The following is a 114538-nucleotide window of genomic DNA, read 5'->3' on the forward strand; positions in this document are numbered from 1 at the left end:
ACACCGGGGACGTTCAAAGAAATTTATTCGATATCGTATGACCTGGCGTTGAAAAGGCTCCGGTCATTGGGAAGAGCGGAAGGCATCATGACCTCCCCGGTCCATTGCCTGAACCGAGGAATGAGTCTCACAGCAGCGGCTTCCTTCATGGCAGAACATGGGATCAGCGGTGCTCCCGTCGTCAACGAAAGAGGGGAAATCTGTGGCGTCCTGTCTGAAAAAGACTTCCTGCGTAAAATGGGACTCCCTACAACCGCAGGCATCATGTCCGTTGTCGGCGAATGCTTAACCGTCAAAAAATGCCTTGTATCAGATCTACGGGGAATCTCCGTTCATGAACTGATGAGCCAGCCCGCCATTGCCGCGCACAAGGACACGACCTTGGCGGAGATCTCGCAACTTTTCACGGATCACTCGATAAATCGAATTCCAATCTGCAATGTGGACGGGGCCCCGCTTGGGATCGTGACAAGAAGCGATCTGGTCAGCTCCATATGTCAAATGGTGTAGCGCATGAATATTTTTGCTAAGATGAAGGGGACTACGCAGAGTCCCCCTAGAGTGGGGAGTTCTGAGGTCGTCTGGTCGTGGGTCGGAGCTTTCCTCGGCATAGCGCTGGTGGGCTCTTTCCAATCAATGGTTGTCGACAGCATCGGGCGCAGCTTGCTTATTGGCTCTTTCGGAGCCACAGCGGTCCTAGTCTATGGAGCGATACGCAGCCCTTTGGCGCAGCCGAGGAACGTTTTGGGCGGCCATGTCCTTTCGGCATTGGTTGGAGTGTTATCCTATCAAGTCGCCGGGGACATAACCTGGCTGGCGGCGGCACTGGCTGTTGCGACCGCCATAGCGCTGATGCACGTAACGAAGACTCTCCACCCTCCGGGAGGGGCTACGGCGCTCATCGCCGTAATCGGCGGAGATTCCATCCACAACTTGGGATATTTCTACGCATTGATCCCAGTAGGACTCGGAGCGGTCCTGCTCCTCGCAGTGGCCCTTATAGTCAACAACATGGCAGGTCAGCGGCGTTATCCCGAGTTCTGGTTGTAATCGGCTGGCTTCGTGGAGAACACGCTACAAATCATCATATAAAAAAGGGGAATACAATGAGCTTCAAACTGACGGAAAGCGTAACCTGGGTCGGTAAGATTGATTGGGAATTGCAAAAATTCCATGGAGAGGAATACTCGACCTTCAAAGGCTCCTCTTACAATTCCTACCTCGTCCGGGACGAAAAAACAGTTCTGATAGACACCGTCTACGGCCCCTTCGGAAAAGAATTCGTCGCCGAGCTGGAAAGAGAAATCGATTTGAACCAGATCGACTGCATCGTCATGAACCACTGCGAGGTTGACCATAGCGGTGGGCTTCCGGAGCTTATGCGCCGCATACCGGACGTGCCGATTTATTGTTCAGCCCAAGCGGTGAAAATACTGAAAGGCTACTACCACTCCGACTGGAACTTCCAGGTCGTCAAAACTGGAGACACTCTCTCCCTGGGAGAGAAAACCCTTTCCTTCATTTCGGCCCCGATGCTCCATTGGCCGGACTCCATGTTCACTTATATGGACAAGGAAAACGCTTTGTTCAGCAACGATGCCTTTGGTCACCATCTCGCATCCGACCTGATGTACAACGATCTGGTCGACCAGGAAGAGCTCATGAAGGAATGCATAAAATATTATGCAAACATCCTTACGCCGTTCAGCAAGTTGGTGGCAAAGAAAATCAACGAAGTGGTGGCGCTGGGAGTCCCCGTTGACTTCATCTTTCCCAGCCATGGCATCATGTGGCGCGACAACCCTCTTCAGATCGTACAGAAATACCTGGAGTGGGCGGATGACTATCAGGAAGATCAAGTGACCATCATCTATGACACGATGTGGAACAGCACGAGGGACATGGCCGAAGCGATCGCCTCGGGAATCCGGCAGGCGAACGAGCGGGTTGTCATCAAGATTCTCCATGTTGGCCAGCGCGACAAAAATGATATTATTACGGAAATCTTTCGTTCTAAAATGGTGGTTGCCGGTTGTTCAACCATCAACAAGGGTATTCTTTCCCATATGGCTGGAATGCTCGAAATGATCCACGGTCTTTCCTTCAAAAACAAGAAGGGGGCGGCCTTCGGATCCTACGGCTGGTCGGGAGAAAGCGTCAAAATGATTTCCGACAGCCTTGAAAAGGCAGGAATCGAGTTGGTTGCGGACGGGTTAAAAACGTTGTGGAAACCTGACGAAGCAGGTCGTCAAGAATGCGAAGCATACGGCCGGCAGCTCGCAGAGAATCTATAGCCATTAAGGAGCTACCATGAGTGATAACAAGAAGATCGGTGTCTCTTTTCCTGTTGAGGAATCAATCAAGTATGCTGACGACTCTGTCGTAAGCCAGACCCTGCTTAACAAAGGCAGCATAGGCTCTACTTTTCAGACCGCCTAGAAATGGGAGGATTACCATGGATTCTCCGGGACTTATGCCCGAAAATACGATGAGAACGCCCTTGGGAGGGAACAGTCCCTGACTGTCAGCCATGGTTTGTACGCTGAGCCCCGGCCTGAGCCGCGCCCATCTTTGATCCACCGCTGAATTGTCGTCGTCGATTGGGAGTACGTTTTCTTTGCCATGAAGAAGCCGCTCCTGGTTGATTCCTTAACAGGATACCAGAAGCGGCTTTAGTTAATAACTTTATTGTCTGGGAAACAACTTTATTGTTTGGTTAACAATTTTATTGTGTTCCCACAGGCGAATTATCCCTGCGGCCGGCTGATGCCGACCGTGACGGTCTTGGCCTGGTGGCGGATGGTGTCGATGGGCCGGGTCATTTCCTCGATGGCCTTGTTCAAGATGGTCAGGATGTCGTCGAGGCGCGACTCGGTGGCGCAGATGGCCTCGGACTGGTTGACCAGCCAGAGCATGTAATTGGCCAGGGAGGCGGCCACGCGGGCGGGCAAGGCAGAGTCGGTGGCGCCCGAGGCGATGCGTTCATTGCACAGGTTCAGGGCAACGAGGAGCTTTTCCCGGTCGAATCGGGCCGTGTCCTCAATCATCTCGCCGATGAGCACGCGGGCCTTGCGGAACGGCTCGGCATGGGAATCGATGGCCTTGGCCGCAGACACGCCCCACCAGTGGCCGGCCACGGTTTCGAGTACGAAATCCAGGCCGCCGCCCGCTCGGGGCACCTTGATGGTGGCCTCGGCCACGCGGTCGAAGCGGTTTTCGTCCTCGGCGCAGAACACGATGGGCGAGCCGTTGTGCGCCCGGAATATGGTGGTTTCCTTGACCGTGTCCGTGACGACCATCTCAGGCAGATCGGAGGCCATGACCAGGGTCAGGGGTTCGGTGGACAGGTCGATGTGCTTCTTGTCCTCGGTGATGTCGCACGGGATGGATTTGTAGCACAGTTCCGAGAGCTTGATGCGCACTTCCTGGGCTGCTATGCAGTTGGCCCCGTTGCCGACCAGGGCCCAGTAACGGTGTACCGGAGCGTATTTCCTGGCCACCTCGGCGATGGCGTCCTTGTTCTCGAGGACCCTGTCGATCAGTTCGGGCAGTCCCTCCAGCGCCATGATTTCCTTGAGGATCGTTTCCTTGTCCAGGGTGGAGAGGATGTCCGCCAGCCACAGGGACAGCAGCTTGCCCGCCGCGATCTGCGAGTAGAACGCCTTGGTCGAGGCCACGGCCATCTCCACGTCCCGGCCGTTGCTGGTGTAGATGTGCGAGTCGGATTTCTGCACCAGTGGGGAGTTGCGCCGGTTGACGATGCAGTTGACCCACGCGCCCCGGTCGCGGCACAGGTCCACCACCCGGTTGGTGTCCGTGGTCGTACCCGACTGCGAAACCGGGATCAGGAACACGTCGTCCATGCGTTCGTCGCCCATGAACCCGATCAGTTCCGAGCCGGTGTAGGACTCGATGGACATGCCCGTGTCCGCCAGGGTGCGCCGGAGCAGCCGGGCCACGGCCATGGCGGCCACGGCGGCCGTGCCCTGGCCCACGCAGATGATTCGGCGGATGGGTCGGGTCGCGTCGCAAAATCGTCCCACCAGGGCCGGGCCGCGTCCGAAGCCCTCGGGCAGGAACTCCACTTCACCGTTCTTCTTGATGTATTTTCCGTGCAAGGTGTTGCGGACCGAGTCCGGCGCCTCGTGGATTTCCTTTTCGATATAGTGGGCGAACTCGCCGCGGAAGATGTCGCGCGAAAAGATTTCGATCGTTTCCTCGGCCAGTTCCACGGGCTCGCCGTTGTCCAGGTACCGGGCCACGGGCACGGCGTCGGCCGGGTCCGTGTCGCGCAGGACCACGGATACGCCGCCCTGCCGGTGCACGGCCACCGGGAATGAGGACCGGGCGCGGGCCGCCATGCCGTAGGCCTCGCTGGCCACCAGCCAGCCGTCAACGGTCCGGCCGATGTAGAAGGACTGGCCCGATCCCTTTTGGGCCAGGAACTGGGAGTCGAAGTCGTTCAGGTTCTGCATGACCACGGCCAGGGAGCCCTCGCACCGTCTGAGCACGTTGCGGAACCGCTCCTCGGCGTCGCCGGTGTCCTCCACGCCAAGGTGGAAGAGCACGGGCAGGATCTTGGCGTCCGTGGAAATGGCGGGCGGGATGTGCGCGCCCTTGGCCAGGACCGATTCCTCGACCAGGGTGCGGTAGTTGTCCACGTCGCCGTTGAGCACGAACATGGTCTTTTCCAGCCCGGTGGACATGTCGCCCTCCACCAGCCCGTCCACGGGATGGCAGTTGGGCACGGAAATGATCCCGTTGGACGCCCATCGGGTGTGGGCGATGATGTTCAGGGTTTCGATTCCCTGGGACATGGTCCACAGCAGGTCGTCATGCTTGATGAATTCGCGCAGGGCCGCGCCGTTGTCCCCGAGCTGGCCCACCAGTTGGGCCACCTTGTACAGGAAGCGGCAGGCGGTCCGGCCGTCGCCGAGCCTGCGCACCAGCACCTGCCGGGTATCGGCATTGCCGATGGAGCTGCGGTCGGCCAACTCCTGTTTTTGGCCCCCGGTCAGGTCTTTTTCCGGGTCCACGCCCGCAGGCAGGATGAAGGCCAGGGCCACGCCCGCGGAATCACGGCCGCGTACCTCCAGCTTGTCGATGGACTGGAGCACCAATTCGGCTCCCCAGGCCAGGAAATGCCGGTCGCGCGCTTCGGGGGCGGCGGCCAATTCCCCGGGCATGAGCGCCAGGGTCCGGTCCACGTTGACCAGCACCTCCCGCTCGATCTGCCACAGATAGTCGTCGAGGGTTTCGTGCAATCCCTCCAACTCGTCGGTGCGCGGCCCTTGCTCCAGCTTCACGGCGGCCGCGTTGCGCAGGGCCCGGATGGTGTCGCGAATGCCGGAGAGCGCCCGCAACGTCTCGGGATCGTCCACCAGGCGCATGTGCAGCCCGAAGGACATGAGGTCGTAGAAGTGTCCGGCCAGTTCGGTCAGGGGGCCGGCGGCGTCAAGGAGGTCCGCGGTGTCGCGGATGGCGGTGAAGTCCGCGTCGAGGGCGGTGACCCATCCGGTATCCGGCGTGTCCAACCATTTATTATTGCTTAAGAAACTTGCGATACCACACATGGCGGCAGAATACTCCTGGTGGATGGTTTCGGAGAGGAGGCGGCGGCGCGGGATGCACGTCGCCGGGCGTCCTGCATGCATTCGTTGAATTACTGCACATGGTGGGCCTTGGCAAGGGCGGGGCCGGGAGTAAAGGGGGGCGTCGGGAATTCCGATGTCTTGGACCGTTGAGTGTAAAAAGTGATTAAAACAATCTTTTCAACATGTAATGGAAATGATATATTGACATGAAATCCATGTTTACAAAGCGGGGAAAGATGGCTGAACGGACGGGTGCGGCATGATGTTGCGCGGACGCTGGCGGTTGGCAATGCTCCTCGGGATGTGTCTTGTGTTTTGCCTGCCCGTCAGGGCGGCGGCGGAGCAGGGATACGCCCTCGGCATGTCGGCGGCCTTTACCGGTCCCATCGACGGCCTGGGGGTGGAGCTCTACCGGGGTTCCATGGCCTATTTCAACTATCTCGACGAGCACGGCGGCATCCACGGCAAGCCGGTTTCCCTTCAGATCCTGGACGACGGCTATCAGCCCGGTCCGGCCATCGACAATACCATCCGGTTTCTGCGCGGTGACGAGCCCCTGTGCCTGATGAACTACGTGGGCACGCCCACGGTGACCCGCGTCCTGCCCCTGCTCAAAGGGTATGGCGGGCGGCAGAAGTTGCTTTTCTTCCCCTTTTCCGGGGCGCAACCCCAGCGCGAGCCCCCCTACGACCGGTTCGTCTTCAACCTGCGCGCCTCCTACCGCGAGGAGCTGGCCGGGTTGGTGGACCGTTTCCTGGCCCTGAACCGCAAGCGGCTGGCGGTTTTCTACCAGGCCGACGCCTTCGGGCGCAGCGGCTGGGACGGGGCGCTCCGGGCGCTCAGGTCCCACGGTTTCGAAATGGCGGGAGAGGCCACCTACCGGCGCGGCGCGCGGTTTGACGAGCCCATGAGCCGACAGGTGGACATCCTCATGCGCGCCAACCCGGACGCGGTCCTGTCCATCGGTTCGTATGCCGCCTGCGCGGCCCTGATCCGGGATGCCCGGGACAGGGGGCTCGACGTGCCCATCGCCAATGTCTCCTTCGTGGGCAGCGAGAAGCTGCTTTCCCTGTTGCTGGAAGCGGGGCGGGAACGGGGGCGCGATTATACGGTTGGCCTGGTCAACTCCCAGGTGGTCCCGAGCTACGAGGACTTGAGCCTGCCCGCAGTGCGCGAATACCGCGAACTCATGGACCGTTACGCTCCCGACGCGCCCGCCTTGTCCGACCCGGCCTACGTGCCCTTGCGCTACAGCTTCACCAGCTTCGAGGGGTTTCTCAACGCCAAGGCCATGGCCCGCATTCTCGAAACCTACGACGCGAACCCGGCGCAGGGCCTGCGCGCGGCGGCCGAGTCCATCCATGAGGCGGACATCGGTATCGACGTGCCCCTGCGCTTCGGCCCGGACCGGCATCAGGGCCTGAACCGCGTTTATTTCACGACCGTCCGGGACGGCAGATTCGTCCCCATGGACGAAAGGCGGTGGCGGGCATGGCGGCGCTGAGGAACATGTCCCTGTTCAGGAAGACCGGTTTGGTCGCCTTCTGTCTGTTCGGGGTCATTTCGAGCCTGACCTCGGTTCTGACCGCCTGGACCTTGTACGGGTTGATGACCCGCGAATACGTCAGCAAGGGCACGGCCATCGCCCATTCCATCGCCGGGGCCAGCCAGGAAATCCTGCTCAACCGCGACGCGGCCACGGTCCAGTCCATGATCGACCAATATCTGGAGATCGAGGGCGTGGCTTACGTCTTCGTCACGGATGGCGAGGGACTGGTGGTCTCGCACACCTTTGTGCCCGAATTCCCGCCCATGCTGCGCGAGGTCCGGGGGCAAAAGCACGAAACGACCGTCACTTCGCTGGAAATCGCCCACTACGGGCGGGTCATCGACATCTGCGCGCCGATCCTGGGCGGACTGGCGGGACATGTGCACGTGGGCATGGGCAAGGAACTGATCCTGACCTACTTCTGGAAAGTGGTCTTCAGGATGCAGGGGTTGCTTTTCATTATCTTCTGGGTGTGCGTGGGTATTCTCTACATGATGATGCGCCGCATATCCCGTCCCCTGGGGCAGTTGACGGACTACGCCCGCAAGCTGGCCGCCCACGACTTCTCCGCGACCATCGACATCCGCACCCGTGACGAACTGGCCGTGCTCGGCCGGGCCATGATGTCCATGGGCCAGGAACTGTCGCTGCTCTTTTCCGAGATGGAGAGCGAAGTGGACAAGGCCACCGCCGATCTGCGCGACCACATGGCCTATCTGGCGGCCATCATCGACAACCTGGCCGACGGGCTGCTGGTGGTGGACGTGAACGGGGCCGTGTCGGTCATCAATCCGGCCATGCGCGAGTTTTTCGGTCTGGGCGAGACCCCGTGCAAGGGCAGGTCCCCGGCCCGGCTCTTTCCCGAGGAGATCACGTCCATGGCGGACCGGATACGGCGCTGCACCGACGAGGTGCTGTCCGCCGAGATTCCCCTGACCCGGGGGCGGACCGGCAAGGCGGTGGGGTCGTCCATCTTCGCGGGGTCTCCGGCGGGCCAGTGCCTGGGCGGGGTCCTGCTGATCCGCGACATCACCCGCGAAAAGGAGCTGGATCAGCTCAAGACGGACTTCATCTCCACGGTTTCCCACGAGCTGCGCACACCGATGACCTCGGTGCTCGGCTTCTCCAAGATCATCCGCAAGAAGCTGGACAAGACTGTTTTCCCCCTGCTGACCGGGGTCGGGGACGTGGAGAAGCCCATCAACCAGGTGCGCGGCAATATGGACATCATCGTGGCCGAGGCCGAGCGGCTGACCGAATTGATCAACGACGTCCTGGACATCGCCCGCATGGAGGCCGGAGAGATTCATTGGCGGGACGAGAACGTGTCCGTGGTTTCGGTCCTGGAGCGCTCCAAAGAGGCCACGCGCGGCCTTTGGGAAGCCAAGGGGCTGGCCGTGGAGGTGGAGGCGGCGGACGGCCTGCCCGAGGTGCGCGGCGATCGCGACCGGCTGGTCCAGGTGGTGGTCAACCTCCTGTCCAACGCCGTCAAGTTCACCAAAGAGGGCCCCATATGCTGTTCGGCGGCGCTTGAGGGCGAGTACGTGCGCGTGTCCGTTCGAGATAACGGCTCGGGCATCGACCCGGCCGACCTGCGCCTGGTTTTCGACAAGTTCAAGCAGGTGGGCGACACCTTGACCGGCAAGCCCGAAGGGTCCGGCCTGGGACTGCCCATCTGCCGCCAGATCGTGGAGCGCCACGGCGGGACCATCCAGGCCGAGAGTGAGCCCGGCAAGGGCAGTGTTTTCTCCTTCACGCTTCCCGTGGTCAGGGAGACCGTCGAAGCGTCCCGGGAAGATGCGGAGCCGTCCCGCTGTCCGGTCTATTCGGGCGACGCCGCCTGGAAGGGCCGGGCCGCGCCCAAGGTCCTGGTCGTGGACGACGATCCCGCGCTCATAGAATACCTCTCCCAGGTCTTCGAAGAGCAGGGCTTTGCCGTGTGCGAGGCGCGCAACGGCCCGGAGGCCGTGGCTGCGGCGCGGTCCCTCCTGCCCGATCTGATCACCATGGACATCATGATGCCCGGCATGGACGGCCATCAGGTCATCGACCGGCTGCGGGCCATGCCCGAGACCCGGGACATCCCCATCCTGGTCATCTCCGCCCTGAGCGGAACCGGGGCCGGGGACATGGCCCTGCTCAAGCCCGTGGACGATGAGGCCGTGCTCGAGGCCGCCGGGACTTTGTTGCGGGGCAAGGCCTGCGGCGACGCCTGCATCGTGCTCGGCGAAAGCGGGGAGTGCGACCTGAACGGACTGCGCATCCTGTGCGCGGGCGAGGTCACCTTCGCTACAGCCGAGGAGTTCTGGCCTTTGGTGGAGGGCGGGTTCCGGGGCACGGTGTTCATCGCCGCCGAGGCCGTGGGCGGCGTGGAGCTGGAACGGCTGACCCGGCTCGGGGGCGTTTCGGTCATTCTCCTGCCGCCCTTTGCCGAGAACTGACCCGGGCCTTTGTGTTATTCCAATTGCGAGACCCTGGTCTCTTGTGGCATGATCGTGTGCGTAGTGGGAAAGATTGAATGTCGTTTCAACCGGTTTGTTCAAGGAGAGATGACCAATGGCCAAGAAAATCCTCATTGTTGATGACGAGGTTCACATCAAAATGTTGCTTGAGCAGACGCTTGAGGAGCTTGAGGACGAATTCGAAGTGGACCTGTACACGGCCTCGGACGGAGAGGAAGGGCTGGAGTTCATCCGGAGCAAACGTCCGGACCTGGTTTTTCTCGACATCATGATGCCCAAAATGAACGGCTACGAGGTCTGCCGGGTTATCAAGGACGATCCCTCCCTTCATGACGTGAAGATCATCCTGCTCACGGCCAAGGGGCAGGAAGTGGACCGCAAGCAGGGGTTGGAGCTGGGGGCCATGATGTACATGACCAAGCCGTTCGATCCCGACGAGATCCTGCGCGTTTCCAAGGAACTGCTCGAACTGTAGCCGGAGCTGTTCACGCGTCAATTTTTCCCGCATGACCCCTTTGAAAAAATACATACGTCCCGGCGTATTGCGTAACATTTTGCGCAAAGCCGCCGAAATGGCCGGAGGCCGCTGTTCCCTGGCCATCAGCTTTGAGGGCGAGGTCGTCATCGTCGAAGGGGCGGCTTCGGCCAAGGCCTTTGACAGGAAAGGCCCCGGGGTGGTCAGCGCTCCGATTCATTTCGACGAGGTCCATTCGGGCCGTTTACTCATGCGCCCGGACGGGCCCGAGGAGTCGGTCGAGTATTCCCGGCTTCTTGATTTCGTGACCTATTCCATCCAGGAACTGGTGGATATGGAGCGGGCCCGGCGGTCCATTGCCGAAGAGGCCCTGGCCAAATACCGCGAACTGGCTCTGTTCCATCGTTCGGTGCCGAACATCAACGCTTCCCTGCACATGCGCGACGTGGTCAACGCGCTCATCGACGAGTGTCGGCTGGAGAATTATCCCGGCGAACTGGGCATGATCTTCCTGCTGGAACCTTCGCGCAAGGTCTTTCGGCTGGCCGTGCAGTTCGGCTTTCCCTTCGGAACCTACCTGCAGCCCATGGTGGACAGCGATCTGTTCCAGGAGGTGGCCGCTTCGGGCCGAGGGGAGATCGTCAACGACCTGGACAAGGACGCCCGTTGGGAAAACGAGCTGCCCGGCTTGGGCTCCATGATCCTCATTCCCATCAATTCGCCCAACCGGTGCGAGGGCGTGCTTATCCTTGCTTCCCGGAGCACCGGGATTTTCGAGGCCGCCCACCGACGCAGCCTGTCCACGCTGGCCTCGGTGGCGGGCATTTCGGTATCCAACGCCTTCAACTTCGAGGGCGTCCAGAAGCTCATGAGCGCCATCCTCCAGGCCCTGGCCGAAGCCATCGATGCTCGGGATCCGTACACGGCTGGGCATTCCGAGCGCGTGGCCCATCTGGCCGTGGCCTTCGCCCACGCCTTGAACGAGGCCGGGGGGTACCGGAGCGAGCTGTTCAGCGACGACGAGCTGCGCGAGATTTACTACGCGGGCGTCCTGCACGACGTGGGCAAGATCGGCATCAAGGAGGACGTCCTGACCAAGCGCACCCGGCTGCCCGAGCGGCGCATGGACGTCATCCGGGCGAGGTTTCAGCTTTTGGGGCAGTTCGACGACTTCGACTGGGGACAGGCCTTCGAATATCTGAGCGAGGTGAACAAGGCCATGGTCCCGGACGCCTCCGCCCTGGAGTTCGTCCGCAAGCTCGGCGGCCGGGTCATGCACCGGAACGGGACCGATCTGCGCTATCTTTACGACGACGAACTGGAGAACCTGCTCCTGGCCTACGGCAATCTCACCAAGGACGAGCGCCGGGAGATCCAGCGCCATCCGGCCGAGAGCGAACGCATCCTCCAGCACATTCCCATGCAGGATAATTTCAGCCATCTCCTGACCATCATCCGCCAGCACCATGAGCGCATGGACGGCTCGGGCTATCCTGACGGGATCAAGGGCGAGGACATTCTGCCCCAAAGCCGCCTCATGGCCATCGTGGACATCTACGACGCGGTTACCCAGGAGCGCCACTACAAGCCCGCCTACACCCGCAGCGAGGCCATGAAAATCCTTCGAGGGGAAGTGGAAGAGGGCAAGCTGGACATAGAGTTGACGGAGTTTTTCCTGAACAACATCGAGAACATCGAGTTGCTTTCCGAACAGGTCAAGGTAACCCGGGCCACACACCTGTCGGCCCTGGGCAATCTGTCCAGCCTCTAATCGGGGCCATTCCTCAGGACATTCAGCGCACCGGGCGCTCGGCGATGACGGACAGGGGCAACTGCCCCTGGGCGAACAGGGCCTTGCAGAAGAGCGGCAGGTCCAGCCGCCACTCACGGCGTAGTTCGGTCAGTTCGTGCAGGCCGAGGATGGGCATGGTTCGATGCCCCGGGGCCAGGCGGATGAGCCGCACTTCGGACAAGCCCTCTTCCCGGGTGAATCCGGCCCGGTCCAGAATATCCAGACACTGGTCCTGGTTTAATCCTTCCAGGGCCATCTCGGTGTCGATGCGGGCCAGGGCCGCCCGGCGCAGGCCGCGCGCGTGGTACACCAGCCGGTCCATGTCGTTTTCCAGATACTCCAACTCGTCCAGGAGATGCTCGGAGAAGGCCAGCCAGCCCGCCGTGAACACGGGGTTGGTCGATTGCCTCAACCACGGGTCGGGATGGGCGCGGCGCTGGGAGTCGAGCAGGTGCCGGCCGGGATAGGTCTGGGCCGCCGCCAGGAAGGGGAATTCGCGGCGCATGCGGGCCAGGTGGGCCGGGGTGTCGCGGAAGCGGTTGCCGGAAAATATCTGCGGGTTGACGTAGCAGCGGGACGGCTCGTTTTCCCAGGCACCGAGCACCGGATCGTGGTGGATGGGGCGCAGGGTGGAGGCCATGTGTCGAGGCTGGGGTTCGATGCGCAGGCCGGAATCGGTGAACACGCCCGCCAGCGGCCCTTCCTGCACGAAGGCGCGCAGGCGGTGAATCTCGCGGACGAGCAGGTCCAGGGGCTCCAGCCCATCCGTGGGCGGTCCTTCGTATCCCTCGTACAGTTCCCGCCATGACCCGCCGCCTATTTCGGCTTGCACCCGGTGCAGGGAGGTCAGCCGGGCCTCGAATTCGGTCTCGGCCAGGTCGCGCAGCTCGACGACGGATCGCTTGGTTCCCAGGACGTGCTCGGCCGTATAGCGGAAGTCGGGCCCGTCAGGATCGGGAATTTCCGGTCGCGAAGTGACGAAGCGGTCGTAGTCTCGCAGGGAAGCCAGGGTCTCGGCCAGGAAGCGGGGGGCCTTGCCCGCCCGGCCCAGCTCCTGACCGCTCAGTTCGGTCAGATAGCGCGCGCAGTCCCGGATCATGGTCTGGGAGGCGGCCCGGCTTGCCGCACTGGCGGCCTCGATGTTTTCGGTGGCGTGGGCGAGCAGGCCGGGGACGGCCTTGAGGCGGCTGATGAACCGCTTTTGCCGGGTGCGTTCGTTCTTGGCGGGCAGGTCGGCGGCCTGCTCCAGGCCGGTGAAGGCCACCTGGAGATATAGTTCCGGGGCATGCTCCCAGGCGCGTATGCCGTCCAGTTCGGCGATGGCCCCGCTCGCGTTCATGGCCAGGGCCAGGGCCCGGGCCCGACCCGGCTGGTCCGGGGCATTGTCCGCCTCGGCCAGGAAATTCCCGCGGAAGGTTTCGAGCGCGGCCACATGGCCGGGGATGGAACGGCCCGAGAGGTCGTCCAGCCGGTCCAGCCACTTGGAGGCGTCGGTTACCGGCGGCATGAGCGGGAAGGCGCCCGAGGCGCACATGACGGGGAAGTGCTTGGCCAGGTAGGCGAAGAACTTTTTGGCAATTCCGGATTTCATGATGTTCTTTGCCTTTGGGGGTGTCGCCTAGTCCGCCTGCTCTTCGAGCAGTTTCAGGGCGCGGGGGGCGAGTTCGCCCAGTTCGGCCTTGGACACCTGGGCGTCCGCGCCCACGGCGATGCCCTTGTGGTGCAGGGTTTCGGTGATGATGGAGGAGCAGAGGACGACCGGCAGATGCCGGAGGTCGGGGTCTTCCTTGATGCGTCTGGTCAGGGTGTGCCCGTCCATGGAGGGCATCTCGATGTCCGTGATAACCAAATTCACGTAGCCGCTCAGGGGACGTCCTTCGGCCTTGGCCCGTTCCTTGAGGTTGAGCAGGTACTGCATGGCCAGTTCGCCGTTTTCCTCGGCGTGGACCTTGAATCCGGCCGCGTTCAGAATGTTGGCGATCATCTTGCGCGCCATGGTCGAGTCGTCCGCCAGGAGCACCCGGTATTCCTTGTGGGCGGCGGCCTTGCGGACCGCTTCCGTGGGTTCCATGTCCGGTTCGCTCTCGGGGTTCAGGTCCATGCAGATCTTTTCCATGTCCAGGATGAAGGTGATCCGCCCGGCGATCTTGACCACGCCGGTGATGGAATTGACCGTCAGGGAGGAAACGTACTTGGTCGGCGCCTCGACCTCCTGCCATCCGATGCGGTGGATGCGGGTCACGCCCGAGACCAGGAAGGCGCTCTTGGTCCGGTTGAACTCGGTGACGATGACCTTGGGCGGCTCCTTTTCGGAACGCTCCTTGTGCAGCCACCCGGCCAGGTCGATGAGCGGGATGATTTCGCTGCGCAGATTGAAGGCGCCGAGCACCGCCGGGTGCGACGCCTCGGGCATCTCGGTCAGCTCGGGCATCTGAAGGATCTCCAGAACCTTGGCCACGTTGATGCCGTAATAGCCCCGGTAGCCGCCATTCAGGCGCGATTCATCGAGATAGAATTCGACGATTTCGAGTTCGTTGGTGCCCGACTCCAGCAGGATTTTGTTTTCACTCATGAACTGGCCTCTCCAGGGGACCGTTGCGGAACCGATGGTACGGTGACCTTGAACATATACAAGGGGTTTGCCGGGCGCAACCCCGGGCATGAGGCAAATTGCGGCCGAATGTCCGCTGCTGATTCCCGCCGATGCCGCACTTTTTGATCTTGTCGTGGATGGCCAGGCGGGCGAGTCCGCAGCCGGGAATGTTGATTCAACAACTGGGGGCAACCGGTTCTGTCGATGCGGCCGGAATGGGGCCGGGCGATCCTAGAAGACCCACCTCAGGGTGCCGGTGAAGGAGTGGTTGTTCACGTATTCGTCGTAGGCGCCGGCGTAGCCCAGGGTGAAGGCCATGTCGCCTTTGGTCAGGGTCATGCCCGTTTCGGCGGTCAGGCGGTTCTCGCCGGTTTCCGTGGTCACATCGGCCGATGCGCTCGCCAGCCGCTGGCGCACGGTGAAGTCCGCGCCGGTCAGGGTGTGGACCAATCCCGCCCCGACGTAGGGGGTCAGGGCCACGCCGTGCACATCGAGGGCGTCGTGGGTGGCGCGCACGCCCAGCACGACCTCGGTGATGATCTCGTTCAGGGTGTCGTAGGCGACCGCGTTGATGGCCCCGTCCTCCTCGAATTCCTCGCGATAGAGCCAGGACAGGTTGAGTCCGGCCCGGGGGGCGAAGGTCCAGTTCTCGACCGGACGCCAGTCGTACACGGCCAGGAATCGGTCGGAGACCAGCCAGGAATCGTAGTCCGCTTCGGCGGTCTGGTTAAGGCCCGCCGCGCGGCGGGAGTCGTGGTCGGTGTAGGTGGCGGTCAGGGTGTCGGTGAACTTCCAGTCGCCCATGCGATAGCCGCCGTACACGCCGAGGGTATACAGGTACTGGTTTTCATCGTCGCTGGTGCCGTAGGCGTTGTCCGTGAAGGACAGGTCCACCGTGCCGAATCCGGCCATGGCCCCGAGCACCAGGGCGTCGCCGAAGATGCGGTCCACCCCGCCCTCGAACCCGGTCAGCATGGCGTCGTAACCGGCCGTGCGGCCGTCCCTGTCGCGAGAGATGGCGGTGACCACGGGCTGCAGGTAGACGGACCACGGCTTATCCTCGGTGCGGCTGTCGAGCAGTCCGGACATGGACCCGTTGGCGGCGACCAGGATTTCATCATCGTTGTCCCCGGCCTCGGCCAGCAGGGTCAGGCCGCGCGTCCCGGCTGCGTCCGCGAAGGCCCGGGCCGAGGCCAGGGTTGCGGTGGCCCCCAGTGCGGCGTTGTCGTCCGCCGGGGTGAACGTGGTGGTGGCCGTGACCGTGCCCGCGCCGGGGTTGGTGTTCACGTTCACGGTGAAGTCCGGGTTGACGCCGGTGGCGGTGTAGCCCGCCCCTGTGGTCAGGGTCCCGGCGCTCAGGATCGTGGTCGTGGTCCCCAGGTTCGCCGCCGAGGGGTCGATGCGCAGCGCGCCGTCCAGGGTGGCCGTGCCGGTGGCGGTCAGCCTGCTGGAGGTGGGCAGCGACAGGATAGCCCCGGAGGAAAGGTTGATATTCGTGACGGGGTTGGTGATGCCCCCGGTCAGGTCGAGCTTGCCGCCGGTAACGTTCATGGTGCCGATGGTGGCGGCGATGGGGTTGGAGACGGTCCAGGTGCCGGAGTCGGTTTTGCTCAGCGTATCCCAGGTGCCGGTGACGTCGAAGTCGACGGCGCCTTGTCCGTCGAGGAAAAGGTTGGGGCTGCCGGCGGTGCCGTATACTTGGCCTCCGAGAATCCGCGTGCCTGTCTGGAGGTGGACGTCGCCACCCTCGGCATAAACGGCATAGGCCGTGCCGCCGCCTTGTGCCGCAGCCTTTATGATGCCGGTGTTGTAGAGGGATGCACCTGAATCCATGAATGCAGCCAGGGCGTCCCCCGACCCGTAGGCCATGGCCGACAACCGGGAGGCGTTGTGGAACGTGGCGTTCCGCGAAATGTAAGCGCCCTGCGCCTGCCCCGTACCGTATGTCATGGCTTCTATGGTGCCGGTGTTGTGTATGGTGTTGCGGTATGTCGCGGACCCCGAGGACAGGACTCCCCTTGCAAAACCTCCGCCATAGGTTATGCTTGTAATTCTCCCGGAATTGTATGTGTCGAGATTGTGATAGGAATTGATTCCCTCTGTATAGCCGCTATAAGCGATACAGGTCACCGTCCCGGAGTTGATCAGGGTCGATCTTTCGCCGGAAAGGTCTACCACTTGTATCCCCACGGCGTAGGTGGCATCGTTGGCGAGCAATGTGATGCTGCCCGAATTGACCGTGTAATTCTGGTCACCCTGGTTGTACAGCCCTCTTAAATATAGCGGGCCGGAGGTCACGCCCGTGATGCTTCCCCGGTTGATCATGGACACCATGTCCGTCGTCCCCTCATAGCGCATGGCGAAGAGTATATGACTGCCGCTTGGGATGGAGCCGGACAGGTCGATGGTACCCAGGTTGGTGATCTCCGCCGCGCCATTCGCCTGGATGCCTCCTTCCCGATACAGATTCCCGCCGCCGTAAGAAGTCGGACTTAGCGTCCAGGTGCCCTTCAGGGTTCCCGTGTTGGTGATGGTGCCGTTGCCGTCGATTATCCAGGTATTGCCATCCGTGAAGTCGTAGCTTTCCGCATTGGCAATGGCGGGCGGGGAGAGGAAAAGGACGATAAATAGGGCCAGGGCCCAAACCCGGCGTGCGGCTTCGGATAGCGGGGGCGTCTTGGTCTTGGCGGGGGGCATGGGATTCTCGTCTTGGTGCGGGGGGGCCGGAGTTCTCAATGTCATTGGGGCCGCGAAGAGAGCTGCTCATCAACAAATAGCCCGGCTGGCGCGGGGACTCGTTGCGTCAAACAATTGCTTTATGCCGGTGAGAGCATACCCGGGATGGATGCGACTGTCTATAATGGCTGGGGGTTTTATGAAAAAACGGCGGCGTTGCGGCGGGGGGTAGCGTCACAGGCCGACCCGGGGCCGGGGTCATGATTCCCCGGAACCGATGCCGTATTTTTTAATCTTGTAATGGATGGCCCGGCGGCTGATGCCCAGCCGGTCGGCGGCGTCCTTCTTGACTCCGCCCGCCGCGTCGAGAGCGCGGATGATGGTTTCGCGCTCGTTGTCCTCCAGGGACAGGCTGTTTCCGGTCGAGGCCGGGGAATCGGGCGGCGGGGGCTCCAATTGGAGGTCGGCGGGCTCGATGACGTCGTCGCGGCAGAAGACCAGGGCCGCTTCCAGGGCGTTTTCCAGTTCCCGGACGTTGCCCGGCCAGGAGTGCGTTTCGAGCAGGTGCATGGCCTCGGGGGAGATCTTGGCGTGCGGCCGCTCCTGGCGTGCGCGGAGCCGGTCCAGCAGGCCGTGCACCAGGTCCGGGAGGTCTTCGCGCCGTTCGCGCAGGGGCGGAATGGTCAGGGTGACCACCTTGAGACGATAATAGAGGTCCTCGCGGAAGTCGCCGTCCGCGACCATCCGGGTCAGGTCCGCATTGGTGGCGGCGACGACCCGGCAGGATACGGCCCGCTCGCGGTTGTCGCCCACCCGGCGGATGGTCCCTTCCTGGAGGAATCGCAACAGCCGGGTTTGCATGTCCGGAGAAATATTGCCGATCTCGTCCAGGAACAGGGTGCCGTTGTCGGCTTCCTCGATGAGGCCCTTCTTATCCTTGACCGCGTGGGTGAAGGAGCCCTTGACGTGCCCGAAAAGTTCGCTTTCGAGCAGAGTGGGCTGGGTGGAGCCGCAGTCCACCACCACGAAGGGGCCGTTCGCCCGGGGGCTCTCCTCGTGCAGGATGCGCGCGGCCATTTCCTTGCCGGTGCCCGATTCGCCGAGGAGCAGGACCGTGGCCGTGGATTTGGCCACCCGTTCCAGCCGTTCCAGGAATCGGGCCATGGCCGGGGCCTTGCCGCCGATCAGGCCGCGCGTGCGGGCCGTCGGCGCGGGAGCGGAGCCTGCGCCGGGGAGGGGCGCGGGGGCGGCTGCCGCGCCACGCGCTTCGAGCCGGGCGCGGACGCGGCGGACCAACTCCTTGCCGTCGAAGGGCTTGGTCAGGTAGTCGGCGGCCCCGGCCTGGATGGAGCCCACGGCGTCCGGGATGGTCCCGTGGGCCGTGAGCATGATGACCGGGATGTGCGGCCAGTGCTCCATGACCTCCCTGAGCAGTCCGCCGCCGCCCATGCCGGGCATCTTTACGTCGGAGATGATCAGGTCTACGGGCTCGTCGGCCAGCATTTCCAGGGCGGTCTCGGCCCGGTCGGCCAGCAGCGGGCTCAGCCCCGCCGAAAGCAGGCGCGCCTCAAGGACCTGCAGGATGTTCTCGTCGTCGTCCACCACCAGGATGGTCGGAATGTCCGGTTTCGTCATGGTCTGTCCTTGTCAGGAGATGGCGGGCAGGGTGAAGCGGAAGACCGCACCCCGTCCCGGTTCGCTTTCGACCCGAATGCGCCCGTTGTGGGCCAGGACAATGCGCCGCGCGATGGCCAGGCCGAGCCCGGCCCCGTCTATGCGGTCCCGCACGCCGGGCTCCCGGTAGTATTTGAGAAAAATGCGTTCCTGCTCGTCCGCGGGGATGCCCGGGCCGTCGTCGGCCACGCTGAACAGGACGTCCTTGCCCTGCCGCTCGGCGGTTACCCGCACCGTGCCGCCCCGGCCCGAGAACTTGATGCCGTTGCCCGCCAGGTTGGTCAACACCTGCCGGATGTGTGCGGGGTCGGCCCGCACGGCCAGGTTCGGCTCCACCGCGGATTCCAGCGTCACCGAAGCTGCCCGGGCCGTGGGGGCGAGGCGTTCCAGGGTGGAATCCACCAGCCCGGCCACCTCCACGTACTCCAGGTGCAATTCGAGCGCCTCGGCCTCCATGCGCGAGACCGAAAGCAGCCGGGTGAGCAGTTCGGAGAGCCGTTCGGACTCCTGCCCGGCGATGTCCAGGAACCGTTTTTGTTTTTCATTGACCTCGCCGAAGGTGCCGGAGCCGACAAGGTCCACGGCTTCGCGCACCGAGGTCAGGGGCGTGCGGATCTCGTGGGAGAGCATGGCGATGAAGTCCGCACGCATGCGCTCCTCCCGCCGCAGACGCGCGGACATGGCGTTGAAGGCCCGGGCCAGTTCGCCCAATTCGTCGCGGGACAGGATGCGCACGTCCCGGGGGGTGCCCCCGGCGCCCAGTTCGCGGATGCCCCGGCGGACTTCGGACAGGGAGCGGTTCAGGGAATAGGCCAGAAGCAGGCTGCCGCCCACGCCGACGACCAGGCAGGAGATCAGCCCGTACATGCCCACATCGGCCGCGTGGCGGCCCGCGTCGCGGAGCATGGTCAGGCGCGATTCCATGTCCGCCTGGTTGTCGAGCTGGGATTGTTCCAGGATGTCGGTCCAATCGCGGACCGTTTCATCCGGGGCCAGGTTGTCGCCTGGTGAGTTGGCCGGGTCCAGGGTGATCTCGTATTCCGAGGTCAGTTCCTTCCATTCGTCGGCATAGCGGGGGTGGCGCTTGATGGTCTCGTTGAGGATTTCGCCGAACCGGGTCAGGTCTTCGACGATGAAGCCCACGGCGGCCTGATCGCCGCCCAGGATGCGGTAGCGGCGGATGTTGTTCTGGACGTTGTGGAGGCGCTCCAGCATGCGCTGGATGGCCGAGTCCAGGTCATGGTTTTCGGTGACCATGCGGCTGGCGATGTCGGCGTCCCGGCGGACCTGCTGGAAGAGATAGGCCGAGGTGGCGAAGAACACCGCGATCAGGGCGCAGGCCCAGATGGTGAGCTTGGTGGCGATGTTCAGGTGGCGGGCCTTGGGCATGTGCGGATTCTACTGTATTCTCCAGGCCGGGGCAAACGGGGAAGGCGGGGAGCCCGACGGAAGAGGGGGCCGGTTCGGCTTGTCGGAGCCTGGGCGGCGCGGCTCCAAAAAAAATCCCGCCCGTCACGCCGAAGGGCGCGGCGGGCAGGCCGTTCGTTCCGGGGCGGCGGAATCAGCCCCGGATCTCGAAAACGTCGTAGGTCTTGTCGTGATCGAGGGAGCCGCAGGTGATGCTCTTCTTGTCCACGATGGGGGCCTCTGTCTTGAGATGTTCGCGGAATGCGGCGAATTTTTCAGCGTTTCCCTGGATCAGGATTTCGGCCTTTTGGTCGGCGATGTTGCGCACCCAGCCTGTCAGCCCGAGCTGCTGGGCCATGCTCTGGACCCAGGACTGGAAATTACCGCCCGTGACCTTGCCTTCAACAACACAAGTGTAGCTTAACATGATGAACCTCCGATTTCGTGTTAGCCCTCATTAGGTCATATATAGTGCAAAATCGGTAAAGTGAAAAGGGGACGGGAATGGAAAAAGCCCTTCTTTGCGGTTGTCAGGCCCGATGGCCTGGTGTATGTCCATACCCTGCTCTGAGCGCTTCGCAACCGTGAAGCGGAGGAATTCCCATGCGCACGTTGTCCATTGCCGTCGCCCTTGTCGCGACGTTCCTTTTTTCCTCCCCGGCCTGGGCGTCGTTGCCCTATTACAATGCCGACATGGGCTACACCATCTGGCTGCCCAAGAGTTGGAACGAGGCCTCGCAGGACTCGCTCGACGCCTTTCAACAGGCCCTTGGTCCGTGGCCGGTGCCGGGCATGACCCCGCATTGGCAGGCGGGCTACGTGAATCCGCACGGCGAACGGACCTGCCGCCTCCTGGTGGAGGTCAAGCCGGGACGCCGGATGCTGGACTCCGACATCTCCAATTTCAACCGGTTCATGGTCCGCTCCCTGATCCGCTCCCTGCGCGAGCGGGTCCCGTTGCCGGGCGACCCGGTGACGGTATTCAAGGACGCGGCCTACTTTCATGACAAGAAGACCCTGCGCATCGAGACGGAGGTGGTCCGGGGCGGCGAAACCGTGCTCGGCCTGGCCTATATCGTCTACACGCGAAAGGGCATGCTGGCCTTTACGGCCTTCGTGGACCCGGCAGACCGGAAGTCCCTCCAGATCGTGGACAAGGCCGTGCTCTCGCTCTACCTGGACGATCGGCTGCGTTACTGACCGGACCGTTGACGGTCCGCATCCGGCCCGATACCATTGCCACGAGCGGGAACGAATGGTTCCCTGTGCGCAGTTTTAAGTGCGCATCATGGCGCGGGCAGGGGCGAGTCTCGGGAAACGTTGCGATTTTTCGGCGGCACATCCCTTGCTTGCGCGGAGTAGGAGGCCCGAGTGAAGAAGATTATATTGGCAACAGTCCTCACTCTCGTGATGCTCTCTCCGGCCTGGGCGGCGGACGTCCGCTTCCCGCCGGGTTCTTGGCTCGTGGCCTCCAAACAGGACGATCGCCGGAACGGGAACGGAAACGACCGCGGGAAGCGGAGCGAGAAGAAGCCCTCCATGGTCATCATCAAGGGCAAGGGCGGCAAGGTCACCGATGTGGAGCGGGGGCCGCGGCAACCCCAGCCCAAGAAACCCTGACGTCCCGCCGGATAACGTCAAAAGCCCCCGGAAGCGATTGCTTCCGGGGGCTTTTGACGCACTTTGGGGCGGACTACTGGGCGGTGCCGCAAGTGGGAATCTGCGGGTCCGTGCCGCTTTCGAGCAGCTTGGTGCGGTATTCCTTGACCTCGTCCAGGGAGTTCCAGCCCTCGTACATTTCCTTCCAGCCGCCGAAGTCCATGTACGCTTCGTCCAGGTGCGACTCGTGCATCTTCTGCCAGACGTTGAAGAGGTACATCTCGACCTTGAACTGGGCGTCGTCGAAGACCTGGGGCAGGACGGTGGGGTCGTACTTCTCGCCGTCCAGACGCGAGGCCACGAAGGAACAGACGTTGTCCTGGGAGCGCTTGTAGTCCAGAAGCGAGTTGTTGATCATGTCGGCGAAGGGATACAGGGTCGGAAAGTTCTCCTGAATCTCCCGAATCCTGTCCTCGGGGATTTCGATGTGCAGCTGTCCGTCCTTTTCAACGACGAAATAGAATCGAATCCACTGGTCGAACTGGAAGATCTCGATGGCATCCTTGATGGCATTCTTCACGCTGACGCTTCTGAGCATGGCAATGTTCCTTTACATGTTGGGCTTGGAGTCGGGAATATGGACATCATACCATGATGAGTCAAGGGGAAATCGGGCGCGGCAGGGGTAGACAAAGGGGATGCAGTTGTTATATGAAGTGCGGCTCGCAAGGCAGAAAAGCCCATACCGGGCCGAAATATCAAGGAGACAAACATGGCACGCCACAAGAAGCACGAACGCATGAAGGAACTGGACCGTAAGCGTCAGCGCCGCCAGAAGGCCATCAAGGCCCGCATCAAGGAAGCCAAGGAAGCCAAGGCCTAACCGCCGGGCCTTCCGCGCCGGGTTCCGCGCCGGCGTATTTTTTTCGCCGGGCCGCACGTCGCGTGCGGCGCCGGAGTTCACCCGCGCCCCGCATGAGGCGCAACAACATTCGCCTTTGCCGTCGAAGGAACGTTTTAGTCATGCCTATCTATGAATATCAATGCCAATCCTGCCACGCCGTATTCGAGGAGTGGCAGTCCGGATTCGAAGATCACGAAATGCGCTGCCCGGAATGCGGCGGCGAATCCAAGAAACTTATTTCCCACTCTTCCTTTCATCTGAAGGGAGGCGGCTGGTTTGCCGACGGCTATGGCGGAACCAGCGCCGGGAACAAGCCCGGCGAAGCGCAAGCTCCCGCCGACAGCGCGGGTTCCGAATCCCCGGCCAAGCCCCAATCGGCTCCGGCCTGTTCCGCCAAGGCGGACACGTCCAGCGCGGGCTCCGCGTCCTAAACACGCGCCAAAGGCAGCATCCGCTGCCTTTTTTTTATGGGCTTGCGGCCCTTGAGTTTTTGCGTCGCCGTTGCCATAGTATGCCGTTCGCGCGGCCGAGCACCCTAACACGGAGAGAACAAGACAATGCTTGAACGGTATTCCCGTCCCGAGATGCGGGCGTTGTGGACCCTGGAGAACAAGTTCCGGGTTTGGCTGGAAGTGGAGCTGGCGGTGGTCCAGGCCTGGACCGCCATGGGCAAGGTCCCGCAGGCCGCCTGCGACGAGATCATGGCCAAGGCGGATTTCGACGTGGACCGCATCCTGGAGATCGAGGAGACCACCAAGCACGACGTCATCGCCTTTTTGTCCGCCGTGGAGGAGAAGGTCGGGCCGAGTTCCCGCTTCATCCACCTGGGCTGTACCTCCTCGGACATCGTGGATACGGCCAACGGACTGCTTCTGACCCGTGCGGGCGACATCATCGCGCAGGGCATCGACCGGATGCTGGAGGTCCTCAAGGCGTTGGCCCACAAGCACAAGGGGCTACTGTGCATGGGCCGGACCCACGGGATCCACGCCGAGCCGACCACCTACGGCCTGAAGTTCACCGGCTTTTATGCCGAATTCACCCGCCACAAGGCGCGTTTCGACGCGGCCCGCGAGAATATCCGCGTGGGCAAGCTGTCCGGCGCGGTGGGCACATTCGCCCATTCCGGCCCCGAGCTGGAGGAGCGTACCTGTGCGCTGCTCGGCCTGGCCCCGGACCCGCACTCGACCCAGATCGTGCAGCGCGACCGCTACGCCCAGTATTTCACCGCCCTGGCCGTGCTGGCCGGGGGCATCGAACGGATCGGCCTGGAGCTGCGGCATCTGCAACGCACCGAAGTCTCCGAGGTGGAGGAGGGCTTCACCAAGGGCCAGAAGGGTTCCTCGGCCATGCCCCACAAGAAGAATCCCATCTCGGCCGAGAATCTCTGCGGCCTGTCCCGCGTCATCCGCTCCAACTCCCTGGCGGCCATGGAGAATCAGGCCCTGTGGCACGAGCGCGATATCTCCCATTCCTCGGTGGAGCGGGTCATCATGCCGGATACCACCGCGCTCATGGACTACATGCTGCATCGCATGGCGGGCGTGCTTGAGCGGCTGGTGGTCAAAGAGGACGTCATCGAGCGCAATATGTTGAGCTCTTTCGGCCTCTTTTACTCCCAGCGGGTTCTGAACAAGCTCATCGACACCGGCCTGAAGCGTCAGGAGGCTTACGAGATGGTCCAGAAAGTGGCCATGCGCTGCTGGGAAAACCGCATCCAGTTCGAGGACGAGGTGCGCAATGATCCGGAAGTGAAGAAACGTCTTGATTCTAACGAGCTTGACGAAGCTTTTGACCCTTCGTATTACAAACGGTATGAAGATGTGATCTTTGACCGCGTCTTTGAGGAAAATTAGGATGACCGAACTCAAATCACGGCTGGCGAGACTTCTGCTCGAACTTTCCTACAAGGAAGGCGATTTCACGCTTACCTCGGGGAAAAAGAGTGATTATTATTTCGATTGCAAGCAGACGGCCCTGAACGCCGAAGGCGGCTACCTCATCGGACGGCTTTTCGTCGAGATGCTCAAGGGGTACGACGTGCAGGGCGTGGGCGGCATGACCCTGGGGGCGGACCCGCTGGTCTCCTCGGTGACCGTGGTCTCCTTCCTGGAAGGCCGCCCGTTGCCGGGGTTCATCATCCGCAAGCAGTCCAAGGGGCACGGCACCAACCAGTATCTGGAAGGGCTGGCCAACTTCGCCGAGGGCGACAAGGTGGTCCTGCTGGAGGACGTCTGCACCACCGGCGGCACGCTGATCACGGCGGCCGAGCGGGTGCGCGACGCCGGGCTCGAGATCGTTGGCGTGTTGGCTGTTTTGGATCGTGAGGAAGGCGGCCGGGAACGACTGAAGGAGGCGGGGCTGGAGCTCAACGCCATCTTCACCCGGCAGGAATTGCTGGCTGCGGGGAAATAGGGCCTGTCGGGGGGAAACCCGCGGTCCGGTTCGGGGGAATCAGGGAGCGATAGTAACATCAGATGCGGGTAGTTTTTTTTGTCCTGACACTCGTCTTGTCCGCGACCACGGCCGTGGCCGGGGGCTGGACGCCGTTGCTCTCGTCCCATTCCTATGGGCCGAAGCGGATTATCGCCGTGGACAAGGAGGCCCAGGAACTGATCGTGCTCGAGCAGCAGTCGCCCCTGCATGAGGTGCGCCGCTTCCCCTGCACCACGGGTCAGTCGTTGGGCGACAAGTCGGTTGAAGGCGACATGCGTACCCCCGAAGGCGTCTACTTCGTCGGGCATCGCATCAACCGCAAACTGGACTGGGGCCTGTATGGCAACATTGCCTATTCCTTGAATTATCCGAATCCCATTGACCGCATCAAAGGCAAGACCGGGTCCGGGATTTGGCTGCACGGCCGGGGCAAGACCTTTCTGCCGCGCGACACGTTGGGCTGCGTGGCCCTGCGGGTCCCGGACATGAAGGATGTGGCCCTGGAGGCCGCCTACGGCACGCCGGTGGTCATCGCCGACGACGTCAACTGGACTCCGGAACCGGGCGAGAGCGAGGTCACGGCCCTGAAGCTGGCCCGGACCCTGGAGTCCTGGGCCCGTGACTGGGGCGCCAAGGATGAGAAATTCTTTTCCTATTACGACGGCCCTCTGCTCGAACAGTCCGAAGGGCTGGACTTCGAAGGGTTCGAAGAGCATAAGCGCAACATCTTCGCCTCTCAGCCGTGGATTCATGTCCTGGTGGACAATGTCCGGGCTGTGCCCGGCCCCGGCTATTGGGTGACCTGGTTCGACCAGTACTATCGCACGCGGGGCATGGCCTCGACCACGGGCAAGCGGTTCTACTGGGTGCGGGACGAGCAGGGCGCATGGCGTATCGCCGGACGGGAGTATGTTCCGGCCTCGGAGCAGTTGGACGCCAAATATCTGACCGCCAAGACCGGAGAGGCCCGGGAGATGGTGGAAGAATGGCGCCGGGCCTGGCTGGCTGCGGATGCGGCCGCCTACGGGAAATTTTACGAGCCCGACGCCGATCAGGGCGGCCGACGGGGCGCAACCCGCATTGCCGAATACAAAAAGACATTGTGGGAGGAGAAACCTCCTGTTAGGTTGGAGGTTGATAATCTGAAAGTCGCTTTGCATCCCAAGGGGCTCAAGGTGGCCTTTGACCAGGTGTTTGCCGATGCCAGCGGCTATGGGGACAGGGGGCGCAAGACTCTGATCCTGGTGCCCGAGGGAGACACTTGGAAAATCGACAGTGAGCAGTGGAGACGGATGAGATGAGCGATTCCAAGTACAGCGTGCTTTTTATGCGCGACGACCGGGATGTGACCCGGTACCGCCTCAGCCCGTTCTGGCTGAAGATGTTCGTTTTTAGCCAAGTGTTCCTCCTGCTTTGCGCGGTGGGCGGAATTTACATGGGCGTGCGCGGGTTCAGGGTCAACGCCGCTCTCCATTCCGAGAAGAAGGGGTTGGAACAGCGCCTGGTGGACGCCGAGGTCCGCCTGGAGCGGTTGGGCAACATGGAGAAGATCCTGGAGTCCTACGACCCGACCGAATTGCAGTCCCTGCTGTCCGCGGCGACGACCGAGGCCGAACAGCCCGCGCCGCCGCGTGAAGAGGTCAACCTGAACAAGATCTTCACCCGCACCGATACCCGTCAGGTGGGCGTGGAGAACATGCAGGCCAAGCTGGCGGGCCACAAGCTGACGGTTTCCTTTGAGCTGAATAATCTCCAAGCCTCCAAATCCATGGCGGGCCAGGCGGATTTCATCTACCTGACCAAGGGCGGCGAGGCCAAGAAAGTCGAAACGAACAAGGACGATCTGTCGTTCCAGATTCAACGCTTCAAGCGCATCCAGACCACCTTCCTCCTGCCCGAGGGCATGGAGCGCAAGGACCTCTTTGGACTGCGGCTTGAGATCAAGGGAAAGGATGGCGATGTCATTTTTGCCGAAACGTATCCCTTCTATCATATTCTGGCTTCCTAGCCTGATCCTTTTCGCTTTCGCCTCCAGCGCCTCGGCCGGGTCCTGGGAGCACTCCTTTTTTGCGGGCACCCAATATCCGCTCAAGGTCACCTACATCCAGGGCGAACAGCCCGGTCCCACGGTCATGGTCCAAGGCGGCATCCAGGGCGACGAGTCTTCGGGATACATCACGGCCCAACTGCTTTCCAAATCCATGGTCCTGCGCGGCAACCTGATTGTCCTGCCGCGCGCCAACGTGCCGTCCATCAATCTGTGCAAGCGCCAGATCAACGTGGACATGAACCGGCGTTTCGACCGGAACTACAATCGGTTCTACGAGGACCGCGTGGCCCGGGTCATCCGTTTCCTGCTCAATCAGGCGGATGCCTTCATCCATCTGCACGAGGGCAGCGGCTTCTACAATCCGACCTACGTGGACAATCTGCGCAACCCCAATCGGTACGGGCAGTCCATCATCGTCGATACCCTGGTCTACAAGCAGATCGACCTGGCCCGGACCGTCAATTCGGTGCTGGACGAACTCAACGACCATATCGCCGCCAGCGACTACAAGTTCAAACTTTTCAATACCCGGACCTTCGACCAGGCGACCAGTTATCCGGAGATGCGCAAGTCCCTGACCTGCTACGCCCTGGCCGAGCACAACATTCCGGCCATGGCCGTGGAGGTCTCCAAGTCCATCATCCAGATCGACTGGAAGGTCCGCCAGCAACTGACCGCCACACGCATGCTTCTGCACCGCCTGGGCGTGGAGGTCACCCCGCCCGCGTTCACGGACGAGGATGTCCGCGCCTACGCCCGCACCGGGGTCGAGGTCATGGTCAACGGCCGCACGCTCGGCCGCGACGGGGTCATCAATCTCGCCCCGGGCACGACCCTGGCCGTGAAGCCGGTCTCTTCGGGCCCGAGCGAGTTCGCGCCCGAACTGGCCCTGTTCGCTTCGGACCGGCCTGGCGTGAACCTGATCAACGCCCGGCGCATGGTCCTGGAGCCGTTTTCCGAGCTGGAATTGCGTTCGGACGGGCGCAAAGTGGCCGAGGCCAAGGTCCGCTTGACCGGCAAGCTGCCCAATGCGCCCGGCGGCGACATCCCGGTGTTCGTCTGCTGGCTCAACGGCAATCCGGTTTTTGTGCGCGACGGCGAGACCCTGCACGCCGTGCTCGGCGACCAGCTCATCCTTGAGGGCATGTGGGGCAGCGATCTCAAGGAAGTGATCAATCTCAAGGGGTTCGTGGCCATTCCCTGGGCCAACAACGGGCAGGACCTGGGCTGGGAGATTATCCTGGACCCGGACAATTTCATGTCCAAGTATGCGCTCAAGTCCGACAGGCCCGGGGCGACCCGTTTCCGGGTGGCCCGGGAGACTCCCGGCGCGCCTGCGGCAAACTTTTATGTGGACATTCGGCCACGCACGGTCCTGGCCTTGCGTCTGGGCGACCGCCATGGGCAGGATCTGCTCGTACCCTGGATTTCGGGCGGCAGTTACCGGCTTCCCGAGGGCGAGTATGTCTTTGAGTCCGCCTGGAGCAACGGCCCGGACAACAAGCTGGTGGCCACGGCCGGAGACAGGCCCATCGACGAAGGGCAGTCCTTCACCGTGGATTACAACCGCCCCCTCAAGCTGACAGTGCGCCAGGCTACCACTTTCGGCGACATGGGGACCATGACCTTCACCGCGGGCGGCCTGGCCAGCCTCGATGTCCCGGGCCCTAACCCGCGTCCACGCTTTTAAACAATAAGCCCCCGTCCGGACCGTTCCGGGCGGGGGCTTGTCGTCTGGGGCGGCGGGCCGGAACCGGGCGGTTTCGGCGGCGGGCCCGGTTGTGCTCGGGAGATATTCGTTATTCCGGCGAGTGGAGCGCATCTCCGTCCGTCCGGTTGCCGATGGGATAGCATAGATTTCGGCACCAGATTGCGGCGGCGATGCCGATGAACGCGCCGCAGAGCACGTCCGACGGATAGTGCTTCAAGGCGAGTACGCGGCTTGCCCCCACGATGACGGCCAGGGTCAGGGCGGGCGTGCGCAGCCGGGGCGCGATCAATCCCAGGGCGGTCATGGCCGAAAAGATGCGCAGCGTGTGCCCCGAGGGGAAGGATGCGTGCATGTAGTCCCCGGCCATGGGGAAGAATCCGTACACTCCCTTGGTGAAGAGCAGCGGCGGCCGAGCCCGACCGAAGAATTCCTTGAGCACGTCGCCGACCAGCATGGCGCAGGCCACGGACAGACAGAGGCAGAGCAGGTTGCGCGAGCGGGCGGTCATGCCGTTGGCCAGCCCGTCCACGCCGCCCGCGATCAGCCCGACGGCGACCAGGACGTTGAAGAGCAGGTGGTTGGCCGTCTGGGACAACAGCCCCGCCGCCGTATGCCAGGCCGTGTCGCGCAGGGTCAGGGCCGCTTCGGACACGGGCCGGTCAACGAACAGGTAGCAGACGGCGACGAGCAGCCCCGTGGCCAGGGCGGCCCATCCGGTTCGGACGAGTACGGTGCGCATGGGTCCCCTTATCGTCTTATTTCCCTCATGCTGGGTCCACCAGCACGGCGGCCACGTCCATGACATTGGTCCTGGTGGGGCCGGTCTTGAGCAGGGTACCCGTGCCGGAGAAGAAGGTATAGGCGTCGTTGTCCGCCAGGGCCCGTCCGGCGGCTTCGGCGCGCTCGCCCCGGGCCGTATCCGGGAAGGCCATGGCTCCGGCCGCATCCGTGGGGCCGTCCGTGCCGTCGGTGCCCAGGCTCATGGCCGCCAGGCGTTCGCGCTCGGGGCCCAGGGCGGCCATCTCCAGGGCTGCGGCCAGGGCCCATTCCTGGTTCCGGCCGCCCTTGCCCGTTCCCTTGATGGTAACTGTGGTCTCGCCTCCGGCCAGGAGGCAGACCGGCGGTTCGGCCCCGCCCGCGCCCCGGCCGTACTCCCCGGCCAGACGGATGAGCCGGGCGGCCTGATCGCGGGCCTCGCCCTCCATGGAGCCGTCCACCACCACCGGCGTGTATCCCAGGTCGCGGGCCGCTCCGGCCGCGCCGCGCACGGCCATGGCGTTGCCCGCCACGATGACGTTGAACACTCGGGCGAAGCACGGGTCCACGCCCTTGCGCGTTTCCGAAGCGCGCCCCGAGCACCCGTCGGCCACGGCCCGGGTCACGGAATCCGGCATGCGGTTGCACAGCCGGTATTTGTCCAAGATGGCCTGGCAGTCCAGGAAGGTAGAGTCGTCGGGCGCGGTGGGCCCGGAGCCGATGACGTCCAGGCGGTCGCCGACCACGTCGGAGATGATCAGGGAGACCACCGTGGCAGGGGCCAGGGTCTCGGCCAGGTGCCCGCCCTTGAACCGCGAGAGGTGCTTGCGGATGGCGTTGATCTCGCCGATGGGCGCGCCGCATTCAAGCAGCCGGCGGGTGGCCTCCTGCTTGTCGGCCAGGGAGACCCCGGGCAGGGGCGAGGGGACCAGGGCGCTGGCCCCGCCGGACAGGAGAAAAAGGACCAGGTCCCGTTCCCCGGCTTGCCCGGCGCGTGCCAGCAGTGCTTCCGCAGCCCTTTCCCCGGCCGCATCGGGCACGGGATGACCGGATTCCATGACCTCGATCCTGGTCAGGTCCAGGCCGTGGCCATACTTGGTGGTCACCAGCCCGCCGCTCAGGCGGTCGCCCAGGATATCCTCCATGGTCGCGGCCATGGCCGCCGAGGCCTTGCCCGCGCCGAGCACGAGGACCCGGTCGTAGCCGTTCAGATCGTACTCCCGGCCGTCCACGGCCAGGATGTTCCCGTCCCGGCGCACGGCCGCCCGGAGGGCCGGGTCGGGGGCGACGGCCTGAAGCGCGCCGTCGACGATGCGCAGCAGGCGGGTCTTTTTTTCGGCGTAATAATCGGTCATGTTCGGCCTAGTCGTAGATTTCGGGGTTGAGGCAGGTCTCGGGCTTTTCGCCTTCGAGCATGGCCAGGAGATTGCGGGCGGCCAACACGGACATATCCGCGCGCGCCGACTCCGTGCCCGAGCCGATGTGCGGCAGCAGGATCACATTGTCCAACTCGGCCAGGCCGGGCGTCAGGGCGGGCTCGTTTTCGTACACGTCCAGACCCGCGCCCGCGATTTCGCCCGTCTTGAGGGCCTGGAGCAGGGCCTGCTCGTCGATGACCGGGCCGCGCGCCGTATTGATGAGGTAGGCGGTCCGCTTCATGCGCGCAAAGGCCTCGGCCCCGAACAGATGCCGGGTGCCGGGGGTCAGCGGTGTGTGCAGGGAAATGAAATCCGACTGTTCCAGCAGTTCCTCGAAGGGGACCAGGCGGGCGTTCAGCTCGGATTCCAGGACCTCGTTCTTGCGGCCGGAAGAGCTGGTGTACAGGACCGGCATGCCGAAGCCCCGGCTCATGCGGGCCATGGCCGTGCCGATGCGCCCCGCGCCGACGATGCCCAGCGTCTTGCCGGACACGTCGCCGCCGATGAACTGCATGGGGCCCCAGCCGGGCCAGTCGCCCGAGCGCATGACTTTGTCCGCCTCGACCACCCGCCGGGCCACGGAAAAGAGCAGGGTCCAGGCGCATTCGGCCGTGGCGTTGGTCAGTACGTCCGGGGTGTTGGACACGGGCAGGCCGCGCCGGGTGGCCTCGGGCACGTCGATGTTGTCGAAGCCCACGGCGTAGTTGGCGTACCCCTTGAGCTCGGGGGCGGCGTCGAAGAATTCGGCGTCGATGCGTTCGGTCAGCAGGCCGATGACGCCCTGGCAGTCGCGGATGATGTCGAGGAGCTGGGCTCGGGGCACAGGGGCGTCCTCGGGATTGACCAGGACTTCGGCCTTTTGCCGGAGCAGGTCGAGCCCCTGTTCGGGAATTTGCCGGGTGACGTATACCTTGGGTCGGTTCATTGCTTCCTCCTTGGTGATCCCAAAGAATGCGGTGCATCGCCCGTGGAGTCAATGGGGGATCGGCAGGCATGAAAAAACCCCCGGCGGACAAGGTCCTCGGGGGTTTTTACTCTCATGGTGCGCCCGGCACGATTCGAACGTGCGATCTTTCGGTTCGTAGCCGAATGCTCTATCCAGCTGAGCCACGGGCGCGCTAAGGAAGTGACTATTTATGCCCAACACTGCGGGGCGTCAAGCTCTTTTTTTAGGAATTTTTCAGTTTGGTGGTAAAAAGGTCCTCCAGCCCGTCGGACAGGTGAGCCTCGCGGCCGTCCACGCGGAGGAGCCGGGCGTCCGGATGGGCCGCCAATTCCGCCATCTGCGGGAATTTCATGAGGAAGAGCCGGGTGATGGCCTCGGTGGTCTGCCGTTTCCGGATGGGCGAGTGGACCCCGTGGATGCACAGGGAGAGTCCGTCGTCCCGGCGGTCGATCAGCAGGCAGGCGTGGGGGTGGTCCCGAAGGTTCCGGCAGTGTTGCGAGGTGTCGAGGGCGAAGAAATAGAATTTCATGGCCGCATGGTCCGCGAAGAAGTACATCAGGGAGCAGTGCGGTCGAATGCCGTCCGAGGAGGCCAGTACACAGGTCTCTTCGCCGGTGATCAAGTCGTCGATGAGGTGCATTTTTTCCTTGCTCATGGCGATGCTCTACGGCAACTTTCAGTGAACCGCCATTATAATGAACCACACGCCATGCCTACCCTCGAAGAGAATATCCTGCACAGCGAAGCCCTGTTGACCGGCCTGCTCGGCCGCGCGGACCCGAACCGCGTGCGCGTGGCCTGGACCGGGGGCAAGGACTCCACCGTGGTCCTGTTCCTTTGGAAGGCCTTGCTGGACGAGGCCGGGGCCGGACCGGCGCGGGCCATCAATCTGGACACGGGCTGCAAGTTCCCGGAGGTCCTGGCCTTTCGCGACCGGCTGACGGTCGAATGGGATGTGGACCTGCGCATCGCCCGGCCCGAAGTCTCCCTCGACGGCTATCCCCTGGCCGTGAACCCGCTTTCCTGCTGCCGCGAGCTCAAGGTGGAACCGCTCAAGCGGGCGGTGCGGGAAACCGGAACCGCGTTCCTCCTGACCGGCATCCGACGCGACGAGCATCCGGACCGCGCCCGGCGGCTCGAATTGGAGGAACGCGCCGACCCGCCGCATACCCTGGTCAATCCGCTGCTCGACTGGACCGAAACCGACATTTGGGCCTTTCACGCCCGGTTCGGCCTGCCCCATTGTGAACTTTACGATCACGGCTACCGTTCCCTGGGTTGCCGTCCCTGCACCACCCTCCCGGACGGACGGGGGGGCGAACGTTCCGGCCGTTCCCGGGACAAGGAAGCGGTCCTGTCGGCCCTGACCGGACTCGGATATTTCTGATCGGAAAACTGTTTCGAAGAGAAACCTCCGGGCCTCCACCCGGAGGGAGCCAGCCTGAAATCAACCCTATTCCCGACCCTTTTGGTGGCTGTTTTTCAAGGGTGTCGCTGTTTACGGAATATTAATAAATATAGACAGTTAAATGGTTGTAGGGGTGGCGGCGAAATTCGGCCTGGCCCTTGACCTGGGGGGTAACATCACCTATGGAAAATTGTTTACTAGGCTAAGGGTAAAGTGCAAACGCACTGGTTTTCGGTTGGAGGTGAACCGGAAGCCAGGTGCCTGCTGTACTCGTTCTTCATCTTCTGAAACGAGGTCTCCATGTCAAATCTGTTAGTGCTTCTCATCCTGCTGCCGGCGGCAGCAGCGGTGGTCTGCTATTTCGTTCGGTCCGAGGCCGTGCGGAAGGCGGCTGTGCTGGCCACCGGGGGCATCCTGACGCTTGCGGCGTTGGGGCTGCTCGCGCAGGGAACGGTTGCGCCGACCGAGGTCGGTTCGTTCCTGGGCATCGGCAGCGATTTCCTGGTTGCGGTCCTGGATTTCGCCCTGCTGGGCGTTATTTACTTCTATGGTTACAGACACAAGAGCCTGCTCATCCAGGGATTTACCCTGGCCCAGGTCGTTCTGCTCATCTGGTTTGAACTGGTCATGGTCGAACACGAGTCGGTCCCGGCCCTGGCGGGCGATCAGCTTTCCCTGATCATGGTCCTGGTCGTCTCCGTCGTCGGTTCCCTGATCTGCGTCTTCGCCATTCCGTATATGAAGAAACACGAAGCGCATCTGCACCTGAAGAAGACGCGCCAACCGAGGTTTTTCTTCTATATGGTCCTGTTCCTGGGGGCCATGAACGGATTGGTCCTGTCCAACAACATCCTGTGGATGTACTTCTTCTTCGAAGTGACCACCTTCTGTTCGTTCATGCTCATCGGGCACGACGCCACCGAGATCGCCACGCGGAACGCGGTCCGCGCCCTGTGGATGAACGCTCTGGGCGGCCTGGCCTTCGTCATCGGCATGATGCTGGTCTACAGCCAGGCCGGGACGCTGAACATCGCGGCTCTGCTGGCGCTCGGCCCCACCGGCGCGGTGATGCTCACCGGGCTGGCCTTTCTCTGTCTGGCCGGGTTCACCAAGGCCGCGCAGATTCCGTTCCAGTCCTGGCTGCTCGGAGCCATGGTCGCCCCGACCCCGGTCTCCGCGCTGTTGCACTCCTCGACCATGGTCAAGGCGGGCGTGTTCGTGGTCCTGCGGTTCGCCCCGATCTTCGCGGGCACCTTCCTGTCCACGGGCGTGGCCGTTTGCGGCGCGTTCACCTTCCTGGCCTGTTCCGCGCTCGGCGTGGGGCAGTCCAACGGCAAGAAGATCCTGGCCTATTCCACCGTGGCCAACCTCGGCCTGATCATTTGCTGCGCGGGCATCAACACCCCGCTGGCCCTGACCGCCGCGCTGTTGCTCATCCTCTTCCACGCCATCTCCAAGTCCCTGCTTTTTCTGTGCGTCGGCACCATTGAGCAGGCCATCGGCTCCCGCGATATCGAGGACATGCGCGGCCTGTACGGCACCAATCCCCGCACGGCCCTGATCACCATCGTCGGCATCCTGACCATGATGCTGCCGCCCTTTGGGGTGTTGCTCGGCAAGTGGATGGCCATCGAGGCCTCGGCCGACAGCAACATCTTCATCGTGGTCATGCTCGCTCTGGGCTCGGCCCTGATGGTCGTCTATCTGGCCCGCTGGGCCGGTTCCATGATGGGTTCCCGCGAGCCGGACGCCAAGGCCGAGTCCCAGCCCCTGCTGACCCGGCTGCCGCTCATGACCCTGAGCCTGGGCTCGGTGGTCCTGTCCCTGGCCTCGCCGTGGATCTACAACTCCCTGCTGGCCCCCTGGGTCGGCTCGGAGCCTTTTGCGGTGGGCTTCGGCTCCCTGGAATCCGCCCACGGCACCTTCGTGGTCGTGCCGCTCTTCCTGGTTCTCGGCCTCGGCCTGATGTACGCGGTCAAGGCCGCCTCGGGCTACCGCCGGGTCAAGATCATGCCGCCGTATATGAGCGGGGCGAACTCCGTCTCCGCCTCTGACGCCTATGTCGGCCCCATGAACGGCGATGTGCCGTTTTCCTCCGGCAATCTGTACTTGGGCGAGCTGTTCGCTGAATCCAAGCTCACGCCCGTCTTCAACGCACTGGCGGTCGCACTGATCGTGCTCATGATGGGAGGGGCGCTCTGATGCAAACACTCATACTCGTTATCATCGGACTTGTGGGTGCGCCGCTTCTCGGCGGCCTGATAGCCGGTCTGGACCGCCGGGTCACCGCCTGGCTCCAGTCCCGTCAGGGACCCCCGATCATGCAGCCTTTCTACGATGTGGCCAAGCTCTTCGGCAAAGAGAAGATGGTCGTCAACCAGTGGCAGATCCTTTGCGCCTGGGTCTATCTCGTCGCCGCGGCGGTGGCCGTGGCCCTGTTCTTCGCCCAGGGCGACCTGCTGCTCATCTTCTTCGTGCAGGCCATCGGCGGGGTTTTCCTCGTTATGGGTGCCCTGTCGGCCAAGTCCCCGTACTCGCAGGTGGGCGCGCAACGCGAGTTGTTGCAGATGCTGGCCTACGAGCCGGTGCTCATCCTCGTCTTCGTCGGCTTCTACATGGTCACCGGCTCCTTCTCCATCCAGGCCGTCTGGGCCCAGGAGATACCGCTGCTGGCCAAGATGCCGCTGCTCTACCTGGCGCTGTGCTACGCCCTGACCATCAAGCTCATGAAGTCGCCTTTCGACTTCGCCACCTCCCATCACGGCCATCAGGAACTGGTCAAGGGCGTGCTCACCGAGTACTCCGGCCCCTACCTCGGCCTGATCGAGGTCGCCCACTGGTACGAGACCATCCTGGTGCTCGGCCTGTGCGCGCTCTTCTGGCACACCAACGTGGCCTGGATGGCGCTGTTGATCGTGGTCACCTATCTGCTCGAAATCCTGGTGGACAACACCATGGCGCGCATGACCTGGCGCTGGATGCTCAAGCGCGTCTGGCTGATCGGCATGGGCCTGGGCGTCGTTAACCTCATCTGGCTGTATGCGAGGTAAGTCATGTTCGGATCATTCATAAAGAAATCTCGCGCCAAGTCACCGTGGATCATGCACTTCGACTGCGGTAGCTGTAACGGCTGCGACATCGAGGTGCTGGCCTGCCTGACGCCCCTCTACGACGTGGAGCGGTTCGGCATAGTCCATGTCGGCAATCCCAAGCATGCCGACGTGCTTCTGGTCACCGGCACGGTCAACCACCGGAACAAGAAGGTGCTCAAGAACCTCTACGACCAGATGCCCGAACCCAAGGCGGTCATCGCCATCGGCTCCTGCGGCAATTCCGGCGGTATTTTCCGCGAGGCCTACAACGTCGTGGGCGGCGTGGACAAGGTCATTCCCGTGGACGTCTACGTCCCCGGCTGTCCGGCCAAGCCCGAGGCCATCATCGACGGCGTCGTGGCCGGGCTGGCCAAGTTCGCCCAGAAAGTGGAAGAAGCGAAGTAGCTTCGCGCGAGGTATACAATGCAAGGCAAAGTGATAGACGTGACCGTCGACAACGTGGTCGGCGAAGTCATGAACATGAAGAATGACGGGCAGCGGCTGGTCACCTTCTCCACCTACCAGGAGGGGGACAAGATCGGCATCCTGTACCATTTCGACAAAAACCTGGAAACCACCCACCTGCGGCTGCTGGCCGACATGGACAAGCCCATTCCGAGCGTGTCCGGCGTCTACTTCGCCGCCCTGTTGGTGGAAAATGAAATACGCGACCAGTGGAACGTCGAATTCGACGGACTGGTCCTTGACTTCAACCGCACGCTCTTGCTTGACCCCGAGGTCACCCAGGTTCCCCTGGTGTCCAACGTCAAGATCGAGCCCAAGAAATAGGGGGGCTGAAATGGCAACCACCGTTATACCCTTCGGCCCGCAGCATCCCGTCTTGCCCGAACCGATCCACCTGACCCTCAAGGTCGAGGACGAGATCGTCAAGGAGGCCATTCCGGCCCTGGGCTATGTCCATCGCGGCCTGGAGAAACTGTGCGAGATCCGCGATTTCCATCAGATGATCAACGTCTGTGAGCGCGTTTGCGGCATCTGCTCCATGATCCACGGCACCTGCTACTCCGAGACTATCGAGGAGCTCATGGGGATTGAGGTCACGGACCGCGCCAAGCTGCTGCGCGTCATCTGGAGCGAACTGCACCGCAGCCACTCCCACCTGCTCTGGTTGGGGCTGTTCGCCGACGCCTTCGGCTTCGAGGCCCTGTTCATGCAGTTCTGGAAGATCCGCGAGCGGATCATGGACATCAACGAGGCCACCACCGGCAGCCGCGTCATCGTGTCCGTGAACGTCATCGGCGGCGTGCGCACCGACCTTTCCCCGGAGCAGATCCGCTGGATCCTGTCCGAGATCGACATCGTCGAGAAGGAGGTCAAGGCCATCCAGAACACCCTGATGAACGAATACACGGTCAAGGCCCGCACCGTGGGCATCGGCGTGATGACCAAGGAACAGGCCTGGGAATTGGGCGCGGCCGGACCGACCCTGCGCGGCTCGGGCGTGGCCCAGGACATGCGCCAGTTGGGCTACGGCGGCTACTCGTTCCTGGACTTCGAGCCCGTGGTCGAAACCTCGGGCGACAGTTGGGCGCGCGGCATGGTCCGCTTCCGCGAAGTGCTCCAGTCCATCGACCTGGTCCGCCAGGCCATTGCCAAGCTGCCCGAGGGCGAACTGGCCGTTAAGTTTAAGGGCAACCCGCCCGAGGGCGAGGCCTACCACCGAGTGGAGCAGCCGCGCGGCGAGTGCGTCTACTACATCCGGGGCAACGGCACCAAGAACCTGGAACGGTTGCGCATCCGCACCCCCACCTTCGCCAATATCCCGCCGCTTCTGGCCATGCTGCCGGAGTGCGAGTTGGCCGACGTGCCGGTCATCGTGCTGTCCATCGACCCGTGCATCAGCTGCACCGAACGCTAGGAGGACCGCATGCAGTTTACTTCAACCGTCATCAAGAACCTGTTCAGGAAGCCCGCCACCCGGAAGTATCCCTACGAGGTGCGCGAGCCGTTCCCCAATTACCGGGGCGAACTGGTCATCGACATCGACAAGTGCATCTTCTGCGGCACATGCTCGCGCAAGTGCCCCAGCCAGTGCATCGTCGTGGACAAGGCGGCGGGCACCTGGCAATGCGATCCGCATGCCTGCGTCTATTGCGGCGTCTGCCGGGACAACTGCCCGACCAAGTGCCTGTCCATGAAGGATGTTCACCGCAAGCCGGTGACTGAAAAGACCGTCTGGATCGAACACGGTACACCGCTTAAGCCCAAGAGAAATGGGGCCAAGCCCAAGGACCAGTCCGAGGTCAAGGCCAAGTCCGAGATTGAGGCCAAGCCCGAGACCGAAGCCAAGGCCAAACCCAAAAAGAAGGCGGCCGGGAAGGACGGCGAATAGCCGTTCGTCGACAGAGACTACAAAGGCCCCGCACATATCCGTGCGGGGCCTTCTTTTTACCTTTTGGAGGGGAAGCCTCCCTACAGCTTCTGGTCGATCTCCCGGAAGCAGGGGATGCAGTAGGTTTTGCCGCCATAACGGCGCGTGCGGGACTCCATGGTCATCTCGCCGCATTGTGCGCAGCGGAGGCTTTCGAGGACCGCGGCGGGCCTGGGCGGCGGGCAGGCCAGGGGGGTGACGGCGAACATGTCGTCCAGGGGGAGGGTCATGAAGTGGCGGATGGCCGCTTCCCGGTCTTCGCCCGGCCGACTCGGGCCGGTGTCCCGGAGCAGGGCGCGGAAACCCCGGCCGGATGTGCGGTCGAAAAAGGAAAAGGCCTTCTTGCCGTAGTCGCGGTGGATGAAATTGCCCTTGCCGAGCGTGCAGTCGGTCAGAAATTGTATGGCGTCCACGCCGCACATGTCGGTCTCGGCCACGGCGACCAGATCGAGTTCGCCGAGTTCGCCGAGTTCGCGCTCGGCCAGTTCCACGGCGCGGATGCCGATGGCCAGGCCGGGGCAGGAGTGGCCGTGGAAGGCGATGGCTGCGTCGAGGGTTTCCCGTGGTGTGGTGCTGGACATGGGGGGGCTCCTTCGGATGACTGGGGATGACGGTCAGGCGGCCGGGACCACCATCGGGTGGCCCTGGACGGTGTGGATGTGCACGGGCAGGCCGTAGACTTCTTCGACCACGTCGGAGGTGACTTCGCAGGCCGGTCCGGTGGAGTGGATACAGCCGTCCTTGAGGAACAGGACCTTGTCGGCGTAGCGCAGGGCGGTGTTCAGGTCGTGCATGGTCATGATGGCGGCGATGCGGTGCTCGTCCACCACCCGGCGGAGCATGGTCAGGATGTCCACCTGGCTCTTGAGGTCGAGGCTGGATGTGGGCTCGTCCAGAAGCATGAGACGCGGTTCCTGGACCAGGGCGCGGGCAATGGCCACCTTCTGCAATTCGCCGCCCGAGAGCTGGTCTATGTAGCGCAGGGCGAGGTTGGCCATGTGCAGCCGTTTCAGGGCGGAATCGACCATCTTGAGGTCCTCTTCGCCCACACGCCAGACGATGTGCGGCTTGCGGCCCATGAGTACGGCGTCGAACACGGTCAGCCGCGCGGTTTCGTTGCGCTGGGCCACGTAGCCTATGCCCAGGGCTATTTCGTGCGGGCGCATCCGGAGCACGTCGCGGTCCTCCACCAGGACCTTGCCTTTGCTGGGCGCATGGATGGCGTTGATGCACTTGAGCAGGGTGGTCTTACCCACGCCGTTGGGGCCGAGGATGGCCAGGAGTTCGCCGCCGTCCAGGTGGAAGGCCACGTCCCGCAGGACCTTGGAACCGTTGTAGGCGAAGTCGAGATCGGTCACGGACAGGATCATCGCCGTTGCCCCCTGATGATGAGATAGATGAAGACCGGTGCGCCCATGAAGGCGGTCAAAACCGAGACCGGCAACATGTGCGGGGCCAGAACAAGCCGGGCGGCGGTGTCCGAGACGAGCAGGAGCAGTCCGCCCGCAAGGATCGAGCCCGGCAGCAGGAAACGATGATCCGAGCCGATGACGCGCCGGACCATGTGCGGGACCACCAGGCCGACAAAGCCGATGATGCCCAGAAAAGCGATGATCACCGCCGTGAGCATGGAGGCGAGCATCATGCCGATCACGCGCACGCGGTCCACGCGCACGCCCAGCCCTTTGGCGGTCTCATCACCCGCGTCAACGGCGTTGTAGTTCCAGGCGTTGGCCAGGAAGTACGCGGAAGTGGCCACGGTCACGGCGGTCATGACGCCCAGTTCAGACCAGGAGGCCCGGGCCGTGTCGCCGAAGCTCCAGAAGACCATGGCCGCCAACTGCACGTCGTCGGCGAAGAATTGCAGGAACATGGTCCCGGCGGTGAACAACGCGCCCAGCGCCACGCCGGTCAGGATCATGACCTCGGGGGTCGAGCCGCGCAGCCGGGACACGGCCACGATGACCCCGGCGGCGATCAGGCTGACGAGGAAGGCCGCGCCCGTGGTCAGGTAGGGATTGGTGATGTTCACGGCGTCCGTGTTGGTGGACCCCATGATTCCGCCACCCAGGATCATCACCGAAAAGGCCGCGCCAAAGGCCGCCGCGTGGGAGATGCCCAGGGTGAAGGGCGAGCCCAGCGGGTTGCGCAGGATGGCCTGCATGACCGCGCCCGCAACGGCCAGTCCGGCCCCGGCCATGATGGCGGCCAGGGCCTGGGGCAGACGGATGTTCCAGATGATCACGTCGTAGCGTTTGGACACGGTCCAGCCCGCGAGGGTCCTGCCCACGTCGGCCAGGGGGATGTGCGCCGCGCCCATGGAAATGGAGATCACCAGGGCCAGGGCGAGCAGCCCGCCGGTCAGGCAGATCAAAAGGAGCTTGATCCCGATGTACCGCCGGTATTCGGCAGGCACCTGTCCATCGGAGAAGTGCATGCTAGTTTACCGGAACGGGCTTGAAGGCCAGACCGTGGAACAGGGCGTCCATGTCCTTGAATACGGGCTTGCCCACCAGGAATGTATATATCTCGTCTGCCTTGGCCGCCGGATCCACGTCCGTGAAACGGTCGGGGTAGAGGACCTTGCCGATGTAATAGGCGTCGGCCAGGATGGAACCGAAGTTCTGGGTGTACCAATTGTAGGGGAGTACCCCATAAACGCGGCCGTCCTTCACGGCGGAGAGTGTGCGGTAGGCCGGGGCGTTGCGTAACTCGAACAGGCCGCCCGCGTCGTCACCCATTTGTAGGGTGGACAGGTCCAGGAAGAGGACGTCCGGGTTCCATTCGACGATCTTCTCCTTGGCTATGTCCGAGTGGGCCAGGTTCTTGCCCGCCTTGCCCGCTTGGTAAGCCAGGTTGATGGCGTTGACGAACTGGAACGGCGGGTAGGACGGTTCCGTGGACTGAAAGCCGTGGGGGCCCCGCGCGGCCACGCCGCCCAGGTAGACCGTGGATCGTTCCTGGCCGGGGACGTCGCCCGTGCGCCGGCTCAAATCGGCGATGAGCCCTTCCATGTATTGGATGATGTCCTCGGCGCGCTTTTCCTTGCCCATGACCTTGCCCATGAGACGCAGGCTCCGGTACATGGCCGGTCTGTTTTGGCCCAGGTTGCCGTAGTCGAGGACCACTACCGGGATGCCGGTCTTGTCCTGAAGCTCCTGGGGATCGTATCCCATGGACGAGGTGTAGGTCTTGAAGATGACCTGGGGCTGGGGCTCCAGGGTCAGGATGAGCTCCGGATTGTCATGTCCCCGGAATTCGCCGAATATGGGCATTTTCTTGAACTGCGGGTTGGCGATGGCGTAGGGCCGGGCGTCGAAGTTGCGGCGGCGGGTCTCGATGTCGTCCACGGCCGCGATCTTGTCCTGAGCTCCGAGGTAGGTCAGCAGGCGCAGGCAGCCGGAGCCGGAGCAGATGACATGCTCGACAGTATCCGGGACGTCGTTCGTCCGGCCGATGGAGTCGGTCAGGGTGCGGGCCGAACCGGTCGCGGGCGCAGCCAGAAAGAGCAGCATGATGGCGCAGAAGAGATGACGTTTTTTCATTGGAACACCTTGTGTGGTATACGAATGCGTGATTGCGGCATGCGTGTTGCTACGGATAATAAAAATGTAACACTATGGTCTTCCTAAATAAAAGGGGAAAGGGCGTCAAGGGAGAAATGAAAACGGATCGTTGCAGTCCGTTATTTTCGGCGGCGATTCGCCCGGGCGGGGATTTAGGGCGGGGGAAAGGAAAAAAGCGGCCCCGCTCACAATGAGCCGGGCCGCTGTGCTATTTTGTTGGTGAGGCTCAGAACCGTTCGAATTCGGTGGCCTCGGGCTCTTCCATATTCAGGTTCAGGCCGTCGGAGGATGCCTTGGCGGGCTTCGCGGGCAGGGCGACGGGCCGTTTGGGCGTTACCGTCGCCACGGTCTTGGACGCGGGTTTGGAGGCGGTCTTGGCCGGACGCCGTGTGGCGCCGGTGCCCTGGACCTTGAAGAAGGAGATCAGTTGCTCCAGGCCGTGAGCCTGTTCCGCCAGGTCGGCGGAGGTCGAGGCCATCTCTTCGGAGGCGGCGGCGTTTTGCTGGACCACGTGGTCGAGCTGCTGCAGGGCCGAATTGATTTGTTCCGCGCCGGAGTTCTGCTCGTTGCTGGCCATGGTTATCTCGTGAATGAGTTCGGCGGTCTTCTCGATGTCCGGGACTATTTCCTTGAGCAGTTCGCCCGCAGTGAGGGCGACCCGCACGCTGGAGGTGGACAGCTCGGATATTTCAGAAGCCGCCTGGCCGCTGCGTTCGGCCAGCTTGCGTACTTCGGCCGCGACCACGGCGAAGCCCTTGCCGTGCTCGCCCGCCCGGGCTGCCTCGATGGCCGCGTTCAGCGCCAGGAGGTTGGTCTGCCGGGCTATTTCCTCGACGATGGAGATCTTTTCGGCGATATCCTGCATGGCCGACACGGTCTCGCTTACGGCCTCGCCGCCCTCGCGGGCGTTGCCCGAGGCCTTGGCCGCGGTCTTGGCCGTGACCTGGGCGTTCTCCGCGTTGGCCCGGATATTGGCGGCCATCTCCTCCATGGACGAGGAAACCTCCTCCAGTGCGGCGGCCTGCCGGGTGGCCCCGTCGGCCAGGGCGCTTGAGGTGCCGGACAGCTCTTCGCTGCCCGAAGCCACGCGCGAACTGCCGTCGACGACCTGGCCGACGATGTCCGACAACTTGTCGGACATCGTGTTGAGAGCCCGGAATATGTCGCCGACGTCATCCTTGCGCGAGGTCTCAAGCCGGGTGGTGTAGTCGCCGGCCGCGGCCCGGCCCAGGACCCTGACGATGCGGCCAAGGGGGGTGATGAGCAGCTTGTTCATGTAGATCCACATGGCCGTCCCGATGATGATCAGGAAAAGCAGGGAGAGTGAAATGGCGTTGATGGCGTTGGACCAGACCGGGGCCATGATCTCGGAGGTCTGGATCAGGGCGACGAGTTTCCAGCCGAGGACGGGCGAGGTATGGACCACGGCCATGGTGCTCACGCCTTTGATGGTGCCGGTCACGGAGCCGCTTTCCCGGGCGAAGGCCTGGGCGTAGAGCGTGTCGGACAGTTCCGAGACGTTTTTGAAGTTGTCGTCCGGATTGCCGGGATCGGCGATGACCACACCGTCGTCCTGGATCATGATGACGTACCCGGTTTTGCCCAGCCGGGCCTCTTCAACGAGCTTGGTCAGTCCGCTCAGGGACAGGTCCATGGCGGCCACACCCACGACTTTGGAACCGTCGAGGACCGCTTTGGCGCTGGGCACCATGGGATCGCCCGTGGTGGACACGTAGGCTTTGGATATGATCCCCTTGTCCGGGGCGGCGGCGGCCTCCCGGTACCAGGACCGCTGGCGCGGGTCATAGCCTGCCGGGATGCTCGAATCCCCGCCGAGGATGAAGGCCCCGTTGGCCGTGCCGAGGTAACAGTCGGCATAGCTGGGGTGGGTCTTGAGGATCAGCCTGTAGAAGTCCTGGATCTCGGCGCCGACCGGATCGTCGGGGGCCAGGTAGCGGGCGGGGTATTTCTTGGCGGTGTCGAGATAGTTTGTCCGGATGTCGCCAATCCGTTTGGCCCGGGGATCTTCGGCCATCATCGTGGTGTTGCGTATGGTCGCCTGGATATACATGGAGATGGTTCCGTCGATATGCTTGAGCTGCCCAGCGGCCGAGGTCACGCTGGAATCCAGGGAATCGTTGTAGATGGAAGTGAGGGTCGTGGCCAGGATGGCCGCGCAGAGCAACAGGAGCGAAATGGTGAATGACAGGATGATTTTCGTTCTGACATTGACTTTCATATTTTACCTCATGGTTGTCGTCGGGCGCGAAATATATCCAAAGGGTGCGGTCATTATTTTTCCATTATAAATAGTTAAAGGTTTTTTTGTTGTCGTTTCATGCTGTTTGGTTGCATTTGGGTGTCGCCTCGCCGCTTGGCTTGGGGCCGGAAATTGCGTAACGTGCTGCTCCTTATGCAACGGAAACAGACGAGAGTCGTGAATATCGGCGGCGTGGGCATCGGCGGGGACAATCCCGTCCGGGTCCAATCCATGTGCAATACGGATACGCGCGACGTTCCGGCCACCGTGGCGCAGATTGGCCAACTGGCCGACGCAGGGTGCGAGATCGTGCGGCTGGCCGTGCCCGACGAGGCTGCGGCGGCCGTGCTCAAGACCATCCGCGCCCAGTCGCCCGTGCCGCTCATCGCGGACATCCATTTCGACCACCGGCTGGCCTTGGCCGCGCTGGACGCGGGCTTCGACGGCCTGCGCATCAACCCCGGCAACATCGGGGACGAGGCCAAGGTGGACGCCGTGGTCCGGGCGGCCAAGGCGTGCGGTACGCCCATCCGCATCGGGGTCAACGGCGGGTCGCTGGAAAAGGATCTTTTGAAGCGATACGGCGGCCCCACGCCCGAAGCCATGGTCGAGTCCGGCCTCAGGCATGTGCGCATGCTGGAGGCGCGCGATTTTCACGACATCAAGATTTCGCTCAAGACCTCGTCGGTGCTCAAGACCGTAGCGGCCTACCGGCTCATGTCCGAGCAGGTGGATTATCCCCTGCACATCGGCATCACCGAGGCGGGCACGCTGGTGCGCGGCGCGGTCAAGTCCTCGGTGGGGTTGGGCATCCTGTTGTACGAGGGCATCGGCGACACCATGCGCGTATCCCTGACCCACGACCCCGTGGCGGAGATCGGCGTGGCCTATGAAATCCTGCGCAGTCTCGGCTTGCGGGAACGCGGTCCGGAGATTATATCCTGCCCCACCTGCGGGCGCACCGAGATCGGGCTCATCGAGCTGGCCGAGCAGGTGGAGGCGGCGCTCCGGGGCGTCGAAGAGGTCTTCACCGTGGCCGTCATGGGTTGTGTGGTCAACGGACCGGGCGAGGCCCGGGAAGCGGACATCGGCATCGCCGGGGGCCGCGACCTGGGGATCATCTTCCGCAAGGGCGAGGTGGTCCGCAAGGTCAAGGGCAATGCGAATTTGCTGCCCGAATTCATGAAAGAGATGGAAAAATTCCTGGAAGAAAGGAGAAGTGAATAAATGCGTCTTTCCCGTTACTACATCCCGACCCTGAAGGAGGACCCGGCCGACGCCGAGGTGGTCTCCCACAAGCTCCTGATGCGCGCGGGCATGATCCGCAAGCTGACCAGCGGCATTTACAATTATCTGCCGCTCGGTCTGCGCGCCATCAACAAGGTGGCGCAGATCGTGCGCGAGGAAATGGACCGTGCGGGCGCGCTGGAGGTGCTCCTGCCCATGGTCCAGCCCGCCGACCTGTGGAAGGAGAGCGGCCGTTGGGAGTACTACGGCAAAGAGCTGCTCCGCTTCAAGGACCGCAATGACCGCGGCTACTGTCTCGGCCCCACCCACGAGGAGGTCATAACCGACCTGGTGCGCGGGGAGATCAAGTCCTACAAGCAACTGCCGGTCAATCTCTATCAGATCCAGACCAAATTCCGCGACGAGATCCGCCCCCGGTTCGGGCTCATGCGCGGCCGCGAGTTCATCATGAAGGACGGCTATTCCTTCGACAAGGACGAGGCGGGCGCGGAAGCGTCCTACTTCGGCATGTTCGACGCCTACAAGAAGGCCTTCTCGCGCATTGGCCTGCGCTTCAAGCCGGTCCAGGCCGACTCCGGGGCCATCGGCGGCGACTTCTCCCACGAATTCATGGTCCTGGCCGATACCGGCGAGGACACTATCGCTTCCTGTCTGTCCTGCGACTTCGCGGCCAACCTGGAAAAGGCCAAGGTCAACCCGCCCCAGGGCGCACCGGCCGACGAATCCGCCGTGCCGCCCATGGAGGCGGTCGCCACTCCCGGTTCCCACACCGTGGAGGAGGTCTGCGCGTTCCTGGAGATTCCCGCCGACCGGCTGATCAAGACCCTGCTTTTTGTGGTGGACGGCAAGCCCGTGGCCGGGCTGGTGCGCGGCGACCGCGAACTGAACGACGTCAAGCTGCGCAACATGGTGGGCGGCAACGAGATCGAACTGGCCGACGAGGCTCTGGTCAGGAAGCTGACCAACGCGCCCGTCGGTTTTGCCGGTCCCGCCGGCCTGGACAAGGACGTGCCCATCTACGCCGACCATGAACTGCTCGCCGCCACCGATTGGGTGGCCGGGGCCAACAAGGGCGACACCCATGTGCGGCATCTGGCCCTGGGGCGCGACTGCGACATCGTCAAATTCGCCGACCTGCGGGTCATCGAACCCACGGACGTCTGCCCGGAATGCGGCGGCGCGATCGAGTTCACCAAGGGCATCGAAGTGGGCCACGTCTTCAAGCTCGGCCTCAAGTATTCCAAGAAGATGGAAGCCACGTTCCTGGACGAGAACGGCAAGTCCCAATACCTGATCATGGGTTGCTACGGCATCGGCGTGTCGCGCATCGTGGCTTCGGCCATCGAGCAGAACAACGACGAAAATGGTTGCTGCTTCCCGCCGTCCATCGCCCCGTTCGAGGTCTGTCTGATCGCTCTCGGCGGCAAGGACCCGGAGGTGACCGCCAAGGCCGAGGAACTCTATGCCGAACTCAAGAGCCTGGGCGTGGACGCGGCCTTTGACGACCGCAACGAGCGGCCCGGCGTCAAGTTCGCCGAGGCCGACCTGATCGGCTATCCCATGCAGCTCGTGCTGGGCGGCAAAGGCCTCAAGAGCGGCATCATCGAGGCCAAGGACCGCAAGACGGGCGAGAAGATCGAACTGCCGTTGGACACCTTCGCCGAGTCCTTCGCCGATTGGCGGAACCGGATCTGGAATAATTGGGGGCTTGAGACTCCTTAGATTCCGGACGTATATCGTCATGCCGACCCGGCGCGGAGTCTCCCGCGCCGGGTTTTTTATTGTCGGTCCGGTCCGCCGGATGGTATGCCGGGGCAGCCGGGCACAACCTTCGGGAGAGAGAAGATGACTGTTGAAAGCGGTATTGCGTTGGCCCTGGCCACGCTGGTGTTCGCGTGCATCCCCGGTCCGGGCGTTTCGGCGGTGGTGGCGCAATCGTTGACGCGCGGCTTCAAGGCCGGGGCCGGATTCACTCTGGGGCTGGCCCTGGGCGACGTGTGCTACCTGCTTACGGCCTTGTTCGGCATGGGCTGGGTGGCCTCGCAGATCGGCCCGTATTTCGCGGTCCTCAAATGGGCCGGAGCGGCCTATCTCGTCTACATGGGCGTGAAGTGCTGGTTGGCCAAACCGAATTTCGAGCAGGCGCAGTGCGGCCTGCCGGTCCGCCCGGGGCGCAGCTTTCTGGCCGGGCTGTGCGTGACCCTGGGCAACCCCAAGGCCATCGCCTTCTATTGCGGCTTTCTGCCCGGCTTCGTGGATATGCGGGCCCTGACCGGAACGGACGTGGCCCTGGTCATGGGCATCATCGTGCCGATCATCGGCACGGTCCCGCTGGTCTACGCCTGGTTGGCATCGCGCGGCCGCAACGCCATCCGCTCGACCCGGCTGTGGAAGGCCATGAACCGCACGGCGGGCACGATCATGATCGGCGCGGGCGCGGCCATCGCAGCGAAGTGATATCGGCACGGAATGCGAAGGAGACAAGATGACTGTTGAGAGCGGCATCGCGTTGGCGGTCGCCACATTGGTCTTTGCCCTTATCCCTGGACCGGGCGTTTGCGCACTGATGGCGCAATCCCTGGCCCACGGCCTGAAGACGGCCCTGGGCTATGCCGCCGGTCTCGTGAGCGGCGATCTGGTGTATCTCCTGACGGCCCTGTTCGGCATGGGTTGGATCGCCTCCCGGATCGGCGCCTATTTTCTGGTCCTCAAATGGGCGGGCGCAGCCTATCTTGTGTATATGGGCGTCAAGGTGTGGATGGCCAAGCCGCTGTCCATGGAGGCGGGAGACCTTCCCCAGCCTCGCGGCAGGCGCAGTTATCTCGCCGGACTCCTCCTCTCCCTGGGCAACCCCAAGGTGATTGCGTTTTACTGCGGCTTTCTGCCCGGTTTCGTGGACATGCGGGGGCTGACATCGCTCGACATCGTCATGGTCGTGGCCATCGTCATCCCGACTGTTTTCAGCGTGATCGCCGTCTACGCCTGGCTGGCCGCCAAGGGCCGCAAAGTCATGCGTTCCACTCGCGTCTGGAAGGTCGCCAACCGCACCGCGGGCACGATTATGATCGGCGCGGGCGCGGTGATTGCCACGGAGTAGACTTGAACTAACGTGTAATAGACCAAACCCTCGATCCCCTCCACCGCGAAGCGGCGACAAGAAGTTCAGGAAAGGAGAAGGGATGGGGGCGGGGGCATTCTTTGTCCAATATACTGACCGTTTCCGAGCTGACCAAGTCGGTCAAAGCCTTGCTGGAGGCCGAATTCCCATTCGTCTGGGTGCGCGGACAGGTGTCGAACCTGGCGCGTCCTGCGTCCGGGCACGTGTATTTCACGCTGACCGACGGGGACGCGGCATTGAGCGTGGTCTGGTTCAAGTCGTCGCAGCGCGCGACCCAGCCGGTGCGCCAAGGCGCGGACCAGGTCAACCCGCTGACCGGAGAGATCGAGGAGGTCGAGGGCGGCACGGCACTGACTGGCAGCGGCATCGAGGACGGCATGGAGGTGCTCTGCGCGGGCAGGCTCAACGTGTACGAGCCGCGCGGGCAGTACCAACTGGTGGCCGAACTGGTGCAGGCCCGGGGCGTGGGCGACTTGGCCGTGGCCTTCGAGGCACTCAAGAAGAAGCTGGCGGCCAAGGGGTATTTCGACGAGGACCGCAAGCTGGAATTGCCGTATGATCCCAAGCGGGTGGCGGTGATCACCTCGAAGTCCGGGGCGGCCATCCGGGATTTTCTGCGCATCGCGGATACGCGCGGCACCGGGGCGGAAATACGGATTTATCCGGTGCTGGTCCAGGGCGACCGAGCCCCGGCCCAGATCGCGGCGGCGCTGGATCTGGTGGACGGCGAGGGCTGGGCCGAGGCGGCCGTGCTCATTCGCGGCGGCGGTTCGTTGGAGGATTTGTGGGCCTTTAACACCGAGGAAGTGGCGGACGCCATCTACCGCGCCCGACTGCCGGTGCTCACCGGCGTGGGGCACGAACCGGATGTGTCCATCGCGGATTTCGTGGCCGACAGACGCGCGGCCACCCCGACCCACGCGGCCCAGGAACTGTGGCCCCGGCGCGAGACCCTGGCCCAGAAGGTGGATGTCCTCGATCTGGGCTTGGGCCGGACCTACGCGGCTTGGCTGTCCGGCAAGGCCGGGGCTTTCGAACATCTGCGCAAGGCGCTGGTCTGGTTGTCGCCCGTCCGGCGTCTGGAACGCATGGAGGATAGGTTTTCCGCGCTCATGTCCCGGTTGCAGGGGGCCGGGCTGGACCACTATTTCGATCACGCCGAACGGGCCGCGCGGGCGGCCGAGGGGTTGGACCGCGCCTTTGGTACGGCCCGCCTGGACGGTCTGGCGCACGACGCGGCCGGATTGGCGCACCGCCTGGGCAGGGCCTTCGGTCCGGAGCGGGTGGACCGGCTGGCCGACGGGGTGGCCGGACTCGGGCAACGGTTGGATGCGTCCGGGGTGAGCGGCCTGGACAGCGCGGCGCAACGGCTGGCCGTGCTGGAAACGGCCTTGCGCGGCCTGGACCCGGAGGGACCGCTTTCGCGTGGGTACGCTTTAGTGCGTGTGGCGGGGACCGGCGAATTTTTACGTGACCCGAGAAGGGTGACGAAGGGCGATGCTCTTGATATCACGGTTCGTGACGGCCGCGTGGCGGCCACGGTGACGGACACTCGACTTAATGAGGAATAGTTCTTTATGCAACGGTTTTTGTTGATGATTTTTATGGTTGCCCTGATGGGATTTCCCATGAACGCCCAGGCCCAGGCCCAGGCCCAGGCCCAGGCTCAAACCCCGGCCTTCGGGTTGCAGGAGGGGGACGGCGCGACCTTGGACACAACGCCTCCCGCCCCGGCCCAGGCTACCTCCGCACCGGCCCGGACGGCTCCCGCCCTGGTGCTGGCCGCGCCGCGCAATGTCGGTGTGGGCCAGCCCTTCCTGGTCCGCCTGACCTCGGACCTGCCGCTGGAATCGGTGTCCGTACACTGGCAGGGGCGCGAGGTGGTTCCGTCCATCTCGGTCTGGAACAACCGCCATGTGGCCCTGGCCATGCTCGGCACGGATGTGCTCACCGAGCGCCCGGGCAAGAAGGAGGAATTGGTGGTCATCGCCTCGGTGGACGGCCGGGAAAGCTCCCTGCGCCGCACCGTGCGCATCACCCCGGAGGACTATCCGCGACAGGAATTGACCCTGCCCGAGAAGATGGTCACTCCGCCCAAGGACGTGCACGCCCGCATCGCTGCCGAAGGCGAGCGGACCACGGCGGCCAAGAACACGGTTTCGGCCGTGCGCCTGTGGCGGCTGCCCCTGGAGCGGCCGGTGCAGGGCAAGATCCTGTCCGTTTACGGGGCGCAGCGCATCCTCAACGGCAAGCCCAAGAATCCCCATCGGGGATTGGATTTTCGTTCCCCCATGGGCAATCCCGTCAAGTGCGTGGCCGACGGCAAGGTCATCCTGGTGGGCGACCATTATTACGCGGGCAATTCGGTCTACGTGGATCACGGCAACGGGGTGGTCTCCATGTACTTCCATCTGTCCGAGCCCACGGTCAAGGAGGGGGACGAGGTCAAGCGCGGCCAGACCGTAGGCCTCACCGGCATGACCGGCCGGGCCACCGGGCCGCACCTGCATTTCTCCCTGTCGGTTCTGGGCGATCTGGTCGATCCTGCGTCGTTATTCAAAACGACAGCGGACAATATGCTGCAATAATTGTTTATTGATTGGATATTATGATGTTTTGCAATCTGTTTGAACGGCGATTTTGCCCGTCTTGGATCATCCTTGTCCTTCTGGCCAGCCTTGTGTCGGCGGCTCCGGTTCTGGCGGGCGACATGGTCGATATCCAGGCCCCGGATGCCGTGGGCACGGGCAAGGCGTTCGTTGTCCGTATCGGCACCTGGTACCCTTTGGAGGATCTGGAAGTGCGTTGGAACGGCCGCAGCGTGCGTCCGGCCGTGACCAAAACCGGCGAACGTTCCGAGGCCGTGGTCCTGCTCGGCGCGGGCCTGCGTGAGGAACCCGGTGTTCGTTCGGTCGAGGTCGTGGCTCGTATCTGGGGCCATGAGCGGCGCTTCTCGCGTACCGTGGAAATGGTTCCGTCCGCTTGGGACAGTGAAGTCCTGACCGTGGCCCCGAAGATGGTCCATCCGCCGAAGTCCGCACGGGAACGCATCAAGCGGGAGCACGAGACGCTCAAGGCCGCCTTGGCCAAGGTCTCGCCCGAGCGGTATTGGCGTGCGCCCCTGTTCCGGCCGGTCAAGGGCCGGATGCTCAGCCGGTTCGGACTGTACCGGACCTTCAACGGAAACGTCGCCGCACGGCATACCGGGCTGGATTTCCGGGCCTGGCTCGGCACGCCCATCCATGCCGTGGCCGCCGGGCGAGTTGCTCTTGTCCGGGCCCTATATTATGGCGGAAACAGCGTGCTCATCGACCACGGCAACGGGTTTTTCACCATGTCCTGCCATCTGTCCGCGACAAAGGTGAAGGAAGGGGATATGGTCAAGCCCGGCCAGGTCATCGGTCTGTCCGGGGCCACCGGGCGCGTCACCGGGGCCCATCTGCACTTGGCTGCCTTCGTGCTCGGCGCAGTGGTCGATCCGGAGCCGTTCTTCGCCGGAACGGTGCCTGGTGAATTAATGAAAGGTGAATGATGCAAGGGTATAACGGATTGAGTGAATGAATCAGTGAGGCCGTCTGGCCTGTTGGCGGTATCCGTTCCGGCGGGTTCCGCGGCCGGGCGGAATGGCCAGGGAAACGCAGTATGAGCCGATCAACCGTGCAGAGAATTTTGTTGGGAGCGGTCATCCCCCTGCTTATTTATTATGGGGGAACCCGGCTCGGCATGGCCATGGCGGGCGCCGCTGCCGCTGCGGTCTGGGGAATGGGCGTGGCGACCTGGTATTTCCTCCGGGATAAGGAAGTGGACGGTTTTTCCGCCATCGGCGCGGCCTACTGCTTGGCTGAGTTGGCCGGGCTGGCGGCCACGCGGGACCCGGATTGGTACCTGCTCTCGCCCATCGTGTCGGACGCGGCCATGGGGGGCGTGTTTCTGGCATCCATGCTTTTCCGGCGGCCGTTGATTCAACTGCTGGCCGAACAGACCGCCGGGAAGGACGCCTTCCCCGATACCGTGCGTGAAAGCGGGTATTACCGTCCCTTGTGGCTCCGGTTGAGCGTGGTTTGGGGCGGTGCGTATTTTCTTCGGGCCCTGTGCCTGTGGATCGTCCTGAAGGGGTGGCCGCTGGAGGTCTACCTCGCGGCCAGGGTTGCCCTGGACTGGCCGGTGGTGGTCGCGTTGATCGCCTTGAGTTTTTGGTATCCGAAGCAATATTGGAGAAGACGGTTGCAGCCCGTCAAAGATGGCGAATATGGAGAATAGCATGGCAGCAACAACCTTTGAGGATCGCCTGGAGCGGCTCAAACTCGTGGTGGAGAAGCTCGAACGCGGCGACCTGCCTCTTGAGGAGGGCGTGGCCCTGTACAAGGAGGGGCTTGAACTGGTCAAGGCGTGCGGCAGGCAGTTGGAGACCGCCCGGCACGAGGTCAAGATCGTGTCCGAAGGACTGATCCGCGAGTTCGACGCCCTTGAGGCGCTGGCGACGGACACGGAGGACGAACTGTGAGTTTCAAAGAGAATCTGGGCCGCCGCGCTGCCGAGGTGGAGGCATATCTGGCCGGCTGCCTGCGCGACCGGGGCATCCCGCCACGGCTGCTGGCATCTATGGAATATTCCCTGCTGGCCGGGGGCAAGCGGCTGCGGCCCGTGCTGGTCCTGGCCTGGAACGGCCTGCTGGGCGGGGACGCGGACAAGGCCATGCCCTTTGCCGCCTCCATGGAGTGTATCCATACGTATTCGTTGATTCACGACGACCTGCCCGCCATGGATGACGATGACCTGCGGCGCGGACGGCCGTCCAATCACAAGCAGTTCGACGAAGCGACGGCCATCCTGGCGGGCGATGGGCTGCTGACCGAGGCCTTTGTGCTCATGACCGAGTCGTCCCTGACCAGGGGGCTCCCCCCGGGCCATGTGCTCCGGGCAATTTCGGTCCTGGCCCGGGCGGCCGGGTCGGGCGGCATGGTCGGCGGCCAGGCCGTGGACATGGAGCTGACCGGGCGTGTCGGGGTGCCGCTGGCGGAACTGAAAAAGATGCACGCCCTGAAGACCGGCGCTCTGCTGACCGCCGCCTGCGAGTGCGGGGCGATCCTGGCCGGGGCGGAAGAGGTTGACATCGACAATGCCCGCCGGTTCGGCCGCAAGATCGGCGTGGCCTTCCAGATCGTGGACGACATCCTCGACGTGGTCGGCGATACCAAGACCCTGGGCAAGCCTGCGGGTAGCGATGAGGCCATGGGCAAGACCACCTACCCTTCGCTGCTGGGCCTGGACAAGAGCAAAACCCTGGCCCGTGAGTACGTGGACGAGGCCTTGACCAATTTATCCGGCTACTTCGGGGGCGAACAGGAGTTCTTGTGGCAGTTGGCCCGATACATAGTGGACAGGGTGTATTGATTGCACTAGGATTTCTCCCCCATGATCAAAGATCCGAAACAGACAGCCATCCTGTCCAAGATAAAAAAGCCCGGTGACGTTCGCGCCCTGGAAGGCGACCAGATGGAAACCCTGGCGCAGGAGCTGCGTGACATCATCATCAGCCAGGTTTCGGCTCACGGCGGGCACTTGGCTCCATCGCTGGGCACGGTCGAGCTGACGCTCGCCCTGTTCCGCTCCTTCGACCTCGAACGCGACAAGCTCGTCTGGGACGTGGGGCATCAGGCGTATGCCCACAAGCTGCTCACCGGCCGGGCGGACGCGTTCCACACCCTGCGCCAGAAGGGCGGTCTCAGCGGGTTCCCGCGCATGGTTGAATCGCCCTACGACCATTTCGGGGTGGGCCACTCGTCCACCTCCATCTCCGCCGCCCTGGGCATGGCCATGGCGCGCGACCTGAAGGGCGAGGATCATGAGGTGGTGGCCGTCATCGGCGACGGCTCCCTGACCGCCGGGCTGGCCTTCGAGGGCCTGAACCAGGCGGGCGACCTGGGCCGCAAGATGGTCGTGGTCCTGAACGACAATGAGATGTCCATTTCCAAGAACGTGGGCGCGCTGTCGCAGTTCCTGAGCCGCAAGATGACCACCCCGTTTTTGCAGCGGCTCAAGTCCGACGTGGAAGGGCTGCTGGCGACCATTCCCAAGATCGGCGGCGATCTGGCCGGATACGCCAAGCGCTACGGCGATTCGGTCAAGTCCTTCTTTACCCCGGGCATTCTGTTCGAGGCCTTTCATTTCACCTATGTGGGCCCCCTGGACGGGCACGACACGGCGACCATGGTCAAGGTCTTCGAAGAGGTCCAGAAGCTGAACAAGCCGGTGCTGGTCCACGTCATGACCAAGAAGGGCAAGGGATACGAGCCCGCCGAATCCGATCCGTCCCATTATCACGGGGTGGGCGAGTTCATCCCCGAGACTGGTTTGGCCCGCAAGTTCTCGGGCTCGGGCCTGCCGTCCTACACCGCCATCTTCGGATCCACCCTGTGCTCCCTGGCGGACAAGGACGACAAGATCATCGCCATCACCGCGGCCATGCCTGAAGGCACGGGCACGGAGTGTTTTCGAAAGAACCACCCGGAGCGGTTCGTGGACGTGGGCATCTGCGAACAGCACGCGGTGACCTTCGCCGCCGGATTGGCCACCGAGGGGTACAAGCCCGCTGTGGCCATATATTCGACCTTCATGCAGCGGGCTTATGACCAGATCGTGCATGACGTCTGTCTGCAAAATCTGAATGTGAATTTCTTCCTGGACCGTGGCGGACTGGTAGGCGAGGACGGGGCCACCCACCACGGGGCCTTCGACATGAGCTACCTGCGTCACATTCCGAATCTGGTGGTCATGGCCCCCAAGGACGAGGCCGAGCTGGCCCGGATGATGGCCACGGCCTTTGCCTTCGATGGGCCGTGCGCGGTCCGCTATCCGCGCGGCACCGGGGTCGGGGCCAAGGTTTCGGACCATCCGAAGCGAATCGCCGTCGGCAAGGGCGAACTCATGCGTGACGGCACGGACGCCCTGATCGTGGCCATCGGCTCGCGGGTCTATCCGGCCGTGGAAGCGGCCATGGAGTTGGATGAGGCGGGCCTGAGCGTGGCGGTCTTCAACGCCCGTTTCGTCAAGCCCCTGCCCGAAAAGCAACTCCTGGAGCTGGCCGGCCGGTTCGACCATATCCTGTTGGTGGAGGAGAACGCCCTGGCCGGGGGCTTCGGCTCGGCCGTGCTGGAACTGCTGGCCGCGCATGACGCCCTGGACGGCAAGCACGTCCGGCAACTCGGCCTTCCGGACGAGTTCGTGGAGCACGGCACCCAGAAGGAGCTGCGCCGTATGCTCGGTCTCGACAAGGACGGCATCAAGCAGGCCCTCGCCAAGCTCTGCGAATAAACGCCGCATTTCCTGCCGCACGCTGCAAGCGCATCGCCTCGGGTCGAGGCCGGTGCGCTTTTTTCTTGGGGCATATGTCGTTGCCGTCTTTTTCGCGGGTGAAAAGTCGCTGAGCGGGACAGGACCGTGCCGCAGGCGAAAAGAGGATGCAAGGGAGGCGGCCCTTGCCCGTCGCCGCCGGACTCGCCGGAATCTCGCCGCAAAGCGGCTTGCAATGGCTGATGTTTCTTTTCAGGGGGTTGATGGGAGATTTTTTTTCGGGCGCACTCGGAGACGGGCCGGGTTTTCGCTCGGCCTGATGGATTCGCCCGTTGTCGGGCGGGCGTCGGGGAATTCGGGAAGGAAAGGGCGGGAGAGCGGGGCAGGAGAGGGACGCCCCTTTTCAGGGAGGGCGGCTCTCCCCTGCCCCCGGCCGCGTCGCATCAGCGTCCGCAGCACTTCTTGTATTTTTTGCCCGAGCCGCAGGGACAGGGGTCGTTGCGGCCGATCTTGGGTTCCTTGCGGATGGGCGGCCCGGCGACCATCTGGCCATCCACATAGAGCCACTTGCCGTCCACGAAGTGGAAGCGGCTGCGTTCGCGGTGTTTTTGATTCTCGCCGTCGATGGCGTACTCGGCGGTAAATTCCACGATGCCCGCCTCGTCGCCTTGCAGGCCCGCCCAGGTATCGTGGACGGTCAACCCCAGCCACTCGGCGGTTTCGGCCCACTTGCGCACGGATTCTTCGTCGTGGTCCTCGAGGGCCTCGGGAGCGAGACTCTCCTTGAGATAGTCGAGTTCATTGAGCACGTAGGCGCTGTAACGGGCGCGCATGACCGCTTCGGCGGTGGGCGCAACGGCCTCGCCGGAGATATAGGGGCCGCAGCACTTGGCCAGTTCCAGGCCGGAGCCGCAGGGACATTCTTGGGACATGGGTACCTCCCTTGGTTTGGTCAGCGGATTGTAGAGAAAACCGTCCTGCTGTCAATGAGTAAGCGCTTGCCCCGGACGGCGCGGCATGGCACCTTGCGGCATGCTTCGTATCACCGAGACCGTTTCCATCCCCGAAAGCGAACTGCGCTTCACCGCCTGCCGCAGTTCCGGCCCCGGCGGCCAGCACGTCAACACCACGGACACGCGCGTGACGCTCCTGTTCGACGTGGCAGGTTCCCCGAGCCTGACCGAATTGCAGAAGGTGGCGATCCGGGGCAAGCTCCGGCGGCGCATGGACAAGCACGGCGTGCTCCAGGTGACCAGCCAGATGTTCCGCAGCCAGAAGACCAACAAGGAATCGGCCGTGGACCGCTTTGTGGAGTTGATGCAGTGGGCGCTCAAGCCGGTCGTTCCGCGCAAGGAGACCCGGGTGCCCCGGTCGGCCAAGCGCCGGAGGCTGGAACGCAAGAAGCGCACGGGCCAACGCAAGCGCGAGCGCAAGACGCCCGATGTGCGCGGGGAATACTAGTCTTTTGCGGGGCATTGCTGTCCCGGCCGCGAAAAAACGTTTCTGAAGACGCTGCTCGGGCGGTCCTTCCCGCAACCGCTGGTTGCCGCTCTGGGCATGGCGCAGTCCGGGGACGCATCGGGCGCTTCCGGAATTTCGGCAGGTTTGGAACGGTGGGCGGGGGAGGCTAGGTCAGGCCGAGCTCTTCCAGGGCAAGATACAGTTCGCGGCTGATCCAGGCGTCGGTGGCGGCATAGAAAATCTGCTGGCGGGAGAGCTTGTCTTTGGCCCAGTTGGAGCATTGGGCGGACTTGGAGATGCGGAAGCCGAGCAGGTTGGCGGCCATATTGCGCAGGCCGTGGGTCTGGAGATTGTACTTGGCCGTGATGGTGGAGAGATCCACGAAGCCGCTCGGCTTGAACCGGGCGTGCTTTTGCAATCCCAGAATGTCGTCGCGCACGGCCACGCCGGTCTTGAGGATGCGCCGATCGGCCAGGATGTCGCAAACCCCCTTTGCCAGGGGCAGGACGCCCAACTGGAAAACATAGGCGCAGTCGGCCGTGGCCAGTTGGAGTAAGGACGGCGGGCCAGGCTTTTTGCCTTTTTTGAATACAGGCCGGGTCTCGGTGTCGAAGCCGAGCAGGGAGGACGCGCGCATGCCCTCCAAGGCTTCCTCCAGATCGGATTCGCTGCGAACGACCTTGATATCCCCTTCGTAGCGGCGAAGGGGCATGTCGTTGATTTCTTCCTTGGTGAAGGCCCGAAGATACTGTTGCGGGATGTCGAGGCTGTCCGTAGTCATTAAGGTACTTGGTGAGTTAAAAAGTTTGAGGGATCGTTGTACATTCCCGCAACTTCGTCAAGTACAAGGTGAAGCATCCTTCGGGAACCTTTTCGGCGGGCTTGCCGTTTCCTGTCGGTGTGCGGGGCGAGTTGGGGAGGGCGCCGGAATCACGGAAGAAAAAGCGCCGTCGGCGGCTGGACCATCCTGCGTTTTGCTGAACGCGGTCGATCCGGCCGTCCGTTGCCGATCCCGAACGCCCTGCCGATCCCGTGGAGCGCGGCCTAGTCGTGACGGAACATGTCCTGCGAACAGGGAGAGATGTTCTTGCGCCACCAATAGGCTCCGCTGCATGCCTCCGAGGCTGGAATCGTCCCATTGAGGTGATTGTAGCGGTTGACGTTGTCCACGAACTGACGCTGGGTTTCCTTTTCGATGCTGTCAATGGCGTCGGCCAGCTTGACCGAACCGTCCTTGACGCCGGGCAGGACCTTGCTCATCGCCGTGGTGATGTACCGCTGGGACGAGTTGGCGTCCAGGAACTTGTCGAAGGCCTTGAGCGTGGCGTCCGTGTCGCCCTTGCGCCCCTGGGCCAGGGCGGTGAACAGGGCGGCGTCCCAGATCTTGTCTTTTTTGCCCTGGGCCTGGGTCAGGGTCTTGATGCACAGATCGTAGTCCCCGGCGAAGTACATGGAGATGCCCGCCTTGACCCGGGTGGACTGGAACCGCATGGTTCGCTCCTGGGGATCCTTTTGCAGGGCCGCGGCATAGGCCTGGGCCGAGGCCGTGAAGTATTCCTCGGCCTTGGGATTGTTGCGGGTGACGTAGACGCGCCAGGCGCGTTCGAAATTGCGGTCGCCGGTGTAGACCGAGTCCGCCAGGGCGGGCAGGGCCAAGGCCAGGATGGTCAGGGCGCTTAAAAGCGGGATCAGTTGTTTGCGCATTGGGGGAAGTCTCCTTGTTCAGGACAGATACGTCCTGGCTATGCGGAAAATGTCGTCGTAAGCGGTTTTGTTGCGGATGGCCAGGGCCATTTCCAGGGCCATATCCATTTTGCGGCCGGTTTCGGTCATGACCCGGTCCCGGATGCTCTCCAGGTGGTTGGCCAGGAAATCGGCCTCGAAATTGTCGATGGCCAGGGATATGCCTTCGGAAAAGAACCGCGAGCCGAGATAGGGGATGAACCGTTCCAGGTTCCGCCGCCCTTCGCGGCGGGCATACATGACGAAAAAGAGCAGCTTGACCAGCAGCCGGTCGGCCTTGAGCTTGTGGTCCACCGAGAGCAGGATGTTCAGGTCCACGCCCCGGGGCTTGAGGGCGTCGAACATGGCCGTTGCCATGTCGAAGGCGCGGTCCTCGGTCATCAGCGGGTGGGCGAACTTGGAGTCCATGCGCACCAGGGTGATGCGCGGATTTTCGCCCGAGGCGATGGCGTAGATGGCCAGGCGCATGAGGTCGATTTTGGTCCGGTAGTCGTCCATGAGGATGTCCCGCTTGGCCTGGGCCAGCCGCCGGACCAGGGGGATGTCCAGAGCGGAGAAGACCGTTTCGAGCAGGTGCAGGATGTACGGCTCGGAGGTGGCCGCGATCTCCTCGTCCAGGATGTCGCGGCCCTTGCGCGCGTCCATGATCTTCTTGATGGACAGCCAATAGGCGGCCAGCCCCTCAACGGGCATTTCCAATATGTCGAGTTCCTGTGGCTTCTGCATGGCGGTCCGCTTTGGGCTTGACGGGGCGATGGAAAAAAAGACACCCTGTTCGTCGTTGTTCAGCGTATCCGATTTTTTGAGGAAAACCAATACGGTCCTTGCCCACGGAGCCCTTTTCCCATGCTTAATTATCCCCAATTCGATCCGGTCATGATTTCCCTCGGCCCGCTGGAACTGCGCTGGTATGGCATGATGTACGTTTTCGGCATCCTGTCCGGTTGGCTGCTGGGGCGCTATCGGGCGGCCAAGCCGTGGAACAAGATGACCCCCGAGCGCATGGACGACTTTCTCACCTGGGCCATCCTCGGCGTGGTCCTGGGCGGGCGCATCGGGTATGTCCTGTTCTACAACCCCTCATTCTATTTGGCCAATCCGCTCAAGGTGTTTGCGGTCTGGGAAGGGGGCATGTCCTTCCACGGCGGCTGTCTCGGCGTGCTTCTGGTCTGCTGGCTGTTCGGCCGGTCCCACGACATGACCTTCCTTGAGGTGGGCGACTTCGTCTCGCCGCTGGTCCCGCCGGGTTTGTTCTTCGGACGCATCGGCAACTTCATCAACGGCGAGTTGTGGGGCCGTTACACGGACTTGCCTTGGGCCATGCCGTTCCCGGGCGCCGGAGGATTGCCGCGCCATCCCTCGCAGCTTTACGAGGCCGCGCTGGAAGGGGTGCTCCTGTTCATCATCGTCTGGGTTTACTCGGCCAAGCCGCGTCCCAAGGGGTGCGTGGGCGCGCTCTTTCTGCTGGGCTACGGCGCGTTCCGCTTCTTGGTGGAGTTCGCCCGCGAGCCGGACCGGCAGCTCGGTTTCGTGGCCCTGCATTGGATGTCCATGGGCCAGGTGCTTTGCCTGCCCATGATACTGTTCGGCGCGGGCTGGTTGATTTGGTCTTACCGCAAGTCAGTGTAATTTCGGGACTTCGATTTCAAACAACCGATTCCAGTGCTTGCCGGTGACGAAGAGACGGCTGGTGGCCGGGTCATAGGCGATGCCGTTTGCCACGCCCGATTTTGGGGCCAGCCGCTTGCGCAGGGATGTGAGGTCCAGCCATGCGCGGACTTCGCCGTCGGTCATGTCGATGATCGCCACCCTGTCCGACTTCCATATGTTGGCGTAGAGCAATTTCCCCACGAATTCCAGCTCGTTGAGCAGACGTACCGGACGCCCCTCATCGGTCACGGGCAGTTCGCCGACCTTGGCGAAGGTCTTGGGATCGCGCCATTCCAATCGGGATTCGCCGGTGGACATGACGAACCGCGAGCCGTCGAAGACCAAACCCCATCCCTGCGTGGCCTCGCTGGCGGCCCGGTAGGCGAACCGGCCTGCGGGCTTCAGGTCCCGCAGGGTATAGACCAGGCCGATGCCCGATTTCCAGGTGAGCATGCGCAGGGTTTTGCCTTGGGGCGCGATGCCCTCGGCGAACAGCTCGGGGGCGATTGGTACGGTTTTCAGGCGGCGTCCGGTCCCGGGGGCCACCATGGTCAGGAACGAGCGTCCGTAACCGCCCGAGGATTCATAAAAGACGCCGTCCAGGAGGAAAAGCCCCTGGGTGGAGGTCTCGGTGTCGTGGGCGTATTCGGCTAGCACCCGGCAGGGGATGACCGGGGTTGCGGCCCGCGCTGGGGCGGCCGCTGCGATCAGGATCGCGAAGAGCAGGCAGAGGGGGCCCAACGGGCGCGGGAGCGGGGCCAGGGAGAAAACGGAGGAGCGGACAGTGACATTCGGGGACATTGCTCCCCGCTCCAGGGGGAAGTGCGCGGAAAACCGGTGCATGGTCACGGGAGGGTGTCCGGTTGGCCGCACGCCTTACACGCGTGATTTCACGGCATTGACGCCGCCCAGGGCGAAGCGGACCACGTGGTCTACGAATTCGTCCACATCCATGTCCACGTTGGGCCGTTGCGGCGTAAGCCGGTCCAGGATGGGCTGGGTCAGCAGGTGGTCGAGGGTCAGGGCCCAGATATTGGAGCTGCAATAGGCCAGGGTGTGGTCCGGCACGTCCGGCCCCAGGATCTTTTGCAGGATGTCGCGCAGTTCATTGGCTCGCGGCTGGACCTGATGGCGGATGAGGATGTCGAGGTTGTGGCTCGGCTTGGCCATTTCACGCAGGAAAATGGCCCACTTCTGGGCGATCTGTCCGGTGCTCTGGGTGTAGATTTCCTCGACCAGCCCCTTGATGAAGCGGTAGAGCCGTTCTTCCGGGGGCAGGTTGGGGTCGTCGCTGGATATCCACTCCTCGCCCATGGGGAAGATCGCTTCGAGAACCGCCGCGTACAACCCGTCCTTGCTGCCGTAATGATAGTTTACCGCCGCCACGTTGGCCTTGGCCAGGCCGCAGATGTCCCGCACCGTGGCCGAGTCGAAGCCCTTGTCCGCAAAAACCTCCATGGCGGCGAGCAAAAGGGCGGTTTTGGTATTGACGTCCGGGGATTCGTTCATAATTAATAGCCTGCGGGCGCGAAATACGCCGTCTGAATTGCTTGAAACATATGTTTGCCGAATTCTATATCCCCGAGAGGTATCGGCAAGTCAAGGGTTTTCCCGGAACCGATCAGTCCCCGCAAACCCGCCAAGGAGTACTGCCAGTGGAAGTCATTCTAGCCGAAACCGCCGGGTTCTGCATGGGGGTGGGAATGGCCTTGACCAAACTCGACCAGTTGGTCAACGAGCCGGACGGACACCTCATCTATATCCTCGGCCCCATCATCCATAATCCCCAGGTGCTCAAGCGCTATGCCGACAAGGGCGTGATCATGGTCCATGACCCCGCCGATGTCCCGGTCGGGGCGCACGTGGTCATCCGCGCCCACGGCATCACCCGTCAGGTGGAGGCGGCCCTGCGCAAACGCAAGGTGCGCATCAAGGACGCCACCTGCCCCCGGGTCAAGAAGGCCCAGTTGCTCATCGAACGCAATACCGCCGACAACGGCGAATTGCTCCTTTACGGCGAGGCCGAGCACCCCGAGGTGGCCGGACTGGTCAGTTATGCCCAGCATGGGCATTTCGTCTTCGGGTCCGCCGAAGAATTGGCCCGGCACCGGCTCACCCCGGACAGGCGGTACGTCCTGGCCGCCCAGACCACCCAGGATCGAGTCCGTTTCGAGAGCATCGCCGCCGACCTGACCGGACGCGACGACGTGGAAGTGACCGTGCTCGAAACCATCTGCGACGCCACCAAGCTGCGCCAGATCGAGGCCAGGGAACTGGCCGAAGACGTGGACTTCATGGTTGTGGTCGGCGGCTACAACAGCGGCAACACCCGCCGCCTCGCACAGGTGGTCGCCGAACGGGGCACACCCTGCAAGCATGTGGAAACGGCGGAGGAACTGCCGCTCACCGATCTTGCCCGGTACAAGCGGATCGGGGTCACTGCGGGGGCTTCCACCCCCCGTATCCTCATCGACAGGGTCCTCTCCGACCTGAAGTCCTTGTAGGGAAAAGGCCGTCAGCGGCCGGGAAATAACCGGGAAAGCGGTGTGCTGAAGGCCCGTCGAAGGCCGCGAAATGGGGCCAGGCGGTCCCGGACCGGGTTTTGCACCGGGAGCTGACCCTGGCCCCGCTCGGGACGGTTCGGGCATCCTGACCGCGTTGCAGGTACCACGGGCCGCAGTGGAGGGCTTAGGTCCGGGGAACGCGGCCTCTCCTGGTATGATGCCGGGCAACCGTCAGCTATGGGAGGAGTGCCGTTTTTCGGCGGCCTGTGCGGCCGTTTCGTCAAACATAGCCTATTCTCCGGGCGTTGGTATTATTTTCCGCATCCTCCGGGTGCCTGATTCGGGGGAAAAACAAAAAGGTTGTCTGGACGGGGTCGGGGGCATACCCTCACCCGGTACCAATGCGACAACGAGGAGGCAGACGATGGATTTGAACAAGGCCTTGGCCGATCTGAAGAAGGAGCCCGGTTTCGCCGAGAACGTGGGCATGATTTTGGTGCACAACGGCGTTGTGCGCGGCTGGTCCCGCAAGGGGCATGAGGAAGTGACTTCCATCGAGATCACGCCCGATTTCGCGAAGATGGAGGAAATCCGCAAGGAGATCGAGGGACGCGAAGGCATTTTTCGGGCCTGGTGTCACGCCAATTCGGGGCACATGCAGCCCGGCGACGACGTGTTGTTCCTGATCGTGGCGGGCGATATCCGTGAAAACGTCAAGCCCGCCTTGGCCGATTTTCTGGATCGCATCAAGTCCGAGGCCGTGACCAAAAAAGAAATCTTCGCGTAGGTGGGGGCATGCACGAGCACCTTGAGGACAAGCACGGCCGCGAGGTCAGCTACATGCGCATCAGCGTGACCGACCGCTGCAATCTGCGCTGTACCTATTGCGCCGGCGAAGGGCTGGAGTTCATTCCCCACCCGGACATCCTGCGCTATGAGGAGATCATGGAGCTCATCGCCATGGCCCGCAACCTTGGGGTGCGGAAGATCCGCTTCACCGGCGGCGAGCCCTTTGTGCGCAAGGGCTTTGCGGACTTCATGATCCGGGCGGCCGAGCGCTTCCGGGACATGAACCTGTGCGTGACCACCAACGCCACGCTCATCGGTCCGGACGTGGACCGGTTGGCCGCGGCGGGCATCAAGCGGGTGAACATCTCCCTGGACACCCTGGATCCCGCGAAATTCGTGACCATCACCGGACGCGATCATTTCGCCGTGGTTCGGGAGAACATCGACCGCTGTCTGGCCGCGAACATGACCGTGAAGGTCAACGCCGTGGCCATGAAGGGCGTCAATGACGACGAATTGGGCGGGTTCATCGAATTCGCGCGCACCCACCCGGTGGACTTCCGGTTCATCGAGTTCATGCCCGTGGGCATGGAAACCGGGTGGGCGGACGGCCGGGTCTGGACCGCGGCCGAGATCTTGTCCGAAGCCCGGGCCTTCGCCGAACTGACCCCGGTGACCCAGTCCGGGGCGCGGCGGCACGGCCCGGCGCGCATGTACGCCATCGCGGGCGGGCTGGGCCGCATCGGGCTCATCTCACCGTATTCCGATCATTTCTGTTCCACCTGCAATCGTCTGCGCATCACTTCGGACGGCAATCTGCGGACCTGTCTCTTCTCGGACCGGGTCTACCGGCTGCGTCCGGCCCTGCGCAACCCCAAGCTGGGCATGGAGCAGGTCGAAAAGATCATCCGGCTGGCCGGGAAGAACAAACCCATCGGCAACGAGCTGTTGCGCCGGATGCGCGCCGCGGACCACGGCGTTTGCAAGACCCGGATGGCCTCCATCGGCGGGTAATTCCCGCCGCATCACCGGGGCTTGCCTCCGTTCGGTTCCGGCGTCGCTCCTTTGGTCGCGCCGTTAAGCATTGACGGCCGCGCCTTGTCCGGTAGAATCCCCGAAAGGAAAAGGCCCGCCCCGTATCGGGGCCTGCCCAGACGAATCCTGAAACAAGCGAGTCTGATCATGTCTATGTCCGTGAAGGAAGCCATCGAAGCGCGGCACAGCGTGCGGTCGTTCACCGCTGAGCCGGTTTCCGAAGAAATGCTGCAATCGTTGTTGGAGGCGGCCCGTCAGGCCCCGTCCAGCCTGAATTCCCAGCCTTGGCGGTTCAAGGTGGTCACCGATGCGGAGACCCGCGCCTGGATCGCTTCGAGCGAGGTCTCGAAGCGGCAGGGCTGGCTGGCCGACGCTCCGGCCATCCTGGTCTGCTGCGCGGATCTGGAAGGGTACGTCCGCGACACTCAGGCCAGCGCGTTTTTCTTCCGGGAGAATAAGGTCCTGGACGAGGAGCCGACCCGAGGCATCCAGGAATATGCCGATCAACAGGAAGCGGCGTCCGAGACCGCACGGTTCGGCGCGGCGGCCCTGAATGTGGGGCTGGCCGTCTCCCAACTCATGCTTCGGGCCGTGGAACTGGGCTTGGGCACCTGCTGGGTGGGCATGTTCGACGAGGGGCCGCTCAGGGAGCGCTTCGGCCTCGCCCCGGAGCAGCGCGTGGTCTGCCTTTTGGCCGTGGGCCACCCCGATGAGGCGGCGGTCCCGGCGCGCAAGCGTAAATCTCTGGACGATATCGTCCTCAAATAATCCGCATCCCGGAAAAAAGGGCCGCATCAACGATGCGGCCCTTTTTTTCGTCTGGACGCCGTCCCGGCGTCCGGTCATTTGACGCCCAGGTCGGCGCGGTACTTGGGTACGCCGGTCTTGCCTTCGGCCTTGGCGGCGCGGTCCAGGAGGAAGACGCGGTCGGTCAACGCCGGGTCGCGGGTAATGATGTATTCCTTGACCGCGTTGGCCCGCCGCATGGCCAGTTCGTGGAGCATTTCGCCGGTGACGTTGATGCGGTCGCGGATGAATTTCTCCATGACGTCCACGGGCTGGCGGTCGGTGATGAACAGGGTGGTGGGCTTGAGGTCCTCCTCGTCCGGTTCGTCCGCGTATGCCTCGTAGAGCATGTCCGCGTATTCGTCCGGAGCCACCGAAACCTGGTCCACGGTGGTTTCGGCCCGCTGTGACCGGGGCAGGTCGTCATACTTGGCCTGCTTGACCTTGCGTTCGAGGATGGCCTGGACGAGACCGTTCTTGTCGGCCGCCGGGTCCACCACGCCGTCCACTTCGAGCTTGAGCTTCTTTCGTCCGTTCAGGGCCTTGATGACGGTATTCAGTTTTTCCTCGCCCTGGACGCTTAACTCCGCCCGCCCCGGTTCGAAGACCACGAAGTCCATGTTCTCGCCGCCCCCGAACATGGAGCCTATGAGCGAGAAGGGGGAGGTCAGGGCCTTGAAGAGCATGTTCACGATCGCCTTGAAGACGATGCCGCCGATGCGGAAGTTCGGGTCGTCGAGCCTGCCGGTGATGGGCAGATTGAGCTGCATGTCGCCGTTGGAGTCCTGGAGCAGGGACAGGCCGAATTCCACCGGGATGTTGGGTGCGCCGGGCCGTTTGTCCTTCTTGCCCAACTGGAGCTGTTCGATGAAGAGCTTGTTCTTGGTGTCCAGGACCCAGTTGTCCGTCTTGAAGGTCACGTCCGCGTAGAGCCGCCCCTTCTGGATGGGGTAGGCCAGGTTCTTGAGGGTGTACGGGGTCAGGGGCACCAACTCCATGCCGTTCACCGCGATGGCCAGGTCGGAATAGATGGGCGTGACCAACGGGTTGAGCACGCCGGTCACGGTTACGGGTGTGGGGCCGATCTTGGCCTTGAAGTCCACCTTGGGCCGCGCCTTCGGGGTTTGGCCTATGTCGGTCAGGGTCAGGACCATGGCCGTCAGTTTCGTGGCGAAGGCGGGATGGATGCTCTCGTCGTGGAAGGTGACCGCCCCGTTTTGCATGCCGATCTTGCCCACGGTCAGGCTTTCGAAAAACGGTTTTTCCTCGGCGGCCTTTTCTTCGGTCCGCACTTCCTCTTTTTTCACCTCGGCCTCGGGCACCGGAGCGGGCTGGGCATCCGTTCCGACTCCGTCCGTGGCGGGCGGCGGCGTGGGCTCGGGCAGGCGCAGGGCGCGCCGGACGTTCAATCGGCCGTCCTTGTCGAAATGGATCAGGGCGCGCGGCCCATTTAGATTGATCTCGTCCAGGGCCAGGGCCATGGGCTCGGTGGTGAAGTCGATCCCCTTGATATCCAGCCGGTCGATGCCCGCCATTTCATCGTCGTCGAAGGTGGTCTTGACCTTGATGTCGGACAGGGCGGCACTACCCGTGACCTGGAACTTCGGCTTCCCGCTGTCGCTAAAAACATAGTCGAGGTCGGCGTGGGCCGCGCCGTCGGCGATGAGCAGGTCGGTGTCCTGGGCCAGGTAGTTGTCCAAGGGGCGCAGGCCGAATTTATCCACCTTGAGGGAGCCGTTTGCCGACAGGGGCTCCAGGGACGCCCGGCCGCTCGCCGAGAATCCGCCACCGTCGATCCCGCCCGCGCTCAGGGAATACGGTATCTGCGCGCCCTTTTCCGTGGAGATGTCGTTCACGTCCAGCTTGAACTTGCGCACCCCGAGCCGGGCCGGGTGGGCCAGGGCCTGGTCGAGGAAGTCGGCGGAGCCGTCCTCCACCGCGAAATGGTCCACCGTGGCCGTCCACGGAGTCTCGGGATCGGGGTCCGCCTGGGGCTGGGCCCGCTTTGCCTGCGCGATGCCGGTTTCGGCTTCGGCCTCAGCGCTTGCCTTGGCGGCATCCGCAAAGACCCGTTGCAGGTCCAGTCTGCCGTCCTTTTCGCGGACCATGTCGAGGGACGGCCCGGTCAGTTTGATCTCGGCCACGCCGATCCGCCGGGCGTCCAGGTCCATGGATGCGCCCGACACGTTCAGGGCATCCAGGGTCAGGCTCGGCTTTTTGGCCTTGGGCTTGCGCACGGCCAGCCCGGCCAGGTTCAGGCTGCCGTTTTGCACGGTTACCTGTGGCTTGCCGTCCTGGTTGGCGAAGCCTACGTCCATGGAGAAGCCGAGCTTCCCAGAATCGACCACCAGGGGTTGGGCTTCGTTGATGTAGGGGCTGTAGAGTGGCACGCTCAAGTCTTTGCCGGAGAGGGTCAGCTTGGCGGCGGGCGGGTCCATGGTGGCCTCGCCCTTGACGTAGAGGAATCCGCCGGAGCCGAAGGAGCCGTTGAAGGCGCTGGTCTGCTTGGGCCGGGAGGACAGACCCTCCATGGCGAAGTTCAGCTTCGGGAAGGTGTGCTGGAAGCCGCCTTTGACGCATTGGTCGTTGAAGTCGATGGTCCCGTCCTGGATCTCGAAGTTGCGCAGGTCGAAAACGAAGGCGGAGTCGGTTTCGGCCTTCGTTTTGACCTTGGGACCCGTGGGGCCGGGCATGGAGCCGGGGAAATAGTCCGCCCAGTTGATAGCGCCGCTTGCCCGGCGCACGACCTTGAAAAACGGCTGATCCATGGTCACCTGTTTGACGACCAGGGCATTGTCGCCCAGAGAGAACCGTTCCATCTCGAAGACCAGCCTTTTCATGGAGAAGACCGGTCCGTCGCCGGGCGCGGCCAGTTCCAGGCCGGTCAGGGTTCCGCCGCCCCCCAGGTAGAGGTTCACCCGCTGGGCGTTGGGCCGTTCGAAGTACAGGGAGATGTCCGAGGTGAACCGCCCCTTCTCTAGTTCGAGCGGAGTCTTGATGGGCACATACTTCCAGTATTGATGCAGGTCCACATCCACGGCTCCCAGTTCGAACTCGGTCAACAGGGTCTTGTCGAAGGGCAGGGTGCGGCCTTTGAGCTCCACGGGATCGCCGTTGACCACGGCCGTGAACACGGGCTGGGTGAATTCCTTGACCTTGTCCTCGATGCTCGAAGTGAAGGGTACGCGCAGGTGGATGTCGGCAATGACATGCTTCTTGGCGCGGGGTCGGTCGTCGAAGGTGATCTTCGAATTGGTCATCTCGAAGCCATACAAGGCAAAGGGGAAGACTGCGCCTTTTTTCTCCTCCGGCTGGGGTTGGGCGGCTTCGTTCGGGGTGCCGAGCAGATCGGAAATGGAGTATTCGCCGTTGCCGTAGAAGGTTACGTTGATGTTGAGTCCATCGAGATTGAGGTAGCTGACCACCGGGGCCAGCTCCCAAATGGAGGATGCGCCGGGCGCCACCTCCATGTGGCCCAGGGAGAGGAGGTCGCCTTCTTCCTTGAGGTTCTTGATGTGCAGGTCGGAGACCTCCAGCCGAAGGGTGAGCGGATTGAACTGGATGTCCGCCACGCTGGCCTCGCGCTTGAGATTGTCCCTGACCTGGCTGACCAAGACCGCCTTCAGGATCGGGGGCACGGCGAAGAAGCCGAACAGGGTGTAGGCCGCGAACGAGGTCAGCAGCCAGAAGACGATGCGTCGCAGGAGCGGGGTGCCGAATTTTATCTTGTCGAGGAAAGCCAACATGTTGAACCTGTCCAAGGGATGAGTGTTTCCGACGTTGAGCCATTCTATCCGAAATTGACCGGAGAATCCATAAAGGAGAGCGGTCAAGTGATTTCTTATCGCCGGTACGGAATCGGCCAGTCTTTCGGGGCGAAACGCCCCACTTCCGTTTACAGCATGGAATATGCGGATTTTGTTGCCATATTGTGGAAATACAGTGTATGTTGCAAGCAAATGAAGTGCCTGCGGTGTCCGGCTTCCAGGCCGCGACCCGGGGCGCGGGAACGGCGACCGGAGCGTGTCCATGTCCGACGTGCATTATTACCAGGGTTTGGCCAAGAGCATGATGTTCACCATCATCCTGGTTTCCTTTGCCCCTCTGTTCGTGGTCGTGCTCATCGCAGGATACCAGTACAGCGTGGCCTACGAGGAGAAGGTCGAGGACCACTTGCGTGAACTGGTTCTCAAGCACGACCAGACCATCGACGCCTACCTGAACGAGAAAGTCGCCGAAATCCGGGTCCTGGCCGAGGTCATCGACCTCGGGCACCTGACCACGCCCGAGGGGATCAAGGCCCTGCATGACGCCTTGACCCGGGGGCACGGCACGGACTTCGTGGACCTCGGACTCATCGACGAGCACGGCATCCAGGTGGCCTATTCCGGGCCGTTTCTCCTGCAGGGGCTGGACTATTCGCACGAGCCCTGGTTTCGGGCCGTAGGCGAGAACTCGGTCCATGTCAGCGACGTCGGGCTGGGCATGCGCGGCGTGCCGCATTTCATCATCGCCCTGCGCATGCGGGCCGACGGCCGCCGTTGGGTCCTGCGCACCACGCTGGACTTCATCGCCTTCAACCGGCTGGTGGAGGACATCCGCATCGGCGAGACCGGCATGGCCTACATCATCAACCGCCGGGGGGATTTCCAGACCACCCCGCGCCGGGACATGTCTGCCGAAGTCCCGTTTTTGCGCGATCTGGCCCGGTCCATCGCCGACAACGGCAACCCTGTTCACAGCCGGGCGGTCATGGCGGTCATGGACAACCCCGCCACCGGGCGCGAAACCATCTTTGTGACCAGCCCCATCAAGGGAGGGGACTGGCTCATGGTCTACCAGCAGGACGCGGCCGACGCGTTCGCCACCTTGAACCGCAGCCGCGACCTGGCCATTGTCATCCTGTTTCTCGGCGGCCTGGCCATTACGGTCATGGCCTTTCTCATGAGCCGCCGGATGGCCCGCAAGGTGGAGAAGGCGGATGCGGCCAAGGATATTTTGAACGAGCAGGTTATCGAGGCGGGCAAGCTGGCCTCCGTGGGTGAACTGGCGGCGGGCATCGCCCACGAGATCAATAACCCGGTAGCCATCATGGTCGAGGAGGCGGGCTGGATCCAGGATCTGCTGGAAGAGGGGTTGTCCAAGGACGACAACGAGCGCGAGGTCCAGCGGGCGCTGAATCAGATCCGCACCCAGGGCGCGCGCTGCAAGGAGATCACCCACAAGCTTTTGTCTTTCGCCCGCAAGATCGACCCCACGGTCATGTCCTTCGATCTCAACGAACTGGTCCGGGAGATCGTCGAGCTGTCCGCCCAGCGGGCCAAGTACGCCAACGTGGTCATGGAGACCAGCCTGGGCGACAATATCGCGCCCATCGAGGCGAGCCCGTCCGAGATGCAGCAGGTCTTTCTCAATCTGGTCAACAACGCCATCGACGCCATGGACCCGGGCGGGGGCGACCTGGACATCAGCACCCGCCAGGAGGGGGACACGGTTCTGGCCCTGGTTTCGGACACCGGCTCGGGCATCCCCGAGGCCAACCTGTCGCGCATCTTCGATCCGTTTTTCACCACCAAGCCCGTGGGCCGGGGGACGGGGCTGGGTCTGTCCATCATCTACGGGATCATCAACAAGATGGGTGGGACCATCTCCGTGGACTCGGCCGTGGGCCGTGGCACCACCTTCACCATCCGGTTGCCCGCCGGGAAGGCCGGGGGCGCGGACGGGACGTCGGAAGAACCATGATCACACAACCACCGGGAGGGCGGGATGCCTGCACGAGTGCTTCTCGTTGATGATGAAAAAGGCTTTGTGGACACCATGGTAAAGCGGCTGGAGAACCGGGGTTTCACCGTGGGCGTCGCCTACGACGGGCCCCAGGCCTTGGCCGCCCTGGACAAGGGCGACATCTTCTACGACGTGGTCGTCCTGGATGTGAAGATGCCGGGTATGGATGGCAACGAGGTCCTCAAGCGGATCAAGGCCGAGCACCCCTTGGTGGAGGTCGTCATGCTGACCGGCCACGCCACCGTGGCCTCGGCCATTGAGGGCATGAAGTCCGGGGCCTTCGACTACATGATGAAGCCGTGCGCCCTGGACGAGCTCATGGCCAAGATCGGCGAGGCCCACGACAGGAAACAGGCTCAAGAGAACAGGATTCTCGAAGCCCGAGCCCGGCATATCGTTTTGCGCCGGGGCGATTAGGAGCGGGCATGACCGGTATCCCCATCCGCGTGCTTCTGGTGGACGACGAACTCGGTTTTCTCGATGTGCTGGCCAAGCGCATGGACAAGCGGGGCTACCGGGTGACCACGGCGGGCAGCGGGGCCGAGTCCATCCGGATCCTCCGGGAGAACGATTTCGACGTGGCCGTGCTCGATCTCAAGCTCGAAGATATGGACGGCATAGAGGTCTTGCAGATAATGAAGAAGATGGTGCCGGGAATGCCGGTCATCATGCTCACTGGCCACGGCTCGGAGCAGGCGGCCAGGGAAGGCGTCGAGTCCGGCGCCTTCGATTACCTGCTCAAGCCGTGCGACCTGGATGACCTCCTCGAAAAGGTCGGGGAGGCCGTGGCCGGGTAACCGGAAACGACAACAGGACGGGAGTGGCCCATGGCCGACATAAAAGCGCTCCTCGTGGACGACGAGGAATCCTTTCGAAAGACCTTGTGCAAGCGGCTGACGCGCCGCGGCATGACCGTGGAGCAGGCGGGCTCGGGCGAAGAGGCCCTGGAGCTGCTCAAGAGCTACCAGCCGGACGTGATCCTGCTGGACGTCAAGATGCCCGGCATGGACGGGTTGACCGCCCTGCACAAGATCAAGGACATCAACCCGCTGGTTGAAGTCGTCATGCTCACCGGCCATGCCAGCATGGAGATCGCCATCCGGGGCATGGAACTCGGGGCCTTCGACTATCTGATGAAGCCCGTGGAATTCGAGGAGCTACTCTACAAGCTTGAAGATGCCTCCGAACGCAAGAAACACCACGAGGACCGTATCGCGGCCAAGGCGGGCAGTTCTTGATTTCCCGGCCCGGTTTCCCCACGCGTCTCCCCCTGAACCCTGCGACCCTGACCTAGGCTATCTGCAAAGGACGACATCTCATGGGCCTGTTTGACTGGCTGCGGTTCCGCAAAAAGGAAAAGACCCCCGAAGAGCGGGCCGAGATGCGCCGCGTCTTCGCCACCCGCTACGACCATTTCCGTCTGCTTATCCAGGCCAACACCCGCGCTCACGAACTCATGGGCGAGCTGGAGGAAGCCCTGCGCGGCTTCACTCCCTACGGCATGCATTTCGTGCGTACCCTGTGTACGCGCATCTCCACATCCATCTATCAGATGGTTCGCCACCTGGGCGAGCTGGAGACCCAGGGCCACAAGGAGCTGGTCGCGGCCCTGCAGGCCATCAACGAGCGGATCATGGAGGAGCTGGAGCCCGAGAACCACATCGTGAGTGGCCAGCCGGTCATCGATCTGGCCGAGGTCAACCGAGACCACGCCGACTTGTGCGGCCCCAAAATGGCCATGCTCGGCGAAGCCGGAGCCAGCCTGGGCCTGAGCATCCCGTCCGGTTTTGTCATCACTGTGGCCGCCTATCACCGTTTCGCCCAAAGCCAGGGGCTCGGCGCGGAGATCGACCGGCTCATCCAGACCATGGGGGGCAACGACCGCGAGTCCGTGTTCCAGGCCTCGTCGAGCATCATGCAATTGGTCATGGAGAGTCGTCTGCCCGACGACCTTGCCGCGACTATCCTGGACGCCTACGACCGCTTGGCGGCCAGGCTGGGCGCGCCGCCGGATCTGGCCGTGCGCTCCAGTGCCCTGGGTGAGGATATCGAGGGATCCTCCTTTGCCGGACAGTACCGGTCCGTGCTCAATGTGGATCGCGCTTCGCTGCTCGATGCCTACAAGGAGGTGGTCGCTTCCAAGTACTCCCGCCAGGCCATGGCCTATCGCCTGAGCCACGGCATCCGCGACGACGACGTGGTCATGTCCGTGGGCTGCATGACCATGGTTCGGGCCGTGGCGGGCGGCGTGGCCTACTCCGGCAACCCGGTGAACGTGCGCGACGACCGCGTGTCCATCAGTTCGGTCTGGGGCCTGCCCAAGCCCGTGGTGGACGGCACCGTCGGGACCGATGAGTTCATGGTCGCCCGCGATCCCCTGCGTGTGGAGGAGATCAATGTGGCCGACAAGACCGACATGTACGTGTGCAGCGAGGTCGAGGGCGTCTGCCGCGAGGAATTGGCCGGGGACAAGGGGGCGCAGCCTTCCCTGACCGAGGAGCAGGCCCTGCTCGTGGCCCGCGAGACCGTGCGCATCGAGGAACATTTCGGCACGCCCCAGGATATCGAGTGGGCCATGACGGGGGACGGCGTTTTCCATCTCCTCCAGTGCCGTCCGCTTATGCGCGTGGCCTCGGGCGAGAGCGAGACCGTCGTCGCCAATCTGCCCGAGCCCGTGCTCAAGGGCGGCAAGACCGCCAGCCCGGGCGTGGGCGTCGGCCCGGCCTTCACCGTGCGCAAGGATGTGGACGCCTTGAGTTTTCCGGACGGGGGCGTGATGATCCTGCGCCAGGCCCTGCCCAGCCGGGCGGCGCTGCTCGATCGCGCCAGCGCACTCATTTCCGAGCAGGGCGGCATGGCCGGGCATCTGGCCAACGTGGCCCGCGAATTCGGTGTCCCGGCTCTGTTCGGAGTCAAGGACGCGGTGGGTCGCTTCGAGAACGGCCGCATCCTGACCGTGGACGCCGAGGGCCGCGCCGTATACGACGGCGCCGTGGAAGCCCTGCTCCAGGACCACCCCCGGCAGCGGATCATGCGCGGCAGCCCCGTCCAGGCCGCCCTGCGCAAAGCCGCCCGCCATATCGTCCGCCTGAACCTGACCAATCCGGAATCCCCGGAATTCAAGCCCTCCAACTGCCGGACCTTGCATGACGTCATGCGCTATTGCCACGAACGGGCCGTGAACGTCATGTTCGAATTCGGCACCCACGACGACTACATCGAGGCCGCCAGTCGCCAACTCATCTGCGATGTGCCCAAGCAGTTCTGGATCCTGAACCTGGACGACGGTTTCTCCCCCGAGGGACTGGCGCGCAAGGATCGCTGCATCCTCCTCGAACATATCGTTTCCTATCCCATGCGCATGCTCTGGGAAGGCATGCAGGCCGTGCCTTGGGAAGGGCCGCCGCCGGTCCACGGCCGGGGGCTCATGTCGGTCATGTTCGAGGCGACCATGAATCCGGATCTGGTGCCGTCCACCGGCACCCGCTACACCCAGAAGAACTATTTCATGGTTTCGAAGAACTATTGCTCGCTCCAATCCCGTTTCGGTTTCCATTTCTGCGGCGTCGAGGCCTTGGTGGGCGAGCGGGTCAGCGAGAATTATGCTTCCTTCCAGTTCAAGGGCGGGGCCGCCAACATGGAACGGCGCATCCGCCGCGCCCGTTTCGTGGGCGACTTGCTCGAAATGTTCGACTTCCGCGTCCGCGTCCGCCAGGACAACATGTTCGCCCGGGTCGAAGGGCTGGACCACGACACCATGGGCCACCGCCTCAAGATCATCGGCTACCTCATCACCCATACCCGCCAGCTCGACATGATCATGTCCGACGAATCTGCCGTGGCCCGCCGCCGCAAACGCTTCCTCGATGACTTCAAGATGTTCGATTCCCCGGAGGGCGCCAAAGAGTGAGACCCGGGGGCAGGTAACCGTCTTTCCCCAAAGCAAACGAACCGAGAAGCAAAGCCACCCCCTAGACCCGATAAAAAATAAGGCGGCCCCCGTTAGGGAGCCGCCTTCATTTTTTCGGGGTCTTGATCCTTACTTAACGTGGCATTCGCCGCAAGCGACCGGGCCCTTGCCTTCCTTCTTGTGGCAGCCTTGGCACTGGAGGTGGTAGGCGCGCATGAGCGGGGTGCCGCCGTCGTCGCGCTTCTCGGCGTGACAGGAGCTGCACGGCTCGCCCTCGGAGGATTCCTCAAGGTTCTGCGTGCCGTCGTCGTTCTTGGAGTGGTGGCAGATGACGCAGTCGTCCAGGCCAGCCTTTTCATTGTGCTGGTCGTGGACGAAGGGCACCTGGGGACGTTTCAGCTTGGCGAAGCCGTCCGTCGGGACCACGGTCATGTCGTCCTGGGAAAAGGCCGTGGGGGCCATGTAGACGATGACGAGCAACATGACGGTGACCATGGAGGCCGCGAGCATGAAGGTATTCTTTTTGTGCATGGCGTCCTCCCTAGACTTCCGGTTTTTCCATCAGTTCGTAGATGATGTCGCTGATGAACTTGCCGTGCATCTTGAGATCATAATAACCGATGATGTCTTCAATGCCGCCGTGGCAGTTGTGGCAGGGGATAACCACATCGTGCACGCCGGTCGCCTTGAGCTGTTCCGCCTTGACGCGGTTGCCGGTCATGCGGGTGTTCTTGAACGGCGGCCCGCAGTTGATGACGCCGCCGCCCGCGCAGCAGCAGTAGTTGTGCTCGCGGTTGGGGGTCATCTCGACCACTTCCTTGCACAGGAAGTGGACCACGTCGCGGAGTTTGTCCATGAGGCCCCGGCCACGGATGATGTTGCAGGGGTCCTGGATGGTCACCGGGTTCTCGTACTGGTGGGTGATCTTGATTTTGCCCTCGTTGATCAGTTCCCAGTAGAAGTCGATGGCATGGATGACCGGGACCGGCATGGCCTTGTGGCCGAGCCAGCGGTTGCCCATGTCGTAGACCGAGCGGAAGGCGTGGCCACACTCGCCCATGACGATGCGCTTGACCCGCAGCTTCTGCGCGGACTCATAGTGGGCGCGCTTGAGGCGGCCCATGTTTTCATAGTCGCCCACGAACATGCACATGTCCGAGTTGTCCCAGCCCGGGTGGGAGGGCATGGTCCAGTCCACGCCGGCGGCGTTCATGATGGCCGCGGCCTGGTAGATGAGCTGGGTCCGGAACTTGGGTTCCGGGGCGATGACCGAGTAGTAGATGTCGGCCCCTTCCTTGTCGAGCGGGATGCGCAGGTCCGGGAACTCGTCGCGGGCCTCGTCCTCCTGCCACTGCAGGGAGTCGATCCACTCGTCGTCCTTGACCCACATCTGGTTCATGGTCGAGGCGTGGGAATGGGCGGTGTCGCGGATGTACTGCGGGACCACGTCCAGCAAATAGCAGATGCGGCGCACCTGGGACATGATGTAGCCGGTGTCGATGCCGATGGGACAGTAGTGGGCGCACCGCTTGCAGAGGTTGCATTCGGTGTAGGCCATCTGGGCCATTTCGTAGATGCGCTGGGGCGAGACCTTGCCCTTTTTGTCCATCAGTTCGTACATGGTCTCGGTGGCCTTGTTCACGGGCGAATAGCTCGGATCGGCGTCGTGGGACATGTAGTAGTGGCAGCCCTGGGAGCAGAGGCCGCACCGCATGCACGTCTCCTTGTACGCCCGGAGTTTGGCACCGGTTTCACCTTTGAGCATCCGGGTGACCACTTTCTCGATTTTCTCGGTGGTCAGCGCGGCGACGCCGGATTCGAGCCCGACGTCGGATATGATTCTGTCAGCAATGTGACTCATTATTCGTACCTCGCGTTACGGTAATGGTTTGGCCTACCAGTCGTGGGCATGGCGAACGCCGCCGAACTCGGAACCCATGTACGCCCTGGTGAACAGGACGAACAGCGCGTGACTCAGGCGGGTGAACGGGATCAGGGCGATCAGCAGTTCCCCGGAGAGCACGTGCAGGGTGGTCATGAGCAGAACCGGGCCCACCTGGTGGTAGGCCAGGACGCCGGTGATGAACGGCAGGGCCACGAGGACCAGGGCAAACCAATCCTGGCAACGGGTGACGCCTTTGACGTGCGGCAGCGCGAGGCGGCGGTACGCGAAGACGGCGCAGCCGGCCAGGGCCACGAAGCTTACGATGTCGCCGAACTGCGAGGGCAGGCTCGGCAGGCTGATGCCGAAGGCGGTGTCCCACATGACTACGTGCGCACCCAGGAATACGGCCACCAGCAGGAAGCAGATGTGGAAGATGAAGGTGGTCACGGTCATCAGGGGGTCGGATTTCCAGCCCATGGACTTGAACGGGATCATCCAGACCAGGATGGAGCGGAGCCCGTAGTACCAGCTCATGTAGGCGATGGAGGAGACGTCCTTGGCTCTGGCCTCGGCGTACATGCTGATCAGTCGGTAGAGACCGCCCAGGATGAAGAAACCGAAGGCGATCCAGGCGAGGGGGCCGGTGACGAAGACATAGAATTCAGTCATAGCTGCTCCCCCTTTAGAAGTTGCACACTTCCGCGACGATGCGGACGTAGCTGTTGTTCTCGATGGCGCGGATGAGCACCTTGGTGCCATCCTCGTTGAAGATCGGCGGCCACACGGCGTCGAAGTCCCGTTCGAAGGACTTGCCGTTGACCAGGATCCGGAATCTGCCGTTCTTTTCCACCTTGGCGGCCACGTTCTTGGAGTCCGCGGAGAAGACCGCGGGCCAGGCCATGTCGTAGGTGCCGGACCAGGGAGTGCCGTCCACCACGATGCGGAAGTCTTCGTTGCAGTTGGAGGCCAGGATGGCGGCGCGCTGGCCGTCGGGGCTGACCACCAGGTCGGACACGGTGGGCCAGGTCTCGTTCCAGGCGGCGTTGTTCACGCAGGCGGTGAACTGGCCGTAGCTGGTGGCCACCACGGCCCACAGATCCTCGCCGGAGGGAGAGTACTGGAGGTAAAAACACTGGACGTAACGGGGTTCCCAAAGGATCTTGCCGTCCTTGGCCACGCCCCACTTGCCCGCCACGCGGACCGGGGCGACCACGCCGCCGTCCTTGGGACAGAAGACCGGTTCCCAAACCTGGGTGTAGGTCTCGTCCCAGGGTTTGTCGTCCACTACGATGGTGTGGGCGTAGACCGTGGTCCGGCAGGTGGCCGCCAGGGAGTCGCCCGCATCGTTGAAGACCGGGTTCCAGATGTTGACGTAGCGGCCCTTCCAGGCCTCGCCGTCCACGGCCACGGTGTACGCGCCGCGCTTGAATCCATCAAGGTCGGCGGCGGCCATGCTTTCGGCCTGGACCACTGCGGCGGTGTGCGCCCCATCCTTGGTGAAGGCGGGCATGGTGGCGTTTTCATAAAGGTTTTCCCACGGCTCGCCATTGACGGACATACCGTACCGCTCCATGGACTTGTACATGGTAGCGATGGACGAGCCGTCCTCGCTGAACATGGTGTCCCAGATGTAGTCGGTGGTTTCGCCCATGGTCTCGCCGTCGGCCACCAGGACCCATTCCATGTCCTGCTGGCAAATGGCGGCTAAGCGGCCGTCCGGGGAGAATTTCGGATACCAGATCTTTTCGAACGTGGCGTCCCAGACCGAATCGTTGGTTCGAACGGAGAATTCGCCGTCGCCCACCTTGACGATGGCGACGATGGTCTCGCCGTCAGGCGAGACATACGGCTCTTCCTGCCATTCGTGTCCTTCGAGAGGGGAGAGGGATTTAACGACCGTTTTTTGGCCGGGTTCCCAATCCCAAGAGGAGATTTTTCCCATAGCACCCCCTTGTGTTGTGACACCGCCCCCCGAGGGAGCGGCAGAAAATTCATCCCGCGCGTTGGTGGCGGGACCGTTCATTCAACGTGGGGGTCGCGTTTCGTCGTCGTTCTCTTCGTCCCGGCACGTCGTCGGATTGCAGCCATCCGCCGGGCCCACTGTGCGCGGCCCGGGGTGTGTCTGAATCCGAGGGACGGTCGTTGCGCGGGCGGCGGGGCCCGTTTCCGAACGGCCTGCCCGGGTGGCCGGGCATGGCGATTGCGACTCCCAGGGATTCGAGGCGGTCCGACGGCCCGCGCCGTCCGAACCCGGCAGTGCATCCCTTCCCAAAGTGCACCCTCGATTCCGTTGCTGATATCAGCTAAGGTCCCGGACCTGAGGCACAATTGGGCAAGGAATATCCATACATTCCAGTATATTCCTTGTCGCCCGCAACAGCTTGGCCTGAGACAGAGCTATGTATAAGCATATGGCAAGAAAATAGTCCATTCTTTTCAGAGTTAAATGGATATTCCAGACCGAACGGGTTCGTTATTTCCAGGTAAAATGCTTAGAAAGTGCCCGGATTTGGCCGCGCGGCGCGGTTGAAGGCAAAAAACCTCCGTTGGAGGGAGGTTTTGGGCAGGTTGAGGAGAGGACGCCGACCGCGATCGGCCGACGTCCTCGGGTGGGTATTTGCGGTTTCGGGCGGGTCAGCTCCGGCTGGAGTCGAGCATGAGGCGGCTGATGCGCAGGAGGCAGTCCGAGCCGTCGGCGTCGGGGGCCACGGCCACGGTGTTGATGAATCGCGCCTGGACGTTGCCCGTGCTGTCCACGCTCTCGATGAAGAAAGCGCCGAGTTCGTAGACGCGGATGACGTTGCGGCCGCCGGTGGGCGGGTAGCGCGGGTCGTAGAAGGAAATGATGACCACGCGCGGGCTGTCCATGGGATCGCTGAAGGCGCTGCCCCGGATGGCGTGGGCCGAGTCGTCCCAGGCGGCGTAGGGGTCCTGGCCGATGAGGGCGTCGGCCCCGGACTTCACCGGACCGGCGGAGTTGCCGGGTTCGATGAGCAGTTCGTCGTCCGGAGCCACGGTTGCGTAGCTGTTGGACCCGGTGCATCCCTCGATGTTTTCCTTGACCATGGCCGCGCCGGTGATCGGATCGCCCTTGTTGACGGGAGGCAGGTCCACCAGGTTGTACTGGCCGGGCGCGATGGCCAGGCTTGGGTCGCCGGGCTTGATAACGATCTGCGTGCCCACGTCGTCCTGCGTGTAGCCGAGGACGGTCACGGACGCCAGTTCCTGGGGGCTTTCCACGTCCAGGGTTCCGTTTTGATAATACTTGGTGCCCGGGGCGGCGTTGTCGTCCCATTCGAATTTGGTGGGCACCACGAAGGGCTTGGAGCACTTGCTCGAACACATGCCCGCCAGTCCGGCCCGGGAGGTCACGCGGATGTCCATGGCGGGCTTGCCCACGGCCTTGCCGAAATACAGGGGAAAGGGATTCTCGCGCCGGGCTGTCAGGGAGATGGTCAGTTCCACCTGGTTGGGGTTTTCCTCGTCGGGCACGCCGTCGCGCAGGAAGACGATGTCCGCGTCGGTGATGGCGACCCCGGGCGTATCGGCGTCGGTCAGGTTCCGGGTGGCGTAGCTGGTCACGATGAGGCGCAACTTCTCCACGTCCCGGCCTTTGGCCAGCAGGGAGTTGGCCCCGGCCAGGGCCCCGGCGTCAGCCGCGGTCTGCAAGGCGCTGCGTTTGAGATAGGCCCGGCCCAGGTCCACGGCCAGGGCGGTCAACCCCATAAGGGCGGCCATGCACAGGCTGACCATCACCGTGGCGAAGCCGCTTTCGTCGTTCAGAGGGCGGAAATCCTTGCGCATGGCGGTCACTCCATCTTGGCGCGGGCGACCGCAGTCAGCCCCTCGGGGATGAGACGTCCCCAGGGGTACACGGTCCCGTCCGCGACGTTGTAGCTCAGGGAGACCGAGACTTCTCGTCCCAGTTCCCGGTCTTCGGGGCCGACCGCCACGGACACGATCAGGTCCTCCGTGGACAGTCCCTCGGCCGCCACGAAGGAGAGGACGGTCCGGGTTGGGTCGTTGCCCCGCGAGGCCAGGATCGCGCCCTCGCGGGCGGCCCGGGTCAGGACCTGGTTCATGTCGATCATTCGGGCCGCGTCCCATATGCCCGCCAGGAGCGGGGCCAGGAGCAGGGCCATGAGCAGGGCGAACTCCATGACCGCGCTGCCCCGCCGGGTGTCGTCGTTTCTGTGCATGGGTCACCTCTCGTGGGTCATGACCGCAGTGGCCGCCAACAGGCTGCACCGGTCGCTCATGGACGGGATCAGATTGTCGAGAATCAGGAACTCGAAGGGTACGGACACGGTCACGTCAACGGGCCGGGATGGTTCGCGCGTGCCCACTTCCACCGAGGACGCCTGGTTGATGCCGCCGGAGGACAGTTCCCGTTCGACCACGTGCCGGATCTGTTCGAGGCTTGTTTCGGCGAGCACGGCCATGCGTGCACCCTCAAAGGCTGCGTCCCGGACCACGCCTTGGGTCCAGAACAGCCGGGCCATGTCCATCAAGCCCATCAGGAGCAACAGGAAGATCGGCAGGAGCATGGCCGCCTCCACGGTGACCATGCCGCGCCGCGCCTTCCCGCGCATCGTATTTCGTCTTGTCATGGCTTCCTCCGAATGCGGTATGTGTATTATACCTAGCAAGTGACATGCCAATAAAATTAGCGATGGAAAGTTTGTAACATGCTGTTTTTGAAGGAATAAAAAATGTGACCAAAAGCGGATTCCCGTCGTATGCCGCGCGGGCCGTCCACTGGCGGTGGAGTAAAACGTTTCTGTTCTATCCATGAATAATAGATCGAAAAACTATTTTGTTTTTCTTTTGATGGATTCACTCAGCAAATGGGATCGGACGTGAAAAAGGGCGGCCCCTGGGTTGGGACCGCCCTTGCGGATGCGGAGTCCGGGGGGGATTAGAATCGTTCGAAGGCGTCGTCACTTTCGTCCATATCTATATCCAGACCGTGCCCGGGGGCGGCGGCCTTGCCGTTGCCGGTCGCCTTGGGCAGGGCGGCCGGGGCGGGCTTTGACTTGGCCGGTCCGAGCTTGGCCTTGGCCGGTCCTGCGGGCAGGGCGCCGGCGGAGCCGTGTCCGAGGTTGAAGAAGGTCATGGTTGTTTCGAGCTCCACGGCGTGGGAGGACAGTTGCTCGGCGGTGGAAGCGATTTCCTCCGAGGCGCTGGCGTTGGTCTGGACCACGGAGTCCAATTGCTGCAAGGCGCTGTTGATCTCGGAGGCCCCCGCGTTCTGCTCGTTGCTGGCGGCGGATATCTCTTGAATAAGTTCGGCTGTTTCCTCAATGTTTGGGACGATGGCGTCGAGCATTTTCCCGGCCCGGGCAGCCACTTCCACGCTGGAGGTGGAGAGTTCGCCGATCTCGGCGGCGGCGGTGCCGCTGCGTTCGGCCAGCTTGCGCACCTCGGCCGCGACCACGGCGAAGCCCTTCCCCTGTTCGCCCGCCCGAGCGGCCTCGATGGCCGCATTGAGCGCCAGCAGGTTGGTCTGCCGGGCGATTTCCTCAATGATGGAGATCTTCTCGGCGATCTGGGTCATGGCCGTCACGGTCTGGCGCACGGCCTCGCCGCCCTTGCGGGCTTCCTGGGCGGTGCGCACGGCGATTTCTCCGGTCTTGGCGGAACTCTCGGAGTTCTGGCTGATGCTTGAGGACATCTCCTCCATGGAAGCCGAGACTTCTTCCACAGCGGCCGCCTGTTCGGTGGCGCCCTGGCTCATGGACTGGGAGGACCCGGCCAGTTCCTCGGAGATGGAGGCCACATTGGAGGCGGATGCCTGGACGTCCAGGACGATGGTCCGGAGTTTTACGATCATCGCGCTGATGGCCTTGGCCAACTGGCCTATCTCGTCGTTGCGGTCGGCGTCCAGATGCACGGTGAAATCGCCTGCGGCCAGGGATTCGGCCACTCGGGCGGCGTGCTTCATGACGGCGGCCATCCGGGAGGAGAAGACCAGGGTCAGGATTATCGAGGCCAGGATGAACAGGATCGAGATGATCACGTAGGTCCAAATGGTCCGCTCGACCACCGCGCCGAGCTCGGTCATGCGCGCCTCGACGCGGGCCATTTCAGCCTGGCCGAGACGGTCGATGGAGGAGCGCATGGCCGAGAAAGTTTCCTCGCTCTTGGCAAGCAGGGTGATTCGGTTGAGATTTTTGTCGGCGTTGGCGGTGGACAGATCGACCACCTTCCGGCTGTGCTCGGCCCAGGTATCGAGCCGGGCCACGAAATCCTCGTTGAGCCGCTGTCCCTCGGTCCCGAGGAGTACAGCGCCCTTGGTGACGCGGTCGCGGGTCTGCTCCAGGTTTTCGTTGAAGGAGTCGGCCCATTTCCTGATCGCCTCAGGTTTGATGCTGCGGATGACCAGGAGTTGGGCCACGTAGGCCTGGTAGGCGTCGCGGTCGGCATTGAGGATCAACGAGAGGGCTTCCTCGGTCTGCAGCCGAGCGGTTTCGGGCAACAAGGCGTTCTTCAGCCGGGTATCGGCGATTTCGCCGAGCTGGTTGATGACCTCCCGCATGGCGTCGAAGGAGGCCAAGGCCGCATTTTCCGCTTCGTCCCGGGCCAGTTTGGCCGTCAGGGTGTCGGCGGTCAGGGTGAGGATGTCCGTGTTGGTCTTTTGCCAGGTCTGGAAATCGTTTTTGAAATTGGTGAAGTCGCCGCCCATGTCCGGGGTGAAGTTTTCAGCCGGGCCGGAGATCCGGTCCCAGGTCTGCTGCATGTTTTCGGCACAGTCCGTCTTGTCCTTGCTCAAGGCTTCGGGAGAAGCCGCTTTTTCAGCGCGTACGACCGCAGTCTGGGCTTGGTAGGCATCTCGATCGGCGTCGATCATGGTTGCCCGGTCCAAGTGTAGGCCATTGACTGAAATCATGTTCGAGTCGAGGATACTGAAGCTGGTCAACCCCACGGCGAAGATGATCAGGATGGCCGACACCGGCAGGCCGGTGATCAATAACAGTTTCCATTTGATGCCCATTTTGTTCCCCTCCAAAGTTCCGATCCGGGCAAGAGGCCCGATTTTATGTGAGCGTATAATGTTTTTGGTCTCAGAGGCTATTAGAAAGTTATAGAATATGTAATGGAGGGCATTGCGGAGGGCGGACCGGGCATTTGGTGTTATTATCATGCTCCGGTGGTTGGAAAAAGAACGAAAAATGCGTATTGTTCAAATGAGAAATCCAATTGCAACCATTAGCTTGAATCACAGAGGACGACATGAAGAAATTACTGGCTGTATTGACCATCGTATGCTGTTTCGGCGTGACCGCCGCCTTTGCCGCGGACGGCGGGGCACTATATCAGAAACGGTGCGCCAATTGTCATCGCGACGGCAGCGAATCCTCCAAGGCGGGCGGCGACGTGGTCCTGAAGGGCCAGTCCGTCCAGGAAATCGAGATGAAGCTTACGGGGTATAAGGACGGCACCTACGGCGGGGCCAAGAAGAAAACCATGGAACGCATGGTCGGCAAGCTCTCGCCGGACGAGATCAAGGCCCTGGCCGGCTATATCGGTTCTCTCTAGGCGGGCCGATGCGCATACTGATCTTGACGCTCCTGTCCGCCGCCCTGCTGGCCGCCCCTTGTGGGGCGACCGGCGGGGCCGACGGCGTGGATGGCGTCCCGGCGCGGTCCATGGATCAGCCGGGACTGAGCATGGACGGGCACGCCATGGACGGGCATGCCATGGACGGGCATGCCATGGACGGGACGGATATGCCCGGCACATCCCCGGATGCGGTCCACGACCATGCCGCGATGATGGCGGAGGCCGAAAAGGCCGACGTCCCGGTGGGCATCGAGGAACACCTCGGGGCGCAACTTCCGGACGTGCCTTTCATCGACTCCGAGGGCAACCGGGTGACGCTGCTCGAATTGGCCGACGCGCCGCTTCTGCTGCTGCCCATCTACTACCGCTGCCCGGATGTGTGCAGCCTGCTCCAAAGCTCGGTGGCCTCCATCCTGCCTGAGGTCAAGCTTACGCCCGGCAAGGAACTCAAGGTAGTCTCCCTGAGCTTCGATCCCCATGAGACCGCCAAAGACGCGGCCCGGGCCAAGCGCAACTACACGGCCATCGCGGGCGAGGCTTTCCCGGCCGAATACTGGCGCTTTCTAACCGGCAACGCGGCGTCCATCGACGCCACTCTGGGCGCCCTGGGCTATACCGTGCGGAAGCAGGGCGGGCTGTGGGCCCACCCGGTGGCGGCCATCGCGGTTGCGCCCGGCGGCAAGGTGGTCCGCTATCTGTACGGCTCCAGTTTCCTGCCCTTCGACATCACCATGGCCGGGGCCGAGGCGGCCCAGGGCAAGACCGGGCTGTCCGTGAAGCGACTGCTTTCGTTCTGCTACAATTACGATCCCCAGGGACGGCGCTACGTCTTCGACATCCTGCGCGTGTCCGGGTTCACCATCGTCGGGTTCGTGGCCATCTTCCTGGCCTGGCTGTTGCTCGGCGGCAAGAAAAGGAAGGGGCGCTAGATGACGACGGACGCGGTCAACGCGGGCTTCATGGCCCCGGGCGGCAAGTCCTGGCTCCGCGAATGGCTGTTCACCGTGGACCACAAGCGCATCGGTATGCTCTACCTGTGGTGCATCACGGCCTTTTTCGTGGTCGGCGTGTTCCTCGGGCTGCTCCTCCGACTGGAGCTCTTCTGGCCGGGTAGGGATTTTATTGGCCAACAGACCTACAACGCGGTCTTCACCCTGCACGGAGTGATCATGATCTTCATCGTGGTCATCCCGTCCATCCCGGCGGCCTTCGGGAATATCTTCCTGCCCCTGCAACTGGGGGCCGAGGACGTGGCCTTCCCCAAGCTGAACATGTTTTCCTTCTGGCTCTACGTCATCGGCGGGGCCACGGCGCTGGCCTCGCTGTTCTCCGGCGGGGGCGCGCCCGACACGGGCTGGACCTTCTACGTGCCGTTTTCGGCCGTGACCACCACCAACGTGTCCGTGGCTGTGGCCGGGGTGTTCATCCTCGGCTTCTCGTCCATCCTCACGGGACTGAATTTCATCGTCACCATCCACCGGCTGCGCGCGCCGGGGCTGACCTGGACCCGGCTGACGCTGTTCGCCTGGGCCCTGTACGCCACGGCCTGGATCCAGGTCCTGGCCACGCCCATCCTGTCCATCACCGTGATCCTGATTATCGTCGAGCGGCTGCTCGGCATGGGCATCTTCGATCCGGCGCGGGGCGGGGACCCGATCCTCTACCAACATCTGTTCTGGATCTATTCCCACCCGGCGGTCTACATCATGATCCTGCCCGCCATGGGCGTCGTCTCGGACATCATCCCGGTTTTCTGCCGCAAGTCCATCTTCGGCTACAAGACCATTGTGGGGTCGTCCCTGGCCATCGCCTTCGCGGGCTCGCTGGTCTGGGCGCACCACATGTTTGTGTCCGGCATGTCCGACACGGCGGTCATGGTCTTTTCGTTTTTGACTTTCATTGTGGCCGTGCCCTCGGCGGTCAAGGTCTTCAACTGGCTGTCCACCATGTACAAGGGGTCCATCCGGCTGGAGCCGCCGCTGGTCTTCGCGCTCGGCTTCATCTTCCTCTTCGCCATGGGCGGCATCACCGGCCTGGTCCTGGGGAGCGCGGGGACGGACATGCACGTCCACGACACCTATTTCGTGGTCGGCCATTTCCACTACGTCATTTTCGGCGGCACCGGGTTCGGCATGTTCGCGGCCATCCATTACTGGTTCCCCAAGATGTACGGCCGGATGTACAATCGCAGGATGGCGACCACGGCGGCTTTGATCCTGATCGTCGGCCTGAACGGGCTGTATTTCCCCATGTACCTGCTCGGGCTGGAGGGCATGCCCCGGCGCTACTACGACTACCTGCCGCAGTTCACTTCCCTGCATCAATTGTCGACCTACGGCTCGTGGATTACTTTCGCCGGACTGGCGCTCATGCTCTACAACCTGATCCACTCGCGCTACCGGGGGGCGCCCGTGGGCCGCAACCCGTGGAAAGCGGCCACCCTGGAATGGACCCTGCCTTCCCCGCCCCCCACACACAACTTCGACACCGAGCCGGTGGTCACCCACGGGCCTTACGACTTCAGCGAAGTGAGGGATGATGACGGAGCATAGGGACTACCTCGGCGCCAAGATGGGCATGTGGATCTTTCTGTTCACGGAGATCCTGCTCTTCGGCGGCCTGTTCGTGCTCTATTCGGTGACGCTCGGCCGCTATCCAACGGAGTTTCACGAGGCGAGCAAGCTTTTGGACGTGACCATGGGGACCACCAACACCATGGTCCTGATTACCTCCAGCCTGTTCGCCGCCCTGTCCGTGGTCGGGTTGCGCAAGGGCAGCCGCAAGGTCGCCAAGACGTGTATTTTCCTGACCCTGACCCTGGCCTGCTGTTTCTTGGTCATCAAGTACTTCGAATGGTCGCACAAGATTCACGCGGGCATCTATCCCGGCGGCGGGACGCTGACCCAGTGGGAGCCCGGCAAGCAGGCTTTTTTCTCGCTCTATTACACCATGACCGGGCTGCACGGCCTGCACGTGATCCTCGGCATGGGTGTGTTTTTGTGGGTCTGGACCCGGATCGCGGTCGGGACCTGCACCCCGGAGCATTTCGTGGCCCTGGAAAACGCGGGATTGTACTGGCATCTGGTGGACCTCATCTGGATCTACCTCTTTCCGCTCTATTACCTCATTACCTAGGCGGAGGCGGCATGAACGAGAACGAACGGACGAAACATCACGATCCCGGCTACGGCCTGTTTATCGCGGTCTGGGCCGCGCTCATGGCCCTGACGGCCGTCACCGTGGAGGTCTCCACCATCCACCTCGGTTTTTTGAACGTGGTCGTGGCCATGGCCATCGCCTCGGTCAAGGCGTCCCTGGTGGTCTTCTTCTTCATGCACCTCAAATACGAGAACCGGACGCTCAAGACCATGGTCCTGGTGGCCTTCGTCATCTTGGCCATATTCATCGGATTCACCTTTTTCGATACGGCGAACAGGTAGACCATGTATCCGCAGATATTCACCGCCGCCAAGGGAGTGGATCAGGCCTTTTTGATCATCCTCGGATTCGCCGTGTTCGTCCTGGTGGCCGTGACCGTGGCCATGGTCTACTTCCTGTGGCGCTACCATTATACGCGTAATCCCCAGCCCACGGACATCAAGGGGTCCGTGGTCCTGGAAGTCGTCTGGACCGTCCTGCCCACGCTGATCGTACTCGGCCTGTTCTGGACCGGCTGGACCTCGTTCAAGGCCATGCGGGACATACCGGAAGGAGCCATGACCGTGGCCGTGGAAGGGCGCATGTGGTCCTGGCGGTTCACCTACGGCAACGGCAGGACATCCAAGGAGCTGGTCATCCCGGTGGACACACCGGTCAAGCTGGCCCTGACCACCCGCGACGTGATCCATTCCTTCTACGTCCCGGCCATGCGTGTGAAATGGGACCTGGTCCCCGGCATGGACACCGACGCCTGGATACAGTCCGACACCGTGGGCGACTACGACATCTTCTGCGCCGAGTATTGCGGGCTCAAGCACGCGGACATGATCACCATCCTGCGGGTGGTGGACAAGGACGAGTTCGAGACCTGGCTGCGCGACACGGGTACAAGTGGCGAAGATGAGCTGGGGCTTTCCCTGCTTGAGGAGTTCGGCTGCTTCGACTGCCATTCCAAGGATCTGTCCGCCGAAAACGCCCCGAGCCTCCTCGATCTCGGCAGCCGGGAGGAAACCGTGGTCCTGCCTGACGGCACGGAACGGAAAATCCGTCCCGATGCCGCCTACATCCGACAGTCCGTGCGCGACCCGTCCGCCGCCCTGGTCAAGGGGTGGGACGACGGGATGCCGCCCTACGGCGACGAGTTGTCCGACGCCCAACTGGACATCATGGCCGCCTACCTGCTCAAGGGCGGCAAGGCCGCGAACAAGGGCGAGACCCTGGCCGATGAACTCGGTTGTCTGGGGTGCCATTCCACCGACGGTTCCGAGGACGTGGGCCCGACCTTCCTCGGGCTGTACGGTGTCGAGCGCAAGGGCGTGACCGCGGACGGCAAGCCTTACGTTCTCAAGGCGGACGACGGCTATCTGCGCCGGGCCATCACCGATCCCTCGGCCAACGTGCCCGACGGGTTCGACGACGAGATGCCCGCTTTCGACGACCTGGACGAAGCCTCCGTGAATCAACTCGTCGGCTACATCAAGTCCCTGGGCAAGGAGGGCGGGCAATGACGGCGGTCCGTCCCGCGCTGGTCCTTTCCCTGATCCGCCCCAAAGTGAGCCTGGCCGTGGGGGCGGGGAGCCTGTTCGGCGCGCTCTATCACGGCCATCTGTACGGCGGCGTCCTCCTGGGCGAGGCCTGGGCGGCGGCCGTGGGCGCCTTTCTGCTCTGCGGGGGGTGCTCCGCCCTGAATCAGGTCCAGGAGCGGGCGTGCGATGCGCGCATGGCCCGCACCCGCACCCGCCCCCTGGCCTCGGGGCGCATGTCCCCCGGCCGTGGGCGGCTCTGGGCCGGTCTGTTCGGATCGGCCGGCCTGTTGCTCTTTTTCCTGGCCGGGGGGTGGCGGACGCTGTTCGCCGGGCTGCTGATCGTCGCGGTCTACAACGGCCTGTACACGCCGCTGAAGCGGGTCTCACCCATGGCGCTGCTGGCCGGGGGCGTGGCCGGGGCCGCGCCGCCCCTGACCGGCTGGCTGGCTGCCGGAGGGCAGGCGGCGGACCCGCGTATCCTCTGGGTGGCCGTGATTTTCTATCTCTGGCAGGTGCCGCATTTCTGGCTGCTGGCCGAAAAACATCGCGCGGACTACGGCCGGGCCGGGTTCGCCGTGCTCCATCTGCGTCTGGAACCGGCATTCCGCGCCCGGCTTATGGGCGTCTGGGTGGGAGCCTATTTCACGGCGCTGGGCTGTTTCGCCGGATTGGCCGGACCGGCCTCCCTGCGGGCCGTGATTCCGCCCGCCCTGCTTCTGGCCGGGGCGGCGGCCGCCTGGCTGGCCGTCGCGAACCGCCATCGACCCGCCCTGGCGGTCATGCACTGCTCCTTGCCTCTGGGACTGGTCCCGCTCCTTTTCGTCACCACGTAACTCGCCAAGGACGATCATGCTCTGGATTCATCCCCTGCTCCAACTCGTGGCCCTGCTCCTCGGTTGTCACGTCCTGCTTCTGGGCATCAACCGATTCCGCTTCCAACATTTGAAACACAAGTGCGCCTTCGACTGGAAGGGGCACGTCCGGTACGGAAAGATCGTGGCCTGGACCTGGCTGGTCGGGCTGGTGCTGGGGGTGTTCATGGCCGCGCGGAGTTGGGGGACGCTCGGCCTGAGCGGGCCGCATTACACGGTGGGCGTGCTCATGCTGCCTTTGATCCTGGCGGGGTTGGTCACCGGCTTTATCCTGCAAAAGCCGAGCGGCAAGCGGCCCGGCCTGGCGTTGTTCCATGGCGCGGTCAACGTCCTGGCCTTTGTCCTGGCTCTGTACCAGACCTGGTCAGGGGTCGAGACGGTCCGCCTCCTGCTGCTCGGCTAGCTCCGTCTAGTCTTCGAGAAAATAATCCACGCTGGTGACCACCCGGACCTTCTTGATTTCCGGGGTATACTGGTCGCGGTCCTGGAGGGAGAAATACCCCTGGGAAGCGCGCCGGATGCCGCCTACCCGCGAGCCCGAGTCCTCGGCGAACTGCTTGGCCGCGTCCCGGGCGTTGCGCGTGGCCTCGGCGATCATGTCCGGCTTGATCGAGTTCAGGCCGGTGAAGGCGAAGGTGGGACGAAATTCGTAGTCCCGGACCAGAAGCACGCCGCGCGGGACCAGTTCGCCCGCCGCGGACATGGCCTTCTTGACCGTGGCGATGTCGTTCGACCGCACGGTGATGACGGCCTGGGCCGTGTAGCGGTGCGCGGGCCGCTGGTTGGGCGAGTTGTACTGGTTTTCCTGGACCCGGGGGGCCGCGTTCATGATCTCCGCCGCGTCCAGCCCCTGCTCCTTGAGAAAGGCCATGACTTCGCCGCGCGAACGGGCCAGGGCCGCATCCAGGTCGGGCAGGGTGTCGGCGGCCACGCTGAAGCTGATGGGCCACATGGCCAGGTCGGCGGCCACCTCGCGTTCGGCCAGTCCCTTAACCGAGACGTAGCGGTCCATGGCCTTGAAATCCACCAGGGCCGAAGCCAGGACCCAGCAGCCCGCCACGAAGCCGAGGGCCAGGATGATGCCGGTCAAGAGGGAAGGGGCGACAGGTCTGCGTTCCATGATGCGTCCTTGGGTGAAAGGTGAACCGATGTTGAACCGTATCGCGTTCGGTCCGTGCGGGCAAGGTGCTGAAGCGGGCAAGAGAATCGGGCGTTGCCGTTTTTCCCGCCTTTTGGTTATGCTATGTTTTTTATACCTGATTCGAACCGCGACGAGGACGACGACATGAAAACCTTTCTTCTGACCCTGGCCGCCTGCCTGCTCCTCGCCACGGGAGCCCTGGCCTCGGATATTTTCCCCGACGTGGCTCTGGAGGGCAAGATCAGCCCGGAGCAACGCCAGTACCTGGGCGTCCCCAACGGGGACATCCACCTCTCGGACATTGACGCGGATTTTGTGTTCGTGGAGGTATTCAGCATGTACTGTCCCATCTGTCAGCACGATGCGCCGGGAGTGAACGGGATGTTCACCGGGGCCTTGGCCTCGGACAAGGCGGACAAGGTTCGGTTCGTGGGCATCGCGGCGGGCAACACCCCGTTCGAGGTGGCCTTCTTCCGCAAGAAGTTCGACATCCGGTTTCCGCTCTTCGAGGATCCGGATTATACGGCCCACAAGGCCCTGGGCAACGTCGGAACCCCGGCCTACTACCTGATCGACTTGCGCGATCGCAGGCGGACCATCCTTGTCTTCCATGAGGGCGGGATCAAAGACAAGGACGCTTTTCTGAAAAACATGCTGGAATTGATGGGAAAGTAGGAGGAACCATGAAGCGCGTGCTGCTGTTCACCCTGCTGGTTTGGTGTCTCCTGGTCCCGGGCGCCCGGGCCGATCACCTGGAGACCTTCGACCCGGGCCGCCTCAAGCCCACCGATTCGACTCTCAAGGTCAAGGTCGGCGATCCGGCGCCGGATTTCACCCTGCGCGAGATCCGGGGCGGCACGGTCTCCCTGCACGACTATCTGGGCCGCAGGAACGTGGTCCTGTCCTTTGTCCCGGCTGCCTGGACGCCGGTTTGCTCGGATCAATGGCCGGGCTACAACCTGGCCCTGGACATGATCCATGCGCTGGACGCCGAAATCCTGGGCATCAGCGAGGACAACACGCCGTCCCAGGCCATGTGGGCCAAGGCCATGCACGGCCTGGATTTCCCGGTGCTGTCGGACTTCTGGCCCCACGGCAAGGTGGCGGGGGCCCTCGGCGTCCTCCGGGGCGACGGCATGGCCGAACGGGCTATCTTCATTATCGATAAACAGGGCATCATCCGCTACATCGACGTCCATGACATCAACTCGCGGCCCGATCTGGGAGGCATTGTCGCGGAACTGAAAAAGCTCGCCGAGTAACGGCTAGCCCCCGGTCAACGTTTCCTTTTCCTCGTCGAACAATTCGGCCAGCCGGGTGATGCCCAGGGTCTCGAACACGGACCGGAAGTTGCTCGACAGCCCGGCCAGGAAGATGGGCATCCCCGAGTCCTTGTGGTTGCGCAGCAGTTCGGTCAGGCCGGTGATGCCCGCGCCGTTGATGGACGCATTCTTCTCGAAATCAATGAACACCGCTTCCTTGCCCATGGCCACGGCCCGTTCGAAGGCCTCGGTCAGCCGGGGCATGGTTATGGTCGAGACGTTGCCGCGCACGCCGATGACCACGGCCCGGCTCTTTTCTTCGAGGGTCACCTGGCCCTCGGCGTTGCGGGCGATGATCATGCGTTCCCGGGCCCGGGTCAGGGCCTTCTCCAAGGTTTCGCGCTTGAGCGGCTTGTTGATGAAGTCCGTGGCGTCGAGATTCAGGGCCTGGATGGCCAGGTCCATGTCGCCGTGCCCGGTGATGACGATGACCTCGGTCGCAGGGCTGAGCTTCTTGATGGCCTTCAGGGTCTCGATACCGTCCATGACAGGCATCTTGATGTCCGTCAGCACCAGCTCCGGGGACTCCCGCTTGAAAATTTCGACGCCTTCCCGGCCGTTTTCAGCGGTCAGGACCTCATAGCCGTAGGCGGTGAGCAGGAGGGTGAACATCTTCAGGGTGGGCCTTTCGTCGTCTATGACCAGTACTTTGTCGTTCATACCGTGGTCTCTCTCCGGGAGTGGGCGGCCGGGAATTCCATGCGGAAGACCGTGCCCCGCCCCCTGGTGCTGTTGATGCGGATTTCTCCGCTGTAGTCCTTGATGATGCCGTAGGTGATCGCCAGGCCCAGGCCCATGCCTTGGCCCGCTTCCTTGGTGGTGAAAAAGGGTTCGAATATCTTTTGCTGGTCCTTCTCGTCGATGCCGCCGCCCGTGTCCCGAACTTCGATGAACACCCGGCCGTCCAGGTTGCCGGTGCGGATGCTGATCCGCCGATCCCCGCCGCCGTCGGCGGGGGACACGTCGTTGATGGCGTCGCGGGCGTTGGCCACCAGGTTGAAGATGACCTGCTGCAACCGGTTGGAGTGGGCCTGCACGGGTGCGAGATTTTCGGCCAGGTTGAGGTCGAAATGGATGTTGTCCAGTTCGAACTGCCGACGGACCATGGACAGGACCGCCCGGACCGGCTGGTTCAGGTTTACGGATTCCTCCATGAGGTCGGACTTGCGGCCGAAGGAGCGCAGGGTATCGATGATTTCGGCGGCCCGGTCCACCTGGGTGGATATCTCGTTGACCACCTCCTTGAAGTGGTCCTTGGGAATATCCAGGTTCTCCTCTTCCATCATGGACAGGAATTCGCTGCCCACCTTGATGGCGTTGAGCGGCTGATTGATCTCATGAGCCACGCCCGCCGACATTTCGCCCAGGGACTTCATCTTGGCCGCCTGGATGAGCTGGGCGTCCTTCTCGATGAGCCCGGTGATGTCCGTGACCGCGATGATGATGGCCTGCCTGCCCCGGTAGGAGATGGGGCAGGCGTGCATGTTGACGAAGAATGGCTCGCCGCCGTTTTTGTAGTGTAACCGCTTGGGGTAGTAGACGCACCCGCCGCCGCCCTCGGTGAAGAAGTCCAGACAAGCCGCATTGTGCTCGGGCCCGAGGTCCAGGAACGGCATGCCCAGAAGTTCCTCCCGGGGATAACCGTACAGCTCGGTGGCCCGTGGGTTGGCGTCGCGGATGGTCCCGCTGGCGCAGTCCACCACGAAGATGGGGTCCGGCCCGGAGTCGAACAGGGATCGGTATTTTTCCTCGGACTCGCGCAGTCTGCGGCGGTAGAGCTTGATGGACCAGACCATGTTGCGGAAGGAGTCGCCGAGCTGGACGACCTCGTCGCCCTGGTGTTTGCGGTAGAAGGCGCAGTCCGCGCACTTGCGGTGGGTCTCGGCCGGGGTCTGGCCGCTGCGCGACTGGTCGAAGTGCCAGCAGGGCAGATCCGTGTTGGAAAAGGCCGGGCATTGGGACGAATCCCAGTCCTCGCCCGAACCGAGCTTGAGCGGGATGTCGAAGTTGCCCCGGCTGATCTCGTCGGACAGCCTGGTCAGGTCGGACACCGGCTTGGTGATGTACTTGGAGAGCCAGGAAGACAGGATGATGGTGATGACGACCACGGCCGAAATGAAGCCGAGAAAGGCCACGCGCAGCTTGCCCACCAGGGTGTCGATGTGGCGCTTGTTCAGTCCCACGTGAACCGTGCCGATGCGGTACAGCCCTTCGTTGATGGCCGCGGCCAGGTCGTAGACCTCCTGGTTGCCCAGCTCCATGAGCTTGATGGAGTCCGGCTTGCCCGGGGGCAGGGTGTTGCCCCGCAGGTTCTCGGGCAGGGAGTGGGTCAGGGTGTGGGCCAGGATGTGGCCCGCCTGGTCTTCGATGAAGATGTAGGCCACCAGGTCCTTGCGCTGCCTGAGGCGCGCTTCGTCGAAAATGAGGACCAGCAGCTTGGGAATGTCGTTGTCCAGGATGTAGGAGCCGCCGCGCTCGGCCACGGAATGGGCGATGGCGAAGCCGCGCATCTCCAGTTCGTTGGTCAGGGAGGAGACCAGGATATAGCGCGAGACCAGGGCGATAGCCACGGAGATGAACAGGATCGCCGCCAGCATGGAAAAGAGCAGTTTTTCACGCAGGCCGATGCGCGGGAACCGGGAGGACAGCCGTTCGTCGAGGGTCATTTTCCGGTCTCCAGTTCCTTTCGGAATTCGCCCCAGTCCGTGAAGGGGGTGAATTGGCCGTCGCGCAGCTTGGTGAAATGGATGGCGTCCAGCCCCTGCCGGTCATAGGGGCCGTAGGTGATGGTCAGGCCGGGGCCGAGCTTGAAATCCTTGATGGATTCGATGGCCCGGATGAATCCTTCGCGGGTCAGGTCCCGGCCCGCCCGGCGCAGTCCCTCCACCAGTATTTTGGCGTTGAGGAACCCTTCAAGCCCGACGAAGCTGGGGGTGTCGTCCGGGTAGTAGCGGTCCAGCAGCTTGACGTAGTTGGAGGCCGAGTCGTCTTGGTCGTCCGAGGGCACGGGCGGCGGGACCACCTGGGACATGAACACGTGGGCGGGGGAGGTTCTGCCCACGCGCCAGGCCAGTTCCTCGGCGCCGACGAAGGAGACGGTGTAGAAGATCGGGTTGTAGCCCTCTTCCTCGGACAGGTTGATGAATCGGGCGCAGGCCCCGTAAGTGCCGATCATGACCACGGCCTCGGCCCCGGATTTGCGGATGCGGTCCAGTCCGTCCTGGACCTCCAGCGTGCCCCGGATGTAGGAGCCGCGCGCCACGGGTTCCATCTCGAATTTCTTGAGCGCCAGTTCGGTGCCGATGAGGCCGTCGAAGCCGTAGGCGTCGTATTGGTAGAAGACCGCGATCTTGGTCAGGCCGAGGTCCTCGACCATGTGCCGGACCGCCGCCATGGTCTCCTGGTAGTAGGAAGCGCGGATGTTGACGACGTAACGGTTGGGCGGCTGCCTGAGCGCGTTGGCGCCGGTGAACATGCCGATGAGCGGGACGTGGGCGTCCTCCACCAGGGGGAGGGCCTTGAGCGTGGTCGGCGTGCCCACGTAGCAGAACAGGGCGAAGACCTGTTTGTCGATGATGAACCGCTGGGTGTTGGCCAGGCATTGGGGCGGGTCGTAGGAGTCGTCCTCCGCCTCGATGCGGATCGTGCGGCCGTGGACCCCGCCAAGTTCGTTGACGTGGCGGATGTAGGCCCGGGCTCCCTGAATGGTCTGGGTGCCGAGGTAGCCCGCGTGGCCGGACAGGGGCAGGGAGGAACCCAGGATGATTTCGCTGTCCGAAACGCCCGGAGTCCCGACTTCCCGGGCCTTGGTCTTCTCGGACCGGCCACACCCGGCGAGGCTCAGTGCCAGGTAGAGAAGAATGCAGAGGAGAGGGGCGTTCCGCACGGTTCGGCTCCATGTTGGGGTCGGCGACAAGATATTGCCATTACCCGTTACCGCCTCGTCGGCCAAAACACAAGAAAGGGGTATTTCCCCACAATGCAACATCGTTTCGGCCCGGTTGCGCCGGGGAAAAAGACCCCGGCAGTACGCATCTGCCGAGGTCATGGGAAACTCCGTCGGCCCCGGGCCTTGCGGCTGCCGGTCGGTGTGGCCCACGGAGGTGTTCTTGCATGTTGCGGTCGAGAGGGAGAAGCCCCGGCGCGGCGGAAGGCCCGCGCCGGGGTGAGAGGGGGCGCTATGAGGTCATGCGTTTGATCGGGCGGCCCAGGGCGGCCAGGAACCGCTTTCTGGACATGGGCCCTCCCCGGACGCCGGAAGCGTCCGCGGACAGGGACTCGTAATAGCTGTCCGGATCGGTCTGCACCAGGTAGATGACCCGTACCGAATCGGCATCCACCAGCTCCGCATCGGGGTGCTTTTCGGCGGCGAGCGCAAGGCGCTCCTCGGCCAGGGCGAGCATCTCGTCCCGGTCGCCGAAGTTCATGGCCCCGGTCGGGCAGGTCTGCACGCAGGCGGGCAGCCGCCCGGCCTTGACGCGGTCGACGCACATGTCGCACTTGACCACTTGGCCGGTTTCCTCGTTGACGCGGGGGATGTTGTAGGGACAGGCCATGGAGAAGGCGTCCTTGTCCGGCTCGTCGGCGGTCAGCTCGGTGTAGACCACGGCGCCGGTCTCCTGATCATGGATGATGGAACCGGGAATGGTCATGGCATCCAGGCAGGGCGGCTCCACGCAGTGGCGGCATTGTTCCGGGAAGAACAGCCATTGCAGGCCGTTGTCGGTCTCCACCTCTTCGAAGCGGACCAGCTTGAGGGTCGTGCCGGACAGGTCCTTGGGGTTCTGGTGGGAGCCCCAGTTCTCGGTCTTCTCGGCGGGCAGTTTCTTCCATTGCTTGCAGGCAACCTGGCAACCACGGCAGGCCGTACACTTGGTCAGGTCGATGAAGAATGTCTTGCTCATGTCATTCCTCCTTTACGCCTTGCGGACGTTGACCATGAAGGCCTTGGTTTCGGGGATGCCCGTGTTCGGGTCGCCTACGGACGGGGTCAGGATGTTGGCGGAATCGCCGCCGTCCTTGGGCCAGGTCCAGCCGAAGTGCCAGGGCAGGCCCACCTGATGGACCACGGTGCCCTGGATCGTGAACGGCTTGAGGCGCTTGGTCACGATGGCCTTGGCCCAGATGGAGCCGCGCAGGGAGTCCACCATGACCTTTTCGCCGTTCTCAATGCCCCGGAACTCCGCGAGTTCCTCGCTTATTTCCACGAAGACCTGCGGCTCGGCCTCCACCAGCCAGGGCTGGTTGCGGGTCATGACGCCGGTCTGCCAGTGCTCGGTGACGCGGTAAGTGGTGCCCACCAGCGGGTATCTCGGGTCGCACACGGCCTTTTCCTCGGCGTCGAACTTGAGCGCCGTGGGATTGTGCAGGGTGTGCGAGAAGGGATGCGACTTCACCGGGCATTCCAGCGGTTCGTAGTATTCGGGGAACGGCCCGTCGGCCCGGCCGGGGCCGAAGATCTGGCCGAATCCATGCTTGCGCATGATGAAGGCGTACTTGGTCCCGGGGGCCCATCCGCCGTCGGGCACGTCGCCCACCCACTTCTCGCCGTTCCAGGCGATGACCGCCTTCTCCGGATTGAAGGGCTTGCCCTTGAGGTCCACCGAGGCGCGGTTGTAGAGCACGCGGCGGTTGACGGGCCAGCACCAGGAGAAGTTCGGGTACAGGCCGATGTTGGCCTGCTCCGGGGTTTGGGCCAGGTCGCGCCGGGCGGCCATGTTGCCCTTCTCGGTGTAGGAGTGGCAGTACAGCCAGTTGCCCGAGGCGGTCGAGCCGTCGGCCTGCAGGAAGGCGAAGCTGGGAACCTGTTCACCCTTCTTGTACAGCTTGCCCTTGATCTCGACGTCACGGGTGAAGTGGCCGTTGATCAGCTTGGCCGTCTTGTGGGGGTCGAACTCGCCGTCTGTGGCGATGGCGTCCCAGGTCAGGCGAGTGATGGGTTCGGGGTAGACGCCGCCTTCCTTCTCGTACAGGTGGCGGATCTCCTTCATCAGCTCGTACATGAGGTCGCCGTCCGGCTTGAGGCCGTTGGGCGCGTCCGGGCCCTTGTAGCGCCACTGCATCCAGCGGCCGGAGTTGGTGATGGAACCTTCCTTTTCGATGGACACGGCACAGGGCAGGAAGAAGACCTCGGTCTTGATCTTGGAGGGATCCATTCCCGGTCCTTCCCAGAACCATCCGGTTTCGTTGGGGAAGATGTTTACATTCACCAGCCAGTCGAGATTGGCCAGGGCTCTTCTGTTCTTGTTGGCATTGGCGCCCGAACAGGCCGGGTTCATGCCCCAGGCGAGCAGGCCCTTGAACTGGCCCTTTTCCATTTTGTCGAACAGGGTCAGCCAGGAGTATTCCATGACCGAGCCGGAATCCAGGCGCGGCAGGAATTGGTAGGCGTCTTCCGGGGTGTCGTCTTGCCACATGGACTTGATCAGCGAGGTCGAATACTTGGGGAAGTTGCCCCACCAGTTGGCCGATTTGGGATCATGGGAGACCGGGGTGTTGGCCTTGTTGTACGCGGCCAGGTCCGGCTGGGACGCCTTGGGCGTGGACAGGTAGCCGGGCAGGATATGGAACAGCAGGCAGTGGTCCGTGGACCCCTGGACGTTCGATTCGCCGCGCAGGGCGTTGACGCCGCCGCCGGCCACGCCGATGTTGCCCAGCAGAAGCTGGATCATGGCCATGGTGCGGATGTTCTGTACGCCCACGGAGTGCTGGGTCCAGCCCATGGCGTACATGATGGTTCCGGCCTTGTCCGCCTTGCCGGTGGCCGCATAGGTCTCGTACAGCTTGATCAGGTCTTCCTTCTTCATGCCCGAGATGGCGGCGACCTTGTCCATGTCGTAGCGTGCGTAATGCTTCTTGAGCAACTGGTACACGCACTGGGGATCGGTCAGGGTCGGGTCCTTCCGGGGATTGCCCTCGGCGTCCATGGCAAAGGCCCAGGTGGACTTGTCGTAGGACCGGGTGGCTTCGTTGTAGCCGGAGAACAGGCCGTCGTTGAACGAGAACTTGTCGCCGACGATGAAGGAGGCGTTGGTGTAGTCCACCACGTACTCCTTGAAGATCAGGTCGTGATCCAGGATGTACTTGATCATGCCGCCGAGCACGGCGATGTCCGCGCCGGAGCGGATGCCCGCGTAGAAGTCGGCCTTGGCCGAGGTCCTGGTGAAACGGGGATCGACGTGAATCAGGGTGGCGCCGTTTTCCTGCGCCCTGGTCACCCACTTGAAGGAAATGGGGTGGTTTTCGGCAGCGTTGCTGCCCATGATGAGAACACAATTGGAGTTCTGGATGTCAATCCAGTGGTTGGTCATCGCACCGCGTCCGAACGACTCTGCCAGAGCCGCAACAGTCGCGCTGTGTCAGATACGTGCCTGGTGTTCCACATACACCAGGCCGAGGCTGCGGAGCATCGTCTGGTAGGCCCAACACTCCTCGTTATCCAATGCGGCGGAGCCCACGGAGGCGATGCCGTCGCAGCGGTTGACCACCTGGCCCTTTGCGTTTTTTTCGGTCCAGGTCTTGTCGCGGGTTTCCTTGATTCGCTTGGCGATGGTTTCCAGCGCCCAGGACAGGGAGACCTTCTTGAATTTGTTGGAATAGGGGGCCCGGTACAGGACCGAGTCCGGGCGGCGGTCATTTTCGGCTACTTGCCAGATGGACGCGCCCTTGGCGCACAGGGCGCCTTCGTTGATCGGATGGTCGGGGTCGCCTTCGACGTTGACGGCCCGCATGTCCTTGAGAGACGTGTTCACGATCAGGCCGCAGCCCACGGCGCAGTAACAGCATACTGACGTGGTCTGCTTGCTCCACTTCGGGGTCAGGGCCGATACGTGGTCAGGCAGGGTCGCCGCCTTGGCCTTGCATCCGAACCCGAGCCCGCCGAACGCCGTGGCAGTGGCCGCGACGGCGGAGAGCTTGAGGAAGTTTCTCCGGTTGGTGTGCATTCTACCTCCTGTGTTGAGTGCGGGTCAGCGCCCGCGGATCTCGCGGCCGAGCGCCACGAGGAGCTTGTAGCCGCCGGCCGGTACGGCGGGCCCGCGAGAGGCCTTGACGATGTCCGGTTCCGCGCGGTTGGCGTGGAACTCGGGGGCCATCGTTTCGGCCGCCAGGCGAACCTCGGCCGCAGCGAATCCCAGCCCGGAGAAGGGCGGTGGGCTCACGGCGGCTCCAGTCGGCAAATGTTGGTTGTTCATGCGCATGCGCGTACCTCTCCCATTACATCTGTTGTCACCGTTATGCGGCATCTCCGACGAGCGGGCAAAGAAATGGGTCTTGCAGGGTTTCTTACACAGGGAAAAACGTGCTTTTTTTAGCAGAATGGCGCTATTGCTGGATCTACTTTATGTCAAATATGGCATAAATTGATTTCAGCCCCACGGTTTGACACCGGTGAATTCGGGCGAAAAGGCAAGGGCCGGGCGGCGTCCGCCCGTTCGGGCTAGTCGGTGTTGGGCACCAGGGCGCAGAGATAGGCGGCCAGGATTTCGTTCAACGGCTTGTCGCGGTTGTTGAAGCGGAATTCCAACTCCTTCATGTACAGGGGGAAGCGTTGGCAGGAGATGCCCCGGAATTTTTTGATGCGCGACTGGGCGTATTCCCAGAATTCGTCGTGCACGGCGTCGATGTGCGGGGGCTCGTCGTAGCGACGGATGACTTCGTAGGGCAGTGAGTCGTTTCCACAGAACATGAGCGCGTCGTATTCCTTGTAGCGGTCCGTGTAGACCAGGTTGCCCGAGCGGATGAGCTTCAGATGGAAGTTCATGTGGAAGTGGAACAGGGTTTCGGCCTGGAACCCCGGCACCAGGTCGATGAAGACCAGGTCGTCGCGGCGCAGGATGCCGTAGACCGGGATGGTGTCCATGCGCATCTCGCGCGGGCCGCCGGTCAGCCGGTTGCCCTTGAGATAGGAGTCCAGGCCCGTGGCCGGGCTGATCAACTGCCGGGCGTCCAGGGCGTTGGCCAGGATGGCGAAGCGGATGGCGGTCAGGGCCTTGTAGACCGTATTATAGGACAGCCCGAGTTCTTCCTTCATCTGGTGGACCGAGCGTTCTTCCACGAACTGGACGATGAGCCGGAGCCATTCGCCGGGGGTCAGGGCTCCATTGTTGATCCATCGGCCCGAAAAGGGCTGGAAGGTGTACTTGCAGGCCGCGCAGCGCAGCCGCTCGCCGGACAGGCTATAGACTTTGCGATGCCCGCAGCGCGGACAGAAGGGGTCGCCCGTGGGCCAGGCCAGTTCCAGCAGGTAGTCCCTGGCCTTGTCCTCGTCGTGCAGCAGGCACTCGAAGGCGGCGTCGTCATCCGGCGTCGCGATGATCGGCATGATGTGCGAGTTTCTCTGCATGGCGTTCCGTTGCGTTTCGGACATGGGTGCCTCCCGCGGTTAAAACCCCCAGGCGGACAGGGTCGCCCGCCGGTACCCCTGGTTGGCGGCCACGTAGTCCAGGGCCAGGGAATCCAGGTCATCCAGGACCGGGAGCGCCACGCGGTCCAGGTCCCGGAAGTCGATGGTCTTGATGTAGGTCTTGCAGCTCTCGCAGACGTCCACCCGGAAGCCGGGCTCCTCGTCCACGGTGAAGAAGGTCAGTTTCTTCTGGTCGTCCTCGCCGCAGACCGGACAGACGAGGCGCCTGATCCGATAGTGATGGCGGCAGAATGAGCAGGTGGCATGCCGGAACCCCTCCTTTTGTTCCAGGGAGGAGATGAGCGGCATGGACCCGCAGATGGGGCAGGTACCCACGGGCTGGACCTTCACGTCGGGCAGTTTGTCGGCGAGCATTCCGGCCGCGGCTTCCATGGACGGGCCCATGGCCGCCATGACCAGGAAAGGCAGGGTCCTGGGGGCATCCTGCATGCGCTCGGCCCAGCGGCCGAAGAAGGCGGTGTCGTCGTCCAGGAAGCGGCGGAATAGCTCGTCCGGGGTCAGGTCGCCGGCATACAACGCCCGAGCCACGATCTCGGCGCCCTCGCCCAGAGATCCGCCCGTTTTGCGGACCATGGCGACGAGCTTGCCGAGCAGTTGTTCGGCCTGGACCGGATCAAAGGGGAAATCCTCACGGTTGATCAGGGAGACTCCCTGGAGCACGGCCTCGGGCAGGGCCAGGGCGCTGTCCGGGGGCAGACTCACTTCGGCCTCGGGCAGGGCGGCCAGTTGCAGATGGCTCACTTCGTCGAGCAGGTCGATGAGTTCGGCGGATAGGTAGGACTTCTTTCGCAGTTGCGCGAGCTTGCGTTCGAGCCTGCTCGTTTCGAGGGCCATGTCGCGTTCCATGTGGTTCTCCAGAGTGTTTTCCGATCTGGAAAAACAGTATGGGGATGCGTATCATCTTGCCAAAGGTTCTACACTTACTCAAGGTTTTGCACAAGAGTATTGCAGTATGCCGTAATAACTTTATATTTTTGACATAATTATGCCTGTGGCGGCATAGTATTGATAGAATGGCTCAATAAAACAGGCGGGTTACAAAGGCAAAAAAAATCATGCGGAAAGGTGGGGAGAGGGTCAGAACCCGATGATCCGGCCGTTGTCGTTGTAGACCCAGAAGCTGTCGTCGCGGATGTTGCCGATGAGGGTGATGCCGGTTTTCTTGGCCAGCTCCACGGAAAAACTGGTGGCCACGGCCGTGGAAGCCAGGACCGGAATGCCGATGCGGACCACCTTGAGGAGGATTTCCGAGGCCACCCGGCCGGTGGTCACGATCATCTTGTCGTCCACGGCCACGTCGTCGAGAAAGCATTGGCCGCAGAGCATGTCTATGGCGTTGTGCCGTCCGATGTCCTCGCGGAACAGGAGCATTTCCTCCGGGGTGCACAGGGAGGAGTTGTGGCAGCCGCGCGTGCTCTTGTACAGGATCGAGCGGTCGTGCAGCTCTCCGGCCAGGGCCAGGATCTGCTCCGGGGTGACGCGTACGTCGCCGCCCACCTTGCGTTTGGAGATGGTCGCCACGTTGCGCCCGAAATTGGTGCCCTTGCCGCAGCCCGAAGTTATGGACCGTTCCATGACCCGGTCCTTCCACGGATCGTGGCAGGTGTCCACTTCGGCCACCAGCCGGTCTCCCTCGTCCCGCACGGTCAGGTCCGTGATCTGGGCCGGACTGGACAGGAAGGCGTCGGATTTGAGGAAGCCCACGGCCAGGTACTCGGGGTACTTGGCCGTGCACAGCAGGGTGACCACCTCGCGTCCGTTGAGCATGATGGTCAGGGGCACTTCGCGGATGGATTCGATCCGTTTGCGCCGGAACCCCTGCCGGTATTCGTAGACGTCGTATTCTTTCGATTCCATTTCGGTATTTCGCCTCCGCCCGGTCGGACGCCGATTCTTCCGATATCCTCACTATCGGCTCGCGGCGTTCGTGGGCAAGTCGGGCTATTTTGCCCTGACTCTCACACCCGCTTTTCTTGTCCGGGCATGATCCCGCGTTCCGATCAAACGGGCGCGAAGCGGATGCCCGCCGGCTCGCTTGATACCAGGGATTCGGGTGAGGACGGCCGGAACGGTGTGGCTGACCGGGACCTCGCCCCTATTCCCCTTCGGAGTGAAGGCCGGGTTTCAGGTCGCTGCCTTGCCGCACGACGTCGGGGTTCCATTCGTACCCCTTGAAGCCCTGCCGGAAGAACAGGGAGTAGAGCACGGGGCAGAGGACCAGCGTCAGCACCGTGGCCACGGTCAGGCCGGACATGATCAGGTTGGCCATGGGCCGCCACATCTCTCCGCCCTGGAGGGAGAGCGGGACCATGCCGATGATGGTCGTGGTGGCGGTCATGATGATGGGCCGGGCCCGTTCCATGGCCGAGAGCACGATGGCGTCGGGCGGGGCGAGACCCCGTTTGCGTTGGATTTCGATGCGGTCGATGAGCATGATGGCGTTGTTCACGATGATGCCGAGCAGCGAGATCATGCCGAGCATGGCCATGAAGCCGAAGGGCGAGTTGGTGGCCAGCATGCCGGCGGAGATGCCGATGATCATGGGGGGCAGGGTGAGCAGGATGATCAGCGGGCGGCGGATGGAGTTGAACTGGAAGACGAGCACGAGGACGAGCAGTCCCATGGCCAGGGGCATGTTGGCGTTGATGGCCGCCTGGGCCTCCGAGCTCTCCTCGAACTCGCCGCCGTACTCCACGGTGTAGCCCAGCGGCCAGTCGGGGCCGTCCATGAGTTCTTTCACGGCCGGGCGGACCTTGGCCAGGATGGACTGGGCGTAATAGCCGTCGGCCACATCCGCCTTGATGGTCATGGTCCGGCCCTGGTCGCGGCGACGGATGTCCGAGGGCTGCCAGTCCAGGCGGGTGGTGGCCACCTGGGACAGGGGCACGCTCACGCCGGAGTCGTAGGAGTAGACGTTGAGGGAGTCGATCTTGTCCAGGTGATTGCGGAAGCCCTCGTCGTTGCGCAGCAGGATGGGGATGATCGTGTCGCCGTCGCGGTAATCGGAAGCGGGCAGGCCTGACATGGCGGTCTGGAGGGACACGGCCACATCGAAGCTGGACAGCCCGGCCTCGCGGGCCTTGTCCTGGTCCACCTGGACGACCATTTTCTTGGTCCACTGCCCCCAGTCGTCCCAGACGCGGGTGACGCCCTGCCGGGCTTCCACGATGGGCGCGATCTTGTCGCGCAGGGTATAGAGGGTCTTGATGTCCGGTCCGGACAGGCGGATCTGGAGCTTGGCCCCCACGGGCGGACCGTTCATGAGCTTGTTCAGACTGTAGTCGGCGTCGGGAAAGTCCTTTTCCAGGGTCTGCCGGGTGCGCTTGATGACCTGTTCCACGGATTCGATGGAAACGGTGTTGACCACGAAGGTGGCCAGGTTGTCGTTCTTCTGTTCGAGGTTCAGGGGCAGGTACCAGCGCGGTCCGCCGTGACCCACGAACACGCCCACGCTGGTCACGTCGCGGTCGGCCAGAAGCACCTTTTCGAGCCGTTCCACGCGCCGTTCCGTGGCCGTGATGTCCGTGCCGTAGGGTTGCCAGAAGTCGATGGTGAACTGGGCCCGCTCGTTGGGCGGAAAGAACATCTTGGGCAGGAACTGGAAGGCCCAGCCCGAGACGGCGCAGCACAAGAGAATCCCGGTCACGAATACGGCGCGGTGGGCCAGGCTCCACATGAGCAGCCCCCGGTAGAGGCGGTAGAGGCGGCTGGAAAAGGTCTGGATGGTGGCCTTGGGCTTGAGCAGGTAGTAGCACAACATGGGGACCAGGGACATGGACAGTCCCCAGGAGCAGGTCAGGGTCAGGGTGACGACGATGAACAGGGAGGAGCAGAACTCGCCCACCGGATGGGTGGTGGCCAGGGGGATGGGCAGGAAGGCGAAGATGGTGGTCAGGGAAGCCGCCAGCAGCGGCATCCACAGTTCGCCGACCGCGCCGGTGGCGGCCTTGAGACGGTTTTCGCCCGAGGCCAGCCGGACCAGGATGGCCTCGGACACGACCACGCCGTTGTCCACGAGGATGCCCAGCGAGATGATCAGCGAGGCGATGGAGATGCGTTGCAGCCCCACACCGAAGTAGGGCATGAGGGCGATGCAGCCGAGCATGGCCATGGGCACCAGGGACCCGGCGATGACGCCTGTGCGCAGCCCCGCGAAGAGCAGGATGATGACGACGACGAAGGCGAAGGACTCCAGGAGGTTGATCATGAAGTCGTTGATGGCCTTGTTCACGTAGTCGGGCTGGAACACGACCAGGTCGGTGTCCAGGCCGACGTACATGTCGGCCCGAAGCTCGTCGAGGCGTTTGGCGACCCGATCGCCCAGTTCGGTGATGTTGCCGCCGTCTGCCATGGACACGGCCAGCATGAGGCACGGTTTGCCGTTGTATCGGGCCATGGTGGACGGCGGGTCCGAGAAGCCGCGCGAGATGTCGGCCACGTCGGCCAGGCGGACCGAGGTCTTTTTGCCGGGCGGGCGGATGGACAGGGAATAGATGTCCTCCACGCCCTTGAATTCGCCGGTGGGCTCGATGACGATGCGTTCGGGCCCGACCATGCTCGACCCGCTGGGCTGGAGGGTGTTCTGGTTGTCGATCATCTGGGCCAGGACAAAGGGGCTGATCCCGGCGGCGGCCATGCGCGAGTTGGTGAAGTCCACGAAGATGCGTTCATCCTGCACGCCCCAGCGTTCGACCTTGCCCACGCCCTTGAGCTTGAGCAGTTCGTCGCGCATGCGATCGGCCGTGTCCTTGAGCTCACGGTAGGAAAATCCGTCGCCGGTCAAGGCGATGACGATGCCGTAGACGTCGCCGAATTCGTCGTTGACCACCGGGGTCTGGGCTTCGTCGGGCAGATCCTTGGCGGCGTCGTCCACCTTGTTGCGCAACTTCTGCCAATAGGGCTGCATATCCATGATGACGTCCTGGAATTCCACCTCGATGATGGACAGGCTGGACATGGACTGGGACTTGACGGTCTTGACTCCGTCGATTTCCCGGATTTTTTCTTCGAGCTTGTCGGTGACCAGTTCCTCGACGCGCTGGGGCGATGCGCCGGGAAAGACCGTGGAGATGACGCCGGTGCGGATGGTGAAGTCCGGGTCTTCGCCTTTGGGGATGGAGAAGAAGGTCATTACTCCGCTGACGGCGATGAGCAGGAAGATGACGAGAGAGGTGCGGTTGTTGGTGATGCACCACTTGGCCAGGTTCATGGTCAGCCCTCCGCCCCGGTGTTGAGCAGGCGGACTTTGCGTCCCTCTTCAAGGTTGTGCACGCCCCGGATGACGATGATGTCGCCTTCGGCAATGCCGTCGGAGATTTCGAGCCCGGCCGGGGTGAGTTGGCCCACGGTGACGGTCCGTCGGGTCACGGTGGAGGTTTTCGGGTCCACCACCCAGACGGCGTGGGAGCCGTCGGGTTCACCGATGACGGCCACCGGAGGCAGGTAGAAGGCGGTCTTGGCCTGTCCCAGGCCGATGAAATTGACGTGCCCGGACATGCCGCTGCGCATCAGGCGGTCGGCGTTGTCCAGATAGACCTTGACCGGGTAGGTGGAGCCGGAACCGGACTCCACCCCGACCTCTTCCACCTTGCCCTTCCGAATTCGGCCGGGCAGGGCGTCGAAAACCACGGCCACTTCGTCGCCTTCCTTGACCTGGGCGATGAGGGTGTCGGGCACGGAGATGTACATCTTCATCTGGCGGCCCGCGTTGTAGGTGGCGATGGCCTGGCCCGCGGTTACGTTCTGGTGGACATCGGCGTCCACCTCCCCGATCCAGCCGTTGAAGGGCGCGCGCAAGGTGGTATAGCCGAGGCGTTTGCGGGCGATGTCGAGCTGCTTTGTCGAGGCGCTGAGCTGGGCTTCAAAGGATTTGAAGTCCGCCTCCACCTGGTCGAGCTCGCCGCGCGAGATGACTCTGCCCTCGAACAGTCGGGTGTTGCGCTGGAGGTCGGCCTTGGCCCGGACGTAGTTGGCCCGGACCTGCTCCATGTTGGCCCTGGCCTGGCGCAGTTCCAGGTCGTAGTCGGACGGGTCGAGGCGGGCGATGACCTCGCCTTCGGCGAATTGGCGGCCGATCTGGTTGCCCGGAAATTCAACGATCTTGCCACTCACGCGGAAGGAGAGCCGGGTGGCCAGGGCGTCCTCCGCAGTGCCCGCGAAGGACCACAACTTGCTGCTGTCGGCCCGGGTGGCCCGGATGGTCTTGACCGGACGGATGGGCTCGGGCACGGGCTCGGGCGAGCGGTCGCAGGCGGCGAGCAGGGTCAGGCAGAGCAGGGCGGCGAAAGGGCGGAGGCGGTTCATTGCATGTTCTCCGTGGGGAGGCCGAGGAGGCCTCGGATGCGGGTCTTGACGATGGATTCGATGGTGTTGAAACGCCCGTCGTAGGACTCCCACCCGAGGCGTTTGCAGATCTGGGGCTGGCCTTCCAGCAATTTGATGACGGAGTTGATGATCAGATGGCCGGTGATGATCGCGTCCGCCTCGTCCCGGCAGTGGGCGGCGGTCCCCCGGACCAGGACGGACAGGGCGTTCATGGTCGGGGTGAAGAAGGTGGCCTCCAGCTTGGGGAAGAGTTCGGTCGGATGGACCAGCTCGCGGGAGATGATGACCGTCCCCCAGACGTAGTCGGTCGGCCGCAGGAGCCCGTCGATGATGGTTCCCATGAACCAGTCGACAACCGCGCCTCTGCCCTCCGGAGTGTCCCCGGCGGCGGCCAGTTTGGCTTCGACCTCTTTGGCCGGAGGGAAGATCTGGTCGCGGATGGTGACGATCTCGCGAATGATGGCCTCGTAAAGCCCGCCTTTGCCCCCGAAATGGTAGCTCACCGTGGCCAGGTTGACCCCGGCCTCGGCGGCGAGGGTGCGCATGGACACGCCGTTGTAGCCGTTTTGGGCGAACAGCCGGGCGCCGGTCCGGATCAGGGTGGCGCGGGTCTCCTCGCCCTGGGTCTGTTTGAGAGACTTGCGCTCTCCGCTCTTCATGCCTGCCTCCCGGGGGTGGGTATTCGTGGTGGAAGCCTGACGCATACGCCCTGTGCAGCGTTTTTGTCAAACGTTTGTTTAATACGAAATGTTCGGAAGGCTCGTCCACGGGGAGAGCAAAGCGAAGGGGCCGGACTTGTTGTCCGGCCCCTTTGATAACGGCGTGCCGTGGGCGGATTATTCGTTTTCGCCCTTGAGCTTGACCCAGTAGTCCTCGTAGAGCTTCATGCCCTCGCCGATGTCGTCCTGGAACTCGCCACGTTGGGCGGTGGCGTCGTCGGGGTAGACGATGGTGTTGGCGCGCACGTCGTCGGGAAGCAGTTTTACGGCTGCGGCGTTGGGGGAGGAATAGCCCATTTCCGTGGAAATGGCGGCGGCCACGTCCGGGCGCAGCAGGTAGTTCAGGAAGGCGTGGGCCTCATCCAGGTTCCGGGCCCCTTGGGGAATGCACAGGGAGTCCATCCACAGGGAGAACCCTTCCTTGGGGTAGACGTACCGGATTTCGGGATTCTCCTGGTTGGCGATGTATGCCTCGCCATTCCAGATCACGCCCACCGCGACCTCGCCGGACAGCAGGGCCTGCTTGGGCGAGTCGGAGTCGAAGACGCGCACGAACGGCATGAGTTTCTTGAGCTTCTGATAGGCCTGCTCCAGGTGGGCCGGGTCGGTGTCGTTCAGCGAGTAGCCCAGGCTCTTCAGGGCGATGGCGAAGACTTCGCGCGGGTCGTTGGGCAGGAGCAGCCGGTCCTTCATCTCGGGCTTCCAGAGATCGGTATAGGAGGTCACGGCATCCTCGCCCAAGGTGCCGGTGTTCACGGCGATGGCCGAGGAGCCCCACATGTAAGGCACGGAAAAGGTGTTGTCCGGGTCGAAGGGTTGGTCCGTGAACTTGGTGGAGAGGTTGGAGAAGTTGGGCAGCTTGGACTTGTCGAGCGGCAGAAGCATGTCCTGACGGCGCATGAGGCCCACATAGTCGGACGAAGGCACGATGAGGTCGTAGCCCTTTCCGGCCAGCTTGATTTTGGCGTACATGGCCTCATTGCTGTCATAGGTGGAGATGTGCACCTTGATGCCGGTCTCTCGGGTGAAGTTCTCGACCACCTCGTCCGGGATGTATTCGGACCAGATGTAGAGGTAGAGCTCTCCGCTGCCGGCAAGGGCCGGGACCGCGAAAGCGAGGGTCAGGACGATTGCGAGCAGTAGCTTTTTCATGACTTCTCCTTGAGCAGCCGCCGGGACAGGAGGACGGCGGCCACGGTTACGGTGATCATCACCACGCTGAGCGCGTTGACGTCGGGCTTTATGCCGAGACGGACCATGGAATATATCCGCAGGGGCAGGACCTCGTAGGTCGGCCCCGTGGTGAAGAAGGAGACGATGACGTCATCCAGCGACAGGGTGAAGCTTAACAGCCACCCCGCGATGAGGCCGGGGGCGGCCATGGGCAGGACGATGCGCCGGAAGACCTGGTATTCCACGGCCCCCAGATCTCGGGCGGCTTCGACCACGGTGGGGTCGAACCCCTTGAACCGGGCGTAGACCGTGGCCGTGACAAAGGGCACGCACAGGGTCACATGCCCCATGAGCAGGGTCCAGAAGCCCAGCGACAGCCCCACCCCTAGGAAGAGGACCAGCAGCGAGATGCCGATGACGATGTCCGGGGACATCATCATGACGAATATCCCGGCGAAGACCGCGCGGCGGCCTCTGAACCGGTACTGATGGAGCATGAAGGCGGCCAGGGTGCCGATGATGCAGGATATCGTGGCCGAGACCACGGCGATGGTCGCGGAGCGGACGGCCGCGTCCACCAGGGTCGCGTTGCTGAGCAGCCTGCCGTACCATTGCAGGGTGAACCCCTTCCAGGCCAGGGAGTACTTGGAGGCGTTGAAGGAGTAGACCGCGATGACCACGAGCGGCAGATAGAGGAAGGCGTAGACCAGCGCGGCGTAGGCCGCCTTGACGAAGCGGTTCATATGCGCACCTTCCTTCCGGCCCGGCGTACGCTCTTGTAGTACAATGCGAGCATCAGCCCCATGATCACGGTCATGGCGATGGAGGCCGCCGCTCCGAGCGGGAGGTTGCGGGCCGCCAGGAACTGGTCGCGGATGTAGTTGCCGAGCAGCATGGTCCGGGCCCCGCCGAGGATGTCCGGGATGTAGAACATGCCCAGCGCGGGCAGGAAGACGAGCATGCAGCCCGAGACGATGCCGGGCATGGTCAGGGGCACGGTGATCTTGCGGAAGGTCGAGAAGCGGCTGGCCCCGAGGTCGCGGGAGGCCTCCAACAGCTTGAGGTCCAGCTTTTCAATGGCCGCGTACAGCGGCAGGATCATGAACGGCAGCAGGGTGTAGACCAGGCCGATGAAGACTGCCGTGGGCGTGTACATGAGCTTGAGCGGCGCGTCGATTACCCCGAGGAAGTGCAGGAACCGGTTGACCACGCCGTCGGCCTTGAGCACGGCCACCAGGGCGTAGGTGCGGATGAGCGTGTTGGTCCAGAAGGGGATCATGACCAGCAGGAGCAGGGTTTTGGTATACCGCTTGCCCGCCCGGGCCACGATGTAGGCGAAGGGGTAGCCGACAAGCAGGCACAACAGGGTGGCCGTGGCGGCCATGATCATGGACTCGGCCAGCATGGACCCCAAGGCGGGCTGGAGCAGCTCGCGGTAGCTCGCGGCGGACAGGAGCGGCTGGATGAGGTTGTCCGGGTCGCGTTTGAGGAAGCTGACCGCCAGGAGCATGAGGGTGGGCACGGCCCCGAACAGGACCATCCAGCCGAGCACGCCGGTGACGACCAGCCGTTTGAACAGGTTATCCTTCATGAGGCAGGACCACCTCCCATCCCTCGAACCAGCCCACGGCCACCCGGTCGCCGCCATGAAAATAGAGGGTCTCGCTGTCTTCGTCGAAAAACTCGGTGACCAGAATGCGCTTGCCGTCCTCCAGGGTGATGTCCACGTCGTAGGTGGCGCCCCGGTAGCAGGTGCCGTCCACCGTGCCCTTGAGCAGGGCCTTGGCGAACTTGTCGGCCAGGTCCGGGGATTCCTCCAGATCCTTCATGACCTCCACGCGGAAGTCCTCGGGCCGAAGCAGAACGTGGACGCGGTCGCCTTCGGCGAACTCGCGGCGTGCCTTGACCAGCACGGACGCACCTTCCACCTCGGCGGTGTAGCTCTCGCCCCGGCGGCCGGTGATGGTCCCGTCCAGGACGTTGATCTCGCCCACGAAACGGGCCACGTAGAGATTGGCCGGTTCCTCGTAGATCTCGCGCGGGGTGCCCACCTGTTCGATGTGTCCGTCGTTCATGACCACCACTCGGTCGGACATGGAAAAGGCTTCTTCCTGGTCGTGGGTGACGAGGACGAAGGCTATGTCCAGCGTGCGCTGCAACACTTTGAGTTCTTTCTGCATCTGCTTGCGCAGCCGGTAATCCAGGGCGGACAGGGGTTCGTCCAGGAGCAGGACGCGGGGCTTGTTGACGATGGCCCGGGCTATGGCCACGCGCTGCTGCTGGCCGCCGGACAGTTCCGAGGGCATCCGTTTGCTCATGGCTTCCAGGCGGACGAGCTTGAGAGCCTCGGCCACGGTGCGTCGGACGTCGGCCTCGCCGTTTCCGGCGATGCGCAGGCCGAAGGCCACGTTGTCGAAGACGTTCATGTGCGGGAACAGGGCGTAGCTCTGGAACACGGTGTTCACGGCCCGGGACTCCGGGGGCACGCCCTTCATGGAGCGGCCGTCCAGTTCCACCCGGCCTCCGTCGCACTCCTCGAATCCGCCGAGGATCCGCAGGATGGTGGTCTTGCCGCACCCGGAAGGGCCGAGCAAGGTGACGAATTCCCCGTCCTGGATGGACAGGGAGATGTTTTCGACGGCGGTCTCCCCGTCAAAGGTCTTGGAGACGCTGTCCAGGGTAACGACAGGTTGTGTCATGTATCTCCTCGAAGAGCGGCGTGGCGGTGGGCGCTGTTACGGCAGGACTACGGGCTGAAGCACAGCCGTGTCCGCCGGGACGGGAAGCGCGTGGCGGCGACGCAATTTCGTTTTCAGGGACTCAATGCCCGGGTTGAACAGAAAGTGGACCAGGACGGCGGCCGCCAGGGCGGCGGCCAGGACGAACACCCCCTCGGGGTCGTCCATGTAGGTCTCGAACAGGGCTATGACGATGTAGTGGAACAGGTAGAATGGGTAGCTGATCTTGCCCGCGAACCGATCGCATTGTAACCGTTTGAAGCCGCGAAAGACAAGGGGCATGGACAACAGCGCGCCCAGAGGCAGAAAAAACGGCAACAGGGGCTTGGCCAAGCCCCCGGCCATGCAGGCCAAACCGGCCAGGACCAGGAACAGCCCGTAGTCGTACCAGCGCGCTTCAGGGGCGAGCCGCCGGTGAACCCGGTAGGCCAGGATGCCGCCCGTGAAAAGCCAGAACTCCAGCGGGAAGAAACGCTTGAAGAAGACCACATCGGCCGCCGGGGAAGCCATGACAGCGAGCTTCAGGCCCAGGCTTGCGCCCAGAAGGGCGAGCAGGGTCCGGGTGCGCAGCCTGACCATGAACGGGGCCAGGGCGTAGAAGGTTACCT

105 protein-coding genes and 1 tRNA gene (1 of these 106 cut by a window edge) are annotated in these 114538 nt (G+C 63.1%); 55 read left to right on the forward strand and 51 right to left on the reverse strand.

Translation table 11 applies throughout. The features are described 5' to 3' along the window. From J0909_RS01690 to J0909_RS18315, 4 genes are all read left to right on the forward strand, one after another. The coding region (locus J0909_RS01690; protein ID WP_207259897.1) for a CBS domain-containing protein at positions 1 to 510 on the forward strand (510 nt) is incomplete at its 5' end. A 3-nt stretch (positions 511 to 513) separates the two neighbouring features. Then, positions 514 to 1050 carry an HPP family protein gene (locus tag J0909_RS01695; RefSeq protein WP_207259899.1) on the forward strand — a complete coding sequence of 179 codons (537 nt, stop codon included), beginning with the start codon at positions 514 to 516 and terminating at the stop codon, positions 1048 to 1050. Between the two features lie 56 nt (positions 1051 to 1106). Beyond that, the gene (locus tag J0909_RS01700; protein WP_207259901.1) at positions 1107 to 2294 is read left to right on the forward strand and encodes an anaerobic nitric oxide reductase flavorubredoxin; all 1188 of its coding nucleotides are present in this window, start codon (positions 1107 to 1109) and stop codon (positions 2292 to 2294) included. A gap of 16 nt (positions 2295 to 2310) precedes the next feature. Then, a complete protein-coding gene (locus J0909_RS18315; RefSeq protein WP_286181681.1) occupies positions 2311 to 2439 on the forward strand; it encodes a hypothetical protein in 129 nt (42 codons plus the stop codon). Between the two features lie 308 nt (positions 2440 to 2747). Here J0909_RS18315 and J0909_RS01705 read toward each other — a convergent pair whose 3' ends face one another. Continuing rightward, on the reverse strand, positions 2748 to 5573 hold the full coding sequence (locus J0909_RS01705; protein ID WP_207259906.1) for an SIS domain-containing protein: 2826 nt from the start codon (positions 5571 to 5573) through the stop codon (positions 2748 to 2750). Between the two features lie 322 nt (positions 5574 to 5895). On the opposite strand from J0909_RS01705, the gene J0909_RS01710 reads away from it, so the two are divergent. The 4 genes from J0909_RS01710 (at position 5896) to J0909_RS01725 (ending at position 11851) form a co-directional block, all read left to right on the forward strand. Continuing rightward, positions 5896 to 7098 carry an ABC transporter substrate-binding protein gene (locus tag J0909_RS01710; RefSeq protein ID WP_502757423.1) on the forward strand — a complete coding sequence of 401 codons (1203 nt, stop codon included), beginning with the start codon at positions 5896 to 5898 and terminating at the stop codon, positions 7096 to 7098. Next, entirely contained in the window at positions 7086 to 9584 is a 2499-nt protein-coding gene (locus J0909_RS01715) for an ATP-binding protein (RefSeq protein ID WP_207259910.1), read from the forward strand. Before J0909_RS01710 ends, J0909_RS01715 begins: the two co-directional genes overlap by 13 nt. A gap of 115 nt (positions 9585 to 9699) precedes the next feature. Next, positions 9700 to 10080 carry a response regulator transcription factor gene (locus J0909_RS01720; protein ID WP_207259911.1) on the forward strand — a complete coding sequence of 127 codons (381 nt, stop codon included), beginning with the start codon at positions 9700 to 9702 and terminating at the stop codon, positions 10078 to 10080. 67 nt (positions 10081 to 10147) lie between these two features. Further along, on the forward strand, positions 10148 to 11851 hold the full coding sequence (locus J0909_RS01725) for an HD-GYP domain-containing protein (protein ID WP_286181682.1): 1704 nt from the start codon (positions 10148 to 10150) through the stop codon (positions 11849 to 11851). Positions 11852 to 11873: 22 nt separating this feature from the next. Here the strand turns inward: J0909_RS01725 and J0909_RS01730 are convergent, their stop codons facing one another. The 6 genes from J0909_RS01730 to J0909_RS01755 form a co-directional block, all read right to left on the reverse strand. Further along, entirely contained in the window at positions 11874 to 13463 is a 1590-nt protein-coding gene (locus J0909_RS01730; protein ID WP_207259913.1) for a DUF885 family protein, read from the reverse strand. Positions 13464 to 13490: 27 nt separating this feature from the next. Beyond that, the gene (locus J0909_RS01735) at positions 13491 to 14444 is read right to left on the reverse strand and encodes a chemotaxis protein (protein WP_207259914.1); all 954 of its coding nucleotides are present in this window, start codon (positions 14442 to 14444) and stop codon (positions 13491 to 13493) included. Between the two features lie 252 nt (positions 14445 to 14696). After that, the gene (locus tag J0909_RS01740) at positions 14697 to 17162 is read right to left on the reverse strand and encodes an autotransporter family protein (RefSeq protein ID WP_207259916.1); all 2466 of its coding nucleotides are present in this window, start codon (positions 17160 to 17162) and stop codon (positions 14697 to 14699) included. Positions 17163 to 17399: 237 nt separating this feature from the next. Next, a complete protein-coding gene (locus J0909_RS01745) occupies positions 17400 to 18776 on the reverse strand; it encodes a sigma-54-dependent transcriptional regulator (protein WP_207259918.1) in 1377 nt (458 codons plus the stop codon). A 12-nt stretch (positions 18777 to 18788) separates the two neighbouring features. Then, entirely contained in the window at positions 18789 to 20204 is a 1416-nt protein-coding gene (locus J0909_RS01750) for a HAMP domain-containing sensor histidine kinase (protein WP_207259920.1), read from the reverse strand. A gap of 172 nt (positions 20205 to 20376) precedes the next feature. Beyond that, the gene (locus tag J0909_RS01755) at positions 20377 to 20649 is read right to left on the reverse strand and encodes an acylphosphatase (RefSeq protein ID WP_207259921.1); all 273 of its coding nucleotides are present in this window, start codon (positions 20647 to 20649) and stop codon (positions 20377 to 20379) included. A gap of 176 nt (positions 20650 to 20825) precedes the next feature. On the opposite strand from J0909_RS01755, the gene J0909_RS01760 reads away from it, so the two are divergent. Together J0909_RS01760 and J0909_RS01765 are read left to right on the forward strand one after the other, a co-directional pair. Beyond that, positions 20826 to 21422, forward strand: coding sequence for a hypothetical protein (locus tag J0909_RS01760; protein WP_207259922.1), 597 nt, complete (start codon positions 20826 to 20828; stop codon positions 21420 to 21422). Between the two features lie 171 nt (positions 21423 to 21593). After that, complete coding sequence (locus J0909_RS01765) at positions 21594 to 21842, forward strand: hypothetical protein (protein ID WP_207259925.1); 249 nt, start codon at positions 21594 to 21596, stop codon at positions 21840 to 21842. 73 nt (positions 21843 to 21915) lie between these two features. On the opposite strand, the gene J0909_RS01770 is transcribed toward J0909_RS01765, so the two are convergent. Beyond that, the gene (locus tag J0909_RS01770; RefSeq protein ID WP_207259926.1) at positions 21916 to 22419 is read right to left on the reverse strand and encodes a hypothetical protein; all 504 of its coding nucleotides are present in this window, start codon (positions 22417 to 22419) and stop codon (positions 21916 to 21918) included. Positions 22420 to 22844: 425 nt separating this feature from the next. Between J0909_RS01770 and J0909_RS01775 the strand changes: the two genes are divergently transcribed. The 6 genes from J0909_RS01775 to J0909_RS01800 all read left to right on the forward strand — a co-directional run bounded on the left by J0909_RS01775 (position 22845) and on the right by J0909_RS01800 (position 28901). Beyond that, positions 22845 to 23156 (forward strand): FmdB family zinc ribbon protein, encoded by a 312-nt coding sequence (locus tag J0909_RS01775; protein WP_207259929.1) that lies wholly within the window; start codon positions 22845 to 22847, stop codon positions 23154 to 23156. A gap of 126 nt (positions 23157 to 23282) precedes the next feature. After that, positions 23283 to 24581 (forward strand): adenylosuccinate lyase, encoded by a 1299-nt coding sequence (gene purB / locus J0909_RS01780; protein ID WP_207259931.1) that lies wholly within the window; start codon positions 23283 to 23285, stop codon positions 24579 to 24581. A gap of 1 nt (position 24582) precedes the next feature. Further along, on the forward strand, positions 24583 to 25140 hold the full coding sequence (gene pyrE, locus J0909_RS01785; protein ID WP_207259933.1) for an orotate phosphoribosyltransferase: 558 nt from the start codon (positions 24583 to 24585) through the stop codon (positions 25138 to 25140). Positions 25141 to 25202: 62 nt separating this feature from the next. After that, positions 25203 to 26462 (forward strand): L,D-transpeptidase family protein, encoded by a 1260-nt coding sequence (locus tag J0909_RS01790; protein ID WP_207259940.1) that lies wholly within the window; start codon positions 25203 to 25205, stop codon positions 26460 to 26462. Then, a complete protein-coding gene (locus J0909_RS01795; RefSeq protein WP_207259942.1) occupies positions 26459 to 27169 on the forward strand; it encodes a hypothetical protein in 711 nt (236 codons plus the stop codon). The genes J0909_RS01790 and J0909_RS01795 overlap by 4 nt, the downstream gene beginning before the upstream one ends. After that, complete coding sequence (locus tag J0909_RS01800) at positions 27120 to 28901, forward strand: M14/M99 family metallopeptidase (protein ID WP_207259944.1); 1782 nt, start codon at positions 27120 to 27122, stop codon at positions 28899 to 28901. The genes J0909_RS01795 and J0909_RS01800 overlap by 50 nt, the downstream gene beginning before the upstream one ends. A gap of 109 nt (positions 28902 to 29010) precedes the next feature. On the opposite strand, the gene J0909_RS01805 is transcribed toward J0909_RS01800, so the two are convergent. From J0909_RS01805 to J0909_RS01825, 5 genes are all read right to left on the reverse strand, one after another. Then, entirely contained in the window at positions 29011 to 29661 is a 651-nt protein-coding gene (locus J0909_RS01805) for a phosphatase PAP2 family protein (RefSeq protein WP_207259952.1), read from the reverse strand. 25 nt (positions 29662 to 29686) lie between these two features. Next, positions 29687 to 31033: a glycerate kinase type-2 family protein gene (locus tag J0909_RS01810; RefSeq protein ID WP_207259954.1), complete on the reverse strand. Its 1347-nt coding sequence runs from the start codon at positions 31031 to 31033 to the stop codon at positions 29687 to 29689. 7 nt (positions 31034 to 31040) lie between these two features. Next, on the reverse strand, positions 31041 to 32021 hold the full coding sequence (locus tag J0909_RS01815; RefSeq protein WP_207259956.1) for a 2-hydroxyacid dehydrogenase: 981 nt from the start codon (positions 32019 to 32021) through the stop codon (positions 31041 to 31043). Between the two features lie 115 nt (positions 32022 to 32136). Continuing rightward, positions 32137 to 32213 (reverse strand) — tRNA-Arg (locus tag J0909_RS01820). Between the two features lie 52 nt (positions 32214 to 32265). Further along, the gene (locus tag J0909_RS01825) at positions 32266 to 32697 is read right to left on the reverse strand and encodes a pyridoxamine 5'-phosphate oxidase family protein (RefSeq protein WP_207259957.1); all 432 of its coding nucleotides are present in this window, start codon (positions 32695 to 32697) and stop codon (positions 32266 to 32268) included. Between the two features lie 54 nt (positions 32698 to 32751). On the opposite strand from J0909_RS01825, the gene J0909_RS01830 reads away from it, so the two are divergent. From J0909_RS01830 to J0909_RS01860, 7 genes are all read left to right on the forward strand, one after another. Beyond that, positions 32752 to 33429 carry a phosphoadenosine phosphosulfate reductase family protein gene (locus tag J0909_RS01830; protein ID WP_207259959.1) on the forward strand — a complete coding sequence of 226 codons (678 nt, stop codon included), beginning with the start codon at positions 32752 to 32754 and terminating at the stop codon, positions 33427 to 33429. Positions 33430 to 33750: 321 nt separating this feature from the next. Continuing rightward, a complete protein-coding gene (locus J0909_RS01835; RefSeq protein WP_207259961.1) occupies positions 33751 to 35652 on the forward strand; it encodes an NADH-quinone oxidoreductase subunit 5 family protein in 1902 nt (633 codons plus the stop codon). After that, positions 35652 to 36500, forward strand: a complete 849-nt coding sequence (locus J0909_RS01840; protein ID WP_207259963.1) for a respiratory chain complex I subunit 1 family protein — start codon at positions 35652 to 35654, stop codon at positions 36498 to 36500. The genes J0909_RS01835 and J0909_RS01840 overlap by 1 nt, the downstream gene beginning before the upstream one ends. A gap of 3 nt (positions 36501 to 36503) precedes the next feature. Next, the gene (locus J0909_RS01845) at positions 36504 to 36947 is read left to right on the forward strand and encodes an NADH-quinone oxidoreductase subunit B family protein (protein ID WP_207259965.1); all 444 of its coding nucleotides are present in this window, start codon (positions 36504 to 36506) and stop codon (positions 36945 to 36947) included. 18 nt (positions 36948 to 36965) lie between these two features. Then, complete coding sequence (locus J0909_RS01850) at positions 36966 to 37331, forward strand: NADH-quinone oxidoreductase subunit C (protein WP_207259966.1); 366 nt, start codon at positions 36966 to 36968, stop codon at positions 37329 to 37331. 10 nt (positions 37332 to 37341) lie between these two features. Next, positions 37342 to 38421, forward strand: a complete 1080-nt coding sequence (locus J0909_RS01855; RefSeq protein ID WP_207259967.1) for a hydrogenase large subunit — start codon at positions 37342 to 37344, stop codon at positions 38419 to 38421. A 9-nt stretch (positions 38422 to 38430) separates the two neighbouring features. Continuing rightward, positions 38431 to 38895: a 4Fe-4S binding protein gene (locus J0909_RS01860; RefSeq protein WP_207259968.1), complete on the forward strand. Its 465-nt coding sequence runs from the start codon at positions 38431 to 38433 to the stop codon at positions 38893 to 38895. An 80-nt stretch (positions 38896 to 38975) separates the two neighbouring features. On the opposite strand, the gene J0909_RS01865 is transcribed toward J0909_RS01860, so the two are convergent. From J0909_RS01865 to J0909_RS18320, 5 genes are all read right to left on the reverse strand, one after another. Then, positions 38976 to 39515 (reverse strand): FmdE family protein, encoded by a 540-nt coding sequence (locus tag J0909_RS01865; RefSeq protein ID WP_207259969.1) that lies wholly within the window; start codon positions 39513 to 39515, stop codon positions 38976 to 38978. Between the two features lie 33 nt (positions 39516 to 39548). Beyond that, on the reverse strand, positions 39549 to 40304 hold the full coding sequence (locus J0909_RS01870; protein ID WP_207259970.1) for an ABC transporter ATP-binding protein: 756 nt from the start codon (positions 40302 to 40304) through the stop codon (positions 39549 to 39551). After that, positions 40301 to 41371: a FecCD family ABC transporter permease gene (locus J0909_RS01875; RefSeq protein ID WP_207259971.1), complete on the reverse strand. Its 1071-nt coding sequence runs from the start codon at positions 41369 to 41371 to the stop codon at positions 40301 to 40303. Before J0909_RS01875 ends, J0909_RS01870 begins: the two co-directional genes overlap by 4 nt. 1 nt (position 41372) lies before the next feature. Then, positions 41373 to 42479, reverse strand: a complete 1107-nt coding sequence (locus tag J0909_RS01880) for an iron ABC transporter substrate-binding protein (RefSeq protein WP_207259973.1) — start codon at positions 42477 to 42479, stop codon at positions 41373 to 41375. A gap of 247 nt (positions 42480 to 42726) precedes the next feature. Next, entirely contained in the window at positions 42727 to 44739 is a 2013-nt protein-coding gene (locus J0909_RS18320) for a methyl-accepting chemotaxis protein (RefSeq protein ID WP_286181685.1), read from the reverse strand. Positions 44740 to 44913: 174 nt separating this feature from the next. Here J0909_RS18320 and ispG point away from each other — a divergent pair, with 174 nt between their 5' ends. The 11 genes from ispG (at position 44914) to dxs (ending at position 56440) form a co-directional block, all read left to right on the forward strand. Beyond that, complete coding sequence (gene ispG / locus J0909_RS01890) at positions 44914 to 45987, forward strand: flavodoxin-dependent (E)-4-hydroxy-3-methylbut-2-enyl-diphosphate synthase (protein WP_207259977.1); 1074 nt, start codon at positions 44914 to 44916, stop codon at positions 45985 to 45987. Next, positions 45988 to 47730 carry a proline--tRNA ligase gene (locus tag J0909_RS01895; RefSeq protein WP_207259980.1) on the forward strand — a complete coding sequence of 581 codons (1743 nt, stop codon included), beginning with the start codon at positions 45988 to 45990 and terminating at the stop codon, positions 47728 to 47730. Between the two features lie 123 nt (positions 47731 to 47853). After that, positions 47854 to 48465 (forward strand): LysE family translocator, encoded by a 612-nt coding sequence (locus J0909_RS01900; protein WP_207259982.1) that lies wholly within the window; start codon positions 47854 to 47856, stop codon positions 48463 to 48465. 28 nt (positions 48466 to 48493) lie between these two features. Then, the gene (locus J0909_RS01905; protein ID WP_207259983.1) at positions 48494 to 49105 is read left to right on the forward strand and encodes a LysE family translocator; all 612 of its coding nucleotides are present in this window, start codon (positions 48494 to 48496) and stop codon (positions 49103 to 49105) included. Between the two features lie 101 nt (positions 49106 to 49206). Continuing rightward, a complete protein-coding gene (gene xseA, locus J0909_RS01910; RefSeq protein ID WP_207259985.1) occupies positions 49207 to 50697 on the forward strand; it encodes an exodeoxyribonuclease VII large subunit in 1491 nt (496 codons plus the stop codon). A gap of 45 nt (positions 50698 to 50742) precedes the next feature. Next, positions 50743 to 51714, forward strand: coding sequence for a M23 family metallopeptidase (locus tag J0909_RS01915; RefSeq protein ID WP_286181686.1), 972 nt, complete (start codon positions 50743 to 50745; stop codon positions 51712 to 51714). 23 nt (positions 51715 to 51737) lie between these two features. Beyond that, the gene (locus J0909_RS01920) at positions 51738 to 52658 is read left to right on the forward strand and encodes a M23 family metallopeptidase (protein ID WP_207259986.1); all 921 of its coding nucleotides are present in this window, start codon (positions 51738 to 51740) and stop codon (positions 52656 to 52658) included. A gap of 110 nt (positions 52659 to 52768) precedes the next feature. Continuing rightward, positions 52769 to 53386: a VC0807 family protein gene (locus J0909_RS01925; protein WP_207259987.1), complete on the forward strand. Its 618-nt coding sequence runs from the start codon at positions 52769 to 52771 to the stop codon at positions 53384 to 53386. A gap of 1 nt (position 53387) precedes the next feature. Continuing rightward, positions 53388 to 53630: an exodeoxyribonuclease VII small subunit gene (xseB, locus tag J0909_RS01930; RefSeq protein ID WP_207259988.1), complete on the forward strand. Its 243-nt coding sequence runs from the start codon at positions 53388 to 53390 to the stop codon at positions 53628 to 53630. Further along, on the forward strand, positions 53627 to 54520 hold the full coding sequence (locus tag J0909_RS01935; RefSeq protein ID WP_207259990.1) for a polyprenyl synthetase family protein: 894 nt from the start codon (positions 53627 to 53629) through the stop codon (positions 54518 to 54520). The genes xseB and J0909_RS01935 overlap by 4 nt, the downstream gene beginning before the upstream one ends. Positions 54521 to 54541: 21 nt before the next feature. Beyond that, positions 54542 to 56440 (forward strand): 1-deoxy-D-xylulose-5-phosphate synthase, encoded by a 1899-nt coding sequence (gene dxs / locus J0909_RS01940; protein WP_207259998.1) that lies wholly within the window; start codon positions 54542 to 54544, stop codon positions 56438 to 56440. 422 nt (positions 56441 to 56862) lie between these two features. Here dxs and J0909_RS01945 read toward each other — a convergent pair whose 3' ends face one another. Then, on the reverse strand, positions 56863 to 57351 hold the full coding sequence (locus J0909_RS01945; protein ID WP_207260000.1) for a YchJ family protein: 489 nt from the start codon (positions 57349 to 57351) through the stop codon (positions 56863 to 56865). An 85-nt stretch (positions 57352 to 57436) separates the two neighbouring features. Here J0909_RS01945 and arfB point away from each other — a divergent pair, with 85 nt between their 5' ends. Further along, a complete protein-coding gene (arfB, locus tag J0909_RS01950; protein WP_286181688.1) occupies positions 57437 to 57880 on the forward strand; it encodes an alternative ribosome rescue aminoacyl-tRNA hydrolase ArfB in 444 nt (147 codons plus the stop codon). A gap of 166 nt (positions 57881 to 58046) precedes the next feature. On the opposite strand, the gene J0909_RS01955 is transcribed toward arfB, so the two are convergent. From J0909_RS01955 to J0909_RS01965, 3 genes are all read right to left on the reverse strand, one after another. Continuing rightward, positions 58047 to 58661, reverse strand: a complete 615-nt coding sequence (locus J0909_RS01955; RefSeq protein WP_207260001.1) for a 3'-5' exonuclease — start codon at positions 58659 to 58661, stop codon at positions 58047 to 58049. 263 nt (positions 58662 to 58924) lie between these two features. Next, positions 58925 to 59584 (reverse strand): hypothetical protein, encoded by a 660-nt coding sequence (locus tag J0909_RS01960; RefSeq protein ID WP_207260004.1) that lies wholly within the window; start codon positions 59582 to 59584, stop codon positions 58925 to 58927. A gap of 18 nt (positions 59585 to 59602) precedes the next feature. Beyond that, entirely contained in the window at positions 59603 to 60349 is a 747-nt protein-coding gene (locus J0909_RS01965; protein ID WP_207260006.1) for a hypothetical protein, read from the reverse strand. A 120-nt stretch (positions 60350 to 60469) separates the two neighbouring features. Here J0909_RS01965 and lgt point away from each other — a divergent pair, with 120 nt between their 5' ends. Continuing rightward, a complete protein-coding gene (gene lgt / locus J0909_RS01970; protein WP_207260008.1) occupies positions 60470 to 61252 on the forward strand; it encodes a prolipoprotein diacylglyceryl transferase in 783 nt (260 codons plus the stop codon). Here lgt and J0909_RS01975 read toward each other — a convergent pair. After that, positions 61244 to 62074 carry a glutaminyl-peptide cyclotransferase gene (locus tag J0909_RS01975; RefSeq protein ID WP_286181689.1) on the reverse strand — a complete coding sequence of 277 codons (831 nt, stop codon included), beginning with the start codon at positions 62072 to 62074 and terminating at the stop codon, positions 61244 to 61246. The genes lgt and J0909_RS01975 overlap by 9 nt on opposite strands. 75 nt (positions 62075 to 62149) lie before the next feature. Continuing rightward, positions 62150 to 62782, reverse strand: a complete 633-nt coding sequence (locus tag J0909_RS01980) for a TetR/AcrR family transcriptional regulator (protein ID WP_207260011.1) — start codon at positions 62780 to 62782, stop codon at positions 62150 to 62152. A gap of 146 nt (positions 62783 to 62928) precedes the next feature. Here J0909_RS01980 and ispH point away from each other — a divergent pair, with 146 nt between their 5' ends. The 4 genes from ispH (at position 62929) to J0909_RS02000 (ending at position 66369) form a co-directional block, all read left to right on the forward strand. After that, positions 62929 to 63777: a 4-hydroxy-3-methylbut-2-enyl diphosphate reductase gene (gene ispH / locus J0909_RS01985; protein ID WP_207260013.1), complete on the forward strand. Its 849-nt coding sequence runs from the start codon at positions 62929 to 62931 to the stop codon at positions 63775 to 63777. Positions 63778 to 64201: 424 nt separating this feature from the next. Next, positions 64202 to 64564 carry a molybdenum cofactor biosynthesis protein MoaE gene (locus J0909_RS01990; RefSeq protein WP_207260015.1) on the forward strand — a complete coding sequence of 121 codons (363 nt, stop codon included), beginning with the start codon at positions 64202 to 64204 and terminating at the stop codon, positions 64562 to 64564. 8 nt (positions 64565 to 64572) lie between these two features. Further along, positions 64573 to 65580: a GTP 3',8-cyclase MoaA gene (gene moaA / locus J0909_RS01995; protein ID WP_207260017.1), complete on the forward strand. Its 1008-nt coding sequence runs from the start codon at positions 64573 to 64575 to the stop codon at positions 65578 to 65580. Positions 65581 to 65748: 168 nt separating this feature from the next. After that, positions 65749 to 66369: a nitroreductase family protein gene (locus J0909_RS02000; protein ID WP_207260020.1), complete on the forward strand. Its 621-nt coding sequence runs from the start codon at positions 65749 to 65751 to the stop codon at positions 66367 to 66369. A gap of 74 nt (positions 66370 to 66443) precedes the next feature. Here J0909_RS02000 and J0909_RS02005 read toward each other — a convergent pair whose 3' ends face one another. Continuing rightward, the gene (locus tag J0909_RS02005) at positions 66444 to 70133 is read right to left on the reverse strand and encodes a DUF748 domain-containing protein (RefSeq protein ID WP_207260022.1); all 3690 of its coding nucleotides are present in this window, start codon (positions 70131 to 70133) and stop codon (positions 66444 to 66446) included. A 283-nt stretch (positions 70134 to 70416) separates the two neighbouring features. Here J0909_RS02005 and J0909_RS02010 point away from each other — a divergent pair, with 283 nt between their 5' ends. The 5 genes from J0909_RS02010 (at position 70417) to J0909_RS02030 (ending at position 76084) form a co-directional block, all read left to right on the forward strand. Next, the gene (locus tag J0909_RS02010) at positions 70417 to 72132 is read left to right on the forward strand and encodes a sensor histidine kinase (RefSeq protein ID WP_207260024.1); all 1716 of its coding nucleotides are present in this window, start codon (positions 70417 to 70419) and stop codon (positions 72130 to 72132) included. 24 nt (positions 72133 to 72156) lie between these two features. Then, complete coding sequence (locus J0909_RS02015; protein WP_207260026.1) at positions 72157 to 72591, forward strand: response regulator; 435 nt, start codon at positions 72157 to 72159, stop codon at positions 72589 to 72591. Between the two features lie 8 nt (positions 72592 to 72599). Beyond that, positions 72600 to 72971 carry a response regulator gene (locus J0909_RS02020; RefSeq protein ID WP_207260029.1) on the forward strand — a complete coding sequence of 124 codons (372 nt, stop codon included), beginning with the start codon at positions 72600 to 72602 and terminating at the stop codon, positions 72969 to 72971. Positions 72972 to 73001: 30 nt separating this feature from the next. Further along, complete coding sequence (locus J0909_RS02025) at positions 73002 to 73412, forward strand: sigma-54-dependent transcriptional regulator (protein WP_207260036.1); 411 nt, start codon at positions 73002 to 73004, stop codon at positions 73410 to 73412. An 80-nt stretch (positions 73413 to 73492) separates the two neighbouring features. Beyond that, positions 73493 to 76084: a PEP/pyruvate-binding domain-containing protein gene (locus tag J0909_RS02030; RefSeq protein WP_207260038.1), complete on the forward strand. Its 2592-nt coding sequence runs from the start codon at positions 73493 to 73495 to the stop codon at positions 76082 to 76084. A gap of 129 nt (positions 76085 to 76213) precedes the next feature. Here J0909_RS02030 and tmcA read toward each other — a convergent pair whose 3' ends face one another. The 8 genes from tmcA to J0909_RS02070 all read right to left on the reverse strand — a co-directional run bounded on the left by tmcA (position 76214) and on the right by J0909_RS02070 (position 84963). Continuing rightward, on the reverse strand, positions 76214 to 76615 hold the full coding sequence (gene tmcA / locus J0909_RS02035; protein ID WP_207260040.1) for an acidic tetraheme cytochrome c3 TmcA: 402 nt from the start codon (positions 76613 to 76615) through the stop codon (positions 76214 to 76216). Positions 76616 to 76625: 10 nt separating this feature from the next. After that, the gene (gene tmcB / locus J0909_RS02040; RefSeq protein WP_207260042.1) at positions 76626 to 77945 is read right to left on the reverse strand and encodes an electron transfer complex ferredoxin TmcB; all 1320 of its coding nucleotides are present in this window, start codon (positions 77943 to 77945) and stop codon (positions 76626 to 76628) included. Positions 77946 to 77978: 33 nt separating this feature from the next. Then, entirely contained in the window at positions 77979 to 78638 is a 660-nt protein-coding gene (tmcC, locus tag J0909_RS02045; protein WP_207260044.1) for a TmcC family electron transfer complex membrane anchor subunit, read from the reverse strand. Between the two features lie 13 nt (positions 78639 to 78651). Then, complete coding sequence (gene tmcD / locus J0909_RS02050; protein ID WP_207260045.1) at positions 78652 to 79911, reverse strand: electron transfer complex subunit TmcD; 1260 nt, start codon at positions 79909 to 79911, stop codon at positions 78652 to 78654. Between the two features lie 692 nt (positions 79912 to 80603). Next, positions 80604 to 81773 (reverse strand): pilus assembly protein TadG-related protein, encoded by a 1170-nt coding sequence (locus J0909_RS02055; protein ID WP_207260048.1) that lies wholly within the window; start codon positions 81771 to 81773, stop codon positions 80604 to 80606. A gap of 5 nt (positions 81774 to 81778) precedes the next feature. Continuing rightward, complete coding sequence (locus tag J0909_RS02060; RefSeq protein WP_207260051.1) at positions 81779 to 82168, reverse strand: TadE/TadG family type IV pilus assembly protein; 390 nt, start codon at positions 82166 to 82168, stop codon at positions 81779 to 81781. 3 nt (positions 82169 to 82171) lie between these two features. Continuing rightward, a complete protein-coding gene (locus J0909_RS02065) occupies positions 82172 to 82579 on the reverse strand; it encodes a TadE/TadG family type IV pilus assembly protein (RefSeq protein ID WP_207260052.1) in 408 nt (135 codons plus the stop codon). 308 nt (positions 82580 to 82887) lie between these two features. Then, positions 82888 to 84963: a methyl-accepting chemotaxis protein gene (locus J0909_RS02070; RefSeq protein ID WP_207260054.1), complete on the reverse strand. Its 2076-nt coding sequence runs from the start codon at positions 84961 to 84963 to the stop codon at positions 82888 to 82890. Between the two features lie 239 nt (positions 84964 to 85202). On the opposite strand from J0909_RS02070, the gene J0909_RS02075 reads away from it, so the two are divergent. From J0909_RS02075 to J0909_RS02110, 8 genes are read left to right on the forward strand one after another with little or no spacing between them, the layout of a single operon-like run. After that, positions 85203 to 85508: a c-type cytochrome gene (locus J0909_RS02075; protein ID WP_207260056.1), complete on the forward strand. Its 306-nt coding sequence runs from the start codon at positions 85203 to 85205 to the stop codon at positions 85506 to 85508. Between the two features lie 8 nt (positions 85509 to 85516). Continuing rightward, positions 85517 to 86461: an SCO family protein gene (locus J0909_RS02080; protein ID WP_207260059.1), complete on the forward strand. Its 945-nt coding sequence runs from the start codon at positions 85517 to 85519 to the stop codon at positions 86459 to 86461. Beyond that, on the forward strand, positions 86462 to 88084 hold the full coding sequence (gene ctaD / locus J0909_RS02085) for a cytochrome c oxidase subunit I (RefSeq protein ID WP_207260061.1): 1623 nt from the start codon (positions 86462 to 86464) through the stop codon (positions 88082 to 88084). It begins immediately after the preceding gene. Continuing rightward, positions 88071 to 88667 (forward strand): cytochrome c oxidase subunit 3 family protein, encoded by a 597-nt coding sequence (locus J0909_RS02090; protein ID WP_207260063.1) that lies wholly within the window; start codon positions 88071 to 88073, stop codon positions 88665 to 88667. The genes ctaD and J0909_RS02090 overlap by 14 nt, the downstream gene beginning before the upstream one ends. A gap of 11 nt (positions 88668 to 88678) precedes the next feature. Continuing rightward, positions 88679 to 88972 carry a cytochrome C oxidase subunit IV family protein gene (locus J0909_RS02095; RefSeq protein WP_207260065.1) on the forward strand — a complete coding sequence of 98 codons (294 nt, stop codon included), beginning with the start codon at positions 88679 to 88681 and terminating at the stop codon, positions 88970 to 88972. Positions 88973 to 88975: 3 nt separating this feature from the next. Next, positions 88976 to 90199 (forward strand): cytochrome c oxidase subunit II, encoded by a 1224-nt coding sequence (coxB, locus tag J0909_RS02100; protein WP_207260066.1) that lies wholly within the window; start codon positions 88976 to 88978, stop codon positions 90197 to 90199. Beyond that, entirely contained in the window at positions 90196 to 91050 is an 855-nt protein-coding gene (locus J0909_RS02105) for a protoheme IX farnesyltransferase (RefSeq protein WP_207260068.1), read from the forward strand. The genes coxB and J0909_RS02105 overlap by 4 nt, the downstream gene beginning before the upstream one ends. Before the next feature lie 16 nt (positions 91051 to 91066). Further along, positions 91067 to 91492, forward strand: a complete 426-nt coding sequence (locus J0909_RS02110; RefSeq protein WP_207260069.1) for a hypothetical protein — start codon at positions 91067 to 91069, stop codon at positions 91490 to 91492. Between the two features lie 6 nt (positions 91493 to 91498). On the opposite strand, the gene J0909_RS02115 is transcribed toward J0909_RS02110, so the two are convergent. Continuing rightward, a complete protein-coding gene (locus J0909_RS02115; RefSeq protein ID WP_207260070.1) occupies positions 91499 to 92209 on the reverse strand; it encodes an SIMPL domain-containing protein in 711 nt (236 codons plus the stop codon). A gap of 165 nt (positions 92210 to 92374) precedes the next feature. Here J0909_RS02115 and J0909_RS02120 point away from each other — a divergent pair, with 165 nt between their 5' ends. After that, the gene (locus tag J0909_RS02120; RefSeq protein ID WP_207260074.1) at positions 92375 to 92905 is read left to right on the forward strand and encodes a TlpA disulfide reductase family protein; all 531 of its coding nucleotides are present in this window, start codon (positions 92375 to 92377) and stop codon (positions 92903 to 92905) included. Positions 92906 to 92913: 8 nt separating this feature from the next. Beyond that, a complete protein-coding gene (locus J0909_RS02125) occupies positions 92914 to 93492 on the forward strand; it encodes a peroxiredoxin (RefSeq protein WP_207260075.1) in 579 nt (192 codons plus the stop codon). Between the two features lie 3 nt (positions 93493 to 93495). Here J0909_RS02125 and J0909_RS02130 read toward each other — a convergent pair whose 3' ends face one another. The 17 genes from J0909_RS02130 to J0909_RS02210 form a co-directional block, all read right to left on the reverse strand. Then, the gene (locus J0909_RS02130; RefSeq protein WP_207260076.1) at positions 93496 to 94212 is read right to left on the reverse strand and encodes a response regulator; all 717 of its coding nucleotides are present in this window, start codon (positions 94210 to 94212) and stop codon (positions 93496 to 93498) included. Next, positions 94209 to 96218, reverse strand: coding sequence for an ATP-binding protein (locus J0909_RS02135; protein ID WP_207260079.1), 2010 nt, complete (start codon positions 96216 to 96218; stop codon positions 94209 to 94211). Before J0909_RS02135 ends, J0909_RS02130 begins: the two co-directional genes overlap by 4 nt. Next, positions 96215 to 97438 carry an ABC transporter substrate-binding protein gene (locus J0909_RS02140; protein WP_207260081.1) on the reverse strand — a complete coding sequence of 408 codons (1224 nt, stop codon included), beginning with the start codon at positions 97436 to 97438 and terminating at the stop codon, positions 96215 to 96217. The genes J0909_RS02135 and J0909_RS02140 overlap by 4 nt, the downstream gene beginning before the upstream one ends. Before the next feature lie 292 nt (positions 97439 to 97730). Then, positions 97731 to 98456, reverse strand: a complete 726-nt coding sequence (locus J0909_RS02145) for a 4Fe-4S dicluster domain-containing protein (protein WP_207260082.1) — start codon at positions 98454 to 98456, stop codon at positions 97731 to 97733. 12 nt (positions 98457 to 98468) lie between these two features. Further along, positions 98469 to 101495 (reverse strand): formate dehydrogenase-N subunit alpha, encoded by a 3027-nt coding sequence (fdnG, locus tag J0909_RS02150; protein ID WP_207260085.1) that lies wholly within the window; start codon positions 101493 to 101495, stop codon positions 98469 to 98471. 24 nt (positions 101496 to 101519) lie between these two features. Beyond that, entirely contained in the window at positions 101520 to 101750 is a 231-nt protein-coding gene (locus J0909_RS02155; protein ID WP_207260086.1) for a hypothetical protein, read from the reverse strand. Between the two features lie 239 nt (positions 101751 to 101989). After that, the gene (locus J0909_RS02160; RefSeq protein WP_207260296.1) at positions 101990 to 102874 is read right to left on the reverse strand and encodes a transposase; all 885 of its coding nucleotides are present in this window, start codon (positions 102872 to 102874) and stop codon (positions 101990 to 101992) included. Positions 102875 to 102934: 60 nt separating this feature from the next. Next, positions 102935 to 103822 carry a formate dehydrogenase accessory protein FdhE gene (locus J0909_RS02165; RefSeq protein ID WP_207260087.1) on the reverse strand — a complete coding sequence of 296 codons (888 nt, stop codon included), beginning with the start codon at positions 103820 to 103822 and terminating at the stop codon, positions 102935 to 102937. 231 nt (positions 103823 to 104053) lie between these two features. Continuing rightward, positions 104054 to 104833, reverse strand: a complete 780-nt coding sequence (gene fdhD, locus J0909_RS02170) for a formate dehydrogenase accessory sulfurtransferase FdhD (protein WP_207260091.1) — start codon at positions 104831 to 104833, stop codon at positions 104054 to 104056. A gap of 238 nt (positions 104834 to 105071) precedes the next feature. Then, positions 105072 to 108185 (reverse strand): efflux RND transporter permease subunit, encoded by a 3114-nt coding sequence (locus J0909_RS02175; protein ID WP_207260092.1) that lies wholly within the window; start codon positions 108183 to 108185, stop codon positions 105072 to 105074. Positions 108186 to 108187: 2 nt separating this feature from the next. Continuing rightward, a complete protein-coding gene (locus J0909_RS02180; RefSeq protein ID WP_207260093.1) occupies positions 108188 to 109279 on the reverse strand; it encodes an efflux RND transporter periplasmic adaptor subunit in 1092 nt (363 codons plus the stop codon). Next, positions 109276 to 109959, reverse strand: a complete 684-nt coding sequence (locus tag J0909_RS02185) for a CerR family C-terminal domain-containing protein (protein WP_207260094.1) — start codon at positions 109957 to 109959, stop codon at positions 109276 to 109278. Before J0909_RS02185 ends, J0909_RS02180 begins: the two co-directional genes overlap by 4 nt. A gap of 177 nt (positions 109960 to 110136) precedes the next feature. After that, positions 110137 to 111171 carry an extracellular solute-binding protein gene (locus J0909_RS02190; protein WP_207260095.1) on the reverse strand — a complete coding sequence of 345 codons (1035 nt, stop codon included), beginning with the start codon at positions 111169 to 111171 and terminating at the stop codon, positions 110137 to 110139. Further along, the gene (gene potC, locus J0909_RS02195) at positions 111168 to 111935 is read right to left on the reverse strand and encodes a spermidine/putrescine ABC transporter permease PotC (protein WP_207260102.1); all 768 of its coding nucleotides are present in this window, start codon (positions 111933 to 111935) and stop codon (positions 111168 to 111170) included. The genes J0909_RS02190 and potC overlap by 4 nt, the downstream gene beginning before the upstream one ends. Then, positions 111932 to 112783, reverse strand: coding sequence for a spermidine/putrescine ABC transporter permease PotB (potB, locus tag J0909_RS02200; protein ID WP_207260104.1), 852 nt, complete (start codon positions 112781 to 112783; stop codon positions 111932 to 111934). The genes potC and potB overlap by 4 nt, the downstream gene beginning before the upstream one ends. Next, positions 112773 to 113891, reverse strand: a complete 1119-nt coding sequence (gene potA, locus J0909_RS02205) for a spermidine/putrescine ABC transporter ATP-binding protein PotA (RefSeq protein ID WP_207260108.1) — start codon at positions 113889 to 113891, stop codon at positions 112773 to 112775. Before potA ends, potB begins: the two co-directional genes overlap by 11 nt. Positions 113892 to 113927: 36 nt before the next feature. Next, positions 113928 to 114538, reverse strand: partial view of an acyltransferase family protein gene (locus J0909_RS02210; protein WP_207260110.1) — the 3' portion only. 466 nt of this gene lie beyond the right edge of the window; the window shows 611 of its 1077 coding nt (coding positions 467–1077); its start codon lies off the right edge, out of view; the stop codon is at positions 113928 to 113930.

The sequence above is a fragment of the Desulfovibrio sp. Huiquan2017 genome, assembly GCF_017351175.1.
Lineage (GTDB): Bacteria > Desulfobacterota > Desulfovibrionia > Desulfovibrionales > Desulfovibrionaceae > Pseudodesulfovibrio.

Coding starts and splice junctions, on each gene's coding strand:
- J0909_RS01695 (WP_207259899.1), top strand. CDS start 514: ATGAATATTTTTGCTAAGATGAAGGGGACTACGCAGAGTCCCCCTAGA.
- J0909_RS01700 (WP_207259901.1), top strand. CDS start 1,107: ATGAGCTTCAAACTGACGGAAAGCGTAACCTGGGTCGGTAAGATTGAT.
- J0909_RS18315 (WP_286181681.1), top strand. CDS start 2,311: ATGAGTGATAACAAGAAGATCGGTGTCTCTTTTCCTGTTGAGGAATCA.
- J0909_RS01705 (WP_207259906.1), bottom strand. CDS start 5,573: ATGTGTGGTATCGCAAGTTTCTTAAGCAATAATAAATGGTTGGACACG.
- J0909_RS01710 (WP_502757423.1), top strand. CDS start 5,896: ATGTGTCTTGTGTTTTGCCTGCCCGTCAGGGCGGCGGCGGAGCAGGGA.
- J0909_RS01715 (WP_207259910.1), top strand. CDS start 7,086: ATGGCGGCGCTGAGGAACATGTCCCTGTTCAGGAAGACCGGTTTGGTC.
- J0909_RS01720 (WP_207259911.1), top strand. CDS start 9,700: ATGGCCAAGAAAATCCTCATTGTTGATGACGAGGTTCACATCAAAATG.
- J0909_RS01730 (WP_207259913.1), bottom strand. CDS start 13,463: ATGAAATCCGGAATTGCCAAAAAGTTCTTCGCCTACCTGGCCAAGCAC.
- J0909_RS01735 (WP_207259914.1), bottom strand. CDS start 14,444: ATGAGTGAAAACAAAATCCTGCTGGAGTCGGGCACCAACGAACTCGAA.
- J0909_RS01740 (WP_207259916.1), bottom strand. CDS start 17,162: ATGCCCCCCGCCAAGACCAAGACGCCCCCGCTATCCGAAGCCGCACGC.
- J0909_RS01745 (WP_207259918.1), bottom strand. CDS start 18,776: ATGACGAAACCGGACATTCCGACCATCCTGGTGGTGGACGACGACGAG.
- J0909_RS01750 (WP_207259920.1), bottom strand. CDS start 20,204: ATGCCCAAGGCCCGCCACCTGAACATCGCCACCAAGCTCACCATCTGG.
- J0909_RS01755 (WP_207259921.1), bottom strand. CDS start 20,649: ATGTTAAGCTACACTTGTGTTGTTGAAGGCAAGGTCACGGGCGGTAAT.
- J0909_RS01760 (WP_207259922.1), top strand. CDS start 20,826: ATGCGCACGTTGTCCATTGCCGTCGCCCTTGTCGCGACGTTCCTTTTT.
- J0909_RS01770 (WP_207259926.1), bottom strand. CDS start 22,419: ATGCTCAGAAGCGTCAGCGTGAAGAATGCCATCAAGGATGCCATCGAG.
- J0909_RS01775 (WP_207259929.1), top strand. CDS start 22,845: ATGCCTATCTATGAATATCAATGCCAATCCTGCCACGCCGTATTCGAG.
- purB (WP_207259931.1), top strand. CDS start 23,283: ATGCTTGAACGGTATTCCCGTCCCGAGATGCGGGCGTTGTGGACCCTG.
- pyrE (WP_207259933.1), top strand. CDS start 24,583: ATGACCGAACTCAAATCACGGCTGGCGAGACTTCTGCTCGAACTTTCC.
- J0909_RS01790 (WP_207259940.1), top strand. CDS start 25,203: ATGCGGGTAGTTTTTTTTGTCCTGACACTCGTCTTGTCCGCGACCACG.
- J0909_RS01795 (WP_207259942.1), top strand. CDS start 26,459: ATGAGCGATTCCAAGTACAGCGTGCTTTTTATGCGCGACGACCGGGAT.
- J0909_RS01800 (WP_207259944.1), top strand. CDS start 27,120: ATGTCATTTTTGCCGAAACGTATCCCTTCTATCATATTCTGGCTTCCT.
- J0909_RS01805 (WP_207259952.1), bottom strand. CDS start 29,661: ATGCGCACCGTACTCGTCCGAACCGGATGGGCCGCCCTGGCCACGGGG.
- J0909_RS01810 (WP_207259954.1), bottom strand. CDS start 31,033: ATGACCGATTATTACGCCGAAAAAAAGACCCGCCTGCTGCGCATCGTC.
- J0909_RS01815 (WP_207259956.1), bottom strand. CDS start 32,021: ATGAACCGACCCAAGGTATACGTCACCCGGCAAATTCCCGAACAGGGG.
- J0909_RS01825 (WP_207259957.1), bottom strand. CDS start 32,697: ATGAGCAAGGAAAAAATGCACCTCATCGACGACTTGATCACCGGCGAA.
- J0909_RS01830 (WP_207259959.1), top strand. CDS start 32,752: ATGCCTACCCTCGAAGAGAATATCCTGCACAGCGAAGCCCTGTTGACC.
- J0909_RS01835 (WP_207259961.1), top strand. CDS start 33,751: ATGTCAAATCTGTTAGTGCTTCTCATCCTGCTGCCGGCGGCAGCAGCG.
- J0909_RS01840 (WP_207259963.1), top strand. CDS start 35,652: ATGCAAACACTCATACTCGTTATCATCGGACTTGTGGGTGCGCCGCTT.
- J0909_RS01845 (WP_207259965.1), top strand. CDS start 36,504: ATGTTCGGATCATTCATAAAGAAATCTCGCGCCAAGTCACCGTGGATC.
- J0909_RS01850 (WP_207259966.1), top strand. CDS start 36,966: ATGCAAGGCAAAGTGATAGACGTGACCGTCGACAACGTGGTCGGCGAA.
- J0909_RS01855 (WP_207259967.1), top strand. CDS start 37,342: ATGGCAACCACCGTTATACCCTTCGGCCCGCAGCATCCCGTCTTGCCC.
- J0909_RS01860 (WP_207259968.1), top strand. CDS start 38,431: ATGCAGTTTACTTCAACCGTCATCAAGAACCTGTTCAGGAAGCCCGCC.
- J0909_RS01865 (WP_207259969.1), bottom strand. CDS start 39,515: ATGTCCAGCACCACACCACGGGAAACCCTCGACGCAGCCATCGCCTTC.
- J0909_RS01870 (WP_207259970.1), bottom strand. CDS start 40,304: ATGATCCTGTCCGTGACCGATCTCGACTTCGCCTACAACGGTTCCAAG.
- J0909_RS01875 (WP_207259971.1), bottom strand. CDS start 41,371: ATGCACTTCTCCGATGGACAGGTGCCTGCCGAATACCGGCGGTACATC.
- J0909_RS01880 (WP_207259973.1), bottom strand. CDS start 42,479: ATGAAAAAACGTCATCTCTTCTGCGCCATCATGCTGCTCTTTCTGGCT.
- J0909_RS18320 (WP_286181685.1), bottom strand. CDS start 44,739: ATGAAAGTCAATGTCAGAACGAAAATCATCCTGTCATTCACCATTTCG.
- ispG (WP_207259977.1), top strand. CDS start 44,914: ATGCAACGGAAACAGACGAGAGTCGTGAATATCGGCGGCGTGGGCATC.
- J0909_RS01895 (WP_207259980.1), top strand. CDS start 45,988: ATGCGTCTTTCCCGTTACTACATCCCGACCCTGAAGGAGGACCCGGCC.
- J0909_RS01900 (WP_207259982.1), top strand. CDS start 47,854: ATGACTGTTGAAAGCGGTATTGCGTTGGCCCTGGCCACGCTGGTGTTC.
- J0909_RS01905 (WP_207259983.1), top strand. CDS start 48,494: ATGACTGTTGAGAGCGGCATCGCGTTGGCGGTCGCCACATTGGTCTTT.
- J0909_RS01915 (WP_286181686.1), top strand. CDS start 50,743: ATGGGATTTCCCATGAACGCCCAGGCCCAGGCCCAGGCCCAGGCCCAG.
- J0909_RS01920 (WP_207259986.1), top strand. CDS start 51,738: ATGTTTTGCAATCTGTTTGAACGGCGATTTTGCCCGTCTTGGATCATC.
- J0909_RS01925 (WP_207259987.1), top strand. CDS start 52,769: ATGAGCCGATCAACCGTGCAGAGAATTTTGTTGGGAGCGGTCATCCCC.
- xseB (WP_207259988.1), top strand. CDS start 53,388: ATGGCAGCAACAACCTTTGAGGATCGCCTGGAGCGGCTCAAACTCGTG.
- dxs (WP_207259998.1), top strand. CDS start 54,542: ATGATCAAAGATCCGAAACAGACAGCCATCCTGTCCAAGATAAAAAAG.
- J0909_RS01945 (WP_207260000.1), bottom strand. CDS start 57,351: ATGTCCCAAGAATGTCCCTGCGGCTCCGGCCTGGAACTGGCCAAGTGC.
- arfB (WP_286181688.1), top strand. CDS start 57,437: ATGGCACCTTGCGGCATGCTTCGTATCACCGAGACCGTTTCCATCCCC.
- J0909_RS01955 (WP_207260001.1), bottom strand. CDS start 58,661: ATGACTACGGACAGCCTCGACATCCCGCAACAGTATCTTCGGGCCTTC.
- J0909_RS01960 (WP_207260004.1), bottom strand. CDS start 59,584: ATGCGCAAACAACTGATCCCGCTTTTAAGCGCCCTGACCATCCTGGCC.
- J0909_RS01965 (WP_207260006.1), bottom strand. CDS start 60,349: ATGCAGAAGCCACAGGAACTCGACATATTGGAAATGCCCGTTGAGGGG.
- lgt (WP_207260008.1), top strand. CDS start 60,470: ATGCTTAATTATCCCCAATTCGATCCGGTCATGATTTCCCTCGGCCCG.
- J0909_RS01975 (WP_286181689.1), bottom strand. CDS start 62,074: ATGTCCCCGAATGTCACTGTCCGCTCCTCCGTTTTCTCCCTGGCCCCG.
- J0909_RS01980 (WP_207260011.1), bottom strand. CDS start 62,782: ATGAACGAATCCCCGGACGTCAATACCAAAACCGCCCTTTTGCTCGCC.
- J0909_RS01990 (WP_207260015.1), top strand. CDS start 64,202: ATGGATTTGAACAAGGCCTTGGCCGATCTGAAGAAGGAGCCCGGTTTC.
- moaA (WP_207260017.1), top strand. CDS start 64,573: ATGCACGAGCACCTTGAGGACAAGCACGGCCGCGAGGTCAGCTACATG.
- J0909_RS02000 (WP_207260020.1), top strand. CDS start 65,749: ATGTCTATGTCCGTGAAGGAAGCCATCGAAGCGCGGCACAGCGTGCGG.
- J0909_RS02005 (WP_207260022.1), bottom strand. CDS start 70,133: ATGTTGGCTTTCCTCGACAAGATAAAATTCGGCACCCCGCTCCTGCGA.
- J0909_RS02010 (WP_207260024.1), top strand. CDS start 70,417: ATGTCCGACGTGCATTATTACCAGGGTTTGGCCAAGAGCATGATGTTC.
- J0909_RS02015 (WP_207260026.1), top strand. CDS start 72,157: ATGCCTGCACGAGTGCTTCTCGTTGATGATGAAAAAGGCTTTGTGGAC.
- J0909_RS02020 (WP_207260029.1), top strand. CDS start 72,600: ATGACCGGTATCCCCATCCGCGTGCTTCTGGTGGACGACGAACTCGGT.
- J0909_RS02025 (WP_207260036.1), top strand. CDS start 73,002: ATGGCCGACATAAAAGCGCTCCTCGTGGACGACGAGGAATCCTTTCGA.
- J0909_RS02030 (WP_207260038.1), top strand. CDS start 73,493: ATGGGCCTGTTTGACTGGCTGCGGTTCCGCAAAAAGGAAAAGACCCCC.
- tmcA (WP_207260040.1), bottom strand. CDS start 76,615: ATGCACAAAAAGAATACCTTCATGCTCGCGGCCTCCATGGTCACCGTC.
- tmcB (WP_207260042.1), bottom strand. CDS start 77,945: ATGAGTCACATTGCTGACAGAATCATATCCGACGTCGGGCTCGAATCC.
- tmcC (WP_207260044.1), bottom strand. CDS start 78,638: ATGACTGAATTCTATGTCTTCGTCACCGGCCCCCTCGCCTGGATCGCC.
- tmcD (WP_207260045.1), bottom strand. CDS start 79,911: ATGGGAAAAATCTCCTCTTGGGATTGGGAACCCGGCCAAAAAACGGTC.
- J0909_RS02055 (WP_207260048.1), bottom strand. CDS start 81,773: ATGCGCAAGGATTTCCGCCCTCTGAACGACGAAAGCGGCTTCGCCACG.
- J0909_RS02060 (WP_207260051.1), bottom strand. CDS start 82,168: ATGCACAGAAACGACGACACCCGGCGGGGCAGCGCGGTCATGGAGTTC.
- J0909_RS02065 (WP_207260052.1), bottom strand. CDS start 82,579: ATGACAAGACGAAATACGATGCGCGGGAAGGCGCGGCGCGGCATGGTC.
- J0909_RS02070 (WP_207260054.1), bottom strand. CDS start 84,963: ATGGGCATCAAATGGAAACTGTTATTGATCACCGGCCTGCCGGTGTCG.
- J0909_RS02075 (WP_207260056.1), top strand. CDS start 85,203: ATGAAGAAATTACTGGCTGTATTGACCATCGTATGCTGTTTCGGCGTG.
- J0909_RS02080 (WP_207260059.1), top strand. CDS start 85,517: ATGCGCATACTGATCTTGACGCTCCTGTCCGCCGCCCTGCTGGCCGCC.
- ctaD (WP_207260061.1), top strand. CDS start 86,462: ATGACGACGGACGCGGTCAACGCGGGCTTCATGGCCCCGGGCGGCAAG.
- J0909_RS02090 (WP_207260063.1), top strand. CDS start 88,071: ATGACGGAGCATAGGGACTACCTCGGCGCCAAGATGGGCATGTGGATC.
- J0909_RS02095 (WP_207260065.1), top strand. CDS start 88,679: ATGAACGAGAACGAACGGACGAAACATCACGATCCCGGCTACGGCCTG.
- coxB (WP_207260066.1), top strand. CDS start 88,976: ATGTATCCGCAGATATTCACCGCCGCCAAGGGAGTGGATCAGGCCTTT.
- J0909_RS02105 (WP_207260068.1), top strand. CDS start 90,196: ATGACGGCGGTCCGTCCCGCGCTGGTCCTTTCCCTGATCCGCCCCAAA.
- J0909_RS02110 (WP_207260069.1), top strand. CDS start 91,067: ATGCTCTGGATTCATCCCCTGCTCCAACTCGTGGCCCTGCTCCTCGGT.
- J0909_RS02115 (WP_207260070.1), bottom strand. CDS start 92,209: ATGGAACGCAGACCTGTCGCCCCTTCCCTCTTGACCGGCATCATCCTG.
- J0909_RS02120 (WP_207260074.1), top strand. CDS start 92,375: ATGAAAACCTTTCTTCTGACCCTGGCCGCCTGCCTGCTCCTCGCCACG.
- J0909_RS02125 (WP_207260075.1), top strand. CDS start 92,914: ATGAAGCGCGTGCTGCTGTTCACCCTGCTGGTTTGGTGTCTCCTGGTC.
- J0909_RS02130 (WP_207260076.1), bottom strand. CDS start 94,212: ATGAACGACAAAGTACTGGTCATAGACGACGAAAGGCCCACCCTGAAG.
- J0909_RS02135 (WP_207260079.1), bottom strand. CDS start 96,218: ATGACCCTCGACGAACGGCTGTCCTCCCGGTTCCCGCGCATCGGCCTG.
- J0909_RS02145 (WP_207260082.1), bottom strand. CDS start 98,456: ATGAGCAAGACATTCTTCATCGACCTGACCAAGTGTACGGCCTGCCGT.
- J0909_RS02155 (WP_207260086.1), bottom strand. CDS start 101,750: ATGCGCATGAACAACCAACATTTGCCGACTGGAGCCGCCGTGAGCCCA.
- J0909_RS02160 (WP_207260296.1), bottom strand. CDS start 102,874: ATGCCGATCATCGCGACGCCGGATGACGACGCCGCCTTCGAGTGCCTG.
- J0909_RS02165 (WP_207260087.1), bottom strand. CDS start 103,822: ATGGAACGCGACATGGCCCTCGAAACGAGCAGGCTCGAACGCAAGCTC.
- fdhD (WP_207260091.1), bottom strand. CDS start 104,833: ATGGAATCGAAAGAATACGACGTCTACGAATACCGGCAGGGGTTCCGG.
- J0909_RS02175 (WP_207260092.1), bottom strand. CDS start 108,185: ATGAACCTGGCCAAGTGGTGCATCACCAACAACCGCACCTCTCTCGTC.
- J0909_RS02180 (WP_207260093.1), bottom strand. CDS start 109,279: ATGAACCGCCTCCGCCCTTTCGCCGCCCTGCTCTGCCTGACCCTGCTC.
- J0909_RS02185 (WP_207260094.1), bottom strand. CDS start 109,959: ATGAAGAGCGGAGAGCGCAAGTCTCTCAAACAGACCCAGGGCGAGGAG.
- J0909_RS02190 (WP_207260095.1), bottom strand. CDS start 111,171: ATGAAAAAGCTACTGCTCGCAATCGTCCTGACCCTCGCTTTCGCGGTC.
- potC (WP_207260102.1), bottom strand. CDS start 111,935: ATGAACCGCTTCGTCAAGGCGGCCTACGCCGCGCTGGTCTACGCCTTC.
- potB (WP_207260104.1), bottom strand. CDS start 112,783: ATGAAGGATAACCTGTTCAAACGGCTGGTCGTCACCGGCGTGCTCGGC.
- potA (WP_207260108.1), bottom strand. CDS start 113,891: ATGACACAACCTGTCGTTACCCTGGACAGCGTCTCCAAGACCTTTGAC.